We start from the raw sequence: 114,230 nt of genomic DNA, 5'->3' as shown, positions 1-114,230 counted from the left end.
CCTGCGGGCGGCCAGCAGGCTGCGTACGACCGTGCCGGGCCGCAGGGCCGCGCTCGGCGGGGCCAGCAGGTGCTGCATGTCGAGGACGACGCGGTGGGCGTCCACGGAGACGTGGCTGGCCAGCAGCACCTGCCGGACATAGCGGTTGACCAGGCCGGTGCCCGGCGGCCGCTGGCCCACCGTCTCCGGGTACATGAAATCGCCGCCCGTCGCCACCTGCCACGGGCCGGCGATCACCTTGGCCGCCGCGCGATAGTACGCGCGGACCATCGCGGAGGACGCGGTGCCGAACCGGTCCAGGCAGCGGCCGAGTTCCACCGCTTCGAGGGCGGCGACGCTCATGCCCTGTCCGTAGACGGGATTGAAGCTGCACAGGGCGTCTCCGATCGCCACATAGCCCGAGGGGGGCTGCCGCAGCCGCTCGAAGAACCGCCGGCGGGACTGCGGATAGGTGAACCTGCGCGCGTCCTTCTCCTCCACCGGCTCGGCGCGGGCGACGAGTTCGCCGATGTGCGGGGTCGGCAGCTGGGCGGCGTACTTCGCGAAGCCCTGCGGATCGAGCGGCGCGTGGGCGCCGTGCCAGCCGGCCAGGGTGACCACCCACCGGTCGCCCTCCACGGGGAACACCGCGGCCGCCCTTTTGTCGTGCGGCGGAATGCCGGCCGTCAGGTAGAGCAGGACGCCGTCGAGCAGCCGCTCGTCGGCACCGCGGCGCAGCAGCCGGGTGGCGTAGCCGACGTCCACCTTGACGGTGGCCACGTCGGGTGTGGGACAACCCAGGTCGCCCAGCCAGCGGTTGGAGCGCGTGGCGCTGTGACCGGTCGCGTCCACCACGAGGTCCGCGGCGAGGACTTCACCCCCCTCCAGTTCGACACCGTTCACCTGCCCGGCGGACCCGGTCAGAGCGCACACCGCGACCCGGTCGCGGAGCTCCACGGCGGGCAGCGCCGCCACGCGGGCCCGAATCGTGTGCTCCAGAAAGGCACGGCTGAGGCTGATCCCGCGCAGGCCGGTGGCGAACCGGATGCGATGGCCGCCCATCTGGTGGAAGAGCAGGTCCGACCCCGGGTCGAAGGGGACGGCGCCGCCCGCGATCAGTTCGCCGGTCACACCGGGGAACAGCTCTTCCAGCGTGGTCTGCCCGCTGACGAGCAGCGCGTGGGCGTGGCCGCCGTGGGGAACGCCCCGCCGGTCCCGCGCATCCCCGGGCAGCGTGTCCCGGTCGACGACTGTCACCCGGGCGAATCGTCCGGCCAGCGCACGCGCCGCGACAAGCCCGCCCATCGACGCGCCGATGACCACCGCATGCGCACCGACCGAACCCATGGCTGGACCTTCTTTCGAGGCGGCCACCGGCATCCGCCGGTGGGGGGAGTCGATTCGTTGGCGCACCCGATGCCGCACCGAAGGCACACCGGGACGCACGGAGGACGCCCCGGTTCGCCGCCGGGGTCCGGCGCCGGCGGCTCGAGCGCACCGTACATCCGCAGGTGTGCGCGGATGCGGTCACGGGGCCCCACGAGAAGAGGGATGGCGGTGCCGTCCTGGTTCACGGCGCTCGGGGGAGTGTAGAAGTGCCGTGCCGCATACGCCACTTCACCCAAGCCGGCCTGTGCCGTGGGCCGAACCCGGGCCCGGCGGGGCCGGTGCCCGATTCCGGTCGTCGCGCAGGCCCGTGACAAAGGCGAGCCACGGCTCCCGGCCGCACCCGAACGCCGGACCGTCGGCGTCCTTGCTGTCCCGGACGAAGACGGCGTGCTCGGCAGCGGCGACCTCCACACAGTTGCCTCCGTTCCCCATGCTGTGGCTGCTCCTGCGCCAGCGCAGCTCAGTCCGGTCCACCTTCGATTTCCCTTCTCAGCCGACGTATCAGGACGCGCGAGTCCGGCGGGGACAGCGCATGCGCCTGGATGAGGTTGAACGCCAGGTGGTGCTGCCGGAGTTGCTGGGCGTCGTTGGTCACCTGGCCCCCGATGAACGACTCCCCGTACAGGAACTCCGGGCCCTCGCGGAATCCCATGATGCGGAACGGGGTCATGCCCCCGGGGTGCTGGCGCACGCTGAACGGGATGACCTGCAGGTGCACCCTGGGCAGTTCGGCCACCCCCAGCAGGTGCCCGAGCTGCTCGCTCATGGTCCGGCTCCCGCCGACCCGGCGCCGCAGCACCGCCTCGTCGAGTGCGATCATGATCTGCGGAGGGTCGTCTCTGGCCAGGATGCGCTGCCGGTCCAGCCGGGCGATCACGAACTGCTCGATCTGCAACGGCGGGGCCATCGGATGCGCGGTGCAGAACACGGCCCGGGCATAGGCCTCCGTCTGCAGCAGGCCGGGTATCGCGACCGTCTCGAATTCCTGGACGAAACTCGCCTGCTGCTCCAACTCGATGACCTGCCAGAACCACTCGGGATAGGCAGACTCGACGAGGGAAGGCCACAGAGCCGCCAGGGCGCCGTCCGCGCCGAGAATCCGGTCGGCCTCCACGGCGAAACCGCGGGAAGGCACCTGCGCGGCGCCCTCCAGCCGCTCCACGTCCGCCTCGGAGCAGCCCAACCGCTCGGCCATCTCCCGGCGGGACAGTGCGGCCGCCGTCCGGTGACGCCGAGCGGCGTCCGCGAAACGGCTCAACGCGGAGGACAGGGGCTCACCGCGCGACTGCGTCGGCCCGGCGTCCTGTCCCTCCGCCGGTACGAGTCCCCGGCCGCCCGGCGGCTGCCAGGCCACCGTCCCGTCCGGCCCGAGCACGGCCCGCGCGATCGGCGTCCCGGGCCACGACGACGTCGGCTGCCGGGACGCCGCCGGAACACGGCTGAGCAGCCCCCAGGCATGCACGCCCGGCCTGGCCTCGGCGGACAGGGCGGCCTCGATGCAGGCCCGCGCGCTCTGCTCGGTCGCACACGTCCCGCACGGACCCTGCTGGTGCCTGCTGTCGCGGACCCGGTGCACCTCCCACCCGTACACGTGGCTGTGCTCCAGCGCGGATGCGCCGTGGCCCCTGCGTTCCCCCACGCCGTTCACTGCCGCCCCTCTCGGAACCGTCGGCCCGGGCCACCGGAGCCGTCCCGGGCATGGCCCGCGAGGCATGCGGTGGTCCGCTCGCTTGCGCACGCGCTCTTGTGCCGCGTGCCGGGCAGATCCCCGCCGGTCCGGCGGGGCCGGTCCGCGACCGGGGCCCGGGCAGGCGCGCGGCTCATGGCGGGAACGGCGGCGCGCCGCGCCCGTCGACGGCGAGGGTGCACCAGGTGGTCTTGCGGCCACGGCGGTCACGGCGCGCGCCCCACGCCGAGGCGATCGCCTGTACCAGGAACATCCCCCGGCCCTGCTCCTCCCGAGGCCCCGCCTGCCGGACGACGGGCTGCGCCAGGGACCCGTCCGTGACCTCCACCAACAGGCGTTCACCGATCTGCATCACGTCCAGCGTGATCCATGTACCGGGTGCGTGCCGGACCGCGTTGGCGAGCAACTCGCTGACGAGCAGCCGGCCGTCGTCCACGACGCCCGTCGCACAGCCCCACGAGGTCAGGGCCGCGCCCACCAAGGCACGCGCCCTTGCCACCTCGGCCGCCGACGAGCGCAGATGGAGGTGCACCTGCCGGCCGAAACCCAGGTCGCAGTCGGCACACACGAAGGGCGGGCAGCCGTCCGCCGGTGCGCCGGTGTCGGTCGGCGCGGTCCTCTCCGGCGGGTTGCCGTGATCACGGGCGTACGGCGCGGCCGACCGCTGCCGGGGCAACTGCCTGCCGGACGACTGCGTGGGAGGAGCTACGGCGCGGCGATCGGGGTCATGAAGCACGGCGGGCCCCCCTGCCGTGGGGTGCGGACGCGTCCGGCGTCGTGCCCGTGCGGCGGACGACCCGTCGCCGGCGGACGCCTCGGCGCGCAGACGGCACCGACGTCCCCATCGGAGCCACCGCCCGCGCACGGAGCGGAACTGCGAGACCGACGCTCCGACGCCCCGGCGCCGAGCCGAGGCAGCGGGCACCGGGGCGGAGCCCCATTGCGGCTGCTCCCCGGCACCATGGGTGAACGACGCCCACCCGCGCGCTTCCACACATCGATGCCCTCCCGTACAGCCGTTCACCGAGTGGTGGCTCCACCCCGGCGTCCCTGTCCCACCTTGTACGCACCGGGGAGAGCGGCGGTATAGCGGCGGTATCGGCACCGGTCGGCGGCGCTGTCGGCCGGCCTGGGCGGCCGGCCCGGGGCAGGCTCAGCGCTCGGTGCCGGGTGACCCCGGGCGCCCCCGCAGCCGTACGGTCTCCAGCGCGATGTACAGCTCGGCGCAGGACTGTGCGTCGGCGGTGTGGCGGTCGGTGAGCTCGGCGATGCGGTTGAGGCGGTACAGCACCGTGTTGCGGTGGCAGTGCAGTCGCTCGGCCGCCGCGGTCGTCGACCCGCCCACGGCGAACCAGGCGTGCAGGGTCTCCAGCAGCGTCGTCCGTTCCTGCGGGGGCAGGGCGAGGAGGCGGCCGAGGACCGACCGGGCGACCTCCTGCGCCGTGTCGGGGGAGGCGGCCGCCAGCAGCGACACGGGTGCGCTGCCGTACAGGTGGGTGCCGTGGGTGCCGTGGGGCAGACACTGGACGGCGAGTTGGGCCTGCCGCCAGGCCGCGGGGGCGTTCACGGGCGAGGCGAAGGCACGGCTGACCCCGACCCGGGACAGGGTGATCGCGGCCAGCTGGTCGACCGCGGCCGTGATCGCCTGTGCGTGAGGCAGGGACAGCAGGCCGGCCCAGGCTCCTGTCTGATGGATCCATTCGGAGCCGATTCCGCTCGCCCCGAGGCGCCTTTGCACGCCGGGCAGCGGCTCGACCCGGTCGTGGACCTCGGCGCAGACCACCAGGAAGGGGCCCTGGCGGTCGAGGTCCAGGACGCGCGCGATCTCCCACGCGCTCGCGTGCGTGCCGGCCCTGCCGTCGAGCAGGGAGGTGAGCATCATGCTCCGGGCCGCGGCGTCGCGACGCGACCGCTCCTCGACGGTGGACCGGTAGGCGTCGGCGGCCGCGCTGGAGTAGTCGTCGATGGCCGCCCACATGTCGGAGGCCAGGTGCAGCAGCTGGACCGTGCTCTCCTCGTCCACGGCGGCGGCGAGCAGCCGGTCCCAGATGAAGCGGCCGGCCAGCCGGTAGGCGTGCAGCAGCGCGGCCAGCGGGATGCCCTGTTCGGCCTTGAGCCGTCCGGCGGCGCGGGGCGCCTCCAGGGTCGCGGGCCGGCCCTGCAGCGCCGTGAAGATCGTGGACAGGTTGTCGCGGACCACCGCGCGCAACTGGTCGCGGCCGATGAGCGTGCTCTCGGCGTAGGAGTGCTCGCTTCCGCGGATCTCGTCGGTGAGGTCCTCCGCGAGCCGGTCCACCTCGGTCAGCAGTCGGCCGACCAGCCCGACCACCCGGTCGCCGGCCCTCAGTTGCGGCGTCACGCGCGCAGCCTAACCCCGCCGGGCTGTGCGCCGGCACAATCCCGTGCCGTCTTTTCCTGCCTCCCGCCTATGGCCGAAACCGCTGGTGAGCGGTGGAATCACCGGCAACTTACTGACGCGGCGGCGCCGGGAGACCGGGCGTGTGCACAAGTCGGGGAGGTTCGAAGGAGAACGCATGAACACCTGTGACCGCGCCGCGGGACCTGGCCCGCGCCCCGACCGTCCCGGACAAAGGACCGCCCCGGCCCCTGAGGCGGCTGCGACATGTGCCCACGGGCACCGCCGCCGCGACCGAACGGCCACTCACCCGCATCGCCGCACCACCCCGCGGGGCGCCCCCGGCGAAGCTCCACGGCTCCGCGCCCCAGGACCCACCGCGCACCACCGGTGCACCACCACGCAATTCCGCCTCCCGGGAGGACAGTTGACGGACACAGACGAACCACACGGTCACGCGGGGCAGATCGCACGCCGCAGATTCCTCGGCTATGTGCTGGCCGCCGGCACGCTGACCGTGGCCGCCGAACTCGGCGAGGTGGCGCTCGCGCCCGACGAGGCGGCGGCCGTCGTCCCCTCCCTCCCCGGCCCGGCGGAGATCTACGACCTCAACGACATGCTCACCCATGCGGCGCTGCCGACGGCGAACCTGATCACGATCCGGCTCGACGCCGACGGCACGGCCTCCTTCGCCCTGCCGCGGGCGGAAGTGGGGCAGGGCATCACGACCTCCAGCGCCATGCTGATCGCGGAGGAACTGGACCTGCCGCTGGAGCGGATCCGGGTCACGCTCGCGGACGCCCGGCCGGAACTGCTGTTCAACCAGCTCACCGGCGGGTCCAACACCACGATCTCGACCTTCACGCCGATCCGGGTGGCGGCCGCCGTGGCAAGGGACCGGCTGCTGAAGGCGGCGGCTCTGGAACTCGGGGAGGCCCTGGACATGCTGACGGCGAAGGCGGGTGTCATCACCTCGTCGGCGACCGGCCGCAGCCTCACCTACGGAGAACTGGCCGAGAAGGCCGCCGCGGAGACGGTCGGCCAGGTGCCGGTCACCCTCAAGGAGACCGCCGAGTTCAAGGTCATCGGCACCGCGCGGGGGCGGATCGACGCGCTGGAGGCGGTCACCGGACGCAAGAAGTTCGCGATGGACCTGCACCTCCCCGACGCCCTGCCGGCCATGGTGTGCCGTCCGCCGACGATCAACGGCACGGTCCGCGCCGTGGAGAATCTCGCGCAGGTGCGGGCGATGCCCGGCATCACCGACGTCGTGACCGTCTCCACCGGGGTCGCGGTCCGCGGCCGTACGTTCGGGCAGTGCATCGACGCGGTGCGCGCTCTGAAGGTCTCCTGGGGGCCGGGGAGCGCGGAGGGCGAGTCCGACACGACGATCCGGGACGAACTCCGCAAGGCCGAACTCCCGCTCGCATCCCTGGGCTTGCTGACCAAGTCGGTGGACGCCCGGTTCACCTTCCACTTCGCCAGCAACAGCGCCCTGGAGCCCAACTGCGCCATCGCCGACGTACGTTCCGACGCGGCCGAGATCTGGGCGAGTCTGAAGTCCCCGATCACCGCCCAGGAGCAGATCGCGGGGCAGCTGGGGCTGCCCGTCTCCGCCGTGAAGGTCCATGTCACCGAGGGCGGCGGCTCCTTCGGCCGCAAGCTCTTCCACGACGCAGCCGCCGAGGCCGCCGAGGTCTCGAAGGCGATGGGCAAGCCCGTGAAGCTGATGTGGCACCGCACCGACGACTTCCGGCACGGCCGCACCCACCCCATGGCCACCTCGCGCGTGCGTGCCGGCTACGCGCTCGGCCAAGTGCTCACCTACGACCAGCGGCACACCTCCGTCGCCACCGACTTCGGCCACGGCGTCGGCGAGATCATCACCGCGGAGGCCGCCCGGCTGCCCGTCGGCGACCTCACCTTCTCCGAGACGATCTTCGCGCTCACCCAGCAGACGCCGTACCACTTCGGCGTCGTCACCCAGCTGCTCAGCGAGACCGACAAGGGCTTTCACACCGGCTCCATGCGCAACATCTACTCGCCCAACGTGCGGTGCGCGCAGGAGCTGGTCGTGGACGAGCTGGCCAAGCGGCTGGGCAAGGACCCGTACCGGTTCCGCCGCGAGTTCCTCAAGGAGGACCGGGCGCGCGCCGTCCTCGACAAGGTGGCCGAGACCGGCGACTGGGGCCGCAGCATGCCGGCCGGCACGGCGCAGGGCATCGCACTCCACCCCGAGTACCACGGCTACGTCGCCGTCCTCGCCGAGATCGACTGCCGGCCGGAGACCACCGGCCGCAAGGTCCGCGACGCCTGCACCGGCCCCCGCGTCACCAAGGTCGTCTGCGCCGTGGACGTCGGGCTGGCCGTCAACCCACGCGGTCTGCAGGCCCAGATGATGGGCGGCATCATGGACGGCATCGCGATCGTCCTCAGCTCCGGGCTCCACCTGCAGGACGGGTACTTCCTGGAGGGGAGCTGGGACAACTACTTCTACACCCGGCAATGGAACGTCCCGCCCGAGCTGGAGATCGTCGTCATGCCGCCCACCACCGGGGAGCCGGGCGGCGCGGGGGAGCTGGCCGTGGCGGGCGCGGCGGCCGCCGTGGCCTGCGCCTACGGCCGTGCCACCGGAACCATGCCGACGACCTTCCCCGTCAACCACGACCAAACGCTCGGCTTCGAGCCGCTGCCCACCACCCCGCCGATCCCAGCGTCCCCCACCGACGGCCTCGACCGCGCCTACTAGGAGAACCCTGTGCCCGAACACACCTTCATCCTCAACGGCGAGCGGGTGACCGTCGACATCGAGGACGACGTACGGCTGCTGTGGGTGCTCAGAGACGTCCTCGGCGTCACCGGGCCGAAGTACGGCTGCGGACTGGGCGTCTGCCAGGCGTGCACCAGCCACATCAACGGCAGGGCGTTCAATCCCTGCTCGGTGCCGGTCGGCGCCGTCGACCCGGACGACGAGATCACCACCATCGAGGGCCTGCCCGCCACCGTCGGCAGCGACCTGCACCCGATGCAGGAGGCCTGGCTGGAGTACGACGTCGCGCAGTGCGGCTACTGCCAGCCCGGCCAGATCATGGCCGCCGTCGCCAAGGTCCGCCAGGCCCGCGAGGAGGGACGCGAGATCACCGAGGCCGACCTCGACGAGATCCGCAACGTCTGCCGGTGCGGCACCTACCACCGCATCCGCGAGGCGATCGTGGCCGGCGCGAAGAAGTACTGACGTTCCGGGCAACGGCGCACTGGTGAGGAAGGGCAGAGCCTTCGCCGTGGCGACCGTCGTCCCGTCCCGGGGAGCACACCGCGCCGGCCCGGGGCGGGACGAGGCCGACTCCGGCGTCTCAAGTCATGGAGGGGCTCGGCCAAGTCAACGGCTTCGTCGGCGACTTGGCGTGACGACGTCCGAAGGCGCGGCAGACGTGCCGTGCGCGATCCGGCCGTCCGTGCCTCTCGACGGCTGACTCGGACGGTTGTTACTCACTTTCGGGTGTCGGTGAGTTGGCGCGGCCGGGGCCGCCAGCACCGTTCCCGGCGGCACCGCTGCGTGGCGGGCGCGGCGGGCAACCAATGGGCGATTTCCCACTGTTGATGGAGCATGCAGGCAAGCGTCACGGAATGATGTGCGATCTGTAACATGCCTCGTTTGGTGCCGATTTGCCCCGTGCCCGGGGGCAGGGTGTGGTGCGGCGGCCGACCGGCCGTCACGATCCGCCCACCGCGCCGGAAGGCCACACCCGAAGAGCACGACGTCGTCCGTAACGAGGAAGTACGCACAGACGGGAGCAAGATCATGCAGACCTTCACCGCAACAGCCGATCGAGCGTGGGATCGAGCCCCGGTGGGTGACTCCCTGCTGCCGCCGCCCAATCCCGCGGAGCGCATCGCCTGCCGCGTCGATCCGCGCGACCTGCGGCGCCTGGACCTGTACGCGGTGCTGACCGCCGCCGGCATCGCTCCTCGTCCCGGGGACCGAGAGGCGATCGAAGCGCTCAGCGCGCTGTCGGACAGCGTGCACGAGGCGTTGCACCGCTGGCTCAACTCCGTCATCTGACCCGCTGGACGCCGGCCCGGCGCGTCCCGGCAACTCCACGACTGAAGAGGGCGTCTTCGACTGCTCCGCCCCCTGAAGGGACAGGATTCCTGGAGGCGCGGCCGGCTTTCAGGACCAGGCGATCTCGCCATGGCGGGAGACGAAGCGCCCGGTGCGGCACTGGGCTCCTCGGTGGCGAGGGCGACGATCGCGTCCGTGCCCTCGGTGACGGTCTGGGGGCCGCTGCGGCCGTTGAGGTCGGTCGCGGTGTAGCCGGGGTCCGCGGCGTTGACGCGTATGTCCTTCAGCCCCTTGGCGTACTGGGTGGTCAACATCGTCAGCGCCGCCTTCGAGGCGGACCGAGCGGGGGCAGGGCCATCGGCGCCGGTGACAGCAGCATGCGCTGGTGCGAGTTCCCCGTACCGCAGGAGTCCGGCCCGAGTCCGCCGAGGACGGTGCCGGCGTGCGGACCGACGGAGACGAACGCGCTGCCGGCATCGGGTCGGCGGTGGACGACATGCGTGTTAGACCATTCGGGCGCATCCTGAGATCGGCCCAACCAGGTGCCACAGACCGACCTACGGGAGGTGCTGTGTTCCTGTTTGCCCTGCTCGTGCCGGTCATGATGATTGCGTTCCTCTTCGCGACGACGGCACTCGAAGACCACCTCTTCCCAAGGTCCGCGCCCGAGGACGGCGCCGACGCCGAGGGCCACCAGACGACTGGTCCCTGACGGAGGCGACCCCGCCGGGGCCTGCGCGTCGCTGGATGCGTAGGGGGACACGGCGCCGTACGGTCGGGGCCGGCGCACGTGGACCTCAGGACGGCGCGGACGGCGGTCAGCCGGGCTGGCCGCTGTCCTTGTACGCGCCCCAGCCGTGCCAGCGCTCGATCTCGATCCAGGCGCTGACCCGCGCGCGGTCTCGCTGGGGATAGGGCTTGCCGAGGTACTGCCGGCTGAGCCGGTCGATGCCCTCCAGGTCCGGGTCGTCGCGGATCTCGGCCACACGGCCGATGAGGCTGATGTGGTTGTACCAGTTGCCCTCGTCCAACACGGTGAGGGAGACCCTCGGATCATTGCGCACGTGCGCGAGGCGCTTGCGGCCCTCGTCCATGTTCACCAGGACGCGGCCGTCGTCCTCCCACAGGTACCAGGTGGCGGTGGAGACCGGCTGGCCGTCCGACCGGAGTGTGGTGATGACAGCCGGGTTGGGCTTTTTCATCATGGCGACGGCTTCGGGGGTGAGCGGGGGCTTCGACATCGTGTTCGTCCTCAGTGCCGGGTCGACGGGTGTACGTGTGCGCCTACCGAGGTGGCCGTGTACACGCTGTCACACCGCGTGTGCGGATCGGGTGCCGCACACCGCCGATTGCTGCAAGTGAACGCGAATTCCGTCCTCCGGCCGGTGCCGGCCGTGCCGCGCGCCTCCTCAGCCCGCCGCTTCCTCGCTCACCGGGCGCTCGGCCCCCTCCCCGGAAGCCGTCGCACCGCAGGACACCTCGCCGCAGGTGCGCAGTGTGCGCACCTGCGGCGAGAGCAGGGCCGCCGCAGTGGCCAGGACGACCAGGGCGGCGCAGCCGGCCAGGGCCCGGCCGGTCCCCACGGCAGCGGCGATCGGGCCCGCGACGAGCAGCCCGAGCGGCGCGAAGGCCAGGGAACCGAACCAGTCGTAGGAACTGACGCGGGACAGGACCCGCTCCGGGATCTCCCGCTGGATGGTGGTGGCCCACAGCACCCCGAAGACATCACTCGCGATCCCGGCCCCGAACATCGCCGCCGCGGTCAGCCATACGGGGGCTCGGACGCTGAGCAGCACGATCGGCACGGCGGCCGGAAAGGTGCACAGCACCGCCACCAGGATGGGACGGCTCACTCGCACGCGGGCGGCCATTCCTGCACCGGCGATGGTCCCCACGGCCTGCGCCGCCACGATGACCGACCACGCGCGGGCCCCGCCCAGATGCTGCTCGGCCGTCAGCGGGCCGAGCACCCCGGCATTGGCGTTGAGCGCGGCGACGACGACCGCGTACTGGGCGACGACGACCCACAACCACTGCCGGGAAGCGAACTCCTGCCACCCCTCGCGCAGGTCGCTCCAGCCCGATGTCTTCCTGCGCGGCCGGGCGCCCACCCGCAGCCGGGCCGTCAGCGCCGCGCTGACGACGAAGGACGCGGCGTTGAGTGCGAGCGCCCAGCCGGCGCCCACCAGCGCCACCGTGATCCCGGACAGCGCCAGGCCGAGCAGGAGAGAGCTGTTGGTACCGACCCGCAGCAGCCCGTTGGCCCGCTGCAAGCGGTCCGCGGGCACGATCAGCGGCACGAGGCCGTCCATCGCGGGGCCGAACAGAGCCGTCGCCGTCCCGGCCGCCACGGCCAGCAGGCACATGGCCGCCAGCGGCGCATGACCGGTCAGCACCATGACGGCCAGTCCCGCGTACGCCCCGGCCCCCAGTGCATCGGCCAGCACCATCAGTCCCGACCGGGAGACGCGGTCCGCGATCACCCCGCCCGCCAGGACGAACACCAGCTGCGGCAACGCCTGGCAGGCCAGCACCAGCGACAGCCGGCCGGCACCGGCCCCCGGCAGCGCGAGTACGGCGAACGCCAGCGCCACCCGGGCGAAGCCGTTGCCCAGGACCGAAATGACCCGAGCGCACACCAGCAGGACGAACTGACGGTCACGCCACAGTGGCGCCCCGAACGAAGAAACGGTCACGGCGGGCACCCTACGGTGGCCCAGGTCGCTGCCTGCCCTGAACCGGCCACTCCGGCACCGAGCTCTTCCCGCCTCATCACAGGGTCTCGGCACTCGGCCGGTCGGGTGCCGGACAGGTCAGCTGCCGGCCTCCTCCTCCGGCCCGGGGGCGTCGCCGATCGCGACGCGCAGGTCGTGCACGCCCTGCAGGACGTCGATGAGGGCCTCCTCAGCCCCGCTCAGCGCGTGTCGGGTCCCCTCGGCGTCGCCGCGGTCCGCGTGCAACTGGGCGCCGAGCGTGTACACGGCCGTCATGACGGCCGCGAAGGCGGCCTCCCGACCGGGTGGCAGTTCTTCCGCCTCGGGCTCGGAGACCTGCAGCGCGGTGCGCTGCAGCCGGTTGGTCAGGACGTTGACCGCGACGCCGGGGTCCGAGCCCAGCTGTTCCCCCCAGCCGAGCATCGTCTCGAGAACGTCCTCGATCTCCTCTTCCTCACTCAGGCGGGTGGCGGCGGTGATCTCGAGTTCCGTCTTCGCCAGCAGACTGCCCAGCAGGCGCAGGCGGTCATCCTCCTGCGGCCCCTCGGGGCGCTTGTCGGGATCTGCCGGAGGCTCAGCGGCCAGGGCGGCCAGCGCTGAGTGGATCTGCTCAGCGGTTACCGGGTGCTTGTCACTGGTGCTCACGTCTTCAGCTTCACCCAGCCGTGGCGTGGCCGCCCGCCCAGCGGCTGGGCTCTGGTCACGGTGCCGGCTCCGTCGCCGCGTCGAGGTCGGCGGGCACGCGACCACGGGGGTGCCGCTTCCCGACTCGGGGATCGGTCACGGCACCACCGTGCAGGGCACCTGCCCCTCCGCGGCCGGTGCCCCCCACCGGCTCCGCGCAGGCCCCGCCATACGGGTGATTCAGCCGGTCCTCTCCGCCGAGTGGGTGCACGTCCTTCGTGCGGCCGCGCGGACGCCGTTCAGGGTGCGGTGAACAGGGTCGGGAAGCGGGGAGCCAGCCACGGCCGCCGGCCCAAGGCGAGGATCTTCCCCTGGGCGATGGCACGCCAGGGGTTGAGCCGGCCCAGGGCGATGAGCAGGAAGGCGACGGGATCGAGCAGGATGGTGCAGTCCGCGGGCTTCGCCGCTGGTCCCGGTGTCACCTCTACGGCGCCGTCGGCCAGGGACACGTCGAATGCCTCGCCCCCGCGCACTGGATCCGGTAACGGGCCGTGAGCCCCGCCGTGGCCGCGGGGTCCGCGACGCGCGGCATGACCAGGAGTATGAACGGCAGGCACAGGCCCACCCGTGCCCGGTCGATCATGTGCGGCTGCTTCAGGGCGCGGGCCAGGTCGTATCCATGGCCGAGCATGTGCGTGAGGAGGTACGACGCGAGAACGGACCTGTTCATCGGGCCCAGGGGGGTCGCTGGTGCCGGGCCGTCGGCGGAGGGCGACAGAGCGTCCAGGAGCGCCTCGGCCTGCTCCGTGATCATCGCCGCGAGTGGCTCCGCCCGGCGCTCCGTGAAGACGGCGAGCGACTTCGCGTTGGCCCCGGCGAGGCTCTGGGGCGTTCCGTCGCCGTAGGGGCGCTCGCGCCCGGCTGCCAGGTCCGCCATCAGTTCGTTGGCCAATGCCAGGTGCGCGGCGGCCTCGCCGAAGGTCCACTCCGACCCCGGCACGGCAAGCCCCGTGTCGCGCGCGCTGCGCACCAGCGCGGCGATCTCCTCGGCGGTGCCCCGGATCGCCGCTTCCAGGCCGTCGGGCAAGGGCGACGAGCCGTCCTGCCGCTGAGTCGCTTGCACGTTGCTCGCTCCACTTCCCGTCCACCCGGCACGCCCGGCCGGGCCCGCGGCGCTGGTACCCAACCAGACGCGGTGGCGTGTGGCAAGGCTTCGCACGCCCCCTGGTCCCGGGGCCGTCGGTTCGGTTGTGGGCGTTGTCGAGCGCCCGAACGAAAGCCGCCCTCGCCGCGCGGCCCGCCCAACGGCCGCTGCTCGTCGCCGCCCGCGGTGTCGCCGACGCTGACTGCTTCGTTCAGGACCGGCACGTGGGAGGAGCGGGTGCCGCCGGCTGACCGCGTCGGCCTTGGCAGTACGGCAGCCCGGCTGTCGGTCGGTGCCGCGCTCAGGCGGGGTGCTGCCGCTCCCAAACCGCTCTGGTGACGGGGGCGGGGCGCGGCAGCAGGTGGCCGTCGAGGTAGAGGTCCACCTGCTCGTTGTAGAAGGCCACCAGCCCGGCGATCGGCATCACCTGGCGGGTCGGGAAGTCGTAGGCCCAGGCGAGGTCGGGGTAGGTCGCCGCATCCGTGGTGACGGACCAGTATCCGCTGGTGTTGCCCTTGTAGGGGCAGCCGGTGACGGTGTCCGTCGGGTGCATGTGGGTCCAGTCGATGTGCACGCGGTCGAGGTAGTAGCGCGTGGGCAGGCCCGTCTCCAGCACCATCACCGAGGAGGGCGCATCCGCGAGCACGGCTCCGTCGAGGACGACGCGGACACTGCGGCCGGAGCGAAGCGCGTCGACGCGAGTGTAGGGATTCCTGGGATGGACGAACACCTGCTCGTCCTCCTCGAACCATGCGTCGAGGGCTTCCCAGCGGAAGCTGACCATGCCGCGGATGCCCGCAGGTGCGTCGTCGGTCCATTGCCAGGCCGCGCCCGGGCGGGTGAGCGTGTCCAGCCGAAGTGTGTGGCGGCGTGCCCTGCCGATCCGCAGCCTCAGGGGCCTGTCCTCGTCGAGGAGGGCGTCGTCCCGGATGTCGTCGCGGGGGATGCAGTACTGCGGGTAGCCCGGCCACAGCCACACGTAGCGGGCTCGCACGGTGTCGAGGACGGGAAGGTGCGCCGCATAGCCGCGGATGCGGCGCGGTACGGGTTCGACATGGCCGACCGGGACGATCATTTCCGGGTAGTCCGGTGTGGAGTGCTCCATGAGCCTTGTCCTCACGGCGGTTCATGCCGGTGCAGTGGGGCCGGGAAGGGATCCCACGGGCACCAGGCAACCATGGTGACGGCCGTCCGGCATCCCGTGCCGCGGGCGGCGGAGGCTCTCCGGCGGGCTCTTCTGCGGCCAGTGCCGGATGGCGGGGCGGAATGCCTCACTTCGCTGAGCGCGTTGAGCCTGGCAGCGAGGCGTAGTCTGTCCCAGGAGCCACAGTCCGCGCCGTGACGAACAGACACGAGCCCAGGAGTAGTGCTCATGGTGACGATCCTGCTGTCCATCGTGTTCGCGGTGTGCGCGGCCGGAAGCAACTCACTCGGGACGGTGTTGCAGCGGCGCGCTGCGGTCACGGTGCCGGCGTCGCAGTCGCTGCGCCTCGGACTGATCCGGGACCTGCTGCACAGTCCGGTCTGGTTCGGGGGGATGCTCGGCGTCATCCTCTCGGCGGTCTTCCAGGCTCTCGCACTGGCCACTGGATCGCTGGCCGTGGTGCAGCCCATCTTCATTCTTGAGCTGCCTCTGGCGCTTGTGGTCGGAGCGGCCGTCTTCCACGTCGATGTGGCGCGCCGGTCCTGGTTCAACGTGGCCTGCATCGTCGGCGGGCTGGCGCTGGCCCTTTTCTCCCTGGCTCCCCGTGGGGGGCATGCGCAGGTGCCGGGGATGTGGTGGGTTCCGACACTCGCGATCACCGGAGCGATCGGTGCGGCCCTGGTGCTCGGCGGTCTGCGGCGTCCCGTGGGTGTGCTGAGAGCGGCGTCCCTGGCAGCGGCCGCGGCCATCGGCAACGCCGTCACCGCGGCGCTGGTCAAGTCGGCCGTGGACATTCTCTCCACTCAGGGTGCCGCCGCCTTCTTTTCGGCATGGCAGACGTACAGCTTCGCGGCCGTGGGCGGCTTTTCCCTGTTCCTGCTGGGCAGCGCCCTGCAGGGAGGCCCGCTCATCGGCTCTCAGCCCGCCCTGACGCTCGGCGATGCCACGGTGAGTTTCTGCCTCGGTGTGACGATCTACGGCGAGCAGCCGCGTACCGGATTCTGGCTCCTGCCGGCCCTGCTGGGGGTGGGAGTCCTGCTCTACGGCGTTCTCGCCCTGTCCCGTACCAAGTGCCTCGAAGACTGCCTGGACCCGGGTGAGGACGAGATGAACGCCGTGGGGCAGCCCGCCGCGACACCGGGGTGAAGCGCGTCGTCCGCCGCAGTCGCCGCGATCTCTGGCGGGTGGGTCCGTACACGCCGGGAACACCTTCCGCAGCCCCAGCCGGTCCTGCTCCTGATCATGACGCACCGGACGCCCTCGGGGATGCCGAGGGCCTGAACCGCTTCCTCGGCGTGCCCGGCACGATGCGCTGGATCACGAACAATGCCCGTACGTGGCAGCTCAGTTAGCATTCCGGCTGGTCAAGCAGGCGGAGCAGGGGAGGACGCAGCGTGCTCGGGGTACTCGGCATGAGTGATGACGAGGAGCGGGTCTACCGCCTGATCGTGAGCGCGTACCGGTCCGCTCCCGATGACGTCGCCGATCGACTCGGCCTGCCGGCCTCCGAGGTGGAGCCCATCCTGCAGGTCCTGCTGGACAAGCGGCTCATCAGCCGCACCTCGGGATACTTCGCACCCACGCCGCCGGACGTGGCGCTGGGCCCGCTGCTCGTGGACGGCCAGGCGGAGTTGGAGCGGGCTCGGGCGGCCGTCGCCCAGTTGGCGCAGGAATACCGCAGCGGGTCGCTGCGGCGGGATTCCGCGCAGCTGGTCGAGGTGCTGACGGGCGCGGAGGCGATCCGGCAACAGGCCCTGAGCCTGCAGCGCGACGCCCGGGAGGAGATGCTGTGGTTCTGCCGTCACGACCCCATCGCGATGACGGCGGGGGAGAACGACGAGGAGTTCCGTGCACTGGCCCGCGGGGTCCGCTATCAGGTGATCTACGAGTCCGCGCTGCTGGACGCGCCGGGCGCGACGGCGAACCTCGCGGAGGGGCTGCGCGCGGGGGAGCGCGCGCGCTCGATCTCCCGACTGCCGATCCGCATGGCCATCGCCGACCGGTCGGTGGCGCTGTGCCCGTTGGGCGACGAGACGACCGGTGAACCCACCGCCGCGCTCGTCCGGGGAACCAGCTTGCTGGTGGCGCTCATCTCCCTGTTCGAGACCCACTGGGAGCGTGCGACGCCCGTGCGGATCGGTTCCTCGGACGGTGACGGACCTCTCGATGCGGACGAGCGTGAGCTGCTGTCGTTGCTCATCGGCGGGATGAGCGACAAGTCGATCGCCAAGCAGTTGCGCGTCAGTCCCCGAACGGTGCAGCGGCGGGTGCACGATCTGACGCGCCGCGCGCACGCTCGAGGCCGGATGCAACTGGCCTGGCAGGCGTGCAAGCTCGGCTGGCTCGACGACGATGCCGGGGGCCCGGTGTACCGCGAGAAGGGCCCCCGGCATCCGCTCTGACTACCGGCCGAGGAGGTTCAGGGCGATGCGGTACACACCGCTGCCGCCCGTGCCCGCGAACAGATACTCGCCGTCGGGGGAGACCAGGATCGAACGCACATCGCGGTCGGGCAGGCCGGAGGCGATGTCGGTGAAGCGGGCGCCGCCGTCCACGCTGCGGACCACACCCTTGCCGGGGGCATCCAGCGCGTCGGCGGAAGCGGCGAACACCGTTCCGTCCGGGGCGAAGGCCACATCGTCGTAGTGCGCCGCGGGTTGGCCGACGGCGTCGCTGAACGACACGCCGCCGTCATGGCTGACCTTGAGCGTGTTCTGGCCGGCAACCACGATGTGATCGGGATCCCGAGGGTCGACAGCGACCCGCTCGACGTCCCCACTGAGCATCTGGACCGCACTCGCGCCGGAGTCCTTGCTCAGGTAGAGCCCGGAGGCATCGCCGATCCACAGCGAACCGCCGGCACGGGGATCGATGGCGACGGAGCGCACGCCCTGCAGCCCGGGGATCGAGCTCCGCTGCAGTGTCCGGCCGCCGTCCGTGCTGGTGAACAGACCGCTGGACAGGCCGTACACCCCGACGTAGAGGCGCGACGGGTCACGGGGGTCGACGGCTACGGAGCGGGTGGCGCCGTTGACGAAGACCGAGTTCAACGGCTGCCACGTGGCGCCGCCGTTGCTGGACCGCTCCAGTGCGATGCAGGAGTCGGGGCACAGGGCCATACGCGCCCTGATCAGTCCCCGCCCCGGCGCGACGGCCAGCGCGCCGATCGAGTTGCCCAGCGTCGCGGGCGAGCGGCCGCTCCACCCCCAGTTCTGGTAGCCGGCGGGAAGCGACTCGGTCAGCGCGGCCCGCGAACTGTAGCTGTCGACGGCTGTGCCCGCGACGAGCGCGTGATCCGCCACCACGAGGGCGTCGACCTCGGCGGCGGGCACCCCGATGCGCCGGTAGCGGACCGAGTCGTACGTGCTGAACGTTCCCGCGGGCCCCGTGACCACCTGCTCGTTCGGGCGGTCCGGGAAACTGCCGAGGTCCTCGTACAGGTCGAGCGCCGTCACGGCCTTCGGCCGCCGGGTCCAGGTGCGGCCGCGGTCGGAGCTGATCCACAGGTTCTTGCGTGCCGTGGTGGCGTCGATGGCCGGCTGGAGCGTCTCCACCTGGATCTCACCGTTCGCGGTCAGCGCGCTGAAGGCCACCCAGTCCGTGCCCCAGGGGCCCGAGAGCGTACGCCAAGTGCTGCCGTTGTCAGTGGAGATGACCGCGTTGCCGTCAGGGCTCTGATCGGCCACGACGACCCCGTCGCGAGCGGAGAGATGCTGCACGTACACGCCGGACGGAAGCGAGAGCTCGCGGGCCTTGTGCGGATGCGTCAGCGCGTCCGCGATCACGTACAGCGAAGTGGTCGTGCCGATGAACAGGCGGTCGCCGCTGAGCGCGAGCCGTTGCGCATCGCCCGGTGAACCGGGGAGCAGCGTCCAGTGCGTACCGTGGTCCAGGCTCTCCCAGACACCCGCCGTGCCCGCGGCGAAGAGCCGCCCGCCGGTGGGGGACACCACCACGTCGGTGATGTCCGTCGGGCTGCTGAGGACCGTGTGGAAGGTCTTGGCGCCGTCCTCGCTGCGCAGCACCGAGCCCAGACCGGTGCCCGGGGCGGTGGCCGCCACCCACACCACGTCGGCGTCACGGGGATCCGCCGCCAGACGGCGGCCACTGAAGTCGTGGGACCCCAGCCACCCCGGCGCGCCCCATGTGGCGCCCCGGTCGTCACTGCGGTAGACGCTGTTGCCCGCGTCCGGCAGCACATACAGCCGGGACGGTGCCGCCGGAGTGAACGCGAGGTGTCCACCGCTGGTGTCGGGACCCATGGACTGCCAGTGAGCTGTCACCGACGTCTCCGCGGTCCGCGCCACGCTCGGGTTCGCGCCGGCGGACAGCGCGGCGACCGCCAGGACCGTGCTGAAACTCGTGACGAGCAGGGCGCGTACGTGGGGTTTCGTAGTCATGAGAGCAGCGTTGACCAGTGCTTTGCCGGCTGTCACTGCCTGGTGCTGACCGAAACACGACACGACGCATCTTCGTCACGGCACCTCACGCCCGAGCCGTCGGGCCGCCGGATGCCCTACGGACTGCCGGCCCGGCATGCGGGCCCGCGCTTGGTCATCGATCCGGGGCAATCCCCGCGTCCGGCAGAAAGATGTCGAGTCACTCGATCCAACGGGCAGCGGCCTCGTAGGTGGTGGCCGGGCTGCTGCTGAACGCGATCGCCGCATCGGGCGCGTGCCGCCGGATCAGGTTGACCACCTGCTCGAGGAGTTCGACCTGATCGTCGGAGTGCCGCAGGCCACCACCGATCGTGACGCACTCCCACGGATGGGCTCGCGGCGCGGCCCCGACGACCGCTTCAACGTCGTCACGTCCGTCGATGCCGATGAGGCAGGTCGCGACGCCCACGCCGTGTTCGGCGAACGTGGTCAGTCCCGCCTCGATCGCCCGGGCCACGGGCTCGGGATCCCACGGCCCGGGCACCCGGTACGGATCAAGCCCGATGGCGAGGACGCGGGGTGATGCAGTGCTGTCCATGGCCGGACGATACGCGCCCAGCGACCGGCATTTCGTCCTCTGCGCCGACGGACTCCTCGACAGCCACGACCACTGCCCTCGGCTGCCGCGTCAACCGCGTCCCTGCTCGATGTCCAGATGGATCGGGCCCCGAAGAACGGGGCTGCGCCGGTACGGCGGCGGGTCGGCGACCAGCCCGGGGCTGTCGAGCCGGCGTACCAGTTCGGTGAGCGCGATCTGGGTTTCCCGCCGGGCGAGCGGTGCGCCGAAGCACAGATGGATGCCGCTGCCGAACCCCAGGTGCTGGTTGTCGCACCGATCCGGGTCGAAGCGGTCGGGATCGCGGAAGCGCTGCGGATCGCGGCTGCCCGAGGCCAACATGAGCATGATCTGCGAACCCTTGGGGACGACGGTGCCACCGACGGTGATATCGCTGTACGCTACCCGCCAGGGAATGATGTGCACGGGGGGCTCGTAGCGCAGCAGTTCCTCGACCAGGGGCACGACGAGGTCCGGGTCCTCGCGCAGTCGCTGCAGCACCTGCGGGTGGCGCAGGAGCGTCAGCATGCCATTGGTGATGAGGTTGACGGTGGTCTCATGGCCGGCGATGAGCAGCAGTTTGGCGGTGGCGACGACGTCGGCGTCGGTCATCCGGCCGTCGGGACCGTCGTCGTTGGCCAGTCGGCCCAGCAGACCGTCGCCCGGCCGGCCGTGCCGCTGCGCCACCAGCTCACCGAGGCGCTGACGCAGGTCCTTGCGGGCCTGTACGCCCTTGTCCAGTTTCTCCTTCGGATCGCTCCTGGGGTCGTAGTCGATCGAGTTCATGATGTCGTTCACCCAGCGATGGAATCTCGGCTCGTCCTCGCGGGGCACGCCGAGCAGGCGACACATCACGGTCACGGGGAACGGCAGGGCGACATCGTCGACGACATCGATCCGCTCCTTGTCCGCGACACCGTCGATCAGGCCGCCGACGGTGGTGATCAGGTCGCTTTCCATGCCGGTCACCAGCCCCGGGGTGTGCGGGGGGCCGAAGTGCCGCATCGCCAGACGCCGCAGGCGATCGTGCTCGGGCGGGTCCATCTTGATGAACGCCGGCGTGACCCCTTCCTCGGCCGCGGGCATGGGACGCGACAGATGGCGCACATCGGCACTCAGATGCGGGTCGTTCAGTACGGCGGTGATCTCGCGATAGGTACTGATGACATAGCTGCCGTCTTCCTGCCGAGCCACCGGCGTCTCGCGCAACCGCGCATACAGGGGGTACGGGTCGGCCCGGGCGGAGTAGTCGAAGATCCGTTGCAGCGTGCTGCGCGTACCGGTCGTGGTGGTCCGGTCCTCCCCTCGGCGATGCGGGTGGCCGACCGTGACACGACGTCCACGCGAGTCATGGCTCGTGACGATCACGGTGGCGCCCTGAGCGAGCAGGGTGCGGCTGGGGAAGCCGGCGGACACCGGCGTCATACAGGCCTGCTGGTCCGGTGTGGGGCAGCGGGGCGGGAAGGGCGCGGACGTCTCGATCAACCGGCGGTAGTGGTCCAGCCATGTGCCGTTGTTGAAGCTCACGGCAGCCGTGAGGCGGCCCCGGCAGCCGTATGCCGCGACGAATCGGTGGTCGGCCGTCGATCCCTGGGTGACGACCACCTCGTCGGCGAAGGCGGGCACGCCGACGGACTTGATGTTGACGCCGAACTGGATCGACCAGAACAGCGGGACGGACCGGTGGGGTCGCTGGTTCTCCCGGGCGCTGACCATGTTGTGCGCCGCGACCTCTGCCTGCTCCACGGCGTTGGTCCAGTGCTCCATCGACATGAGCCGGTACTCGTAGGCGGGGTTCGCACAACGCGCCACGTCTCCCGCGGCGAAGACGTCGTCGGTGACGCGGCCATCGACGTCGAGGGCGCGGCAGCAGGGGTCGCAGGTGATCCCCCGGACGTCCGCCGCCAGTTCCGATCCCCTCAGCCACTCGGTGTTGCGGATGCTCCCGAGCGCCACCACCGCCACATCGGCGCCGACCGTACTGCCGTCGTCGAAGTGAGCACGGCGAAACCGTCCCCGCGCGTCGCCCTCAAGACGGGTGACCCTGACACCGCAGCGCAGGTCGACGCCGTGAGCGCGCTGCATCACCGCCGCAACCTCACCGAGCGCGGCGCCCAGCGCCCCGACCAGCGGGGCCGGTGCCAGCTCGGCGACGGTCACGGGGATGTCCCGCTCGCGGCAGACGGAGGCGATCTCCGAGCCGGTGAATCCCGCGCCGATGACCAGAACGCGGGAAGGCCCGGCGGCGAGGGCTCGCTGCAGGCTCTCGGCATGCTCGCGGGTACGTACGACGAACACCCCGTCCAGGGCCGCCTCGCTCGCGACGAACCACGGCCGGGCCCGTACCCCGGTGGTGATCAGCACCCGGTCGAAGGGAACCTCGCGTCCGTCGGCGAGTCGTACGTGGTGCGTCGCGCGGTCCAGCCGGGCGGCGGGAACGCCCAGCAGCCATTCCGCATCGATGTCACGGCGGCGGGGCAAAGCGGTGCTCCCGGCCGGCACCCACCCAGTCAGCACCTGCTTGGACAGCGGAGGCCGGTCGTAGGGTTCGCCCAACTCGTCGCCGATCATGGTCAGCGATCCCGTGAAGCCCTCGTCACGCAGCGCCTCCGCGGCCCGCAGCCCCGCCAGCGACGCCCCTACGACGACGATGCGGCCATCGTCCTTGAGCGCCTGCAGACGGTCCGCACGGGTCATGACGGCGACGCCCCCTCCGGTGCGTGCCGAGCCTCCAGCCGGTCGACCAGGATCGCCTGGACCGGGCAGGCCGCCGCGGCGCGCAGCACCTGGTCGCGCTGGGCGTCGTCGGGATTCGGGTCGTACATGAGTGCTTCCTCACCGTGCATCCGGAACGCCTCCGGAGCCAGGAAGGCGCACTGGGCATACCCTTCGCACCGGGAAAGATCAACGACGATTCTCACCCCGACCTCCACAGTGAGCCGGAACTGCAGACCCTCCAGCAGACGCCACTGCGGCGCACGACGAGCGGGCACTCAGCCGCTGCCCGGCCCACGCCCGGGCACCGCGATGGGGGCGCGCCCGGACCGAGCACGCTCCCATCCAAGATCACCGTTGCACGGGGACCAGCCGGCCAGGGACGTATCCCCGGTGCCCCTGCATCTTTATTACGTAGGTGCCGCTCTTTTGGATTGCCGTTCCGGCGAAAACCATGCGGCACCCGTGGCCTGCTGGAACCAGGCCATGTCCAGGGTGAGGGGTGTTCACCGCACAGCCATGTTGATGGTAATGACCTTTACTGACAGTAAAGTTCCCGGCATGACTTCCACGTACGACGTCAAGCGCGAGCTCAGGAAGTGCTACTCGCCGAGGAACACCGACTGGGAGCTCGTCGACGTCCCCGAGCTCCGTTTCCTCGCCATTGACGGGCACGGCGACCCGAACACCGCCGTCGCCTACCGCCACGCGGTCGAGGCTCTCTACGCGGTCGCCTACACGGTCAAGTTCGCGAGCAAAGGCGACCTCGGCCAGGACTTCGTCGTGGGCCCACTCGAGGGACTGTGGTGGGCGGACGACATGGACGACTTCCTGGCCCGGCTCAAGGACACCTGGCACTGGAGACTGCTGATCAACGTCCCCGACTGGATCACCGGCGGTGCCATCGAAGACGCCAAGCACACCGCCCTGACCAAGAAGAACCTTCCGGCCATCCGGGACGTCCGGTCGGAGACGCTGCGCGAGGGCCTCAGCGCCCAGGTCCTCCACATCGGTCCTTACGACGACGAGACACCGATCCTGACCCGGCTGCACCGGGATTACCTCCCCGCGAAGAACTTGCGGGAGGCGGGGCTGCACCACGAGGTCTACCTCAGCGACCCACGCCGGACTGACCCCGCCAAGCTCCGGACGATTCTGCGGCAGCCAGTGGAGGCGCGATCGGGGTGAGGGACGTCTCGTAACCCGATGAATGCCGGCCAAGTGGCGCCGTGACCAGGCATTCTGGCGGGCGTGACGGTGTCCGGCCCCGAGTACGTGCCGACGGACTACGAGGCGGCGTGAGCGTCGAGGAGGCGAAGCAGCACCGCGGCCTCCGCGCGAAGCCGGGCGACTCGGTCGGCGTGAGCGGGCGCAGTCAATTGCGCTGCGGCTTCCAGTCGTTCGGTGGCCTCGGCCCGCACGATGGCCACCACCCTGCTTTCAGCCAGCTCATGCCGTGCTGCCTCGGTGGTGCCGACACCGAGCGGTGACTGCTCAAGGGCCAGGCCACGCAGCGCGGCTTCGTCGACGGGCACCGCTTCCGCGTTGTCCAGCGTGGCGAGCGTCGCGCGCAGCGCGCTCACCGCGGCCTTGTCGCGGGCGCGCATCGCTTCCGGCAGGGCTTGACGCATGTGCGCACGGAGGGACATGCCGAGACCCTACGGCCGTGCCTCGGGCCCCACAACGGGATATCGCTACAGCGGAGCTCGATCACGCGGATGAGGAGAGCTGCTCGCGAACCCACTCGGGATCAGGGTTGACGTGCGGCCGGCCCGCAACGAAGACAGTGGGCACGGTCTCATTGCCGTCGTTGGCTTCCCTCACCACAGCCGCTCCAGCCGGGTCGCGCCAGATGTCGACCCAATGCAACTGACGGGCTCTACGGCCCAACCGGATGCGCAGTCGCAGACAGTACGTGCAGCCCGGCCGCCAGAAGACGACCGGCCGGCCATCGGCCGCGCTGCGTCGTTGTGCCTCCAACGCACCGATCGACCTCGGGAAGATGAGGGGCGAATTCAGGCCGGCGAGGAGCACGAACACCACCAGGGTGCCTGCGGCCGCGCCAGTGCTCCCCTGGTGGGTCAGGGAACCAGCGACGACTGAACCGCAGAGCACAAGTGCCAGCGGCAGAATCCATACGCGCGTCATGGTCATGAAGGCTACCGATGACTCGACGCGCTTTGGAATGACGACAGTGACGCTCTTGCCTCCACTTGGCCCGGTTGCCAAGGGAATGGAGAAGACGACGAGCACGAGCGCCTGCTGCCGAACCCGGTGGCCCACGAGGGCGGCAGCCCGATGTCAGAGGTGCCTGCGATCGTCTCCTCATGGATGAGTGGGTTGAGCGGGTCGATGAGCAGGACCAGGCGTCTGCCGTCGTGCTGCGCGGTGAGGCCGTCCGCCTGGGCTTGCTGCACCGGGTCGCCGTAACGGTGTGCCGCGACCGAGACGGGCGGATCCTCGTGCATCGACGGTCCGAGCGACTGTCCCGCTTCCCGGGACATTACGAGGTCGGGGTCGGCGGGGCGGTCACCGCCGGCGAATCCTATGAGGAGGCCGCCATCCGGGAGTTGGCGGAGGAGCTCGGGGTTCGGGCATCCGTCCGCTTTGTGACCAAGTTCCTGAATCGGAGTGGCCTGAGCCCTCACTGGCTCGGTATCCATGAGGCGGTCATCCCGGTCGAGGTCAGCCCCGATCACAACGAGGTCGTGTGGCACGCCTGGCTGGCAGAGAGCGAACTGTTGCGCTTCATGGACCAGCAGTTGTTCACCCCGGACAGCGGTCGAGTCGTCGACCGGTATTTCACTGGTGTCCGGCCGGGACCGCCGACGACGGGACCGGCGCCGAGACGTCCGCTGTCCTGAGCGAGCCTCCACCTCGCAGTCGAAGCGGTGTGGGCTTGCGACAGGGGCGCCATGTGCCCAGCGCGGCCCGGGTGTTGAGCCCTGACCCGGAGAGCGACGGCCTAGCGCCGCTGTCCAGCTCGAACCCCGACCACCGCAAAGCGCTGGGACCCGGTCACCCGGAAGGCAGGCTGACCGTGAACTTTGCTCCGGGCGCATGCCCGGGGTCGTACGACACCTCGCCCCCGACGGCGCGGGCCAGGCGTCGTGCCAGCGGCAGCCCCAGGCCCGCGCCGTCGTGGCCGTCGTCGGCGTCTGCGCGTCTGCCTGGCTGGAACAGCTCGTCGACGAACGTCGGCGGTACGCCGGGGCCGTCGTCGACGACGTCGATCCGCACCGTGCCGGGGGCGCAGCGCACGGACACGGTCACCCGGGACCGGGCGTAGCGGGCGGCGTTGGCGAGCAGGGGGCTGAGGATGCGTTCGAGGAGTGCGGGCGCGACTGCTGCCTCGACCGTCGGGATTTCCCGGTCCACCACGGTCTTGACGAGATCCGGTGCGGCGAGGTGCTGGACCAGCCGGTTCAGGACGGGTACGACGTCAGTGGTTCCCAGGGTCGTCGCCGGGTTCAGCGCGTTCTCGCGGGCGTCGTTCAGGAGGGTGTCGCAGATGGTGCGCATGGACTGCGCAGCCTCGGCGATCGTCTCCTGGATGGCGCGGGTCTCGGCGTCCGTGCGGGGACGGGCCCGCCACCAGTCCAGCTCCATGATGATCCGGGTGAGCGGGGTGCGCAGTTCGTGGGACAGCTCTCCTGTCAGCTGCTGCTCATGGCGCAGCACGGTGCGTATGCGGTCCAGGAGCTGGTCCAGCGAGGCTCCGAGCCGGGCGAGCTCGGCCGGGTGGTCCGCCGTGCCGAAGCGCTCGTCGGAGCCTACGGCGCTCCAGTGCATCGCCCGGTCGGTCATCGTCCGCACCGGGCGCAGCGCCCGGCCGACGGACAGGCGGGTGAGAAGGTAGGTGCAGCCCAGCATCACGGTGTCGAGGATCAGCGATCCCAGGAGCAGGGTGTCGGCTGAGCTGCGGTAGGGAGCGAGATCCAGTGCGGTCACGACGGTGGCGGCGGCGTGGCGGCCGGGAACGGGGTGCGAGCACAGCCTGACGAGTGGGTGGCCGTGCGGCCGGACGGTCGTACACAGGTGTCTGTGCTGCTCGCCCAGCCGGTCGGCGGCCCGGGTCAGCGGCCCGCCGGCCGTGACGGACGGCGGCTTCTCCAGCAGACGGGTGCCGGCGTAGATCCACACGTTCGAGTCGAGGAGACGGTCGTTGACGGTGTCCAGGACGCGTACCCGGGCGCCGTGGGTGTCGACGGTCGTGGCCACCGCCGCCGCTCGGTTGCGCAGTTCGTCGTCCGCCTGATGTTGCAGGTGCCGGTCCATGACGGCGTTGAACACCACGGTCAGGATCGTCATCAGCAGGGCGGCCGTGGTGAGCGCGATGAGCGAGAGCCGGACGCGCAGCGTGCGCGGGGCGGGGATGCGCAGGCGGCGCAGGGCGCGGTTCATGACAGCCGGTGTCCGATCCCGCGCGCCGTGCCGAGGGTGAGGGTGCTGCCGGCCTCGCGCAGTTTGCGGCGCAGTCGGCTCAGGTACTGGTCGAGGGTGTTGTCGCTGACCTGCGCGCCCTCGGGCCAGCCGGCCCGCACGAGGTCGCGGCGGCGCACGAGGGTCCCGTTGGCGGCGGCGAGTGTGGCCAGCAGCCGGAACTCCGTGGGGGTCAGGGCGACGTGGGCGCCGCCCGTGGTCATGCTGTGGGTCACCGCGTCCAGGGACAGATCCCCGGGCGTGGCCACGGTCGTCGCGGCGGTCCGTCTGAGGACGGCTCTCAGCCTGGCCGCGAGTTCTGCGATGTGGAAGGGCTTGGGAAGGTAGTCGTCGCCACCGGCGGAGAAACCGGCCAGGCGGTCGGTGAGCTGATGCCGGGCGGTGAGGAAGAGCACGGGGGCGAGGAAGCCGTTGGCGCGCATCGCCTGGCACACGTCCCGTCCATCCGCGTCGGGCAGGCCGACGTCCAGGACGGCCGCTGTGATGTCGGCGGTGGCCAGCCGCAGGGCGGTGGCGCCGTCGGCGGCCAGGACCGGTTCGAAGTCCTCGTCGTACAGGGCCCGGCGCAGCACGTCCCGCAGGGCGTGATCGTCCTCTACGACAAGAATTCTGGGGCGCATGGTTCTCCGGCGGCCTTGCGGCCGGGGTTGCGGGTACGGGTGGGCGAGGCGGCGACCTCCGGCGGCGGACAGCCCGCGGGCCTGCGCCGCCGCCGGCGTTCATGACTACAGAGAAGTAGACGGTCTACTCAACTGTAGACGAACGGCCGTCGTGCGGGGTTCCCGCGTCAGGGCCGGCGCGCGTGGGCCGGCCGTGCGCCCCAGCAGCCGGGAGACCGGGGCGGCGTACGCGTGGCGAGCTGGAAGGCGATGTCCTGGTGGGCGCCGTGAGCAGTCGACGGGCCGCTGACCGTACGACGGCTGCTGGAGCGTCGGCCGGGCGACCTGGCCTGCACCCGGTCTCTGTCCGCAGCGCACCGCACCGTGAAGACGCAGCGCAACGCACCGTGAAGACAGAGCGCACGCACAGCAGGTCCGGTGCCGGCATCCATGGATGCCGGCACCGGACCTGTGCTTCGAGAACGGCCGGCAGCGACGCCGACGGGACGGGGCCTCGTTCCGGACGGCCGTCCGGGCCGGCTACGACCCGGAACGGATCTGGTGCGTCACGCCACGGCATGTCGCGCATGGACGGCCGACCGTGGGTCAAGACGCGACCGTGGGTCGAGGCCCGACGGGCGGTCGAGGCCCGGTCGGCGGTCGACGCCCGACCGGCGCCCGCCTGTCACCCTCGGGCGGACCAGTTGCCCGCCCCGCTCGGGCCGCCCGTGCCCGAGGTGCCCGTGTCCCCGGAGGCGCCGGGAATCTGCTCGGGTGCACGACCTGGCAGCCCGTGGGCCGACCCGGTGGCCGGGCGTGCGGGACTGCCTACTCCGGCGAGCTTCTCCACCTCGAACGCCAAGGCCTCGCGGGCGGTCTTGAGTTGCGTCTCGACGGACTGGATGGCATCGAGGAACGCGCGGGCCCAGGCCAGACGACGCTCCAGTTCCTCGAACTCGGCGGTGTAGTGGGTGCCGGAGCGGGCGCGGTACTCCAGTACGGCCCGCTCGGCCTCCGCCTGTGCCTGGCGCTGCGCCTCGCGCAGCACGTTGTGGTACTGCCGACGGGCCTGGTCGGCGACCTGCCGGGCGTACTCGCGGGCCTGGGCGATCAACGAGTCCGCCTGCTGCTGGGCGCGCGAGAGCAGGTTGACGGCTTCGACGGTCGGCTGGCGCGGGGACACCGCCTTGCCGGGGTGACCGGTCTGGCCGTCCGCCCGCTCACCCCGCTCGCGGTAGAAGTTGCGCAGTCGTTCGTTCTCGGCCCACAGCCCGGTCAGGTCCTGGTGGAGAGCCGTCATCTCGTCCGCGACCCGCAACATGAAGCGCCCGACCTCGTCCTCGTCGAGGCCGCGGCGGCCGATCGGGGTACGCGTGAACCGCTTGGTGCGGATCTGCTCGGGCGTCATCCGGTACTGGGTCTGGTGGTAGGGCGTGTTCATGACTCGATGTCCTCCCCCTGAGGCGCGACGCCGTACTGCTCGCCGCCCAGGCCGGTGAACGACTCGAAGCGGATGCGTTCGAGCGGGGTGCCGGTCTGCGCGAGGCGCCGCACCGAGTCGCGCACCATGTGGTCCGAGCCGCACACGTACACCTCGTGGTCGGTGAAGCGGCCGAGGCGCAGCGCCACCTCCACCGCGGTGCCGCTCTCCTGGGACCGCAGGGAGACTTCGGAGACGGCCGGGATGATGTTCAGCCAGCGGTGGTGGGTCTTGGCGAGGGTCTCCAACGCCGGCCAGTCGTACAGGTCGTGGTCCGTGTGTGCGCCGACGACGAGTGTCACCCGGCGTTCCGGCCGTCCGTCCCGCTGCCCGGCGAGCTGCTCGGCCAGGGCCTTCAGCGGCGCGAGCCCGGTGCCGCCCGCCAGCAGCAGCAGCGGCCGGTCGCCGTCCGGGGCCAGCGTCAGCCGGTTGCCGACCGGGGCGCCGAATTTCAGCACGTCCCCGAGCTGGACGCCGTTCACCAGCGCCGAGGAGACGGGGCCGCCCGGCACCATGCGGACGTGCAGTTCGATCGTGCCGTCCGAGCGGGGGGCGTTGGCCGGGCTGTAGTAGCGCCACATCCCGGGACGCAGGTGGCTCTCGACCGCCACGCTCTGGCCGGGCAGGTAGTCGAGGCGGTAGTTGGGCTTCACGGTGATCACAGCCACGTCCAGCGTGCGCCGTTCGAGGCCGATCACCTCCGCGTCCCACCAGGGCGGGCTGCTGTTGGTGGCGTCCTCGGCGGCCTGGCGCATGACCTTGGCCACGAGCTCGTACGCCGCCTGCCAGTCGGCGGCCAGCTGCTCCGTCCACTGCGGGCCGAGGAAGTGCGCCAGCGTCCCCAGCAGTGCGGACCCCACCGCCGGATAGTGGTCGGCCTGGACGCCGAACTTGCGGTGGTCGCGGCCGAGTTGCTCCAGAAAGGGGACCAGCTGATCCACCTGGTCGACGCGGGACACGATGGTGCCCAGCGCCCCGAAAAGCTTGTCCCGCTGCCCTGCCATGCCGATCGGGAACATGTCCCGGGTCTCGGGATGGGTGAAGAACAGCGTCGAGTAGAAGAACAGCGGTACTTGGTCGCCGTAACCGGCCACCACGTTCCAGCTCTCCTGCAAACGGCGAGCGTCAACCACAATGTCAGGCTTTCCGCACCAGTTCGCCGGAGGGCTGCCGGACGATCTGCTCCTTGACCGCTGTGAGCACCCCGGCCACATGCATCAGCACGTCCACTCCGACGCGGTTCTCCCACAGCACGCCGAGCAGGACATGGCGCACCCGCTCGTAGTGGTCCCCGGTGATGTCCAGTCTCTGGTGCGCTTCGGCCAGCTCTCGCCCGGCGTAGTTGTCCGGCCCGCCGAGGACCTTGGTCAGCATCAGCACCATGTGACGCTTGAGCGCGGGCAGATCGGTGCCGTCGAAGTACGGGGACAGCTGCTCGTCCCGCAACGCGTGGAGGTAGAGGTCGTCGACGACCTTCTTGACAGCCTGGGCACCGCCGATCTGCTGGTAGAACGCCGGGGTCTCCGGATCGTCGCCGGGCATCTCCTTCGCGTGCGTCTCGGCAGCGTCATCGAGCGTCATGTCTGTCACTTGCGCCTTTCTCATCTGTGGTCTCAGATGGCGGCACGCAGAGGTGCCTCATGTATCGGGTCTTGCGCGCCCCCGTTCCCCGTTCGGCGGTTCCTGGCCCGGCCGGGATCGCCGGCCGCCGGCCTCACGCACCGCCGCGTCCGCCACCGCCGGCGATGTCGCCCAGGACCTCACCCGGCCTGCACATCACGTGTGTTGCCCCTCGGTGTGCCGGGCGAGTGCGCACACGGCGGCAGGGCCGTGATGCCGGTCGGCCGGAAGCGGACGCCCGTGATCCTGTCGTACGTTGACAGTGAGTCGCAAGCCTGTCACTGGGATCGCCCAGCCGAGCGGTGGCGTGATCCAATCGGTACCGGCGACGCCGCCCTCGCTCGCACAAGTCCCTTGCCAGCAGCTCAGATTGGGGATCGGGTCGGGAGGGGAGCCGGACCACCGACGGCGATCTTGGCGTGATCACCACGGATCGTGTGGCATAGAACACAAGAAGTGAAAAAGGCCGCTCTCGGGTCACCGCGGGCGGTATTGGTTCGCGGTCGGCGGCCGTCGGCGCGCGACCGCCGAGAGGGCCGTTTTCCGGCTGTTCGGTGGGAGCCGGTGTGTCGCGGACCGCGTCGGTGCCCCGGCGCAGCAGGCGCGACGTCGAGCGCCCCGTCGGGTTGAGACCGACCGGCGGCGGCCGCGGGATGCCCCGGCGTGGCGGAAGGTGGTGCACCGGGAGCGCGCCGGGTGGCGCCGAGCGGGGTGATCAGGCGTTGGTGGGCGTCATCGCCGGGCGCGCTGCGTCGTCTTCCGTGGCTCTTGCGGGGCCGGTCCGGGAAGTGCGCTCGATGGCCTGACCCCAGTAGGTCCCGGCGATCATGAGCAGGGCGCCGAGGACGGCCCACGGGGTGAGCCGCTCGCCGCCGAGACCGATCCCGACGGCGACGGCCCAGATCGGTTCGGTGCCCAGGAGCAGGCTGGCCCGGCTGGCGGAGGTGCCCTGCACGGCCCAGGTCTGGGCCACGAAGGCGAATACGCTGCAGAACAGGCCGAGATAGATCAGCTGGGTCCAAGTGGTGCCGCTGCTGTGGGCCAGGTCGGTCAGGTGGGTGGTGGCGGGGACCAGGAACAGCGCCGAGCCGACGGCGGTTTGCGCGGTGGTCAGGCGCAGCGGGTCCAGGGAGCGGTGTGCGGTGAGCCGTCCGACGAGGGCGACGTGCCCGGCGCGCACGACTGCGGCGGCGAGCACCAGCATGTCTCCGAGCCGTGGCGCGTGCAGCCCGGTGCTGGAGGTGAGCAGCCCGACGGCCAGCACGCAGATGCCGGCGGCGAGGAAGAACGTCCACGGCAGCCTGCGGCCGCCGGTGCGGTCCAGCAGCGGCGTCAGCACGATGGTCAGGCTGATGATCAACCCGGCGTTGGCGGCGCTGGTATGCGCCACGCCGTAGGTCTCCAGCACGAGCACGGACGCCTGGGTCACGCCCAGCAGCGACCCGGCACGGACCTCTTCGCGCGTCCAGCGGCGCGTCCGGCGCCGCTTCCCCGCCCTCACCCGGGACTACGATCTCGTGCTCGCTCACCGCCTCGACCACAGTCCGCCCTGGCCGCGCACGGTCATCTGCACCACGTTGCTGCACGAGCCTCTCGACGTCGCCGTGCCGGCCCGCCACCCACTCGCCGCCAAACCGCTCCTTACCCCCCGGGACGTGGCGGATCAGCCTTGGATCACGGTGCACGACGGCTTCCCGTTGATGGCCACCATCGAGGCCATAGCCAGTGTGGCCAACCGCCGGCTCGACATCGTCCACCGCATCAACGAATTCGCGGTGGTCGCCGAGGCCGTGGCCGCGGGCGGCGGCGTCGCGCTGATGCCCCGCTGGACTTCCCGAGCCCATCCCGGCGTGGTCCTCAGGCCCCTGAGCGGAGTGCACGCCCGACGCCACATCGACGTTCTCCACCGACCCGAGCGGACGGCCCGAAAGGCCGTCCGCACGGTCCTCGCCGAGTTGCAGCGCGCTGCGGAAGCGATCCGGCAACGAGACGCCTGAGCCCCGGGAGCCGGCGGCCACGCTGTGCACGGCGAGGCCCACCCGAGGGCCGCCCGCACGAACACCTCGTGCACGTCCAAGGCTGCCTGGGCTGCCCGGCGTTCACGCGTCAGTCGCTCAGGTGGGTCACCACCGACCGCATCGCGTGGCGCAGGGCCGGGCGCACCTCCTCAGGCGCGTCGAGGGTCTCGAAGCCGTGATGGCCATGGGGGACGTCGACCAGCTCCAGGTGCGCCCCGCTGCTCCGGGCCGCGACAACGAACGCCTCCACGGTGGCGGCGATCTCGGGAGTCTCCCGCCCCGCACGGAGCAGGACGATCGGCAGGCGGCCCGCGTGCGCGACGGCCCGGACCGGGTGGAACCGGCTGCCGGTGAGTCCCCAGCCGGGCAGCGGTGCCAGGACCGGGTAGGACGCGGCCAGGCAGCGCAGCCAGGCCGGGGGCTCGGTCAGCCAGTCCGCAGTGAGCAGGCCGCCACCGGAGAAGAACCACAGGGCGACGCGATCGGCGTCCACCCGGGGATCGGCCCGCACCAGGTCCACCGCGGCGGCGACGTCCGCGGCGGCGCGCGTGTAGTCGGCGACGTCGTGCAGCCGATGGTCGAGGGTCGCGCCGACCATGCCCTCGGCGGCCGCCAGCCGGGCGTGCCCCACCAGGGTCGGCCAGTCGCGTGGGGTCGGTCGGGCCCCGGCGGGCACCGGACCGCCGTGCACGAAGACCACGGCCGGTCGCGGGCCCTCGGCGTCGGGGATGTACAGGTCCACATGTCCCTTGCGGTCCCGGGGCGGTTCGGGCACGTCCAGCGGGAACGGGCGCAGATGGGCGGGCGGCCCGTCGGCGCCGGCCGGTCGCAGGCGGCGCCCCTCGCCGGCCGCGGCCCGCAGCAGGACGTCTGCCAGCGCGCCGGGGCAGGACAGCATCGGCCAGTGGCCGGTGGGCAGTTCGAAGAAGGTGACCTGGGGGTCGGTCAGGGCGGCCATCGCGGGGTCGCCGAAGTCGACGAGCCGCTGCACCAGGTCGATGCTTGCGCCGTTGCGGGTGCACAGCACCCCGGTGGTGGGCACCGAGGAAACCGCTCCCGTCAGCCGCAGCGGCTGGAGCAGGGTGCCCAGCGGCTGCGGCACGGCAAGAGCGGCGAGCCGGTCCAGCGCCGCCCCGCAGACGCCGTCCGTACTGCCCCAGCGCTCCCACCCGTCACGGGCGGGCGGCGCCAACGCACCCTTGTCCTCACCCCGTTGGACCTGATCGGCCAGCTGCGCGCGCAGGCCCTGGTCCGGTACGGCGGCCAGGGCCGGGACACCGGGGTGCGGCAGGCCGCAGTCGAGACACACGATGCGGGAGATGCGCTGGGGGCGCCGGTCGGCGGCGGCGAGCACCGGATGGATGCCGTAGTCGTGACCGACGAGCACGATCTCCCGGCCGGCCGCCGCGCCCACCGTGTCGATCACCGCGATCACGTCCGCGATGTGCGTCTCCAGATCGACGTCGGCTGATGCGGCAGGGCGGTCCGGGTCGACGCCGGTGAGCGGGACCGCGTGCACCTCGCTGCCCGTCGCGGCCAGTCGGGCGGCCGTCTCCTGCCACACCTGGGCGCCGGTGAACACGCCCGCCACCAGGATGAATACGGTCATGGCCCCTCCTCGGGTCCGTCGTACGACGTCGCGCCGGTCGCGTACGCCCTGATGCGCGGGCCGTGGCGTACGCCGGACCCGCGCGCGCCGGTACCGTAGGAACTCCCCCCAAGGGAGGTTCAACTGTCGTCCCACGAGGTTCTGTGGAGCATCGGCGAGCTCGCCGAGCGTGCGGGTGCCACCGTGAAAACCGTTCGCTTCTATTCCGACCGGGGCCTGTTGCCCGAGGCCTCCCGCAGCGGCGGCGGGCACCGCCGGTACGGCCCCGAGGCGCTGGAGCGGCTGCGGCTGATCCGCTCGCTGCGCGCCCTGGAGCTGCCGCTGCCCGAGGTGCGCCGGATCCTTGAGGACGAGGCAGGAGCGGGCCGTGTGCTGGAGGACGCCGTCGCGGGCCGGTTGCGCGAGCTGGGCAGTGAGCTGAGGGCGTTGCGCTGGCGGGAGGCGGCGTTGGGGCTGGTGCGGGAGTGCCCGCCCGCGGAGCGGGCGGACCGACTGCGACTGATCGGCGCGGTGAGCGTCCCGCCGAGCACCGCGCCCCTGGCCCGGTTCTGGCGTGCCTGGCTGCCGCCGCGGATGCCTGCCCGTGTGATGTCGGCGTTCCTGGAGGCGGCCGTTCCCCAGCCGCCCGACGAGCCCGCCCCGGCGCAGGTACTGGCCTTCGCCCGGCTGCACGCGATGACGACGGCTCCCTGCCCGGCCGGCCGGCAGCCCCAGCCGGAGGTGCACCGGGTGGCCGGGGTCCGCGGGGCGGCCGTGCTGTACGAGGGCCTCGCCGAGGCGTACGAGCTCGCGGGCCCGCGACTGCGCCGGGCGCACGAGCCGCACTCCGGGGAGGCGCTGGACGCCTATGTGGCGGCCTACGCGAGCGCCTACGGCAGCCCGGACACTCCGGAGTTCCGCCGGCTGCTGGCCGCGCGGCTCGCGGCCGAAGCGCGTCTGGACCGGTACTGGGAACTGACGTCCGTGGTGCGCACGCCGCCGGACGGCCGGCCGGAGCCGACCCCGGGCTCCGCGGACGACTGGCTGCGCGCGGCACTGACCGATCAAGTCGAGAGGATCTTCGGGGCGGACCCGGGCTGACGATGCCGTGCGCGAGGTGCGGCGGGCCTGGCTGGTCCGCCTTGTCAACGTCCGGGAATGTACGGCCCGTTGATCCTGTGGCCCCGCTCTGCACCTGCCTCATCGCTGTCCATGACGGCACCGTTCACCTGCCTGTCCGACGCCGCTCACGAGCCGCCGAACTGATCGCCCACACCCGCTGCGGAAACGCGTCGCAACCCGAGGCGGGCCGGGAGGAGGCGGACCACCGCGGCGAGTTCCTGGGCGGGGGGACGGCGGGACACCATGAAGAGGGTGAGGCGGCCGGGCATGGGCGCGGGGGACAGCCGGTCGTCCTCCTGCGCGTAGGCGCGCCCGAGCCCGCGGGGCAACACGGCCGGGCACTTCATGCGGCGGGCCATGCGTACGGCGGTCTCGGCGGTGGCCGCCGTGCGGGGCCGGGCGCCGAGTTCGCACAGCCGCTCGTGCAGGGCTTCGGTGGACATGTCGTAGGTGTAGGCGACGACGTCGAGGCCGGCGAAGGGATGCCGGCCCTTGCTGACCGATACCCCGGCGGGTGTCAGGGCGGCCAGTCGGTCGCTGCCGACGGGGACCGCACTCACGGTGGCGGGAAGGCGCATCTGGTTCGCGACGGCGACAAAGGCCGCGTCGAGCGATCCTTCGCCGACCGATGCCGTGAGCCGGTCGCCGTGGTCCACGACCTGATGGACGGTGGCGCCGTCCACCAACTCGTCCAAGGCCGGAAACAGCCATGGCGCGAGGCTGCTGAACGTGCCGACGGTGAACGTGCGTGCGTGCGCCGCGGCCCGGGCCCGGTCGAAGATCTCGCCGAGGTGGTTGAGCACGTGCGCCGCTTCGGCGCACAGCGCGCGACCGGCCGGCGTGGGCCGCGCCCCCGTGGTGTCGCGGTCGAAGAGCCGCTCGCCGACGCGGCGTTCGAGTGCGGCCAGGCGATTGCTCACGGCCGGCTGGCTGATGAGCAGTTCGCGTCCGGCCGCACCGAGCGAGCCGTGGCGTGCGACGGCTTCGACCAACCGGAGGTCCTGGACGGAGGGGAATGAGGTCATAAGCCTAGGTTATGAAGGGCCACGCCGATTCTCCGGCTACCGGGGGGCGCCGGTTCAGCTGATGATCGTCCGGTGAACACCGGACGTGACATCGCCGCCATACTGGGATCGACCTTCGTGACCTGGATGGGTCAGCGCACAACAGCGGTTGCTCTGCCGCTGGTTGCGCTGGCCGGCACGGGATCGGCCTGGTCGACGGGGCTGGTCGGGGGAGCGGTCGGACTGCCGATGCTCACGTCGGCGTGGTGGGGGCGACGCTTACGGCAGCACCTGACCACGGGCCGGTCCCTGGCCTGCGTGCTCGTGGTCCAGATCGCCGGGCTGCTCGTGGTGCCCATCGGTGCGGTCCTCGGCAGCGTCAGCGCGCTCCACCTCATCGCCGCCGGCCTCGTCACGGGGTGCTCGACCGCGCTGAGCGGACCGGGACAACGCGCGCTGCTGTCGGACGTCTGCGACGGCCTCGGTCCCGCAACGGCGACGAAGATGCTGGCCTGGCAGGACTTCGCGCACCGGGTCACGATGGTCCTCGCGCCGCCCGCGGCGGGCTGGGCCGTCGGCGTCGGGGGTCCGCTGCCGCTGCTGTGGGCCGAGGCGGTCGGCGTCGCCGTCGCCGCGGCCCTGCTGTTGAGCGTTCGCGGCACCGCGACCGCCGCGGTCGCCGCCCGGCCGGTCAGCGCCCCCGCCCTGCGCCACGTGCTGGCCCGGCACCGGGACATCAGGCGCGCGGTGACCATGTCGGGAGTCGGCGGACTGTCATGGTTCGCCTTCACCCTCGGCCTCGCGATCCTGGGCGTCCGGACCGGACAACCCGGAGTCCTGATCGCGGCCGGCATGACGGGCTACGGTCTGGGTTCGCTCGCCGGAGCGCTCCTCGCGCCCCTCCTCGTGCCGCGGCTGCCGGAACTCGCGACGATCGCGACCGGCTGGGTCGTGCTGGGCCTGATGTTCACCGCCTTGCCGACGGTGACGTCGTCGACGGTGTCCGTCGCGTGTGTGGCGTCGGTGGGCGGCTTCTCCATGCCCCTGGGCCTCGGCGCCCTCAACCGGCTCATCACCGCACACACCAGCGGGGCGCAACGGCGGGCCGCCTTCGCCGCGGAAAGCCTCGTGCACGACGGAGCAGTCTCGATCGGCCTGCTCCTGGGCGGCGCTCTCATCGGTCTCGTCGGGGCCGGTCCGACCCTCATCGGGGCCGGCATCCTGCAGATCGTCACCGCCGTGATCACCGGACCGTGGCCGAACAGGCCAGGAGGCCGGCGCCCGCCGCGCGACGCAACGTCGGACGACCTCATGACGCCCGCCCGGACGGGTACGGCGGAGTCCGCTCCCGGTCCGGGGCCGAACAGAAGCGACACAGCACCTGCGGCAGTTTCGCGGCCGTGTGACAACGCCTGGCGCTCCGGCCACCCCGCCGGCGTCCTCGAAAGGAAGAACAACAAGTGACCCCCACTGCGCAGACCGCGTCACAAGACCGACCGCATCCCCGGCAACTGATCGGCGCGGCCGTACCGGTGCGCATCGCCCGCCCCTCCCGCGACCTCGCCGCCGCCGAGCGGTTCTACGTCGAAGGGCTGGGACTGCGAGTGCTCTGGCGCGCCACCGCCGGCGCTCCGGGCGAACACGACCTGCTCATGGTCGGCCCGCCCGGCGCCGCCTGGCACTTCGAGTTCACCCGCGACCCCCACAGGCCACTGGAACCCACCCCCACCGTGGACGACCTGTTCGTCCTCTACCTGGGCGCCCCCGTCGGCGAGGACCTCGTGGACCGCCTGGTCGCCGTCGGCGGCGCCCGGGTCGCCGCGCACAACCCCTATTGGGACGAGCACGGCGTGACCGTCGAGGACCCCGACGGCTACCGCCTGGTTCTGTGCTCGCGCACCTGGACCAGCTGACCGCGCCGGACCGTCCCGGCGACGGCTCTGAAGGGTCGCCCACCGCCGACAGGCGGGACGCCCCGGTGCCGCCGATTTCCCGATCCACCCTTCCCGATCAACCCGAGCAACCCTTCATCCAAGGAGAACGACCGTGTCTGTGACCACCCCCTCCGCCGTGCTGGTACGCGCCGCCGACGCCCAGACCCTCGCCGACGGCCCCACGAGCCTGATCACCCTGCTGGCCGACGCCGACGCCACCGGAGGCGCACTGACCGCGAACCGCGCCACGCTCCAGGCCGGCTCGCCCGGGACGCCCGCACACCTCCACACCCGCGCCAGCGAACTGCTGTTCGTTCTCGGCGGCGAGCTGCGGGCCCTGGCCGGGGAACAGGTGCACGCCCTTGAGCCAGGGGACTTCCTCCTGCTCCCGCCGCGGTTGCCGCATGCCTTCGCGCCCGCCCCGGGCCGGGATGCCGACGTCCTGGTGGTCTTCTCCCCGGGGCTGGCCCGGTTCGACTACTACCGGCTGCTGGAGCGCGTCGCCAGGGGCGAGGCCACCGTGCAGGACATCCGTGAATCCTCCGAGCGCTACGACAACCACTACGTCGACAGCTCTGTTTGGCGTGAAGCCCTGCAGGAACGCTGACGGACGGTCATCACCCGCGACCGCCGATTCCCGCCGCTGGAGGGCCGGTCGGGCCACGGGGGAGAACCCGTGGCCCGTCCCTGTCCTGCTGAACCGCCGAGCGAGGCCGTCAGGTACACCGCTTGGTGCGGGTCGTGCAGCGGAGCCGGGCTCGTGGTCGCTCCCGGCCGGCGCGGTGGAGGGGTGATCACGACCGGCGGCTCTGCGGTCCCGGGTCGGCCAACGTCCGGCGGTGCAGCGGGAGTTGACGCGCGTTGAATGACCTGCTTCACTCACCAGTGGCTGATCCACTGAGCCAATGCGCTGCTTGATCGGCGGAGGTTGTGGAGGCGGTCCGTGCTTGCCGAAGGGTTGCTCGATCGATGCGGGGCGGCCGCCTGCGCGTGCGCGTGCTCGACGGTGGCGGCCGAGGGCCACGGCGGAGGGGAGCAGGAGAGGTCCCGTCGCGTGGCGAGCGATACATCCGAACGTCCAGTCCAGTTGTCATGAGCGCATCACTCAAGGGTGTCCCTGCCGATCGACCGGCGGGAGGCCAGGTGCACGACCACGTCGCGCAAGACCGTCAGGTCGACCAGCCCTGCGGCGCGGGCCGTGCTCCACGAGGGTGCGTCCGAGACCGACACAGAAGGAGCATGGTGAGCAGAGCACTGAAGAGACGCGGGGCGCTGATCGGCATGATGCTGTGCGTCGTCGCCGGCACCGCCCAGCCGGCGCTGGCCGCGACGGCACCGGACGCGAACGGCCGGGCCACGGCGACTCGGCCGTCCCCGATTCACCAGGCCGAGCAGAGCATGGCGCGGACACTGGCCTCCTCGCTTCGCGATCCGCAGTGGAAGGCGCAGGTGCGCGCGGCCGCGCTCGGCACGGGAGAAGTGGACCTGCAGGAGCTGGCCGCCAGGGCCGACGACCCGGCCGGGCGAGACCTGCACGCCTCGGTCGCCGCCGTGAACCGGCGCATAGTGAACCTGAAGGGGCTGCCCACGGCCACCGGGTCGCTGCTGCGCGTGCGCCTGGGGGCACCTGCCATGCGCGCGCGGCTGACCGCCGACGCCACTCCGTGGGTCGCGGTCGCGGCCTCCGACGACCATGCCGAGTCCCTCACGGCATACGACAGCCGGGGGCGCGCCCACGCCGTGGACACCTCTCGGGTGCCCGATCGTCCCCTCTACATCCTGGACATCGATGTGTCCAAGGCCCACCGGGCCGGCCTCGCGCTTCTGCACAAGGCGCTCACCGACAAGGGCCTCGACTCCTCCGCGGCCAAGTCCCCGAACGCCGCTGCGGCGCAGGGCTGGTGGGCCACCAAGGTCACGTCGGTCGAGGTGAGCGACGACCAGGAGCCCTGGTTCAAGGGCGCGGCCGAGATGTTCTCCCTGGTGACCGGCTTCGGGCTGGACGGCAAGGCCCGCGTCGACTCCGTCGACATGCCGTACCTGCAGTACGACAACACCGTCTACTACCCGAACCAGATCCTGGTCAACTGGTCCAACTACAAGTACAACCTCGCCGATGTCGTCATGATGGAGGACGACGACGGCACCAACTACAAGGCACTGGCCCAGGCGCTCACCACGGCCCTGCTCACGGTCACCGACCAGGGGACCTACATTCCGCTGGTGAATGCGGTCCTGAGCGCGATGCCGGACTCCTGGTTCACCGACGACCCCGACTATGTGGAGTCCTGGTACACGCTGTCGCAGAACTCCTCGGGCCGGCTCAACGGTGCGTCGGGCAACGGCTGGATGACCGTCGAGCCCTACTTCGTCGAGCAGTTCTGACCGTCGTACGGAACAGGGCCTCGCCCGGGGCAGCGCCAGTGCGCCCGGCGGGACGGCGGGCACCCCTGAGGGGATGTGACCAGTGCCCGTCCCCCGCCGGGCGTCGCGCCGGGCGGGTGCCGCCGGCAGGCCGGCTGCCGGGCGGCGAGGCCATGGCGTGACGTCGGGTCGTGCCGTCCCGAGGCCATGGTGCCCGCCGTCATCGCGTCACCACGCGCCCGCATCCGGTTGCAGCGGCCGCCGAGCCTCACCGGCGCCGTGCGGCGGTTGCGCTGGCTCGACATCAGCAATCTCGCCGCCTGCCACCGCAATGGTTCAAGCCTCACCTCGGCGGTCGGTGGGCCGATGGCGCCTCTGCCAGGCAGAGTTGCCCGCCCGCGCTGCAAGGTCCGGCCTGGCGCGAACAGGCGCCGGCTGTTGCGGTCGACTCTCTGCCTCTGACACTTTCGGCTCTTGAACACGTCCTGCGGACTTTCGCGGTGACTGCTCACATTGCTCAAAGTCTGCCAGGCGTACGAGACGGAGTCGATCCATGGCCAAGCGGATGAAGCGCGTCATCATGAGTGCAGGTGCCCTCGCGGTCTCGAGTCTCTCGCTGTCCTTGACGGGGCCGGCCGCTGCTGCGCCCCAGGCTTCGGTGCCGGCGCCTCCATGCGTTGCCATGTACGAGAGTTGGCGGTACGTCAATGCCTCCAATGGCTGCTCTGACACCGTGAGCGTGATGACCGTGTACCAGGACGGCGCGGTCAGCCTGTGCTACACGCTCGCTCCCGGTGCGGTGAGCACGGTCGGCGAGGGGTATCTCGGCCGGCACGGCCACGCCGGCCATCTCGCCCTCTGCGAGCCCTCGTAGCCACGGTGCCGCCGGCCGCCGGTTTCGCGATCCACGCGGACGGCACGGCCCGGCCCGGGATGGCCCCGGGAACCGCGCTCCTGCCGGCGCGGCGGCGGGAGTGATCCGCGCGGACGCGGCCGAAAGAATCCGCACGGAATCCTGCGCTGCCCATTGACGTGCCCGCAGCCCCCACATACCTTCCCGCGTCGAAGCGCTTCGACACCCTGCATCGAAACGATTCGATGAACGCTGCGTGATACCTCGGATACCCATCCGACTCCCATGGAGGCACTGGATGTTGACGGCACGACGACGTGTGGTGGCAACGGCCGCGGTGATCCTGTCCGGGTCCCTGCTGCTCGCCTCCTGCGGTGGCTCGGACAGCGGTTCTTCCGGCGGCAAGACGCTCAAGCTGTGGCACTACGAGGGTCCGGACAGCGCGATGGGAGCCGCGTGGAACGAGGCCATCAAGGAGTTCGAGGCCAAGCACCCCGGCGTGAAGGTGAAGTTCGAGGAGAAGGGCTTTGAACAGATCCAGAAGACCGCGCCCATGGTGCTCAACTCCTCCGACGCGCCCGACATCATGGAGTACAACAAGGGCAACGCGACGGCGGGCCTCCTGTCGAAGCAAGGGCTTCTCACCGATCTGACCGCCGAGGTCGCCAAGCGCGGCTGGGACAAGAAGCTCAGCGCGGGCGTGAAGACCACCAGCCAGTACGACGCGAACGGCGTCATGGGGTCCGGGAAGTGGTACGGAATCCCCAATTACGCCGAATACACGATGGTCTTCTACAACAAGGACCTGTTCAGGAAGTACGGGATCGCCGAGCCGAAGACGCTCGACGACCTGACCGCCGCGATGGACACGTTCGTCGCCAAGGGCGTCACCCCGCTCGCCGACGCCGGCGCCGAGTACATGGCCCAGCAGTACCTGTACCAGCTGGCCCTGTCGAAGGCCGACCGCTCCTGGGTCGACAAGTACGAGCTGTACCAGGGCAAGACCGACTTCCACGACGCGGCCTGGACGTACGGCGCGACCACGTTCGCCGACTGGGTGAAGAAGGGCTACATCAGCAAGACGTCCAGCGGCACCAAGGCCGAGGACGCGGGCGTCGCCTTCATCCAGGGCAAGAACCCGATCCTGTTCAGCGGAAGCTGGTGGTACGGCCGCTTCAAGGCGGAGAACAAGTTCGACTGGGGCACCATGCTCTGGCCCGGCTCCCACCTCACCCTCGGCTCCGGCGGCAACCTCTGGGTGGTGCCCAAGGGCGCCAAGAACAAGGACCTCGCCTACGACTTCATCGACATCACCATGTCGCCGAAGATCCAGAACATGCTGGGCAACAAGGGCGGTGTCCCGGTCGCGGCCGACCCGAACGCCATCACCGATCCGCAGGCCAAGACCCTGATCTCCGACTTCAACACGCTCTCCCGGCGCGACGGCCTGGCCTTCTACCCGGACTGGCCCGTCCCCGGCTTCTACGACACGCTCGTCTCCGAGACGCAGAAGCTGATCACGGGCAGTGAGAAGCCGGACGCCTATCTCAGCGCACTGCAGAAGGCCTACGACCAGGGCGTGCCGAAGAAGTGACCGTCACCGTCGAACCAGGCGTGCGGACCGTCGGCAAACGCCCGCACGCCGGCCCGCGCAGCCGCCGCACCCGGACGTCGTACGGGCTCTTCCTGCTCCCCGGCGTCCTCGCCTTCCTCGCCGTGATCGTCGTCCCGTTCCTCATGAACATCGGCGTGAGCTTCACCCAGTGGAGCGGCATCGGCTCGCCGAAGTGGACCGGCCTGGCCAACTACCACCAGCTGCTGGACGACAGCGAGTTCTGGGCGTCGTTCAGGCACAGCCTGTTCATGGTCGTCGCCATGGCGGTCGTACCGACGGCGATCGGACTCGTCCTCGCCGCCGCCCTGTTCGACTACGTCGGCAAGCACTTCGGCAGCAGGACCGCCGCCGTGCTGCGCGCCTGCTTCTACCTGCCGCAGGTCCTGCCGATCGCCGTCGCGGGCATCGTGTGGAGCTGGATCCTGGCCCCCGACAACGGCGCCCTGAACGCACTGCTGAAGGCGGTCGGTCTCGGCTCCTGGCAGCAGGACTGGCTCGGCGATCCGGACGTCGCCCTGTACAGCGTCATGGGGGTGATGGTGTGGGTGCAGATCGGCTTCCCGCTCGTCATCTTCATGGCCGGACTCCAGCGCGTCGACCCGCAGTTGTACGAGGCGGCCGAACTGGACGGCGCCGGCTGGTGGCGCCGCTTCTGGCACATCACGTTGCAGCAGATCAGGCCGGAGATCTACGTGGTGCTGACCTGGTGCACGGTCGCGGCGCTGAAGGTGTTCGGGGCGGTCTACGTGCTGACGAAGGGCGGTCCGGGCGGTGCCACGGACGTCCCTTCCTACTTCTCCTTCACCACCTTCTTCGAGAAGACCCAGGTGGGGTACGGCGCCGCGATCTCCACCGTCCTCACCGTGATCATCCTGATCCTGGCCATGGTGGGCCTCAAGCTCCAGACCCGCGCCGATGACGCCGAGGAGGGGAATCGCGCATGACCGCCGCGATACGTCGCTACCCGGTGCTGATCGCCCTGTGCATCGGCGCCCTGTTCATGGTGCTGCCGTTCCTGATCGTCGCCGTCAACGCGGTCAAGTCACCGGCCGAGTACTCCCAGCACGGGCCGTTGAGCCTGCCCAAGGGGCTGTACCTCGACGGGCTGAAGGACTTCTGGCAGCGCGTCGACTACGGGCACAAGCTGCTCAACTCCGTGCTGATCAGCGGCTCGGTGTCCGTCCTGGCCGTGGTGCTGTCCGTGCTGAACGCGTACGCGATCGGCATCGGCCGCATCAGGGGCCGCACCTGGGTGCTCGCCTTCTTCGTGCTCGCCAACGTGCTGCCGCAGGAGGCGCTGGTCTACCCGCTGTACTACCTGAGCAAGCAGGCCGGTCTCTACGACACCCGGTTGAGCGTGATCATCGTCTTCACGGTGATCCAGGCCGCCTTCGGCACGTACCTGCTCTCCTCGGTCCTCGGGCAGTTTCCGCGCGAGATCATCGAGGCCGCCCGGATCGACGGGGCGAACGCGTGGCAGGTGCTGTGGCGGATCGTGGTGCCGGTCAGCCGCCCCACCATCGGGGTGCTGCTCGTCCTCTTCTTCATCTGGACGTGGAACGAGTTCCTGCTTCCGCTGGTCATGCTGATCTCCAACGACAACCAGACGGTGTCCGTCGCGCTCGGCGTCCTGCAGGGGCAGCGTCTGATGGACGCCACGATGACCAACGCGGCAGCCCTGCTGGGCGTGCTGCCGGCCCTCGTCTTCTTCCTCGTCTTCCAGCGCACTCTTACCCGCGGCATCGCCGTGGGTGCCGTCAAGTAGGGGGTACGGCTTGAAATTCACCGACGGCTACTGGCTGCTGCGCGAAGGCGTCACAGCGGCCCACCCGGTGCAGGTCCTGGACGTGACCACGCCCCCGGGAGGCCTGGAGATCCACGCGCCCACCCAGCCCATCCGCCACCGCGGCGACCTGCTGAAGGGACCGGTCGTGACGATCAGCGCGCACGCGCCGATGCCGGACGTCATCGGCCTCACCCTCACGCACTTCGAGGGCGAGCAGCCCCGGGGGCCCCGGTTCGAGATCCAGCGCAACGACGGCTTCTCACCGCACGTGGAGGACGACGAGGAGCACGCCACCCTCACCTCGGGCGCCCTGTCCGTACGGGTCGCCCGCACCGGACCCTGGCACATCGACTTCCTCGCCCACGGCCGCACCCTGACCACCAGCGGCCCCAGGAGCATGGGCATCATGCACGACGCCGGCGGCGCACACTACCTGCGCGAGCAGCTCAGCCTCGGGGTGGGCACCTCGGTGTACGGCCTCGGCGAACGCTTCGGACCGCTGGTGAAGAACGGGCAGGTCGTCGACATCTGGAACGCCGACGGCGGCACCTCCAGCGAACAGGCGTACAAGAACGTCCCGTTCTATCTGACCAACGCCGGCTACGGCGTCTTCGTCGACCACCCGGGCAAGGTCTCCTTCGAGGTCGGCTCCGAGGCCGTGTCGCGGGTCCAGTTCAGCGTGGAGAGCCAGCAGTTGACGTACTACGTCATCTACGGTCCCACACCAAAGGACATCCTGCGCCGGTACACCGCCCTCACCGGCCGCCCGGCGCTGCCACCCGCCTGGTCGTTCGGGCTGTGGCTGTCGACCTCCTTCACCACCTCCTACGACGAGGCCACCGTCACCTCCTTCATCGACGGCATGAGGGAACGCGAACTGCCGCTGTCCGTCTTCCACTTCGACTGCTTCTGGATGCGCGAGTTCAACTGGTGCGACTTCCAGTGGGACCCGCGGGTCTTCCCCGACCCGGAGGGGATGCTGGCCCGGCTGAAGGACAAGGGCCTGCGCATCTGCGTCTGGATCAACCCCTACATCGCCCAGCGCTCACCGCTGTTCGCCGAGGGCAAGGCCCTGGGCCACCTGCTGAAGAGGCCGGACGGCAGCGTGTGGCAGTGGGACCTGTGGCAACCGGGGATGGCGCTGGTCGACTTCACCAGCCCGGGCGCCCGTGACTGGTACGCCGCCAAGCTGGAGGCGCTGCTCGCGCAGGGCGTCGACTGCTTCAAGACGGACTTCGGGGAGCGCATACCGCTCGACGTGGCGTACGCGGACGGCTCGGACCCCGAGCGGATGCACAACCACTACACGTACCTGTACAACCGCACCGTCTTCGACGTGCTGCGCAAACACCGCGGCGAGCAGGAGGCCGTCGTCTTCGCCCGCTCGGCGACCGTCGGCAGCCAGAAGTTCCCCGTGCACTGGGGCGGCGACTGCGAGGCGACCTACGCGTCGATGGCCGAGTCGCTGCGCGGCGGCCTCAGCCTCGGTCTGTCGGGCTTCGGGTACTGGAGCCATGACATCGGCGGCTTCGAAGGGACGCCGACCCCGGGGCTGTTCAAGCGATGGGTCGCCTTCGGCCTGCTCTCCTCGCACAGCCGGCTGCACGGCAGTTCCTCCTACCGGGTGCCCTGGCTGTTCGACGAGGAGTCCGTGGACGTGCTGCGGCACTTCACCCGGCTGAAGCTGCGCCTGATGCCCTATCTGTACGAGGCCGCGCGCACCGCCCATGCCGAGGGTCTGCCCGTCATGCGGGCGATGGTGCTGGAGTTCCCGGACGACCCCGCGTGCGCGCACCTGGAACGGCAGTACATGCTCGGCCCGGACCTGCTGGTCGCGCCCGTGTTCAGCGACGAGGGCGAGGTGTCCTACTACGTGCCCGAGGGGGAGTGGACGCACTTCGTCACCGGGCGCTCGGTGACCGGGCCGCGCTGGGTGCGTGAGCGGCACGGATTCTCCAGCGTGCCGCTGCTGGTCAGGCCGGGCGCGGTCATCCCGGTGGGCGCGGTGGACGACCGGCCCGACTATCCGCACGCCGACGGGGTGACCCTGCGAGCGTTCCGGCTGGAGCGGGGCGCCGAGGTGACGGTGCCGGTCGGGGACGTGACCTTCACCGTCGTACGAGAGGGCATGATGCTGCGGGCTTCGTGCAGTGATCCTCGGGCGCCCTGGGCGCTGGCGAGCGCAGAGCGTACCGCCCGTGCGGCGGCGGGCACCGGATTTCTGTCGTTGGAGCTGGAGTCGGAGTGAGGGTTCCACCCCTGACAGGAACTGGACTGACATGGTGAAGATCACGGACGTGGCCCGGCACGCGGGCGTCTCGCCCAGCACGGTTTCCTACGCCCTCAGCGGCAAGCGCCCCATCTCCGAGGAGACCCGGCGGCGCATCGAGGCGGCCATCCGCGAGCTGGGCTATCGCCCGCACGCGGGCGCCCGCGCACTGGCCAGCAGCCGGTCCAACGTGCTGGCGCTGGTGATGCCGCTGCGTTCCGGGATCAACGTCCCCGTGGTGATGCAGTTCGCCGTGTCGGTGGTGACGGCCGCGCGCCGGCACGACCACGACGTGCTGCTGCTCACCCAGGAGGAGGGCGAGGAGGGGCTGCGGCGCGTGGCGGACACGGCGCTGGTGGATGCGCTGATCGTGATGGACGTCCAGATGCACGATCCGCGGCTGCCGCTGTTGCGGGTCCTGGACCGGCCGTCCGTGCTGATCGGATTCCCGGCCTCAGCGCACGGCCTCACCTGCATCGACCTCGACTTCACGGCGGCTGGCGGACTGTGCGTGGAGCATCTGGCGGAACTCGGGCACCGGGTGGTGGCGCTGGTCGGGTCGCCGCCGGAGGTGTACCTGCGGGGCACCGGGTTCGCGCAGCGGGTGGCGCAGGGTTTCACGACGGCGGCCGACCGGCACGGGCTGGTGTCGTCGGTGCACCCCTGCGAGGCCACTCCGGCCGCCGCCCGCGGGGTCGCCGAACGGCTGCTGCGCGAACAGCCGGGGCTGACCGGGGTGGTCGTGCACAACGAGGCGGTCCTGGAGCCGCTGATCGACGCCTTCGCATCGCTGGGTCTGAGCGTACCCGGCGATCTGTCCGTCGCCGCGATCTGCCCGGACGAGCAGGCGGCCGGTGCCCGGGTGCCGGTCACCTCCGTCGCCATCCCGTCCGCGGACGTGGGGGAGCAGGCGGTGGAACTGCTGATGAAGAAGCTGGCCGGTGCGGAGGTGCCGGAGTCCACCCTGCTCGTCCCGCGCCTGACACCTCGGGCGAGCACCGCACCGCGCACCGCACCGCGCACCGCGCCGTGAGGCCGCGCCGTCCCGTAGTGAAGGCGGCCCGGCTGTCCGCGGGGGCTTTGAAGGCCGTCGGACAGCCACGGCATCCGCCTCTCAGTCGAGGCAGAACTCGTTGCCCTCGGTGTCCTGCATGACGATGCACGCATCGTTTCCGTCATAGAGGAGTTCCACGCGTACGGCGCCGAGCGGGAGCAGTCGTGCGCATTCGGCTTCGAGCGCGGCGAGGCGCTCCTCACCCACGAGCCCGGTGCCGACCCTCACGTCGAGATGCACCCGGTTCTTGACGACCTTGCCTTCGGGAACGCGCTGGAAGAACAGGCGCGGGCCCACACCCGAGGGATCGCTGCAGGCGAACCACGAACCCCTGTCCTCAGGGGGCCGGGAGCGATCGAACTCCTCCCACGTGGCGAACCCCTTCGGCGGCGACGCGACGTACCCCAACACCTCGCACCAGAAGCGGGCGACGCGCTCGGGTTCCGCGCAGTCGAAGGTGACCTGGAATTGCCTGATCGTTGACACAGGCGCACCCTAACAGGGCGACGCCGTGGCTCATCTCCCCTCGGACGCCCGCCTGTTGGCGGCAGGACGGTCGGTGCGGCGGGGGTGGAGGGTGACGCGTCGATCACTGCGGTGGGCGGGGCCCGGGGACCCGGGTCAGGAGGCTCACCGCGCCGTGCAGTTGGTCCAAGGCGTCACGCAGCATCGGGCGGTCGTGCGGCGCGGCAGCCACCAGCGCCTGGTCGAGAAGTTGCCGACGGCGTTGCCGCATGGCTTCGAGCACGCACTTTCCGGCGCCGGTGAGGCAGATCTCCCCGGAGGGGAGGCGGCGCACCAGCGTGCGGCGCTCCAGTTGGCCGAGCAGCCGGGCCGCAGACGCGGGGCCGAGACCGAGTTCGCCGGCGAAGCGTCCCGGATCGGTCGGCCTGGCGCCCAGGGCGAGCAGGCCGCGGATCTGATCGACCGGGACCGTGGGGGCGACGTCCTCGTGCGCTCGCCGACACAACTCGATCATCGACGCGGCGAGGTGTTCCGCCGCATGCGCTGCTTCGGCAGGTTCGGGATCCAACGCCATGGCCTACCCCTTCCTTCGTGCCGTTGAGTCCGGGCACTTACTCGGCTGACGTCCCATCAATTCCGCCTTTTCATTCGAAAATCCCGTGAGCTGGGGCGAAGGGAAATCAGCGTGCGGAAGAGGCCCGTCATTCGGGTGAAGGGACACGGATTGCGGAGGATGGCCCTGGCTCTCTCGCGCTCACCCCGACCGGGCACGAGCCGGCGCCGTACGGGAGCGAGCCGGCGCACGACGGGCCGGCGGTGGTATCAGACGATGGCGCAGGCGAGCAGGGTGAAGGCGGCGATGACGACGGCGACGCGGACGTAGTGGTAGCGGCCCCAGCGGTGCAGCTGCTCCTTCCAGTCGGCGGGCCGGTTCTCGGGGGTCCAGGTCTTGTTCCGGTTGTTGATCGGGACGAGGAGCAGGATCGACATGACCACGCTGATGATCAGCAGTCCGGCGGCGGTGGCGACGAGTCCGGCGCCGTGGTGGGGCCATGCGGCGACGGCCCAGATCGCGCTGAGGACGAGTGAGCCGATGTACCAGAACGGCATCAGGGCGCCGAGCATCCGGCCGCCGTGGGCGTGGCCGAGCTGACCGCTGTCCTCGGGAAGCGCGTCCAGGATCCGGTTCATGATGAAGGCGACGGAGAACTCCACCCCCACCATCAGGCCGACGACGACGGTGGTGACGACCTCGAGCGCGTTGAGCATGACGATCCCTCCGTGGATCTAGCGTTGCTAGCCGATGAGGCAACGCTAGTACTGCTGCCGCTCGGTTGTCTAGCGATGCTAGGATCGAGTCATGTCGGTACAGGAACGCAAGCAGCGCGAGCGCGCGGAACGTGAGCGCCTCATCGTGGCGACAGCCCGCGAACTCGCCGAGCAGGAGGGCTGGGACGCGGTCACCACCCGCCGGCTCGCCGAGCGCATCGAATACAGCCAGCCCGTCCTCTACAGCCACTTCCGCGGCAAGAGGGAGATCATCGGCGCCGTTGCCCTGGAGGGCGCCACCGATATGGCCGCGGCGCTGCGGGCCGCGACCTCTGCCGAGGACGACCCGCGGGCCCGGGTCGCCGCCCTCGCCCGCGCCTACCTCGATTTCGCCGCTCGCAACCCGGCGGTCTACGACGCCCTGTTCCAGCTCGACGGTGGCCTGGTGTATGCGCAGGAGGACACGCCGGAGCCGCTGAAGGACGCCTTCGCAGCGCTGATGGAGAGCCTGGGTGAGGTTGCCGGGGACGGCGTCGGCCCCGGGCTGTTCACCGAGGTGTTCTGGGCATCCCTGCACGGCCTTGCGACCCTGACCCGCGCAGGGCGCCTGCTGCCCGCGGATGCCGATGCCAGGGTGGAGCTGCTGGTGGAACGGCTCGCCGTGGTCTGACAAACCCGTTCCGGCGGGCACGCCGCCGGGGCCCTGCGGCCCCGGCGCTACCGGCCCGCGGCAACGCTTCCGGTCGCTCGCGTCCACCCCCCCAACTGCCGCCGGGGTGTGCTCCGCCGGAGCCGTTGCGCCGCCCCTGTGGTCGGCGGCCCGAGCCTGGGAACCCGGGAGACCGCGGGGCTCGCCCCCCTGCCTCAACAGGAAACCGGCGCCGTGGTGCCGGAGGCATGACGAGGAGGCCCACCATGCGTGGAGCGGTGATGTACACGCCCGGCGACGTCCGGGTCGAGGAGCGTGAGGACCCTGAGATCATCGAGCCGACCGACGCGATCGTGAAGCTGACGGCGACGTGCATCTGCGGCTCGGACCTGTGGCCCTACCGCGGCGTAGGGACCGTCGACCACCAGTTCATGGGACATGAGTACGTGGGTGTCGTGGAGGACGTCGGCTCCGAGGTGAAGAACGTCAAGCCCGGAGACTTCGTGGTCGGCTCGTTCGTCATCTCCGACAACACCTGCGAGATCTGCCGATCCGGGTTCCAGTCGAAGTGCGTGAACGCCGTGTTCGTGGGGGAGACGATCGGCACCCAGGCGGAGAGGGCCCGCATCCCGTATGCCGACGGCACCCTCGTCGCCACTCCGGGACAGCCCGACCCGGAACTGATCCCCGCGCTGCTGGCCGCCTCCGACGTGCTGGGCACCGGCTGGTTCGGCGCCGTCGCCGCCGAGGCCGGTCCCGGCAAGACCGTCGCGGTCGTCGGAGACGGCGCGGTCGGCCTGATGGCGGTGCTGGCCGCCAGGCAGCTGGGCGCGGACCGGATCATCGCCATGTCCCGCCACCCCGAGCGGCAGAAGCTGGCCCGCTACTACGGCGCCGACGACATCGTCGAAGAACGGGGCGACGAGGGCGTCGCGAGGATCAAGGACCTCACGGGCGGGCTCGGTGCCCACTCGGTGGTCGAAGCCGTCGGCACCCAGGAGTCCTTCATGCAGGCGGTCGGCGCCACCCGGGGCGGCGGGCACCTGGGCTATGTGGGCCTGAACTACGACGTGTCCATTCCCGGGATCGAGCTGTTCTTCGCCTGCATCCACGCCCTCGGCGGCCCGGCCCCCGTGCGCCGGTTCCTGCCCGATCTGATCCAGCTCATCTGGGACCGCACGATCGACCCCGGCAAGGTCTTCGACCTCACCCTCCCCCTGGACCTGGCGGCGGAGGGCTACAAGGCAATGGACGAGCGCCGCGCGACCAAGGTGCTCCTCACCCTCTGAACACCTTCTGAACACCTTCTGAACACAGCAAGGTCGATGGAGCAGCCCCGTGCGGCGCCTTGATCGATCCCGTCCGAGACAGGGACGCGGGTTCACCGGCCGGCGCCGTCGGCGTCCGGTTGGGCGTGGTGCGCGGAGGCCTTCGCGACCTGCTTGAGCGCCGATGCCGTGGCCGGGTCACCGACCTTGGCGGGCTGTTCGTGCGGGTGACGTGCGGGGTGGTCCTCGTGGAAGTGGGAGGCGGCCAGCCGGTCGCCGGCACCGTACCGCTCCGTGCCGGCGGCACTCACCGGGGCGGCGCCGGACACAGCGGGCGGAACACCGTTCCCCGTCGCGCCGCCCTCCGCGTTGCGAGCCCTCTCGTCCTGAGCCGTCTCCCCGTGCGGCCCCTTCGGGGGGTGCGGCTGGGTCAGCCATGCGACGGCCGCCCCGGTGACAGCCATGGGCCATTCCACCAGTCCCGCGACTCCGAGCACGCCGGCCGAGGTGTAGACCGCCATCCGGCGGCCGCGCGGAGAGATGGCTCCGATCCAGTCCAGCGCGCTGTCGGCGGCCCTGGCCACCTGCTCGGCCCCGGGCAGTCGGCGCAGCGCGTGGCCGGCGGCTCGCAGCGGCTGAGGAAGGTCCGATGAACTCACCTTGAGCTGGTTCATGTCGAGCTCCCTCCGCGGGTCTTTCAAGGGGTGCCGGCTCCGAGTTTCCCGGTGTCACACCACCTATGCCGGAGTGGGCCACCGGCCGAGTGCCGGGCCGGCGATGTGCGCCCGGGCCCGGCGAGCAGTCGTGCACGACGGGCTGCTCGGCGGCCAGGTCCTCCTGGGCGTGCTGCACGGCCGTCTTCACGGTCGGCGCCACGGGAAGGCGGGGATCACGGCACGCGCAACGTCCAGCTCCAGCGGTGGGTCCCTGGTGCGACGAGGTAGGCGGAGAAGGTGTCGGGGCCGCACGAGGCCGTTCCGAGGCCCCGGTGCGCGGCGTCGATGTGGACCACACAGCTGGACCGCGGTGTGAGTTCGTCGTGGTGCGCGGCCGCGGTGAGGTCCTCGGCACGGTAGCGGGTGACCGAGACCTGGCGGGGCTCGTCCAGCTCGACCGAGAGCCCGGTGGCGCCGGGGGCCGACAGCCTGAACCGCCGCACGCCGTGGCGGCCGCCGCTCTCCTGCGGCCGCGGGTACGGGGTGAACAGGTCGTCGACGGGCAGCACGTGGTGGCCGACCGGTGCCCCGGCCGCCCGGTCCGGATACGACTCCCAGGGGCCCTGGCCGAACCACTCCGGCAGATCGAGCCCGGCCACCGTCTCGAAGACCGAGCCGATCCGGGCGCCGTCGTGGAACTTAGCGGGCAGCTCGGCCGACTCCTCGACCCGGACGCCGCCCTCGACAGGCGCGAACTCCCGCCGGTGGCGCACCACGCCGAGGGCGCGGGCGATGGCGACCTTGATGCCCCACGGGGTGTTCAGCCACGCCACCTGATCGAGGCCGACCGCCTGCACCAGGGCGGCACCAGGCCGAAGTTGGTGGAGAAGGCCGAGCCGAAGACGATCGCGACGGCCACCACCGAGGTGACGTCCGGCAGGAAGTAGGCGAAGCGGTAGACGTTCTTGAGGCGGACCGCCGAGTTCAGCATCACGGCCGTCACCATGGCCAGGAAGATCTCCGAGATTGGTCAATAGTCGAGCAGAAGTGAGCATCAATTCGATTGAAGATGACGAGTAGTGTTCATGGCGTGCCGGCGGAACGACGACACCAACTCATCCTGCGGGCCCTGCGCTCCGGCGGTCCCGCCTCCGTGACCGATCTTTCCGAGCAGCTGGGCGTGAGCCCCGCCACGATCCGGCGCGACCTGGTCAAGCTGGAGGACGGGCTGCTCACGCGGGTGCACGGTGGCGCGGTCGCGGAGGAGGGCGACCAGCCCTTCGCCGAGGTCGCCGAGGTGCGCGTGGCCGAGAAGGACGCCATAGCGGAGCGTGCCGCGGCCATGGTCGCCGACGGCCAGTCGGTGCTGCTCGACATCGGCACCACCGCCTACCGACTGGCCCGCCACCTGCACGGCCGGCGCCTCACGGTCATCACCAGCAACCTCGTGGTCTACGAGGAGCTCGCCGACGACGAGGGCATCGAACTGGTGCTGCTCGGCGGCATGGTCCGGCGCGAGTACCGGTCCCTGGTCGGCTTCCTCACCGAGGACAACCTGCGTCAGCTGCACGCCGACTGGCTGTTCCTGGGCACCAGCGGGGTCCGGCCGGGCGGGCAGGTGATGGACACGACGGTCGTGGAGGTGCCGGTCAAACGCGCCATGATCAAGGCGGGCGACAAGGTGGTGCTGCTCGCCGACTCGGCCAAGTTCCCGGGCACGGGCATGGCGAAGGTGTGCGGCCCCGAAGACCTGGACATGGTGGTGACCGACGCCCCCGTCGACCCGGTGACCCGTTCCTCCCTGGAGGAGGCCGGCGTCGAGGTGGTCACGGCAGGAGCAGGAAAGGCACGGACGTGAAACTGACGATCCTGGGCGGCGGTGGATTCCGGGTGCCGCTGGTGTACGGGGCGCTGCTGACCGACCGCGGCGAGGGGCGGGTGACGGAGGTCGTTCTGCACGATCTCGACGACAGCCGGCTGCAGGCGGTCGCCCGTGTGCTGGCCGAGCAGGCGTCGACCGTCGACGACGCCCCCGCCGTCACCGTCAGCACCTGCCTCGACGAGGCCCTGCGCGGCGCCGACTTCGTCTTCTCCGCGATCCGTGTCGGCGGCCTGGAGGGCCGCGCGCACGACGAGCGGATCGCGCTGGCCGAGGGCGTCCTCGGCCAGGAGACGGTGGGCGCGGGTGGCATCGCATACGGCCTGCGGACGGTCCCCGTCGCCGTCGACATCGCCCGACGGGTGGCCCGCCTCGCCCCCGACGCCTGGGTCATCAACTTCACCAACCCCGCCGGCCTGGTCACCGAGGCCATGTCCCGCCACCTGGGTGACCGCGTCATCGGCATCTGCGACTCCCCGGTCGGCCTCGGCCGCCGTATCGCCCGCGTCCTCGGTGCGAACCCGCAGGAGGCCTGGATCGACTACGTCGGTCTCAACCACCTCGGCTGGGTGCGCGGCCTGCGCGTCGCGGGCCGTGACGAACTGCCGCGCCTGCTCGCCGACCCCGCCCTGCTCGGCTCCTTCGAGGAGGGCAAGCTCTTCGGCGCCGACTGGCTGCGGTCCCTCGGCGCGATCCCCAACGAGTACCTGCACTACTACTACTTCAACCGCGAGGCCGTCCGCGCCTACCAGCAGGCCGACAAGACCCGCGGCACCTTCCTGCGCGACCAGCAGGCGCACTTCTACCAGCAGGTCAGCAAGCCGGGCGTGAAGGCACTGGACGTCTGGAACCGCACCCGCGCCGAGCGCGAGGCGACCTACATGGCCGAGAACCGGGAGACCGCGGGCGCCGGCGAACGCGACGCCGACGACCTCTCCGGCGGCTACGAGAAGGTCGCCCTCGCCCTGATGCGGGCCATCGCCCGCGACGAGCGCACCACCTTGATCCTCAACGTCCGCAACCGCGGCACCCTGTCCGTGCTCGACGGCGAGGCCGTCATCGAGGTGCCCTGCTGCGTCGACGCCAACGGCGCCCACCCGGTCGCCGTCGACCCGCTGCCCGACCACGCCACCGGCCTCGTCTGCTCGGTGAAGGCCGTCGAGCGCGAGGTGCTCGCAGCCGCCGAGTCCGGCTCCCGCGCGACGGCCGTGAAGGCGTTCGCGCTGCACCCGCTGGTCGACTCGGTGAACGTCGCCCGCCGGCTGGTCGAAGGCTACGCCGCGGTCCATCCCGGCCTCGCCTACCTCACATAGCCGGCCCATCGATCAGCGCTGTCCCGCCCTCTTCTGGAGACCTCCATGCACGACGAACGCCGCCGGATCGAGGCGCGCGTAGAGCGCCTCCACAACCAGCGCATCAAGCCCGCGATCCACGGGGCCGCCGTCCCCCTCGAGGTGACGGCCTGGCAGGCCCCCGGGGAGCCGGTGCCCTTCGAGGAGGCCGCCTCCGCCCCGTACGAGCCGTTCGCCCCGGGCACCCCATGGGGGCCGCCCTGGGGCACCACCTGGTTCCGGTTGCGCGGCCGGGTTCCCGCCGAGTTCGCGGGTCGCCGCGTCGAGGCCGTCATCGACCTCGGCTTCGTGGGCGACTGGCCCGGCAACCAGGCCGAGGCCCTGGTCCACCTCACCGACGGAACCCCGCTCAAGGCGGTCAACCCGCTCAACCAGTACGTGCCGATCGCCGGCCCGGCGACCGGCGGCGAGGCCGCCGACTGCCTGCTCGAGGCCGCCTCCACCCCGGCATCCTCGCCGACGACTTCGCGGCCCCGACCCCGCTCGGCGACGTCCTGACCGCCGGCGACACGCCGCTCTACACGTTCCGGCGCGCCGACATCGCCGTCCTCGACGAAGAGGTCTGGCACCTCGACCTGGACCTTCAGGTGCTGCGCGAGCTGATGCGGGAACTGGGCGAGCACGACCCGCGCCGGCACGAGATCATGCACGCCCGCGACCACGCGATGGACCTGATCGACCTGGACGACATCCCGGGTTCGGCGCCCGCCGTCCGCGAGGTGCTGAAGCCGGTGCTGGCCAAGCCGGCGCACGCGAGCGCCCACCGCATCTCCGGCGCGGGCCACGCGCACATCGACTCGGCCTGGCTGTGGCCGATCCGCCAGACCAAGCGCAAGACGGCCCGGACCTTCTCCAACGTGACCTCGCTGGCGGACGAGTACGAGGAGTTCGTCTTCGCCTGCTCACAGGCCCAGCAGTCCGAGTGGGTGCGCGACAACTACCCGCGGGTCTGGGCCCGCATCCAGGAGTCGGTCAAGTAGGGCCAGTGGGTGCCGGTCGGCGGCATGTGGGTGGAGGCCGACGGCAACCTGCCCGGCGGCGAGGCCGTCGCCCGCCAGTTCGTGCACGGCAAGCGGTTCTTCTGCTCGCCCTCGAACTGGACGGCGATGTGGAGCTGTACCAGGGGTCCGGCCGGTCCTGACCGGCTGCCGTCCGGCCGCCACCTCCCGGTCTCGGCCCTCCCGCCCCCTTCCCCACGTGTGCCGCTGCGCACAGCAACGCTCGTGCCACATCGCCGTGCCCAGCGGGTAGGCGCACAGCGAGGCCCGATCGAAGAGGCACATGCATGGGAGGTGACACGCAGTGGACCCGTTCGACGGCAACCACCACAGACTCGACATGATCGACTGGCTGCTGGAGACCGCTTCCCTGTACGAATTCCTGCACCATCTCGTCGAAGACGCCGTCGCGACCGCGGGCGCGGACGGCTGCGGAGTGACGGTTCAGCGGCGTCAGGGGCCGCTGACCGTGGTCAGCACCGGGGGAGTGGCGGAGAAGCTCGACGAGAAGCAGTACGGCCAGAACGACGGACCCTGTCTGCAGGCGTTGCGGACCGGACAGGCCGTGCACGTTCCGGACACGCTGGAGGAGACCCGCTGGGGGGCGTATCCGGCCTTCGCGGCCGATCTCGGCGTCCGCTCCTCACTGTCCCTGCCGATCCCGGTGCATGCTCACACCGCCGGGGCGCTGAACTTCTACGCCGGCGACCCGGACGGGTTCTCGGCGGACGACCGGCACATGCTGGCGTCGTTCGCCGCGCAGGCCGGCGGCGGCATCGCCCTGGCGCAGCGGCTGGCCGACATGGAGGACTTCACCCGCGACCTGCAGACCGCGCTGGCCTCGCGCCGCGTCATCGACCAGGCCATCGGCAGCATCATGCAACAGCGGCGCTGCACCGACGAGGCGGCGTTCGGCCTGCTGCGTCGGCTGTCCCAGGAGACCAATCTCAAGCTCCGGGACGTCTGCACCCGTCTGCTGACCGACCTCGCCGGCCGGCCCCCGGCTCAGCGGCCGCCCTTGCGGCCCCGGCCGTGAGGGGGGCGTGAGGCAATCCTCACCGTCGGTCCGGCAGGCGTCCCGGTGCTGCGGCGCGTCTCGCCGCCGCAGCACCCTGGCCGCCGCCGGCGCGGCCGGCCGTCGCAGGTCCCGCAGCCTGCCGCGCGCGTCCGAGCAGTACCGGGGCGCGCCCGCGCCCGTCACCCCGGCAGTGCCGCCCGCACTCCGGATGTGCCGCGCGTCAGCCGGCCGAACCGCCCGAGATCCACTGGCTCCACGGCATGTTCCAGTCGCTGAGGCCGTTGTCCGGGGCCAGCTTGGTCTTGTCCGAGGAGTTCTTGACGATCACGACGTCACCGACCATCGAGTTGTCGAAGAACCACGCGGCGGGCCGCTTGCCGTCGCCGCCGCCCTTGACGTCCTTGAGGCCCACGCAGCCGTGGCTGGTGTTGGTCTTGCCGAAGACCGAGTCCGCGGCCCAGTAGTTGCCGTGGATGAACGTGCCCGAGGCGGTCAGGCGCATCGCGTGCGGTACGTCGCTGATGTCGTACGCGGGCTTGCCGTCCTTCAAGAGGCCGACGCTCGCGCCGTTCATGCGGATCTGCCGGTACTTCTCGGAGATGACCATCCGGCCGTTGTACGTCGGGTGCTCGGGGCTGCCGGACGAGATCGGGATGGTCTTGATCGTCTTGCCGTCGCGTACGACGGTCATCTGCTTCGTCTTCGCGTCGACGGTGCTGATCTGGCTCCGGCCGATCTTGAAGGTGACCTTCTTCTGGGCGCCGTGGAGGGTGAGCGTGACGGTGACGGTCGAGCCGGGCTTCCAGTAGTTCTTCGGGCGGAAGTCCAGGCGGTTGTTGTTGAACCAGTGACCGACGACCTGCTGCCCGCTGCTGGAGCTGACCCGGATCCGCGACGCCACGGCCGCTTTGTCGCCGACCGCCTTGTCGAAGTCGACTTTCACCGGCATGCCCACGCCGACCGTCGAGCCGTCCTCCGGGGAGAGGTGCCCGATGAAGTCGTTGGCCGGGGAGACCGTGGTGATCGTGGCGTTCGCGGTGGCGGAGCGATTCTTGGCGTCCTCGGCGTCCGCGGCGATCTGGTACTTGGTGGCCCGCTCCAGGTGTCCGTTCGGCTTCCAGGACGTGCCGTCCGCGGACAGGGTGCCGGGTATTTCGGTGCCCGTCGCGACGGCGGTCATGGTCACCTTGGTGAGCTTCCCGTGGCTGACCGTCACTTTCACGGGGCCATTGATCCCGACATTGAAGGCGCCTTGGCCGGGCGTGATCCTGATCCGGGCGTCCGAGGCGTCCTGGGCGCCCGTCTGAGCTCCCTGCGTCTGCGACTTCGGGTGGTTCCCGGTGCCATTGCCGCTGGTGGCAGCGCTGCTGGTGCCGCCGAGAGCCGTCAGCGCGAGCACCCCGCCGAGTGCGCCGGCCGTAGCGATCAACCCGGTATGTCGCTTGCGTATCGTGATCAAGCCCTTCTCCCATGCCGCTGGACGTTGCCTTCCCGGGCCGATAGCCGGAGGGACGGCAAATGGCCGTATGAACCACTTTTAGCCATTCATCCGCGTCAAGGAGCAATTGGTGGCGAATTTCACGCACGGCGAGAGCGTCGCCGCACCCTGCCCGGCCGGCATGTCCGGGGCGCCCGGGACCGCCTGCGCACCGAGGCGCGGACAGCACACAGGCGATCTGGTCGCGCCGCCCGGTGCGGGCCGTGGCGCCGGTCCTGGTTCGGGCGTACGCGTGGGTGGGGCGGTGGCGGCAGTGCCGACCGCCGTGTGCGCGCCGCGAGCACTGACGCCACAGCCCGGGTGGGCAGCCCTTGAGCCGCCCACCCGGGCGTGAGGGTGGCGGCAGGGTCAGCCCTCCTGGGCGAGGGCCGCCAGTTCGCGATCCACGACGCGCTGGTGCTCCACCGCCTCGTCGCGGGCCTTGCGCGGGCTCCAGCGCCCCGCCATCACGAAGATGAACGGCAGGAAGATCACTTGCCCGGCGACACAGATCAGCCACCAGGTGCGCCACTGTTCGGGGCCCTGGGCGGCGGCGTTCTGCACCTGGGACCCGTAGCGGTGCAGCAGCGCCAGCTGCGGCTGGGCCTTGCGCACGGTCGCCAGGTCGGCGGCCCCGACCTCGCGCGCCGCCTGCGCCGCCAGCGCCGGCGGGACGGCCGTCGGAGGATAGGCCTCGAGTTCGGCGAAGAGCTTCGGGTGCGCGTCGATGATGGCCAGAGCGGGGGCCGCCTGGATGCTTGCGGCCTTCACCTGGGCGCCGTGCTCGACCAGGGGCGTGGCCGAGGTCACCACGACCGGGACGAACGCCGTGGAGATCGCGACCACCGCCCGGATGATCCATCCCCACACCGCCAGACCCGTCGCCGTGGCGGCCGGGTTGTGCTTCTCCACGGTCTCGGTGAAGCTCGCCATCCAGGGCGCGTAGGCGACGCCGGTGAGCACGCCGATGGCGACGAACAGCGCGGCGAAGGTGTAGTAGCCGGTGTGCGCCTGCGTGGCGCGCAGGGCGAAGAGGGTGCTGACCACGATCGAGCCGACGGCTCCGACGACCATGAAGGGTTTGCGCACCTTCAGCCTGTCCGAGAGCAGACCCGCCACGACCAGAGCCACCGCGTTGGCCGCCCAGTACCAGTTGGCCAGCCCGTTGGTGCGCTGCTCGCTGTACCCGAAGGTCGCGGAGAAGTAGACGACGAAGTTCCCGACAGCGCCGAAGTAGAGCAGGAGGAAGAGGCTGACGGCCGTCGCCGAGCCGAGGACGTCCAGCCGCAGCATCTGCCGCCAGTGGCCCGCGGCCGCCGCCCTCGGATCCATGCCCTTGGCCCGCGCCTCGACGAGCGCACGGTCGCGCAGGCTGACCATGATCTGGTCGCGCAGCCGGGGCGACAGCTCGCGCAGCCCGAACAGCGCCAGCAGGAAGACGGCAAGCCCGGCATAGCCGGAATAGCGCAGCTCGTCCTGCCAGCTCGCGAAGGACAGGGTGCTGCTGGTGACGACGGTGACGACCAGGCTTCCGATGACCGGACCCATCGTCCAGTAGCCCATCGCGGTGGCTCGGCCGAGCTGTGGGGAGAAGTCCCGGATCAGTGCCGGCGTGGCCACCAGCACGATGCCTTCGATGAAGCTGAGGCAGGCGAAGAGCACCAGGTAGGTGGCCTTGTCAGGGGCGTTGGGCAGGCCGAGGAGGCTGAGCAGAGCGGCGACGAGGAGCCCGTAGACCACCATGTTGGCCCGGCCCCAGCGGTCGGCGAGGCCCGCCACGAGCGAGGCGAACGCGCCGATCGCGTTGCCGATGACGCTGACCCACACGAAGTAGCTGTAGGTCATGTGGAAGTGCGTGATGATCGACGTGGCGACCGCGTACTGCACGTAGAGGGCGTAGTACAGGACCACGGTGGTCAACACCACGATCGCCAGGTACGCCATCCGGCGTGAGGTGGCGGGGTAGTGGCTCAAGTCGCGGCGCCACAACCGGGTGGCGCGGTGGGGACTTTCCGGCGAGCCGGTGTCGGCAGTCGTGAGATTCGTGTCGTCGGGCGAAGCGGGCATGGCAGTCATGCGGCGGCTCCTGGGAACGGGCTGATGGGCCCGGTGCGATGGGTGCGGACAGTGCGCGCCTTGCGGCGCGGAGGGCACGAGCACTGTTCGGCAGGCGGGCCGAACGCCGGGATCTCTTGTCCGGACGGGGAAGATGTGCGCAGAGGGTAGTACCGACCAGTCGGTACGGCCTAGGGGTGTGCGCGGCGATACCGAAACGTGACCTGAGGTCAGGGGAGTTGTCGGAGCCGGATCGCCGGGAGGGGTGACGGGTGCGACCCTCGCGCGCTTCGCGCCGTCCCCTTGCTCGGCGGCTGGAGGCTCAACAGCCGTGCTTCGGGCGGAACGGGGGCGCAAGGTTTCCGCAGAGAGGGGCCGTCAAGCCGGCGAGACTTCGTTCATCCTTCCGTGGCGACTATGCCGGCGGGGTGTCGGGCAGTCTCGCTGTAGTGATTCGGGCAACTCCAGATATCTCGGTCGTAGTCAGCGAAAGGAGTATTTGATGGCAGTCGAGCCATTCGGATCGCTGCCGTATCGGTTTCACTGACAAGGTGGCCCTGCTTTCGGGTCCGTGGCACGCCACCGCTGTGAGGCGGGCCGCCGCCCCGGTCCCTGCCGGCTGTCGCCGCCGGGCGGCGACCCGGCGCGCCGTGTCCCCGATGCCCCGGAGCGCGCGCTGCGGTCCCGGCGCCTCCCACTGGGCCGTCGCCGGCCATGACAGCGCGACAGCCGTGTCAGGACAGTGTGCCCCGTCAGGACAGTGTGCCCCGTCGACGACACCGGCGCCCTCGACCACCGCTGGTACCGGCTCGTCGGCCGCGATTGCCGGGTCTCGTTTCCCTGCGTCCGCAACCACGACTTCGTGCCCCGATGCGCCGCGTGACGGAGCGACCCGCCCACGCCCGGGTGGGCGAACGCCCCGTTGAGGGCCGCGCGCAGCCTGCCCGCGGCCGCCGGTGACCTCCGCGAGGTACGGCCGTGAGCCGCCGACCGGCCACGCACGAGCCCCCGCCGCTTTCGGGAAGGCGCGCCCTGGTAACGGCACTTGGTCTGCCGGGCAACCCGTACCCGGCACACCCGCGATCACTCGCCACGCCGTGTGGGCAGCCCGGCCTGCCCCCGCAGGAGGCCGTCCGACGCGTCCGGGGCCGTACGCACGCCGGGAACTGATGACCCGTCACATTCACGGAACACCGTCCGAGGGGTCGCGTGCACCCAGGAACTAGAAGGGAAAGAGCATGCCGAACATGACGCGGCGCACGCTGCTGAGTGCGGCCGGCGTTCTCGGCGGGGGAGCGGCCTTGTCGCTGCTGCCGTTGAGTGTGCGGAGGGCCGTGGCGACCGGGCCGACGGGCGGCGGCTCGCTGGCGGACGTCGAGCACGTCGTCCTGCTCATGCAGGAGAACCGTTCCTTCGATCACTACTTCGGAACTCTCTCCGGCGTGCGGGGATTCGACGACCCGGACGCGCTGCGGCTGGGCACCGGCCGCTCGGTGTTCCACCAGCCCGACACGGGCCATCCCGACGGCTATCTGCTGCCCTTCCATCTGGACACCCGAACCACCAGCGCGCAGGCGCTGGGGTCGACCAGCCATGCGCGTACGGTGCAGCACCGGGCGTGGAACGGCGGCAGGATGGATCAGTGGCTGCCGGCGCACCGTGCCGCCGACGGCGCACGCGGCCCGTACGTCATGGGCTACTACACGCGCCGGGACATACCCTTCCACTTCGCGCTGGCCGAAGCCTTCACCGTCTGCGACCGCTATTTCTGCTCGGTGATGGGCCCGACCTGGCCCAACCGCATGTACTGGATGACCGGCACCATCGACCCCGCGGGCAGGCACGGCGGCCCCATCCTGCGCAACACCACCCCGGCCGGCGGCTACACCTGGACGACCTACGCCGAACGCCTGCAGGCGGCCGGCGTCAGCTGGCGGGTCTACCAGCAGAGCGACAACAACGGCTGCAACATGCTCGAACGGTTCGCCCGGTTCCGCGGAACCAAGGCGGGCGATCCGCTGTACGACAACGGCATGGCCGTCCGGCCCGCAGGAGCCTTCGAGGACGACGCGCGCAGAGACCGGCTGCCCACGGTCTCCTGGATCATCGCTCCCGCGGCCCAGTCCGAGCACCCCCACTACCTGCCGGACGCCGGCGCCGACTTCGTCGCCTCCAAGATCGAGGCGATCGCCTCGAACCCGAAGGTGTGGGCCAAGACCGTCTTCATCCTCAACTACGACGAGAACGACGGCCTGTTCGACCACGTGCCACCGCCCACACCCCCCTCGGGCACCGCGGACGAGTTCGCCGCCGGGCTGCCGATCGGCGCGGGCTTCAGAGTGCCCTGCATCATCGTCTCGCCCTGGACGATCGGCGGGTGGGTCGCGGGCGAGACCTTCGACCACACCTCCTGCCTGCGGTTCCTCGAACGGGTCACCGGAGTCGGGGAGCCCAATATCAGCGGTTGGCGACGCCGCACCTTCGGCGACCTCACCTCGGCCCTCGCCTTCCCCCGCTGGAACCCGAACCCGTGGCGCCGCGCGCTGTACCCGCTGGTCCCGATGCTCGGGCTCCAGCAGCCCGCACCCCCGCCACCGAGCCTGCCGGACACCGCCGAGCAGCTCAAGCGGGCCAAGCGGCAGGCCGCCGCCCTGCCCGCGCCCGCCGTTCCCGGCGCCGGCCGGCAGACCCCGCCCCGGCAGGAACCCGGCAGCCGCCGACGCCGCTGACGACGGCGGGGACCGGCGCTGTGGCCGGCACTTCGCCTCGGGGGGTGGACCCACGCCTCGCTGCCGGCCTGTCCGGATCCGGGTGACTCATGGCCGGAGCGAGGCGGCGCAGGACGTCGGGCGGTCGGCAGTGTGGAGCACGGACGCATCGTCCATGCGCAGCACACGGATGTCGAAAGGCGTACAGGACATGAGCGAGATCATCGCGGGAGTGGAGATTCCCGAAACGGCGGCGGCCGCCGAAGCCACCCGCGTCATGCAGACGATGACCAGCCCCCTCATCTACCATCACTCCCGACGTGTTTTCGCCTTCGGTGTCCTGCACGCGCGCAGGCTCGGCCTGGAGCCCGACCCGGAGCTTCTCTACCTGTCCGCCATGTTTCACGACACCGGTCTCCTGACGCCGTTTTCCGACGTCGAGCAGCGCTTCGAGGTCGACGGAGCCGACCACGCACGTGCGTTCATGCTCGACCGCGGGTTCCCGGCCGCGGCCGCGGACGTGGTGTGGACCGCGATCGCGCTGCACACGACTCCTGGAATTCCCGGGCGCATGGGCCCGGAGATCGCCATCACGAATCTCGGGGTACTGACCGACGTGCTCGGCCTGGCTCTGGACGAACTGGATCGCGGCCAGGTGGACGAGGTCGTCGCCACCCATCCGCGCGGCGACTTCAAGACCCAGTTCCTGCAGTCCTTTGTCGACGGACTCCGATACCGCCCGGAGACCACGAACGGAACCGTGAATTCGGATGTGCTGGAGCATTTCCTGCCCGGCTTCCGGCGCACCACCACGGTCGAGCGCATCATCGGCGCTCCGTGGCCGAGCTGATCGGGACGGCACGAAGACGCCTCCGGTGCGGGAGGGGCGGGGCTGCTGATCGGTCCCGTCCCTTCGGCACGCGGCACGGCCCGCCACCTTGCTGGGGGCTGTGCCGCCGGCTCTGGGCGCGTCCGACGGGCGGTGGCCATCGCGGTCGCGTCGCCGTCCGTCCATCTGGGCGGATCCGTGGTCGCAGGGCTGGGCGTCGGCCTGACGCGGCCACCTCCGCGCCCTCAGTGCGGTCCCCGACGCGAACGCGCGGTCGGAGGTCTTCTCGGCCGCCTATATGATCAGCTGTGCGACGTTGAGTCTTCCGTCCCTCGCGGCCGGGCTCGCGGCGCCCGTACAGGGGGCTGCGAGTCACGGGCTACCTGTACGTCGGCCTCGTCGGGGTGCCGTCCCGGGGGGCGGCCGTCCATGCCGGACGATCACGCGTTCCCGGGCGTACCGGCGCGATCCGGCAGGTACACGCTGGGAGAGCGGATCCCACGGGGAGCACACCCGCTGCTGACCGGCCGGCCTCCGCGGCGCTGTCTTCGAAGATCCCGCGTTCGCACGGGCGTCGCCGGGTCCGCACACTGGAGGAGGTAGTGATCCGTATGGGTGATGGTCGTGGGTCTGGACGGTCGGGGCTCGAGGACCTGCTCCAAGCCGAGTGGGAGAGGCACCGGCCCGCGGTCTTCGGCGCGGCCTACCGGCTGCTGGGCAGTGTGGCCGATGCCGAGGACGTGACCCAGGACGTCTGGCTGCGAGCGGCCGGAGCGGATCTGCAGGACATCGGGGATCTGCGGGCCTGGCTGGTGACGGTGGCCGCGCGGCGGTCGTACGACATTCTCAAGAGTGCCCGTTTCCGCCGGGAGACCTATGTCGGGCCGTGGCTGCCGGAGCCGCTGCTGACGGGGCCGGACGCGTCGCAGCCGGTACTCGTCGACGAGTCCGTCGGTTCGGCGATGCTCCTGATCATGGAGGAGCTGAGCCCGCCGGAGCGGGTGGCCTTCGTCCTGCACGATGTCTTCGGCCTCGAGTTCGTCCGGATCGCCCACGTGCTGGACGTCTCCGTGCCGGGTGCCCGGCAGCTCGCCTCGCGGGCGCGACGGCGGGTGGCCAAGGCGAAGCAGTCCGCGCCGCAGGCGTCGAAGGCGGAGCGCGAACGCCTCCTCACGGCCTTCCGGGCCGCCTACGAGGCCGGGGACCTGGCCGGACTGATCAGGCTTCTGCACCCGGACGCCGTCTATGTCACCGACGGCGGCGGCAAGGTCGCCGCGGCGCGCAAGCTCATCCACGGCCACGAGCGGGTCGCCCAGGTCATGGTCCGTACGGGGCGCCAGTGGCGCCCGGACCGCATCGACTTCGCGGAGGTCGGCGGCGAGCTCGCCCTCGTGTTCCACCGGGAAGGCCGGGTCTACTCCGTCGACACGGTCCAGATCACGGACGGCCTGATCGCCGCGTACCGCAGGGTCATCAATCCCGACAAACTCATGCGCCTCTGAGCCGTCACACTCCGAGGGGCTGCCTCGTCTCCCTGGCGAGAACGCAAGACGGGCGACGCAGGAACGCGGCGGAGCAGGTGAGAGCGATCGTGCAGCACGGCATACATGCACCTGCAGTCGATACGAGCCTGCGCGCGAGCGGGTTGTGCGCTGGGGTCGCCCTTCCCAGTAAGGATCTGTATGCAAGCCATCACTGTGCGGGACCGTGACGCCGGTCCCGCCGGGATGTCCCTGACGGACATGCCCCACCCCCATGCGGCGGAGAACGACGTCATCGTGCGGGTGCACGCGGCCGGCTTCACCCCCGGCGAGCTGGACTGGCCCGCCACCTGGACCGATCGCGCCGGCCGCGACCGGACGCCGAGCGTGCCCGGGCACGAGCTGTCCGGCGTCGTCACCGAGCTGGGGTACGGCACCACGGGCCTGAGCGTCGGCCAGCGGGTGTTCGGTCTGGCCGACTGGGCCCGTAACGGCACGCTCGCCGAGTACACCGCGGTGGAGGCCCGCAACCTCGCCCCGCTGCCGGCGGACATCGACCACACCGTGGCCGCCGCGTTGCCGATCTCCGGGCTCACCGCCTGGCAGGGCCTGTTCGACCACGGCCGCCTCACCACCGGCCAGACCGTCCTGATCCATGGCGCCGCGGGCGGTGTCGGCTCGATCGCCGTACAGCTCGCCCGCGAGGTCGGCGCCCGCGTCATCGGCACCGGCCGCTCCGCCGCCCGGGACAGGGCGCTCTCCCTGGGCGTGGACACCTTCATCGACCTGCAGACCGACAAGCTGGAGGACGCCGGCGAGGTCGACGTCGTGTTCGACGTGATCGGCGGCGACATCCTCAACCGCTCCGCCGCCCTGGTCCGCCCCGGCGGCACACTGGTGACCATCGCCATGCCGCCCGAGGTCCGGCCCAGGGACGGACGGGCGATCTTCTTCGTCGTCGAACCCGACCGCGCCCGGCTCACCGACCTGGCCGCACGCGTGAGGGACGGCCGGCTCAAGCCGGGCGTCGGCGCCGTGCGGCCGCTCGCCGAAGCACCTTCCGCCTTCGCCCCCGGCAGCAGCACCCCGGGCAAGACGATCATCCGCGTCGCGGAAGACTGAACAGGAGACCCCCCATGATCGGAATGCGGATCGCCGGCGGCGTGCTGGCCGCCGCCGCGCTGGCCGCGGCCACAGGCTGCTCGACCTCGGACCAGCCCACCCACGCGAAGGCGACGGCCGCAGCCGTCGCATCGCCCGCGGCCGTGACGTCCACGAGCCCCGCCGAAACTCTCAAGCCGCTCCTCCAGCAGGCCCTGCCGAACGTGAAGGGCAAGACGTTCACCTCGGCGATCGTCGACTTCCCGCCCCACGCACGCGCGATGCCGCACCGGCACGGCCAGGCGTTCGTCTACGCCTACGTCCTCCAAGGCACCGTGCGCAGCCAGATCCAGGGCCAGCCCGTGAAGACCTACCACCAGGGCGAGAACTGGGTCGAGTCGCCAGGTGCCCACCACGTCCTCACCGAGAACACCAGCCCGACCGAACGAGCCAAGCTCCTGGTCGTCTTCATCTCCAACACCGGAGACAAGCTCAAGGTCGACGACACGGCGTCGTAGACCGACGCAGCGCAGCTGACGGCACCGGGCCGCGCCCCACGCGGTCCCTGCCAGAACACACGTGACCGGCCGGCCCCACGCGGGCGAAGTGCGCGGCGCAGACCACAGCAACGAGACGAAGGAATCATGACCGACCCCCAGCGCGTCAACATCGGCAAGCAGCACCCGGCCCCCTACAAGGCCCTCATCGCCCTGTCCTCGGAGGTGGAGGAGGCGGCCACCGCGGCGGGCCTCGACCCACTGCTGGTCGAGCTGTTGCGGATCCGTACCTCCCAGATCAACGGGTGCGCGTTCTGCTTGCGCATGCACACCCGCGACGCCCTCAAGAAGGGCGAGAACCCCGACCGGATCGCCGTGCTGCCCGCATGGGAAGAGACCGGCTACTTCTCCGAGACCGACCGCGCCGCCCTCCGCCTGACCGAGGCGATCACACGCGTGCCGGACGGACACGTCGGCGACGAGGACTACAACGCCGCGGCGGCCGTGCTCACCGCGGATCAGGTCTCGGCGGTCGCCTGGCTCGCGACCGTGATGAACGCCTTCAACCGCGTCGCGATCACCAGCCGCTACCCCGTCGGCAACTGACTCGGCGACAGTGCCCGCAGCGGCAGGTGCTGCCTGCGTTGTGAAGTCGGTGGTGGCTGCGGCCGGCGCGAGCCGCCCCGGCCGCAGCCGAGCGCGGAGGCGTCCCGGACGGATGGCACATGCGCGAGGGCGCTGCGTCACCTGCTCATCGACCACCCCTGTCGGGCCACGGGCCGGTCCGCGTTCCCGGTCGTGAACGGGACACGGGCCCGGCGAAACGCGCAGGCCGGTCAGCGGGTGGGGTGGGCGCGGGCCAGGAGCAGGGCGATGTCGTCGTCCATCGGGCCGTCGGGCGCCAGGGTGTCGACGACCGATGCGCACAGGTCGTCGAGACTGGACACGGGGCGGGCGAGCGCGGTGGCCAGCCGCCGCATTCCGCCTTCGACATCGTGGTCCATCTCGATCAGACCGTCGCTGTACAGCCCGATGACGCTGTTGTCCGGCAGCTCCACTTCGGTCGACTCGAAGGAGCCCAGCCCCACCCCGATGGGTGCACCTGGACGTATGTCGGCGAACTCGACCGATCCGTCCGGGAAGAGGATCACGGGCGGGGGATGGCCCGCGCTGGACATGGTGCATCGCCGGGATGCCGGGTCGTACACACCGTAGAGGCAGGTGGCTCCGAAGGCCCAGGGGGAGGTGACGTCGGCGGAGCGTTCACGAGCGATGTCGGCGGCGACTTCATCCATGGTGCGCAGCAGTTCGTCCGGCGGCAGTTCCAACTTGGTGAGCACACGCGTCGTGGTGCCCAGCCGTGCCATGGTGACAGCTGCGTTGATGCCGTGACCGACGACGTCTCCCACGACCAGGGCCACGCGGGCGTCAGGCAGTTGGATGACGTCGAACCAGTCGCCCCCGACGCCGACGTACGTGTCCGCGGGCAGGTAGCGGGTGCACACCTCGACCGTGCTGCCGCCCGACAAGTGGTGGGGCAGCAGGTCGCGTTGTATCGCGAGCGCGGCCGTGCGCTCTCGCGTATAGCGCAGGGCGTTGTCGATGATCAGTGCGGCCCGGGCCGCGAGTTCCTCGGCAAGAGCGAGGTCGGCCCTGCTGAACGGGACCGGGTTCTGGCTGCGCACGAAGACGGCGACGCCGAGTGTCGTCCCGCGGGCCTGCAGAGGAACGACCATGAGGGAATGCATTCCGGTCTCCCTGATGACCCGGGCCCGATCCGGGTCATTGTCGAGCCAGGTGCCGGGCGAGGTGTCGAGAACGGGCTCGAAGTGGGACGCGCGGTTTCTGAGCACCGTGATGAATGGGGATTCCGGTGGAACGTAGACGGGCGTTCCCCGCGCCCAGAGAGACTCGCGAAGATCGGCGTGGATGGAGGCGGCGCCGGCGCGGTAGAAGCCGGGGATGCTCGTATCGGTGGGCTTGAGGCGCCGCAACGGCTCCTTGTCCAACGGCACGGCCTCGACGAGGTCGATGGTGACGTAGTCGGCGAGGTTCGGTACCGCCGTCTCCGCCAGCTTCTGGCTGGTGACCAACGGGTCCAGATCCGTTCCGATGCGGCTCTTCGCTTCGTTGAGCACACGAAGCCGTCCGCCTTCCTGCCTCGCGTCGGCCCGCATAGCCACGGAGCAGACGCCCAGTGGCCGGCCGTCCGGCGCATCGAGGCGGACGAAGGCCACACGGTAGTAGCGGTCGGGAGCCCGGTTCTCGTCCGGCCACAGTTCGTGCCCGAGCAGTGGCACACCGTTGCGCAGGACGCGCGCCATGGCGCGTTCCAGGAACTCCGGGTGATGAGCGCGGAACACGTCGGTGACATGACGGCCCGGCCCCGGCTCGGTTTGGTAGATGTCCTGGTTGTGCACGCTGTCGTTGGACCAGATACAGCGCAATTCCCGGTCCCAGACGGCCAGGCTGATGGGGGAGTGGTGGAAAAGCGCGTCCACCGCGGCGGAATCCAGGGCAGGCCGGCCGAACGCGTTCCGCCCCCATACGAGCCAGCCCGCGCCGCCGTCGGCCTGCAGCGGAGTGACGTGCAGATCCGCGGTGGCCTCACGGCCGTCGCTGCGGCGGATGTGCACCCGCCCCGACCAGGGGTCGCCGGCGACAACCTGGGGACTTTCGGAGGCGCCCGGAGCCAGCAGCCCCTCGGCGGGCCGGTGCAGCACTTGGTCGGCCGAAAACCCCCACAGGCGTTCCGCGGCCCCGGTCCACGCGGACACCGTCCTGTCGGCACCGAGCACTGCCAGGACGTCACCCGGCTGGACGGCTCCCTCTTCCGTGGACGATCGCGTAGAGCCATCAGTGGACATAGTGCAACTATGCCGCGCATATGGGGCCCCTTCCACGGCAGCAGGCCGCGGTGATCCACCTGGTGCCACCGGGGCCGTGACACAGCGGGGCACGAGGCTCACGCGCCGCGGTGGCGTCGCTGCCGGCGTCATGGCGGGGCGCGGGCACGGAACTGTGCTGCCGGTGGCGGGCATCACTGGTCAACGAAGCCGCACCACCGCGGCTGAGGCCCGTGAGCACTGGTTATTCCCGTGCCTGGGTCACCGGTCGGGTGACACAGTGTCAGGCATGTCGATCCCACCACTTCCCCGTCAGCTCACCCGCACCCGCAACTTCACCCTCGGTGCACCCGCCCGTTTCACCGTGGCGCCGGATGGCGCCCGTGTCCTGTTCCAGCGGACCCGGGCCGGGGACGACCCGGTCGGGTGCCTGTGGGCGCTCGACGTCGCGACCGGCGCGGAGCGGCTGCTGGCAGACCCGGCCGTGCTGCTCGGTGGCGCGGCAGAGGAGGTGCCGGAGGAGGAGCGCGTCCGGCGTGAGCGCGCCCGGCAGCGAACCTCCGGGATCACCGACTACGCCACCGACACGGCCGTGCGGGTGGCCGTATTCGCGCTCTCCGGTCAGCTGTGGGTGGCGGACACGGACTCCGGTGCCGTGCGGCGGCTGCCCGCACGGCAGCCCGTGGTGGACCCGCGCCCCTCCCCCGACGGGCGGCACATCGCCTACGTCTGCGGCGGCGCGCTCCGGGTGATCGGTGCCGACGGCAGCGGCGACCGAGCGGTGGCCGCACCCGAACCGGCGGAGGGACCCGACGTCTTCTTCGGGCTGCCGGAGCATGCGGCGAGCGAATCGATGGGACGCCACCGGGCGTACTGGTGGGCACCGGACGGGGAGCGGCTGCTGACCACCAGGGTGGACAACCGCGAGGTCCGGCTCTGGTACATCGCCGATCCGGCCGACCCCGCCAAGCCGCCGCGCACCGTGCGCTACCCGCAGGTCGGTACCGCCAACGCCGAGGTCACGCTCTGGATCGCCGACCTGGCGGGCAACCGCACCGAGGTCCGCTGGGACCGGTCCGGCTTCGAGTACCTGCCCGCGGCAGGCTGGGACGCGCACGGTCCGTTCGCCGCCGTGCTCAGCCGCGACCAGCGCACCCTCCGGATCATGGCCATCGACCCGGCCGACGGTGCGACCAGCCTGCTGGCCGAGCGGCACGACGAGCGCTGGGTGGAGCTGCTGGTGCCCGGGGTGCCGGCCCGCACAGCCACCGGACTGCTGGTCGACCACCTGGACCGGGGCGAGACCCGGCACCTGAGCATCGACGGCACGCCGGTCACGCCGGCCGGCCTGCAACTGCACGAAGTGCTCGCCGTGGACGGCGACACGGTGCTCTTCGTGGCCGCCACGGAGCCCACCGAGCGCCACCTGTGGAGGTACCACCCGAGCGAAGGCGTACGTCGGCTGACCGAGCAACCGGGTGTGCACTCCGGCGCACTTGGCGGCGGCACGCTCGTGCACACCGCCCGCACGCCGGACCGGCCGGGTTCGCTCACCGCCGTGCACCCGCTGTCCGAGACCGGCCGACCGCAGCCGGATGGCCCCGCACCCAGAGAGATCACCTCGTACGCCCAGCGGCCACTCCTGGAACTGCGCGTCGAGTCCGCCGCCGTCGGCCCGCGCGAACTGCGCACGCACCTCTTCCTCCCCTCCTGGCACCGGCCCGGCGACGCCCCGCTGCCGGTGCTGGTCGACCCCTACGGCGGCCCCGCCATGCAGAAGGTGCTGGCCGAGCAGTCCGGTCACGCCTTCGTCTCGCAGTGGTTCGCCGAACAGGGCTTCGCGGTGCTGGTGACGGACGGCGCCGGCACCCCTGGGCGCGGGCCGCGATGGGAGAAGGAGATCTTCGGCGACCTGATCGGCCCGACCCTCGACGACCAGGTCGCCGCGCTGGCCGCGACCGCCGAACGCCGCCCGGAGCTGGACCTCGGCCGGGTCGGCATCCGCGGCTGGTCGTTCGGCGGGATACTGGCCGCCGCCGCGGTGCTGCGCCGGCCCGACGTCTTCCACGCCGCGGTGGCCGGCGCCCCGCTCACCGACCAGCGGCTCTACGACGCCTGCTGGAAGGAGCGCTTCCTCGGCCTGCCCGACCAGTACCCGGAGCACTACGAGATGTCCTCGCTGCTCGCCGACGCTGCGCACCTCAGCCGTCCGCTGCTGCTGATGCACGGGCTCGCGGACGACAACGTCTTCGCGGCTAGCACGCTGCGGCTGTCTGCCGCTCTGCTGGCCGCCGGGAAGCCGCACGAGGTGCTGCCGCTCAGCGGGATGACACACGCCGCGCCGACCGACGACACCTTCGCCCGGCTGCTGGGCCACCAACTGGAGTTCCTCCAGCGGCATCTGGGCGGCGATACGACCCGCCGGCCCCGCAGGTGACCTGAGTCGGAGAAGCCGTCGACGGCTCGGCATCCGTCGTCCAGCCCGAAGAGCCCGGCCGGTGCGTCATGTTCGAGAGGCCCGCACGACCCGCATCGGGTGTGGCGGCTGGTCAGTCGCGGGGGACGGGGTGGAGCAGGGGTTGGCCGGTGGCGTAGCGGCGGACCTGCTCGACGATGAGGCGTTCGGCGCGCGGGCGGAAGGAGGCGGAGCCGCCTGCGACATGAGGAGTCAGGAGGACGCCGGGTGCGTGGCGCAGCGGGTGGTGGGCGGGCAGTGGTTCGGGTTCGGTGACGTCGAGGGCTGCGCGCAGGCGCTCGCGGGTGGCTTCGGCGAGCAGGGCGTGGGTGTCGAGTGTGCGGCCGCGTCCGACGTTGACGACGAGTGCCCCGTCGGGGAGGGCGGCCAGTTCCTTGGGGCCGATGAGGCCGATGGTGTGCGGGTTTTCGGGCAGGACGAGGACGAGGATGTCGGTGTGGGGGAGGAGGCCGGGCAGGTCGGGGACGGCGTGGACGTCCTGGTCGGGGCGCGGGCGGCGGGCGACGCGGGTGACCTGGGCTTCGCAGGCGAGCAGGCGGCGTTCCAGGGCCGCGCCGATGGAGCCGTAGCCGACGATGGTGACGCGCGCGTCGGCGAGGGAGCGGGTGAAGTGCGGCTGCCAGCGGCCGGCGCCCTGGTCGGCGATCCACTGCGGTAGGTCGCGCTGTGCGGCCAGGATCAGGGACAGGGCGTGTTCGGCGGTGGAGGCGTCGTGCAGCCCCCGGCCGTTGTGCAGGTCGACGTGGGCGGGCAGCCGGGGCAGGAGTTTCTCGACGCCCGCGCTGAGCGACTGCACGGCGCGCAGGCGCGGGAGGCGGGGCAGGAGGCGCGGCGCGTCGGGCACGGCGTAGGGCATGACCCACAGCCCGATGTCGGCGAGCACGTCCGCATCCGGCTCGCTGTGCGGCGTCACGCCGTCCCAGATGTGCACCGCGACGCCGGCGGGCCAGGGCCCGTGGCGGCGGTCCAGATCGGGCCAGGGAAGCAGCACGCCGGTGGCGATCTGGTGAACGGCTCTGGTCACAGGGCTCTCCTTCTCCTACCGTGTTTCCGTCCAGTAGAACACTTTCCATCTCACGGAAAACAGGGGGTCAGGTGTGACAGCGACGTCTCCTGCCACCGACACCGCGACGGCCGCCTCCACGGGCGCCGGGTTGTGGCGGTCCGCCCGCGCCCGGTACCTGATGCCGGTCGCGTTCGTCACGTACTCGCTCGCCTATCTCGACAAGTCCAACTACGCGATCGCGTCAGCGGGCGGCATGGCCGGTGATCTGGGGTTGTCCGCCGGGACGGACTCCCTGATCGCCGCGTCGTTCTTCCTCGGCTACTTCTTCTTCCAGATACCGGGAACGATCTACGCCGAACAGCGCAGCGCCCGCCGGCTGGTCGCCTGCTCGACCGTGGCCTGGGGACTGCTCGCGGTGATGCAGGGCCTGCTGAGCAGTCCGGCCCAGCTGATCGCGGTCCGTTTCGCACTGGGTGTCGTCGAGGGCGCGGTGCTGCCGTCGATGGTGATGCTGCTGGGGCGGTGGTTCACGCGGGGTGAGCGGGGACGCGCCAACACCCTGCTCATCCTGGGCAATCCCATCACCGTGATGTGGCTGTCGGCCTTCTCGGGCTGGCTGGTGTCGGTCGCCGACTGGCGCGTGATGTTCATCGCCGAGGGCGTGCCCTCGGTGGTGTGGGGCCTGTGCTGCCTGTGGCTGATCAAGGACGGTCCCGAGCAGGCCCGCCGAGTGGGCGAACAGGAACTCGCCCTGCTGCGGGACGACTTGGCCGCTGAGCGTGCGGCCGCACCGCCGGTCGCCGGCACCCTGCGCGAGCAGTACGCCCGCGTGCTGCGCTCGCGTCCGGTGCTGCTCATGGCGGCGCAGTACTTCTTCTGGTCCTTCGGTATGTACGGCTTCGTCTTCTGGCTCCCGGCGATCGTGAAGAAGGGCTCGGGCGAGGGCATCGGCGCCACTGGCCTGCTCACCGCGATCCCGTACGCGTGCGCGGCGGCGGCGATGCTGTTCAACTCCCGCCTGTCCGACCGCAGCGGGCGACGCCGCCTGGCCGTGTGGCCCTGGCTCGCCGGCGGCGGCCTCGCCCTGCTCGCCTCCTATGCGGCCGGCGGCAACTTCCCCCTGGCCCTGACCCTGCTGGTGGTGGCGGGGCTGTGCCTGTACGCGCCCTACGGTCCCTACTTCGCCCTGGTCACGACGCTCGCCCCGCCCGGCATCGCGGGCGCCGCCGTCGCGCTGGTCAACTCGTTCGGCGCGCTCGGCTCCTTCGCCGGGACGTACCTGGTCGGCTGGGTACGGGCCACGCCGCTCGGCGACGCGGGAGCGTTCGGACTGATGGCAGCCTGCGCCCTGCTCGCCGCCGCGCTGACGCTGACCGTGGCAGAGCCCGCGCCGACCGCCCGCCCGGTGCGGGTACGTTGATCACGGCAACGGGGGGCACCATGCACGCCGCCCCCCGGGGCCACGTCAGCGGCAGGAGACGAGGGAAAGGCGCACACGGTGACCACACCATCCGGCGACGACATGCTGGGCCGGGGACTGCGACTGCTCTCCGTCCTGGCCGAGCACCCCGCCGGCCTGGGCGTGAGCGCCGCCGCCCGCGCCGCCCGGCTCCCCGTCAGCAGTGCCCATCGCCTGCTGGGACGCCTGGTGGAGGAGCGGTTCGCTGTCTACGACGAGGACACCCGGCGCTACGCTCTGGGCTCGCGCGTGCTGGAGCTCTCCCGGGGCTTCCAGCGCTCACCCGCCGGCTACTCGGTGGCAGCGGAACCGATGCGCCGTCTGGCCGCGCGCACGGGCCTGCCCGTCATCGCGGGGATCCTGGACGGCACCGAGGTCCTGCTCGTGCTGTCCGTGCAGGGCACGCAGCATCTGCAGTTGCGCAGCGCCGAGGGGACCCGCAACCCCTGGCACGCCACCTCTCTGGGCAAGGCGCTGGCGGCCGCCCTGCCGAAGGAGGAGCGTGAGCGCCTGCTGTCCGGCCCGCTCCCGGCGGTGACGCCCCGCACGATCACCGACCCCGAGCGGCTGCGCGCGGAACTGGCGCACGTAGGGGAGCGGGGCTGGTCGGAAGTGGAGGAGGAGAACGAGATCGGCGTCCGCTCGATCGCGTGCGCGCTGCCCGAGGCTCCCGCGGGCGCGCGCCCCCTCGCCGTCTCGCTGGCCGCCACCGTCATCCTCACCGACGCCGACCAACTCCGCGCTCTCGCGCCCGCATTGCGGGACTGCGCGGCGGAGATCGCGGCACGTATGTCCGCCTGACCCGGAGCCGCGGCTGCGGGCTGCCACCCGGCGCTGGCGGTCCCGGGCTCAGTAGTGCAGCTCCGCCCAGGTGTTCGGGCCTACGATGCCGTCGACGCTCAGGCCCCGGTCGCGCTGGAAGTTGCGGACCTGGTTCTCCGTACGGCTGCCGAAGATGCCGTCGACACCGCCGACGTTGTAGCCCCAGTAGTTCAGCAGGCACTGGGCGTGGGTGACCGCCGCTCCGGTGGAACCGCGGCGGATGGTCGACTGATGGTGCGGCGAGCATCCGTGCTCCGAGGCCGGCGCCAGGCGCGTGGCGCCCGCCGCGGGGGCGGCCGTCGCCTGCGGCACGGCCGCCGCCCCGCTGAGCGCAAGGACTGCTGCCGCAGTGGCCAGTAACCGGGTGCTCTTCCTCATCTTGTGGGTCTCCCCTCCGACGCCGGTGGCGCGCACCGGTGATCCCCTGGCCGTCTCGTCGGGGGCTGCATACTCCGCCGCGACACGGCCGGCCTGAGGCACCGGCGCTCCCTGACGGCTGCCCAGTCTTCTCACCACCGGGTCGGCGGCCAAGACGGATTCCGGCACCGCCCCGGCCGCTGCAGGGTACCGGCCACTTCGTGGTGTCAGCGCAGCTCAACAGCCCCGCAGGCCCTGCGCAGGCCGGGTTGCCGGCGTGCGGCGCCTTTCGGGCAGGGTCCTCAACTGCCCGTGGCACGTGACCAGGTCACTGGCAGGAGGAGCAGTCCGGGGCCCGCACGCGTGCGGAGACCTTGCATCGTTCAACCACGGCTCAACACCGGCACACAGGTCGCCCCGGCGGGCAACCGATGGTCCCGGCGTGCTCAAATCCCTCCCGGCCGGAGGACATCAGCGAGCCGGGGACCCGGGCCGCGGTCCGGTCATGGGCGGGTGAGGGTGCCGTCGGAGGTGAGGTGGACGGCGTGTGGACCGAAGTCGTACTCGGAGACGTCCGAGACGAGATCGATGGCGTCGCCGCCGGGTTCGGGTGTGCCCGGCTCGATCAGCTGCGCGGGGCTGAGGCGTCCGGTGGCGTAGGTGCCGTCGCTGTGGAGGGTGACGTGGAGGACGGCGCTGGTGGAGAGGGCGCCGCCGAGGGCGAGGACCTTGTAGGCGGTGAAGTTGCCGAGGCTGTAGGCGATGAGGCGGCCCTTGTAGAACTCCATACCGCGCAGGACGTGGGGGCCGCTGCCGATGACGAGGTCGGCGCCGGCGTCGATGACGGCGTGGCTGAAGCGGTAGGGGTCGCCGCGGTTCTCGCCGAGGAAGTATTCGGTGCCGGGTTCGACGTGCGTGCGGTCGGGGCCTTCGGCGCCGGCGTGCATGGTGACGATGACGATGTCGGCCATGGTCGCGGCGCGGGCGGTCAGTTGCCTGGCGGCGGGGATGTCGGTGAGGTCGTTGGCTCCTTGGTCGGGGGCGAAGCCGATCAGGGCGATACGGATTCCGTGGACCCGCTGGAGTGTGATCTGGCCCAGGCGGCCGGTGTAGGGCAGGTTCACCGAGCGCAGGGCGGCAAAGGTCTCGCGCCGGCCCCGGGCGCCGAAGTCGTCGATGTGGTTGTTGGCGGTGTTCAGGACGGTGAATCCGGCGTTTTTCAGCCGGTGGGCGTAGGAGGGCGGGGCGTGGAAGGCGAAACAGTGTGGGCTGTCGTTGTCCTCGCACTTGCTCGGCCCGCCGGTGGCGAGGGTGCCTTCCAGGTTGCCGAGGACGACGTCGCCGGTGAGCAGGTGGGCGACGGAGCCGAAGAGGGAGGCGCCGCCGTCGGGGGGCAGGTCGTCGGGGAGGGAGCCCATCACGAGGTCCCCCACGGCCGTGATCCGCACGGTGCCGGTGGGACGCGGAGGGGCCGCTGCCGGTGGCTTGGGAGCCGGGGTCCTGACCGTGCGCGCGGGGGTGTGGGCGGCGCCGGCGGAGACCGGCTTGTCCAGGCTGCCGTGCTGAGCGAACGCCGCCGCGGCCACCATGCCGATCGCCACCAGGCCGACGAGGCACGGCCAGCAGCGGCGCACCGCCTTGTGCCGCTCCCGCAGCCGGGCGCGCTGTTCGTCGGACATGATCATCTGTTCATGTTAGGAAGCGAGCGCTCGTACCTCGTGGAGGGCGAGCGCTGGCGTGTTGCCCTGCCGGCACGGCCGGCCGTGGTCGTCGGCGCCGGGCACGGCGTCCGCCTCCCCGCCGCCGGGCGCCGGATCGAGCCAGCGGGACACGGCCCGGCCCAGGCCCGCGTTGCGGCGCCACGGATAGTGGCCACCTGCCTGCGCACGTCCCCACCCGCCCGCACGCTACGCGCCGGATGCGGCGCGGGCGCCGTCGGGGTGCGGCCTGCGTCCGCGGTGGTGCCATGCGGGCGACGCTCGCCCTCACCACGGCCGGGCGAGTTGTCCCGCGGGGGTTCGCGGGGGGGGCGAGGACTTCGGTAGCGGGAAAGGCCTTCACCCCCTCGCTCGGGGGTGAAGGCCCAGACCTCATGAGCAGCGCCAGAGGTCAGCGCTTGAAGACGTCCTTGATCTTCTCCTTGGCCTGGCGTGCATCGCCCTTGGACTTTTCGGCCTGGCCCTCGGCGACCATCGGGTCATCGACGGCGGCTCGTCCCGCGGCTCTCTTGAGCTTTCCCTTGGCCTGCTCGGCCTTGGCCTTTGCCTTCTCACCAGCCGACATGACAGACGCGCCTCCTGCCCTGTGTCACGATCTGTCCGGGTTTCCGGATGCCTGCCGGGTGCCCGGCGTCGCCTCGCACAAACAGGTGCTACCGCCATGAACAGGCGGTACGGCGCGGTCTCCGGGCGCGCGGGGCCGATGCCCCGCACGGCAGGCCCGCGCCGTACCCCGTGCGCGACCGTCTTTCGCAGACACGTTCCGCGATCGAGCGAATGCGTGTTTGTGCGGGCCGTGCGCGGCTACTTCGGCCGGTGAGGTTGGGAACGCAGCCTCGCCGAGCCCCTGCCCGTACAGCAGGGGCCCGGCATGCACCGCTCACCTGGACGGCCGTCCTTGCCCGTCCGGGCGACTCAGCACCGTAGCCGAGTGGCCGGGCTTAAGGCCGGGCGTACCGCAGGTGCCGCCGCTCGGCCAGCTCCTCCGCGCTCACCAGGGTCAGCACCGGGGTACCGGGCGGCGCGAACATGGTCACCACCAACTCCGACTGCGCGTCCGGCAGGTTGTTGGCGCCCAGGTAGTGGATCACGTCGCCTCCGGGCTCGAACACGGCGTCACCGGCCTTGAGCACCCGGGGCGGCTGCCCCTCCAGCTCGAAGAGGATCTCGCCCTGGGTCACGTAGCCGAAGAGCGGCCCGGGGTGCCGGTGCGGCGGCGCGCCCGGGTCGCCGGGCGACAAGGTGACCCGGACGGTCCTGGCCTCGGAGCCTGCCGGCATCCCGGCCGTCGCCTCCGGCAGGGTGGCGATCACCTCGACGCCCGGGGGCAGATGCGCGTGCTCAGCACTCACGTGTTTCTCCATTCGGGAAGAGTCACAGTGAAGACAGGACGGCCTCCCGATCTGTGACAGCCCCCCAGCCCCCCCCCGGGAAGGGCCGGCGCCGCGCAGACCGGTGAGCGAGCAGGTAGGCCCTGGCAGCAGTGACACGGTGCACCACCACCTGATCGCCTGCCCAGGCCGGCAGGCCCGGCCCCCCGGCGAGCCCCTGCCCGCCTGCCGGGCCTGAAGTGCGCACCCGCACCGAGCGCACCGCCGTCCTCGACGACACACCTTCGGCTGCGCGGACACTCCAGCCCAGCAGGCAGAGATCGTCAATTCGATCACTGCGCCGGTTCGCCACCGGGCCGCTCCGCCCGCAGCATGGAGAAGATCACCTGCTCGTGCCACCGGCCGCCGCGCCACTGCGCGGAGCGCAGCACGCCCTCCCTGACGAAGCCCGCCTTCTCCAACGCGCGCTGCTCGGCGAGGTTGGCGCAGTCCGTCCAGGCCTGGAGCCGTTCGGTCCTGGTGTGGTCGCAGAGGTACTCGGCCAGCAGCCGCTGGGCCTGCGTGCCTATACCGCGGCCGTGCGCGGCGGGTACCAGGCCGATCGCCAGGGTCCAACAGGTGGAGGTGGACGGCCGCCCCCAGGTGCCGGCGCACCACTCGACCCGGCCCACCGTCCGGCCCGCCTCCGCGACGGAGAGCACGCCTGCGTCGGCGCTGAGCAGCCCGGTCTCCGTGAACTCCCGACGCAGCCCGGCCGACGAACCGAAGCCGAACCACTGGTAGGGGCCGGTGCCCTCCGGCCCGCTGAACTCCCGTTCGAACAGGTCGAGATCGTCGGCAGTCACCGGGCGCAGCATGATCTCATCGGACATGGAACGACTCCTGATCCTGTCCGCCACACGGTTGGACCCCGCATGGCGGGCGTGGGCAACGGCGTCCGGCTCTTCCACGCATCAAGCCGCGCCCCGCAGGTTGCCGCCGGGAGCGAGGTGCTGCGGCAACCTGCCTGCCCGACCGCCCGAGTTGCGGGCCGACTCCCCGGGCGCACACGTCCCGCGCTGGTGGTCGGGCAGCGCGGCGGCATGCAACGGCGCCCCACAGATCACGTCCTGCAACTGCCGTGTCAACGCGAGCGCCTCCGGCGCCAGGCGACCACCGCGGCACCGAGGAGGAGTATCCCGAGGACGATCGCCGCTGCCACGTACAGGCCGGGGGTGGCCCAGGAGGGCCCCGGCCAGACGTCCACGGCTACCTCGGCGGTGTTGTTGGCGGTTGCGGCGTCATGGCTGGAACGCCCGGCCTCGCCGTCGGAGACGGTGACGCGCCCCCCGCGTCGAGCGACGTCCTTGTCGATGCGGAGGGTGAAGGGGAAGGTCGTCGTGGTTCCCGCGGCTCCGGCCCGCGCCGTACACACGTACCGACGCGCCCTCGGCTGGCGTACCGACGCAGTGGTCAGGGGAGTGCCGTACGGGTCGAGAGCGCGGCATTCCTGGTCGATCACCTCCTCGTCCCTTTCGAAATCGTAGGGGGAGGACACGACGGTGGTGCCCCGCGGAACCGTGAACTCGACCCGCACCGATGCGGGCAGCGCACCGGGACCGTTGTTGCGCACACCGACGCGCACCTTGGCCAGGCTGCCGACCGGTCCCCGGGCGGTGCCGGCGAGGGCGACCAGGTCGGACGTGTTGCGCACCGACACCTTCACTTCCGACAAGCTCGCGTCCGCCGTCCCCGCAGACCGGGCGTCGGTGGGTACCAGCCGGAGCGCGGATCCCTTGCCGGGCCTGTACTGCGACGCCAGTTGGTCCGGGGGCACGTAGTCGGTCCCGATGGCGGCGGCCTGGAAGGAGACGCTCGGGTACGTGGCATCACGGCCGACTCTGAGGACCTCCCGCGCGGCGAGGCGGTAGGACCCGCCAGGGGGGATGACGACGTCGGCGGCCGGCAGGCGGCACCACGTCGATGTGTCGCCCCGGTAACCGCAGTTGCTGTGCTTGTCGGCCGGGGTGAGGCCGTCTCGCGTGCTCATGAAGAGGGCGACTCCGCGGGCCGGCACGTCGCCGGTGTTGCGTACGGTCAGGGAGACGGCGAGGCTGCCGTCCGGGTCGACCTCGCGTCGATCGGCGTGCGCGTCGACCGCCAGCGTCGGCTTTCCGATCACGATGCGGGAGCTTCCAGTGACGGCGGGCCGGCCGGCCGAGGTCACCCGATAGCGCAGCACCCCCGAGTCACCCGGCCTGGTGCCCTGCGCTGGACGCAGGTGGAAGTACTGGCGGAGCCCGCCCCGGCCGGGGGCCCCGTCCTGCCCCGTGCAGCGGAAGACGGGCAGATGCACGGGACAGGCGTCCAGCGCCCGCTTGATGATGGCGATGCCCTTCAAGTCGCTTGCGTCGAAGGTGACGGTGACCTTGGCAGCCTGCCTCTCCTCGATGTGCAGGTCGGTGGTGTCGTGGGGGTCGCGCGAGACGTAGAAGACCGATGGTGCGACGAGTTCGGGCCCGGAAGGCGGCGCGCAGCCGACGAGGCCCGCCAGCAGCGCCGCCAGGACAAGGACCGGCCCGACGGCCACCCGGGCCCGCTCGATGAGGGCGGAAGCTCTCGTTCGCCCCACCCCGAGACGGCACTTGGCTTCCGTATACGCGTCCATTCGGATCACCCTGCCAGGCGAACATCACATCCGTGCATCCGTGGTTCAACGCTCCGTTCGCGGGCACCGATCAGCGGCTGGTCGAGCTGACGCAACGCCCGAACCGCTACGTTGGGCGCTCGGATCACCACCGGCGGAAGGGGACGGGGCATGTCTGAGCCGCACTGGATCGGGCTGGCCGACGCGGTGCGCGGGGTCCGCGCCGAGTTGCGGGCCGCCATGGCGGAGGGGGAGGACGAACGGGTGCGGTTCGACGTGGACGAGATCGAGATGGAGTTCGCGGTGGAGGTGCGCCGTGACGAGCGGGTCGAGGGTGGCGTGCGGGTGTGGGTGGCCAGCGTCGGGGCGTCGAACGGCGCATCGCAGGCCACGACGCACCGGCTCCGGGTCACCTTGAGTGCGACGGACACGGTGACCGGCCGTTCTCTGCGCATCGCGGACGGGCGGCAGGAGGGCGGCATGCCGCCGCGATGACGCACACCCACAGGGAGAGGGGATTCGGCCATGGATCAGGCCCTGGTGGCGGAGATCGGCGCGGGGGAAGCGTACGGCTCCGGCTATCTGGTGGCGCCCCGGCTCGTGCTGACCGCCGCGCACGTGGTCGCGGGTCTGCGGCCGCACGAGCAGGCGCAGGTGCGTTTTCTGTCCGGTGCCAAGGTCTTGCGCTGCCGCCTTGTCTGGCCGGAGTCCGGCGCCGGTGGTGAGACCGCGCTCGACGCGGCGCTGCTGGAGATCTGCGATGCGGAGTGGGAACCGCCGCCGGGAGCCGGCCTGACCCGATGGGGGCGGCTGACCAGTTCCGTTCCCGGCATCGCCTGCGAGATGGCCGGCTTCCCATGGGCACAGCGGCGGCCCGACGGGACCCGCGAGGTCGAGCAGCGGGTCGGAACCATCAATCCGATCACCGGGACCCTGCGCGGCGAGCACCAGATCGACGTCCAGGGCGCCGTCCCGCAGCGACCGGGCCCCGGCTCGCCGTGGGCGGGCCTGTCGGGCGCGGCCGTCCTGTGCGGTCCGTTCGTGACGGCTGTGATCACGGAGGACACGCGCCATCACGCCCATGGGCGGCTGACCGCCGTGCCCGTTGAACGGCTCCTCGCGGATGAGGGATGTCGCGCGACGCTGCGCCGGTCGTCCGGGAGCGAGCCGCTGCTGGAGAGCGTCGAGCTCGACCCCTTGCTCACCGGCCCTGACACGCTGCCCTGCCCCCGCACACCGGCCGCGTTGCTGCGCGCCGACGCCGAGGTCGTGCGCTTCCGCGGACGCGACGCCGAACTGCGCCGCCTGATGCGGTGGTGCGACGGTGCGGGCGCGCGCGTACGACTGCTCACCGGCCCCGGCGGACAGGGCAAGTCCCGGCTTGCCCGGGAGCTGGCTGCCCGGCTGCGGGCCCAGGGATGGGTCACCGGACACGTCGGTGACACCGCCGACGTCCAGCGGGCCGGCCTGGCGTTGGCCGGGCTGCGGGCACCCACGCTGCTCGTGGTCGACTACGCCGAGACCCGCCCGGGCCAAGTGAGCGACCTCATCGTCGCCGCCAGACACCACCGGAGCGGCGTCCCCTTGCGCCTGCTGCTGTTGGCCCGGTCGGCCGGAGAGTGGTGGGAGGAGCTGGCGCGCTCGAGCCGCGAACTGCACTCGGTGGTGCGCCAGGCGCCCGTGGATGTGCTGGGACCGCTGGACGACACGGCCGACCAGCGACGCCTGGCCTTCCGGGAGGCATGGGAGGACCTGGCGACCCGGCTGCGCGACCTGCACCCGGACCGCCCGGGCGCGTCGATCCCTGCCTGTCCGCCGCCTCCGCCGTCCCTCTCGTCCGAGCGGTACGGCTCGCCGCTCACCCTGCAGATGGAGGCGCTGGCCCTCCTGCTCGAACCCGGCCGCGCCCCTCATGCCGTGAGCGCAGAGGAGGTCATCCTCGACCACGAGGCCCCCTACTGGGCCAACGCCGCCACGACGTACGGCGTCACCCTGCATGTCCGCATCCAGCGGCGCGCCATCGCCGCCGCGTGTCTGTGTGGCGCCGAGGACGAGGAGCAGGCTCGGGCGCTGCTCGCCCGCGTCCCTGGGCTGGCCGACCAGACGGAGGACATGCGGACGCGGATCGCGTCCTGGCTGCGCGACCTCTACCCGCCCGCGTATCCAGCCGTGGCCGGCTCCGACACCGGCGGCCGGGTCTGGGGATCGCTGCAGCCCGACCGGCTCGCCGAGTACCTCGTCGCCACCATGCTCGGGGACACGCCCGGGCTTCTGGACGCCCTGCTCGCCGTCGCTTCACGGGCGCAGGCCCATCAGGCGCTGACCGTCCTCACCCGTGCGGCGGTCCGCCACGCCGCCGCCTCCGATCTTCTGCGGGCGCTCGTCGCGTCCCGGTGGGACCTGCTGCCGGTGGCGGCGGGGGTGGCCGTGCAGAGTGAGCAACCGCAGCCGCTGCTGGCCGGGCTCGACCAACTCGCGGCGAACCTCACGGCGCAGTCGTGGCATGGTCAGATCGACGAGCTCCTCGATTTGACCGATGGCCTTCCGCAGTACAGCAGCCTTCTCAACGCACCCGCCACGAAGATCACGCAGAGCGTGGTCGACGTCCTTCGCGCCCTGGCCGCGGCGCACCGCAGCAACCGTGTATGGCTCGCCACGGCACTGGACCTACTCGGCACGCGCCTGGCCTACGAGGGACGCAAGGAGGAGGCGCTGCGTGCCGCCGAAGAGGCCATCGCCCTCCTGCGGCGGGTGCCCCGACGCCAGCGGCTTTCCTTCGGACGCGGCAACTACCGGCAGGGGCTCGCCGCCATGTACAGCAATCTGTCGCTGCACCACGAGGCCGTGGGACGGGACCGCGACGCTCTGGAGGCGGCCCAGCGCTCGGTCGACATCAGACGCAAACTCGCGCCCCGCGGTTCCCGGGAGTACCTGTACATGGCGACCTCGCTTCACAACCTCGCCATCCACCTGGGCAAGGCGGAGCGCCACCAGGAGGCGCTGCGTGCCAGTCAGGAGTCCACCGACCTCTTCAGGCAGATCGTCGCCGACCCGTTCGGAATCCTGGGAGCCGAGGACCCGGAGGCAAATCTGCACGACCTGGCGAAGTCCCTGTACCTCTGCTCGCTGTCGCTGGACCGGCTCCAGCGGCCAAAGGAGGCCCTGGACGCCGCGCGGGAAGCGGCGGAGATCCAGCGCCGGCTCGCTGCGGACAACCCGGACTCCTGGCTCCCCGGACTCCCCGGGATGCTGGTCAGCCTCGCCGAACAGTACAACGACGCCGGCCGGCACCACGAGGCCCTGCCCCCCGCCGAGGAGGCGGTCGCCATCGCCCGCGAACACGCCGCGACCGATCCCGAGGGCTTCCTCCACGATCTCGGCTGTTCCCTCACGCAACTCGCCGCCGCACTGGGCGGATTGAGCCGGCCCAGCGAGGCGGTCGCCGTCGGCCGCGAGGCCGTCGACGTGCTGCGGCGCACCGCCGAGCACGACCTCGGTGACGTGAGCGACAGCCTTCCCACCGCGCTGACCGTCATGGCGGAGCAGCTCCTGCAGGCCGGCGGCGAGCCGATCGAGGTGGTGGCACCGTTGACCGAGGCCATGACGCTGGCGGAGCGGGCGGACGACGAGCAGGTGCGTACCCGGGCCCTCGAAGTTCTCGCAAGGGCATATCGGCGAACGCCCGCCGAGGTGGCAGCCGCATGGCGGGACCTCAGCGGCAATTCGCTGCCGGACGGCGTGCGTTGATCGCGCGAGGTGCGGCACGAACCGGGCTCCCGTTCCGGCCCTGGCGGACCTCGCTGACCATGCGTTCAGAAGCCGGGGGCGGAGCCGGCGAAGAACCACAATGCGGCTGTGTACCACGTCAGTGCGATGGCGGCGACCAGGGTGCCGCCGGCGGTCGGAAGTGCCCAACCGGGCAGTCGGCGGCTGCGCACCACCAGCACCTTGGCGACGAACGCGCCGTACAGGACGCAGCCCGCGATGGAGTGCACCGCCACTCGGCTGCTCGTCAACTCGACTCCGTAGGCGGTGACGCAGTGGTAGGCGATGGGCAGCGAGAGCAGAAAGGCGAGAAGGCCGATGAGCCGGTGCGCGGGGTGCACCCGTCGCGGCGCGGCCCCCGCTCCCGGTAGGCGCCGGTACATCCACAGCGCGAGCAGCAGTTGGACGACCGCGAGCGCCATCAGAGCGCTGCCCAGTCGCGCCTTGAGATCGTAGACACCGGCGCCGTGCCGCCCGAACAGTCCGCTGGTGTAGTCGGGTGTGTGGGTGCGGCCGAACGCGTACACGCCCACCGCGACGGCGACCGGCAGCAAGGCAGCCAGGATGCCCGCCACGGTTCGTGCGGGACGCCGCGTCGGGGCGCCCGTGTGTCCGGTCACCGGTCCCCAATCGATCGGATTCGACCTTGTTGCAGGAAGTGGTCACGACGTACCGCTGTGGCGGCGGACGTTCTGGCTCCCTCGCTGCTGGTGTCACCCGCCGTCGCGTGCCGCACGAGCCGCGGAGGCCAGGCGAACGGGCATGCCCCGCCGTCGCTCGGTGTGGCCGACCGGACGGTCTCGGGACGGCTGAGCGTCCGCCCCTTGATGCCATCCTGCACGGGACCGAGCTCGCCGAAGCGCACCGCTGCCGTGCCAAGGGGGGACAGCGCTCCGCATGCGGGGGCGGCGCCGGCGGCCCAGTTTGTCCGGCTGAGACAGTCGCTCGCGGCAGTACGCGGCACGGCGGAAACCGTCGGCACTGGCGCCGCGGCCATTCCTTTCATGAGCGCTCCAGGTGTCGGACGGCGCATCCAGGCAGCCGCGGGAAGCGACCCCAGCCGACCTCTCCTCCCAGTTGGCTCCGGGTGCTCGGGTCCTGTCCACTCCAACTGGTCCGCGGGGGCGGTCACTGCTCCATCGGTGATGCCTGCACGCCCGCGTGACGTGGCACGCGCTGCCGGCGGCGGCCGCTGTGCACTCGACGGACGGGCGGCAGCAGGAGCGTACGGTCGGCCCGGCTCAGTGGTGCAGGTGCTGGAGGGCCGAGGCCGGTGTCCGGCTCGCGTACCAGCCGTCGACGCGGGGTCCGACGAGGTCCCCCGGCCAGCCGGCCCTGTCGACCGCGGCCTGGTAGACGGCGTCGCCGAACACCACGATCGCCTGATGCGGGTCCTTGCTCTGCCGCAGGACGTCCCATGGCAGCAGCACCAGACCGGCGTCCCCGTGCCAGGTGGCGCCCTCCACCCCCCAGGACCGATTCTCCAGACCGTCCGGCTGCGGCCAGATGTAGGCGTACATGCCAATACTCGGCATGTCCGGCAGGTTCCTGAACGAGAAGCCCACCGAGACGTACGCGTTGAGCTGCGCGTTCTGCATGAACGGCGGCTCGTGCTGCGACGGGGTGGTGGGCTGCGCCCGGTGCCGGGTGGCGGACAGGTCGAACCCGCCCCACATCACACCCACCCTCGGGCGGTGGCCGAGGAAGGGCGCCTGCCAGGACTCCAGCCCGCCGGCGGCCAGGTTCATGGCCCGCCACATCAGACGAGCCGCGTGCGGGTCCCACGCCCGGCGTCCATGGTCGTCCTCGAAGGTCGACGGGGCGCCCGGGATCTCGCAGATCAACGAGGTACGTGGGTGAGGTATGCCCAGCTCGGCGCCGGCTTGGCAGAAGGCCCGGTAGAACGACTCGACCGACTCCCCGGACAACGGCAGTCTTCGCTCGTCCCTGTCCGTCTCGATCACGACCTCACCGTCGAGCAGACGGTAGTGCACGGCGAAGGTCACGTCCCGGCGGCGGAACGTCGGTGTGCGCAGTCCGCGGGGCGTGACGTCGAGGACGATGTTGCCCCAGCCGGCTTCGAAGGGATCATCCAGGCTGTACTTGCCCGCGACCTGAACGATCCGGTTCACGTAGTCGACCGTGGGCGCCAGTTCCGCGTAATCGAGCGCCGGCCAGGCCTGAGGGTGTTCGCTCACGGGGGAGCCTCCGATCGTCCGATCGTGTCGACGAGCTCATCGGTAACCGTCGGCATGAGATGTCAGGGCCGATGCGCACACATCACCGCGCGGTGACGGGCCGGCCTCCAGCACCGAAGTGCGGTCCGCGCCCATCCTCCCACGCGGCCCGGCCCTGTGCCCGGCCTCTTCGTCGCGCCTGGCTTTGACGGTGTACTCCGCAGTGCCGTCCAGCGTCCGCAGCCGCTCAAGATCACTGTTCTGCTGTCCTGCGCGCGTCCTGGTCGCCCCGACGCTCCCTGCCCTCGTCGCGTGCCTGCTTGTAGGCGTCGGCGAGGGTTTCCGCCGCACCGGACAGGGCCCCCTTGGTCTTGCCGCGGGCCCCGGACTCGGTGAGCTGCCCTGTGAGCTCCGTGAGCCCGGCCGGCTTGCGCGGCCCCGCTTCCAGGTCGAGTCGGTTGCAGGCCTCGGCGAAGCGAAGGTAGGTGTCGACGCTGGCGACCACGATCCGAATGTCGATCTTGAGTATCTCAATACCGACAAGTGAGACCCGTATGAACGCGTCGATCACGAGCCCGCGATCAAGGATGAGTTCCAGAACGTCGTACAGGCCACTGGAGCCGCCCCCGCCGCCCTGCTGTGTCGCCACGGTCATCACGACCAGCCCCTTGTCCTCTGTCCCTGCGCGGTCCCGTCGGCGGAGAGGGCCGGCAGTCGCGTCGGCCTCACCGCCCCTCGCTGGAGCGCGAGTAGCCTCACTGCTTGCGACCAAACGCCGGACATCCCTTGGAATTGGTGGTCAGAACACCTGGCGGGCCTGGCTCCAGCGCGGGCTCCGCCGGCACCGACGGTTTGGGTGCGCTCCGGAGGCCCCGCGCTACGCGATACTCGTCCTGTGGAGTGGTTCGAGCAGGCCCGGGCAGCGGAACAGCGCCGGGCTTGGGATACGGCCATCGCGTTGGTAAACGCACACGCCGAGTGCTACTCCACCGATCCCTCCAGGCACGACAACCATCTGTGGCACATGGATCTGCTCGCCCGTGCGGGACGGCTCCCGGAACTCGCAGAGCGCGCTCTCACCGATGTTCACGCACGTCGGAGACTCAACAGATCGCTTCGCGAGCGGGGGATGGAGGCGGCGCTGCGCAACCGCGCCAAAGACGGTGATCGCGATGCCCTGTACGTCCTAGTTCGGCTGCTGTGCGAGACGAGTCGGACCCAAGAGGCCCATCGAGTGGTCCAGGACCTCGGCCCGGACGATCGGTACGCACACCAGATCATGACTGGCTTTCGATGAGGTTCCGGGAGGGCCTCGACCAGCCGCAGGACCGTGTTCCGGCTGGCCCTCGCCCCGAGGACATCGGCCAGCCGGGCACCGGCGCGACCAGCCAGAGCGAGGCCGACCTCCGCCGGCACCGACCGCATTCGTTCGGTCCGTTGGCTGTACCGGCGGGTCGGGCCCGCGACCTGCTCGACGAACGTCCGTCGCCCACAGGAGTCGTCTTCGCACGTGAAACGCCGGACGCGAAGCCGTAGCACCACCTGCCGTCCTGCCACGGGGAGGTCAGTTGGAAACCGCAGGTAAGAGCCGTGCACCCGCCCGGACCAGCTTCCGCAGCCTGGGCACCGAGCTCCAACTGTCAGGCACCTGACACCGCCTTCGGTCACCTCGCCATCATCCTGCACCGACTCCACCCTGATCCCCGGATTCGCCAGGAAGAGCGGCTCTTCCAGTCGGAGCAGTACCTCGCGCACAGGCCAGAACCATCAGCCCGAACAAGGTCGGCACCGTCAGTTCCGGACGATTTCGGGCGACCTACCAGGAAGACCAGCAGTCACAGGGAGTAGCGCCCCACAGAAGTTGGACCAGAACCGGTTCTCAACGACAAAGCGGAGCTGATCCCGAGGTGCTGTGAGGGGTCGGCGGCCTCACGGCGTACGCCGCCGAGGGGGTGTTCTCCGCCGGCTCACGCGGCCAAGGTGGCCTGGTGGTAGTACATGCGCCAGCCTGTCGCGGTCAGTCGCCACAGGGAGCTGCGCCACGCCCTTCGGCCCTGGTTGTCGGCGAATTACGTCAGATGGACGACGCCCGGGGCGAGGACGACTCCGGTCATGTCGCTGACCTGGACCGGAGACTCGGGGGATATCGAGCCGCCGCTGGTCACGGTGAGGATCGACTCGGCATCCCAGCGGCGCCCCGAGGCCCCGGTCTCGGTGAACTGAGGGTCGAGAAGCTCCAGGACACGGGTCGGGGAGGCGCGTACCCGGGGATCGAGGAGCTGCATCTCTCCGTCGATGGCCGCCTGTAGGGCCCGCTCGTTCGCATCGGTCATGCGGGAACCTTACGGATGCCGCCTGCCAAGGCCCAGCGGTTTGATCACGCGACGCGGCGACTGCACGGCGGTGACGCCGCCTCTCGCGTGCTCCTGTCCCGCATCGGCTCGCAGATGGGGACTGCGGGGGCGGCCATCGCCCAGGGGGCTGTCGCGGTGGCGGAGGAGAGGAAGGCAGGCCACTGCCCACTTCTCCTTGCTCGCCACCTTGTCCATGTCATGGAGCGAGTTGAGCAATCATCTGCCGGGATCCAGCCCGTCGGCGAGGTCGTGGGCGGTGGCGCGGGTGAGGTCCCCGGCATAGGCCCCGGCTATGGCGAAGCGGCCGCCGGTGATCGAGGAGGCGACAAAGGGGCGGCCCCAGAGCTTGCCGTCGATGACGATGGCGAATTCGTTGCGCGGAGCCGGGGCCGTGGCGAGGGAGCCGGTGAGCGCGGCGAAACGGGCCCGGTCGGCGGGGCTGAGCGTCACTTCCACCTGCCAGACGTCGTCAACGGTGCTCTTCTCAGCCTTCGCGGAGGTGACACGGACGTCGATCATGCCCCTGGCCCGATCGGCGCGGACGCAGAGCGCTGGGTAGGTCGCGGTCGCGTGCACGGTGTAGCCGCCGCTGCCCGGGGCGCAGGCGTGTTCCGTGGAGGAGGTGACCGGAAGGAGGGAGAGCGGGGCCGCCTTGCCGGTGTTCCCGGCACCGCCCCCTGCCGCGGGCTGAACCACGTCCGTTCGGGGGGGAGCGCCGTCCGCCACGGCCACCCAGGTGGCGGCGACCGCGGCGGCGACGGCGATGCCGACCCCGGCACGGGTCAGCCGCTGCCTGCGTCGGGCGATGCGCAACGCGCCGTCGGTCAGGCCTACCAGGTAGGTGCCGGTGGCATTACCGCCACTTTCCCGGACATGGGCGTGCAGGGCATCGTGCAGCAACGTTTCGTTGTGCGGGTGTTCGGTCGAGTCGTTCATGCGGTGACGCTCCTTCCGGGGGCGGTGGAGGAGGCCGACGGCTCTGCCTCGGTCAAGGTGGTGCGCAATGAGGCGAGGGCCTTGTGGGTCTGGCTGCGCACCGTTCCCTGAGCGACGCCCAAGATTGCCGCGATCTCGTGGTCGGGCCGGTCCTCGAAGTAGCGCAGCACGATCACCGCGCGCTGGCGCTTGGGCAGCCTGCGTAGCGCGGCCATGATGTCCTGCCGCTGGACCACGGTGTCCGCCCAGTCGGCGACCTGCCCCGACGGCTGGTCCGGCACGGTGTGGGTGAGCGTCTCACGTCTCCGGCTGAGGAGCCGGAAGCGGTCCACCTGGGCGTGGTAGAGCGCCCGGCGTACATAGAGATCCGGTTGCTCCCGCTCACGCAGCCGAGACCAACGCCGAGCGGTGGAGGCCAGCGCGGTCTGCAGCAGGTCCCGGCCCTGCTCCCAGTCCCCGGTCAGCAGATAGGCCGTGTGCAGCAGCGATCGCGACCGCGCCGCCACGAACTCGCGGAACTGGCGTTCCTCGTCGGCGTTCAATGTGCCCTCCCTTGTTCTCCTGTAAAGACGGGTGCGCACAGGGATTCGACTGCCGTGCCGGTCGGACTTTTTCGACCACGACGCCGCCAGGCGCCTCGTGGGGAACATGGAGAGGACACGGCGCCCCAGCGCCACCGGAGTTACCGGAAGTGTTCCGTCGTGGATCCGCACTGCTTCGGCAGCGGTCGTACGGCAGCTGCGGCGATGCGGGAGGCGGGGAACACCCTCACCTCGGCCTACGGTCCCGTTCCGCGGCAGGAGCAGGCCCGACGGCGCCTTCATCAGTGTGCTCTTGCGCCCGCACGCGCCCATGGCACGCCCTCGGATGGCCCATCCGGAAGCCGGAATGCTGTGTGATCATAATGTGGAGAATATGATGAAACGTCACATCGTCTTTTTCCTGGGCACCGTAGGGTTCGTCGCCTCCTGCACCGCGGTCGCGGCGCCGGACACGGCGCAGCGGACGCACCTTGTGCACCCGGGGGAGTCGATTCAGAAGGCGGTGGACGCTGCCAAGGCGGGCGACACCGTGCAGGTGCTGCCCGGCACGTACCACGAGAGCGTCAAGGTGACGACGCCCGGCCTGACCCTGAAAGGCTCGGGCACGGCCACCGTCATCGAGCCGGCGGCGAAGGCCGTGGACGACTGCGGCAAACGCGGCAACGGCGTCTGCGTGTCCGGCACCAAGACCAAACGGCTCAAGGGCGTCACCATCTCCGACCTGAAGGTGAGCGGCTTCTCCAACACCGGGGTGATCTCCGTATCCACCGACGACCTGACCGTGCGCGGTGTGACCGCGGAGAAGAACGCCGTGTGGGGAATGGCCGAAGAGCGCTCCGAGCACAGTACGTACCAGGCGAACACCGCCCGGAACAACGGGGACGCGGGCATCTTCCTGGCCAACACCATCACCGCCGAAGCGGGTGCCGTCGACACCAAGGGCACACTGATCACCGGGAACCGCCTGGAGAGCAACAGGATCGGTGTCACCGTCCGCCGGCTGCGCAACCTGACCGTCACCGGCAACAACGTCACCGGGAACTGCGCGGGCGTCTTCGTCGTCGGTGACGAGAACAAGCCCAAGGCCGGCGCGCTGACCGTGCGCGGCAACCACGTCGTGAAGAACAACAAGTACTGCGCCAAGACCGAACGGCTGCCCTTCCTGCAGGGCTCGGGCATCATCCTGACCGGTGTGGAGAAGACCGACGTCACCGGCAACGAGGTGACCGGCAACTCCGGCACGTCCCCGATGTCGGGCGGCATCCTGCTCTTCAAGAGCTTCGTCGGAGCAACCAGCGACAACAACCGCGTCAGGGACAACTCGCTGCGGGACAACTCCCCCGCCGACCTGGCCAACCAGGAGAGCGCCACGAGCGGCAACACCTTCGCCCGCAACCTCTGCCGGGCGTCCAAGCCCGCCGGGCTCTGCTGAGGCCTGAGAAGCCGTGTGGAAGAAATGTCCTGGGAGCGCTGGCCAGGCTTCTCGGCGGTGAGGTCGTTGAGGACGAGGATGGTGTGGGCGCGTGGCCGGCGGACCATCTGGAAGGCGGCTCGGCGTGCCATGTGCCGCAGGTACGGTTGTGCGGTCGTCCGGGACGATCCACACGATCGGCCTGCTCCGGGGGCCGGCCCGCGTTGCGAGCTGGTGGGCCATGGCCGCTGACCGCAGGTCATTGCGGAGTGCCCGCGCTCAGTGCTAGCCCAGGGGCATGACTGTCCTGGAAACCGGTGTGCGTGCGGGCATCCTCGCGGGTGTGGTCAGCGGCGTGCCGTCGACGCTGCACGCCTTGGCCACGCGGCGCGATCCGCTGGCGGCCACCCGCGCGGCCGGATCGCTTCTGCTGCCGGACGAAGCCCGCTCGACGCGACTGGTCGCTGCGGCCATCCCCGTCCACTTCGGGCTCAGTGTCGGGTGGGGCGTGATGCTCGCGACGGTGCTGCCGCGACGGGCCACCATCGCGTGGGGCGCGCTCGCCGGACTCACGATCGCCGCGCTCGACCTCAGTGTGCCGGGCCGGCGCACGGCCCGGACTCGCACACTGCCACGGTGGCCGCAGGTGGCGGACCATCTCGCCTACGGGGTGGTTGCCGCTGCGGTTGTCGCCACCGCCCACAGCGAGGAACGCGGAGTTTTTGACTAGGGGCAGCGGTGTACGGCCTTCCGGCGCGACGCCGGATGTGGCATGTCACTGCTGCCCGTGGCCCGTTCGCGTCTTCGGCCGCTCGTTGCGCGAGTGGCGTGACCGCCGCAAAGCACGCATCCGGCAGCGGGCGATCATCGGGCCCTGCGTCGATGAGGGCGCACGTCGGACACACCTGACGCTCCCGTAGTGCCGAATCCGTTGCCGAGGAGGACTTTTGACGCGCAGGGTGACCTATTCCATGGGCGTCTCGCTTGACGGCTGCATCGTCGGGCCGGACGGTGGCTTCGACTGGACGCCGCCCGACGAGGAGATCTTTCGCTTCGCCACCGACGAAGTGCGCGAGGTCGGCGTGCACCTTCTGGGACGACGGCTGTACGAGACGATGCTGTACTGGGAGAGTGCCGACCAGAATCCGTCGCTCGGTTTCTCGACGCTCGAGTTCGCCGCGCTCTGGAAGGCGCTGCCGAAGGTCGTGTTCTCCACCACATTGTCGGCAGTACAGGGCAATGCTCGCCTGGCTCGCGGAGGTCTGGCGGAGGAGATCGCGCGGTTGCGAGCCGAGCCGGGTGAGGGTGACATCGCGATCGGGGGCGCGGCTCTGGCCGCCGAGGCGGCTGCGTTGGGGCTGATCGAGGAGTACCGGGCGAGAATCCATCCGGTGCTGGTGGGCGGTGGCATCCCGTTCTTCCCGCGGCGCGAGCACCGCGTGGACCTCGAACTCGTCGAGACCCGCACCTTCAACTCGAAAGTGGTCTACCTCCGCTATCAAGTGGTGCGTTAGCACTCCAGCCGCGGAATGATCCTGCCCCTGGGGCTCGTTGCCACGCCGGCCGATATTGAGTCGCGGGAGGGCCGCAGGCCGGTCAGCATGGCACCCAATGACTTCCGACTACGAGACCTCCGTGTTCGGGCCCTTCGGCCGACTTGCCGCAGCTTACGATTCCTTGAACGGCCTTGCCGTCGGCGATGCCTTCGGCGCCCAGTTCTTCGTCCCGGGCAATCTCCCTGGTCTGCGGGTCCGCCAGTTGCCTCCGGCGCCATGGCCATGGACCGACGACACGGAGATGGCCTGCTCCCTCCTTCACGTGCTCACCCGCGCAGAGGCACTGGACCAGGACGAACTCGCGCACGCCTTCGCCCGGCACCACGACTTCGACCGGGGCTACGGTCCCTCGATGAACCGCCTTCTCCGTCTCGTCCGACAGGGCGAGCCATGGCGTGAACTCGCCGCCGGGCTCTTCGATGGTCAGGGCTCCTGGGGCAACGGCGCCGCGATGCGGGTGGCTCCCCTCGGCGTGTGGTTCGCCGGCGACCTCGCCCGTGCCGCTCAGCAGGCCGCCCGGTCGGCAGAAGTGACCCACACTCACCCCGAGGCCGCTGCGGGAGCCATCGCGGTCGCGGTGGCGGCCGCAGCGGCCGCCAGGGGCCGTACGGCGTCGGTGACCGGTGCGCAACTGCTGCGCACGGTCGCGGAGTTCACGCCGGTGAGCAAGGTTCGGTCCGGGGTGCTGGAGGCACAGGTCCTGCTTGGCCAGCCTTACGTCGAACTCGCGGCGCATCGGCTTGGGAACGGCCGTCAGGTCAGCGCGTGGGACACTGTCCCGTTTTCCCTGTGGTGCGCGGCCCGCCACCTGAACGACTACGAGGAAGCGCTGTGGGCGTGCTCCTCTGCGGGCGGTGACGTCGACACCACCTGCGCCATCGTCGGTGGCATCGTCGCCGCACGGGTCGGCACTGCGGGCATCCCACAGGCGTGGCGGACATCGGCGGAGTCACTCCCGCCGTGGGTCTCCTCACGCGTGACTGAATCGTAGGGTGGCGCGCAGTTTCGCACCTGCTCTCCGCTCGGTACCCGTGCGCATGATGCGGACATCGGGGCCCGCCGACCTGAGAGCTACTGCGGGCCAGGACCGTCGTCCCGGGGTCCCAGAACTTCCCTCTCGCGTCGCTCGAGCCATTCGAGATACCACGTGCGGAAGGTGTGGCGGTCTCCGCGCACATCGACGAACGGTATGTAGGGCGGATTGATCCCAACGTTCCGGTCGCGGAGTTCTCCACGGTGCGGGCCGACGACGATGAGCCAACTGGTCATCCCGCATCCGTTGTCGCTGATGAGGATCGCGCCCCGATCACGCTGCTCGTGCCAGACCCGGTCTGCGGCGTCGCCGAAGACTTTGCGGTAGTCGTCGAGGTAGTCGTCGTCCTCGTCACGGGTGGTCGGCTCGTACCCCGCAGCGCGAAGGGTTGCCCGCTGTTGGTCGGCCCATTCTTCCGTCTCCACGAAGGGCTCGCTCGGGTCCAGCGCAATGGGATCGCCGTCTTCCCAGACCCAGCCCCATGTCCCGTCGACCCGGCGCAACGATGTCAGCTCGAATTCGGGTCCGGGTCCGCCCGCGCCGACCTCTGCCAAGAAGGTGCGGTACTCCTTGGGGAGTTCGACTCCGTACTGGGCCTCGACCTCAGCGATCTCTGCGGCAGTCAGGACCGGCTCGAAGAGGGGGTGCTGAGGAGGCCCCCAGCCGCGTGTCCGATACCGGGCATCCATCATCGCGATGACACGTTCCCGGACCCCCGACCAGCCTGTCTGTGTGTCCATGTCTCCCCCTGGTCTCCTCCGGTCAACGGCGTGCACGGACGTTACTGCATGCCACCGACAACGAAGGTTCGCCTCGACGGCGCCGGAGTGCGGCTGTCGTGCGCACCGGTTCGGGAACGGTGCCGGCCACGGGGTGCGTGAGCGCCGGTGTCCCACGGGCATGCCGGACCAGGGGTGAGTCGCGGTTGCCACTGCTGCCGGTCCGCTGCCCGGCGTGCCAGGGGACGCCCCGGTTGTCCGTGCCGCCTGACATGGTTGTGAGCATGTTGGACGGACTTCATGACATCGACTGGGCGTCGATGGAGCACGCGTACGGCTCGGCCGAGGAGGTGCCGGCGCTGTTGTGGGCGCTGCGCTCTCCGGAGGCGGACGAACGCCGCAAGGCTCTTGACCGTTTCTACAGCGCGGTCCATCACCAGGGCAGCGTGTACCCGCCCACGGCAGCCAGCCTGCCCTTCTTGTTCGAACTGGCCGTCGACGGCGCCACGCCGGACCGGGCTGCCGTCGTCGCGCTCCTGGTCAGCATCGGCCAGGAATCCCTCGACCGGGATTTCGAGGAGGACGGCACCGAGACCGAGTACTACCCCCCGACGGGCTGTGCGCAGGCCGTCGCCTTCCTGCGTGAGCGGGGCGCGCAGTTCGCCGAACTCGCCCGCGACCCCGACCCGGACGTACGCCTGGCCGCGATCGGCGGGCTCGGGCTCTTCCTCGACGACGCCGACCGAGCTGCAGAGGTACTGCGCGCGCGCCTGGCCGCCGAGCGCGGCATCGCCGCACGGCTGCGGATCGTGGAAGCAGCCGCCACCCTGGCACTGCGTCTGCCGGCCGCCTCGCACCAGGTGACGGAATGGCTCGCCGGACTCGCCGCGGGCGGCGGAGAGCGGTGACATCCGGCGGCCACGACAGCGCAGTGCGGGCAGGCCCCGCGAGCATGGTCGCCGCGACCGCCTCCCGGGCAGGCTCACCGGCCCAGGAGGCGTCCTTGCCGTCAGCCTGGCCAGGCTGGCGATCGGCTCGGCTCCCTGCTCTGGCAACCCTTATTTCGGGGCGACGAGCATGTGTTCGGTGCCGAAGGTGGCACCGGTGTGTGTGTACATGGTGGTCTCGCCGTCGGACCAGCGGACGACGAGGTCGTCGGGCCAGCCGTTGGAGTCGTAGCTGCCCGCTGTCATCACCGAGTCGTGGGACCAGATGCTGCCGGCCGGGGCCATGCGGACCTCCTTGCCGACGCCGTTGGGGCCGGTCTCCTGGAACTGGGAGACCCTTCCGTCGGACCAGCGCACCAGGGCGTCCCAGTTGCTGCCGCCGGTGAAGTCGCCCGCGGTCACCAAGGTGGCGTCCTTCCAGGCGCTCTTCGGCTTCGCCAGCTGGTGTTCGGTGCCGAAACCCTTGTCGCCGACGGCGGTGTAGTCGGTGACCTCGCCGTCGCTCCAGCGCACCAGCAGGTCGCTGACGTACTTCGCGGTTCCGAAGCTGCCGCCGGTGATCTGGTCGGCGTGGCTCCAGACGGATCCGGCGTCGGCCAGTTCGATCCCGCCGCGCATACCCCTGGTGCCGACGTCCGGGAGGAGCCTGACCTCGCCGGAGTTGAACACCACCAGCAGGTCCGAGCCGTTGCCGCCGGAGAAGTCCCCACCCGTCATGGACTTGACGCCCTGCCAGACGCTGTGAGGTGCGGCCAGTCGGCGCTCGCCGGTGAAGCCGCCGTTGCCGTCGCCGGTGTAGAGGGTGACCTCGCCGTCGGTCCAGACCACGATCAGGTCGCCCTTGCCGTCGCCGGTGTACTCGCCCGAGGCCAGCAGCTTGGCATGGGACCAGGTCTCACCGCCGCCCATGGAGTACGGCAGCGGCGGCTGGTCGTAGGTGGTGCCGTGGGACACGTGCTGATTGTTCTTCGCCTCGTCGTACAGGCGGAAGAACCAGTCGCCGTGCATGGGGCTGTACGTGAGCCAGTCGACATTGTCGTCGTTGCCGCCGCCGTTGTAGCCGCCGACGTTGCCGATGATCTCGCCGGTGCCCTTCTTCCAGTCCACCCGGGAGAACCAGGGACCGCCGGAGACACCGCCCCACATGCCGCGGCACTTGGCCTGGATCTGATAGAAGCCGGGGAGCGCCTCCGTCTGCGTGGGGCACCGCACGGGATGGTCCTCGGGGTCGTGACTGGAGGGGTAGCCCAGCATCGTGACCTTGTTCAGGTAACCCGGCGTGCGCACCAGCGTGTTCGCGCCCACGACGTCCTGCGCCCGCTTGCCGCTTTTCGAGGGCTCGAGCCGGCCGAAGGAGAAGTCCAGGTCGGAGAGGGGCTTCTTGCTGTTGTGCACGTACCGGTTGTCGGTGAACCATGCGGAGATCCGGTAGAACCCGAACGTCTGCTTGTCCAGCGTGTACTCGGCGGCGTACATGGGGACGAAGACGGCCTTGCCCCCGTCACAGTGCCCGGCGGTCAGGATCAGGTTGTGCCCGGGGCTCTCCACCACGCTGGCGGTGCACTTGTGCGCGTGCATCCGCTGGGTGGTCGGGTCCGTGTCGTAGGTGAAGATCGTCCCGACGGACGGAAGGCCGAGGATGTGCTCCGCAGTCGGCATGTCGGCCGCCACGCCGGGATCGGCAGGAGCCGCCCGCCGCAACCGGGCCTTGGCGCTCGGGGCCGCCTGCCGCGTGGGCTGTGTCGGGTCGGTGGCCGAGGCCATGCGTTCAGGCGTCCAGAACCGGATGGCGTCCGCGTCCGTCCAGTCGTCGTCGCCGGTCTCGGTCCCCGTGGGTCCACCCGCGCTCGGCGAGGGGGAGGCCGAGGAGCCCCCGGTGCCGGTCGAGAGGCCGGGAGAGGCCGAGGGCGACGCTTCACCGGACGGTCCGGCCGACGTTCCAGCGGACGGTGCGGTGGACGGCCCCGTCGCCGAGGTCAGGTGTGGGGCCGGCGTTGCGTCCTGAACCGTGGTCTGCGCCTGGGCGGGGCCTCCCCCTCCCGTCAGGAAGAGGGCAGTTCCAGCCGCGAGGACCACGAGGCGCGATATTCGTCTGTGTGAGATACGCAAAACATGCTTTCTGAGTCATGGGCGAACCCCCTCCGGACAGGCAGCGGCCGGAGGAAACGAAGGAACAGATGAAGGAAGAGCGAGGAAGGCGGGGAGCCTCGGCTCGGCGCACGCCCACCGGTGTCCGCTCCAGCCGGCCGGCGAACCGTCCGCTGCTGCCGGTTCCGCCGCTAAGCGGAACGCGCAGCCCTCCGTGAACGGCGGCGTCGTACCGTGAACACGCCTCCGGAGGCGAGGACCAGTGCTGCGGCCGCGACGCCACCGGTGACCGCCCAGGACGGGCCGTCGCTGTCCGCGACGGGCCGGCCGGCGATCGTCACGTGCTGCTTCGTGGTGTGCTGCCCATGGTGGCTGACCACGGTCACGGTGTAGCGGCCGCCGGAAACGTCGCCTCGCAGTCGAGCGTGGCCCGCGTAGACCGTGCCGTCGTCGTCGCATTTGCAGCCCGGGTTGTCCGGGCTGTTGGTCCTGATGGTCAACGGTCCCTTGAAGATGGGCGACGTGACGGTCAGCGAGTTCTCCCCCGGTGCGGCGCGCAGGTCGGTGAGGACCACCCGGACGTCACTGCCCGGCCGGAGGGAGGCCGGTGTGCCGCTGCCGGGCACCGCGTTCCGGGGGCTGATGACGAACCGGTCGATCTGCGCCGAGTTCTCGGCCGCGACCTTGAGCGTGGCCGTCGCGACGACACGGCCGTGGCTGGTCGCGGTGACCGGATAGGCGCCCGAGCGCAGACCCGCACGGATGCGGTGCTCCGAGCCCTCCGCGTCGACCTGCGCCGACTGCCTCGACCCCTTCTTCAGGGGAGTCAGGATGATCGGCTCCTGCAGGGCCGGGGAGGTGACCTCGACCTTGTCCCATCCTGGTGGCATCCCGTCGAGGCTGAACCAGATGGCGTCACCCGCCTCCGGGACGAAGTTCTGGGCCACGTGGTACTCCAGGCGGACGGCCGGAGGCGGGCTCGCGCTCTCGGCGGCCGAAGCCCCCGCCGCCCCTCCCAGCGTGGGCATCACGGCAAGACCGGCGACGCTCATGACCCGAACTGCACTGCGGAACAAGGACTCCCCCTTGGTCGGAGATGGCCGGGCCGGTTCGACCGCATCCATCAGTCGACCAGGAAGAGGGCAGAAGTGGGCAGTTGGTTGCCGACGACCAGGCCCTTTGTCGGCGACACGCATCCTTCGATCTGAGAGTGGCCGACTGCCGAGCCACGAACTGCCATGGGCTTCGGAGTAGTTCATGGCCCGGCCCAGGGGTAGGAGACCGGCGGTACCCCGAGGATGTCAGCCCAGGGCGGGGTAGTCGCCGGCGGCGAGGTCGTCGATCAGGCTGGGGTGCGTGGGCTCCCAGCCGAACCGTTCCCGGGTCAGCGCACTCGACGACGGCATGTCGAGGGCGAACAGGGGACCGACGATGCCGAAGTGCTCGGCCGGTACCGACTCGACCGGAACAGCGAGAGCGTCCCCGATGGCCTCGGCCAGCGACCTCATGGTGTCGCCCTCGTCGGCCACCGCGTGCAGGACCGTGCCCGGTGCGGCGTTTTCGAGTGCGATGCGGAACAGCGGGGCGGCGTCGAGGCGGTTGACCGCCGGCCATCGCTGTGTGCCGTCGCCGACGTACGCCGACACGCCCGCTTTTTGCGCGTCGGCGATGAGGACCGAGCAGAAGCCGTACGTCGTCGCACGCTGGTGCACGGAGCGCGGCAGCCGCACGACACAGGACCGGACGCCCTGGTCGGCCAGGGCCAGCACCGTCTGCGACGTGCGGCCGCGGCCACCGACCAGGCCGTCGGTGGTGTCGGGGTCGTCCTCGGTGGAGGTGTGGCCCGGCATCATCGGCGTGAGGCCGGCGTGTACGAACGGTCTGCCGCTGCCGGCGAGTGCGGTGGCGAGGGTCTGGACGGCGCGCGCCTCCTCGGCGATGCCCTGCTCCAGGTCGTTCCAGTCGTTGCGATAGGCCAGGTTGATGACGCCGTCGGCCTGTGCGGCGCCTTCGCGAAGGCTGTCGAGATTTGTGAGGTCACCGCGCAGAGGGGTCCCGCCGGCGGCGGAGAGGGCCGTGGCCGCGGAATCGGAGCGGACGAGGCCGAGGACCTCGTGACCGGCGGCGATGAGTTCGGGAACGACCACTGAGCCGATGCTGCCGCTGGCGCCGGTGACGAACACGCGCATGGGAGGCTCCAGATGACTGCTGCGAGGCTGTGTCGCAGGATGAGAACTGGCGGTCCGGGCCGTTCTGGCGCCGCCCGCCGCTGGAACATCGCCGACGAGGCGATCGCGTCTTTTCAGCCCTGACCCCACTTTATCCTTGCAAATATGCCGAGCTGGGAACCGGACACGCGCGAGAGCCTCGTGGGGTTGCGTTTCAGTCGTCGTGCGGGCAGGGGCGCCGCGCGCCGATCGTGGCGGTGATCGCGGACCGCGCCGGTGGGGCCAAGAGCACCGCCGCCGGCATGTCCCCGACCAGCGAGATGTGCGCGTCGCGGGTCTGGGGCAGACAGCGGCGATCCGGGATCTCTTCGGGCCGCCGGACGTTCAGTACAGGGGCCGGGCGCGCGGTGCCCGGGGCGCGTGGCGGGGGGCCGAGCGGGGGGTGAGTTCGATCAGGCGGAGGGCGCGGTAGCGGTGCGGGCGGAAGGGCTCGTAGAACGCCTCGACCTCGCTGTCGTCCAAGGGACGGCCGAGCAGAGCGGCGCCCGTCATCCGGCCGAGGTGGTAGTCCCCGAGGGGGAGAGCGTCGGCGTCGCCCAGGGCGCGGTGGCCGACCTGGGCGGCGGTCCACGGTCCGATGCCCGGTAGCTTGGCCAGAAGCTCGTAGGCACGCCCGGGAACCCCCGCCGCCTGGTCTATGCGAGCCGCGTGGCGGGCGGCCTGGATCACGGTGCGGGAGCGCTGCAAGTCGACGCCGGCCTGGCGCCACTCCCAACTGGGGACCGCCGCCCATGCCTGTGGGGTCGGTGGCACACGCATGCCCTGAGGGACGGGGCCGGGCGGATCGGTGCCGTGCGCCCGTACGAGACGGGTGAAGGCGGCGCGGGCGTCCAGACCGACGACGCGCTGCTCGATGATCGCCGGTACCAGCGCTTCGAACAGCCGCCCGGTGCACGGCACCCGCAGGCCGGGCATCCGGCGCAGCGCACGCTGGAGAAAGGGGTGGTCGGGCCGGAACAGCTCGGGGTGATCCCCGGCGCCGAGTTCGGTGGGGATGGTCTCCACCAGCTCGCGGGCCCCGGGACCCCAGGCGTCGATGGTCAGGTCGTCGAGCCGCTGTTGCCGGATGCGATAGCTGACCGGCCCCGTGGAGGTGAGCGCGGTGCGCCAGAGGGCCCGGTCGGGCGTGACGCGGTGGGTGGGATCGTGGCGTCCGCGGCGCAGGGCAGCCAGCGTCCGCCGTGCCTCGACGGGGAAGCCCGGCTGCCAGTGGAGCGACTCGTCCGGTGGTTGGAGCATCTGGCTGCCTTCAGGAGGACCGAAATCCTTGTCGACGCACACGTGAATCATGATCGGGACCTCGCTGGTCGAGGCGGGTCAGGCCGTGGGGAATCGGCTTTGGGAGGTCGAGACTCCCGTTCGACCGGCATCCGAGGCGGACATGGCGGGGCGACACCTTGAGTATGCGCGTACGGGACGGCACGTCGGCCATGCTCGGGCGGCGAGGCTCGTGGTGATCACTCACCGAGCCGGCTGTTCCCGGTCGGGTCGATGTGCGGGTTGCGGGCCGCGAGGACAGTGATCACCGTGGCAACGAGCGCGAGTGTCCCGTACCCAAGGGCGATCTGCGGGAGCGAGAAGGTGTTGGAGAGCTGCCCGGAGATGAAGCTGAGGATGGCGGCGCCAACGTAACAGAGCAGATAGATTGCGCTGAAGATCGGTGCCCGGTCGGCGAGGGCGCTGCCGTACAGCAGGCCGCGGGTGGCGGCACTGATGGCGATGCCTTGACCGGCGCCTGCCACGATGGTTGCGGCGACGAACAAGGCGAGGGCGCCCACGTCGACCGCTGCGATGATGCCGATCCATCCGGCCAGAAAGATGAGCATGCCAGTGCGTTGGGCTGCCGCGGATGTGAACCGGCCGCCGAGGGGAGCGCCGAGAACGCTGGGGGCCATATAGGCGGCGAACACCAGTCCGAGGATGAGCGAGCTGTGGGTGTGGAGCTGATCTTCGACGAGCGCCGGCATGAAGGCCTGGAAGAAAGCCCCGGTGGTCCAGGTGGCCACGAACACCGCCGCCGCGACGGGAAGCAGATGTCTGACCCGGGCCGGTACGCGGACCCGGGGCACCAGTGATCGCCACGCGCCGGGCGTCGGGTGCGCGGTCTCCGGGCTGATGACGATGAGCACGGCCGACAGCACGAGGAGAGCGGCCGCAACCAGGTAGATGAGGTGCCGTGGCCAAGGTCCGAACTGGACCAGGGCGCCAGAGGCGATCGCGCCGACGGAGAGGCCGAGCATCGGTCCTTGGCTGGACGCGACAGAGGCCAACCAGGTCGGCCTGCTGGGCGCGGCGTCGACGATGTAGGAGGTGAGGCTGCTGCTGGCCAACCCCACTGCGACGCCCATCAGCAGCCGAGCGGCCAGCAGAGTGCCGATGTCGTGCACGTTCAGCAGCAGCAGACAGCCCAGTACCAGCAGGCCGAGGCTTGCGATCGCGGCTCGTCGTCGGCCCAGGTGATTGGAGAGTTGTCCCAGCACCAACAGTGCAGCGATGGTTCCCACGGAGTTGGCGACGACGGCCAGCGCGATGTCGGCGTTGGTGAACCCATCCTCAGCCCGATAGGTGTTGAACAGCGGAATCGGCGTGACCAACGCGGCGAACGAGGCCACCAGGGAGACCACCGCAGCTGAGAATGCCAACCGGAGCGTTCTGCTCCCGCGAGCCAGGTTGATCGCTGGTGCCACGTCGTGCATCGAGCCCTGCCTTTCACTGCTGTGTCGTCGTCCGTCTCTCCTTTGTGTCGATCCGCGGCGCCGTCTTACCAGCCATGTCGTGATCCCGCCCCCTCCTCGTCGCTCTCCCGACGCGGCCGGCTGCGCCTGCACGAGTTGCTGCTGCCTGAGAGCACTCCCGTTTGGTACACCGGCGGGCCCGGACCGGTGCTGGTGGCGCCGGCTCTCCGGCGCTCGGCCTGCAGGGCCACTCGTACCGATCGGTAGCAGGGACCGTCCCGGGCTTGGGCGAGTGTCCGCGCAGGTGGACGCGGGTCGGGCACACAGTGCGGGCCGTCTCGCCGGGGGTGGGACGAGGAGCCGAGGGCTGACGAGGACCGACAACGACCCAGGCTTCTGGCACCGGAGCGCCTATCCTGGGGATGCAACGGATACAGCCTCTACGGAGATCTCTCGCGAGAAGAGCGCGAGGGCAGACCTCATCCGGGGAATCAGGCGAACCCGGAAGTGCGCCGTCCCTCGAACGTCTCTCCAGGCTTCACCGCCGACGACATCGCCATCGGCCCCTGTGATCCACGAGACGACGTAGGTGGCACGGTAGGTGGGCGGCCGGAAAGACCACAACCGCCCCTGATCGTCGACTCCTCACTCTTCGGACGACAGGCTCCCGTTCTCGACGTAGGTGGTGCGCCCGTCGTGAGTGAACACCTGTGTTGCCCGGGCGGAGCAGGCGAACGGTTCTCGCGTCTCCGCTTCCGCCTTGTCGGCCGCATTCGCCATCCCGAAATGGACCCTATCGTCCTGTTCGGTGACCTCCAAGTGGCGGCGCGCCCATCGGGACCGCGAGGTGGAGCGCGCGGCGGCGAGCAGCGTCGCACAAGGCGGATGAGGGTCAGGGAAACCCGATCCGCCACGGAACTTTCCGAACAGGTGCGGAGTGGAACCTGCGCCGCGCGCAGATGTAACAGGGTCGTGGCCGGGCAAGGCTGCCGCGGCGATCAAACCCGCCGCCCTGGTCTGCAGGCGGCTTGGCTCCGTACTAATGTGGACTCGAAGGTCCAGTTATGATCGGACCTTGCATGGCGCGCAGGCGAAGACCGGATGCAGGAGGTGCCGAATGAGGGCGATTGTGGTGTCGGACCAGGCCGCGGGAACGGCCGGGATGAGGCTGGAGGAGCGTCCGGAGCCGGAGGCCGGCGGGAACGACGTTCTCGTCGAGGTTCACGCGTCGGGCTTCACTCCCGGTGAGCTGACGTGGCCAGGGACCTGGACGGATCGGCTCGGCCGTGACCGGACGCCGTCGATCCCGGGGCACGAGGTCGCAGGGGTGGTCAGCGCTCTTGGCTACGGCACAAGGGGCCTGTCGGTGGGACAGCGGGTGTTCGGGCTCGCGGAGTGGACTCGCGACGGCACCCTGGCGGAGTACGTGGCCGTCGAGGCGCGCAACCTCGCGCCGCTGCCGGGCGATGTCGACTTCACCGTGGCCGCGAGCCTGCCGATCTCGGGTCTGACCGCGTGGCAGGGGCTGTTCGTGCACGGCCGCTTCGACGTGGGGCAGAGCGTCCTCGTGCACGGCGCGGCCGGCGGCGTCGGCTCCATGGTGACGCAGCTCGCCCGCGAGGCCGGCGCCTACGTCATCGGCACCGGACGTGCTGCCGACCGGCAGAGCGCACTCGACTTCGGCGCGAGGGAATTCGTCGATCTCGACAGCGAGGCGCTGGAAGACGTCGGCGGAGTCGATCTGGTCTTCGACGTGATCGGCGGTGACATCGGCAAGCGGTCAGCAGGCCTGGTCCGAGCCGGAGGGATGCTGGTGTCGATCGCCGGCCCGCCCGAGGTGCAGCCGAAGGAAGGCCTGGCGGTCGATTTCGTCGTCGAGGCCGATCGCACGCAGCTGGGTGAGATCGTCCAGCGCGTCCGGGACGGCCGGTTGCGGACGAACATCGGCCAGGTCGCCGACCTCGACGCGGCCGTTGCCGCTTTCAACCCGACCGAGCGGGTCAAGGGAAAGACGATCATCCGCGTACGCCCGTAAGCACATGGCGTCCCCGGACCGGCAAGCAACGAAGGAACACCCCCCTGTGACCGAGCCGACCGAACAGACCCGCTACCCCATCGAGCACCCCGACGAGGCCGGACACCCCGAAGCCCGCGGTCAGGAGCAGGCCGTCCTCATCGGCGAGGTGATCGATGATCCCCACGCCCCTGCGATCGACTTTCACGTCGTCAACGACGAGAGAGCCGGTATCTACGAGGCCATCGCCGGCGACACCGAGATCGCCGGCCTTCCCTACAACGTCGCCGGCGACGACCGACTCGTGCTCATGTCGACCTCGGTGTTCCCCGAGTACCGCAGACAGGGCGTCGCCACCGAGCTGATCCGGCGCGTGCTCGACGACGTACGCACGCGAGGAATGACGGTCACCATCATGTGTCCGATCGTGCGCACCTTCATCGAGCGCAACCCCGCGTACGCGGACCTCGTCGACCCCGAGCACCCGGGGGCGACCAAAGGGTCGCACCATTCCTGAACCAGCCCGCTGGGCTCCGCTGACAGAAGGTGTTCGACAGTGACGACCAACATCGAGGCCGAGGCGGCCCTTCGTGAACAGAACAACGCGGCCCTCATCGCTGCTCTGGACGAGACCGGCCTCCGCGAGGCGGCTTGGGAGCTCGATATCGCCAACGACGCGGAGCGCGGTCGCTGGACCGCGTCCCTCGGTCCCGAAGCGATCGCGGAGCTCTCGTATCGGTTCGTCGGCGGCCGCGTCGTACTGTTGACGACCTGGGTCGACCCCGCCTACCGCCACAAGCGGGTGGCCACGGAGCTCATGGCTCGCGTACTGAACGAGATCCGCGAGAGCGGAAAGAAGATCACCATCATCTGCCCGGTGGTGGGTGAGTTCATTGCCCGCCACCCGCAATATCTCGACCTCATCGACAAGGTTCATCCGGGCTCCGGCGCCCACCCACGGCACGCACACGCAGACGGGCCGGACCACCGGCAGGCCCCCGCCGGCGGGTCGGTCGACGAGAAGCAGATCGCCGCGCTGGAGCACGACTGGATGTAGCCGCCCGTCTTTCCAACGTGCTTCGAGCCCGCCGGGGCGCTCGCACAGCGTACGCGTGGGCTTCGGATGATGTCAGTTGCCGGGGCCGTCGGAGCGGTGGGTGACCGTGTCGACCGGGACGGTGCCGAACCGGCCCTTTTGGTAGTCCTCGATGGCCTGCACCAGTTCGGCCTCGGTGTTCATGACGAAGGGGCCGTACTGGGCGAGGGGTTCGTGCAGGGGTTTGCCGCCGAGCAGGAGGATTTCGAGGTCGGGCGTGCGCGCCTGCTGTGTCGTGCCGGCGCGGAGGGTGATGGCCCCGCCACTGCCGAAGAGGGCGGCCTGTCCGGTGTGGATGGGGCGCTGCTCGGCGCCGGCGAGGCCGTGGCCGGCCAGCACGTAGGCGAGGGCGTTGAACTCCTCGGCCCACGGCAGCGTGATCTGGGCTCCGGGTCGCATGGTGGCGTGGATCAGGGTGATCGGGGTGTGCGTGGCGCCGGGGCCGCGGTGTCCGTCCAACTCGCCCGCGATGACGCGGAGCAGGGCCCCGCCGTCCGGTGAGGTGAGCAGCTGTACCCGGCTGCCGCGGATGTCCTGGTAGCGCGGGGGGATCATTTTGTCGGCCGCGGGGAGGTTCACCCAGAGCTGGATGCCGTGGACCACGCCTCCGGACATGACGAGTCGCTCGGGTGGTGTCTCGATGTGCAGGATCCCGGAGCCGGCGGTCATCCACTGGGTGTCGCCGTCCTGGATGGTTCCGCCGCCACCGGTGCTGTCCTGGTGCTCGACCGCGCCGTCGATGACGTAGGTGACGGTCTCGAAGCCGCGGTGGGGGTGCCAGGGGGTGCCCTTGGGCTCGCCCGGCGCGTACTCCACCTCGCCTATGTGGTCCATCATGATGAAGGGGTCGAGGCGGCGGTGGTCGATGCCGGCGAAGGCGCGGCGGACGAGGAAGCCGTCGCCCTCGACGCCGTTCATGGCGGTCGTGACGGACAGTACGCGCCGGTCGGTGCCGGCGATGGGGCTGCCCACCCGGGGGAGGGTGAGCCAGTTGTCCGCGTTGATCGCGGGCATGGCGGGCCTTTCGTTCGTGGCTGTGTGGTCCCGGTGGGCGGCGGGCGCCGGGTGGCGGTTGTGCCGCCGGGTGGTGGCGGGCGGCCGGGTGAGGTCGCCCGCCGGTGCGTGTGTCCCGTGTTTCGTCCGGTCAGCTGCTGCGCAGGGCCGTGAGATGCGCCGCGATCGTGGCCAGGCGTTCGCCCTGGTAGCGGGCGGCTGCGAGCGTGGGTTCCTGCGGCGCGCCGGTCGCACCGGGGTGCGCGGTGCCGTAGGGGTTGCCTCCGGCCGCGTAGACGCTGGCGTCGGTGTAGCCGGGGGAGACGATGACCGAGCCCCAGTGGTGGAAGCAGTTGTAGAGCGCCAGCAGAGTGGATTCGTTGCCGCCGTGCGTGTTGTGGGCGCTGGTGAACGCGGTGGCGGGCTTGTTCGCCATCACGGCCTGCTGCCACAGGGCGCCGGTGGTGTCAATGAACTGCTTGAGCTGGGCAGCCACGTTTCCGTACCGGGTGGGGGACCCCAGGGCGTAGGCATCGGCCCATTCCAGGTCCTCCAGGGTGGCGACGTCCGTGTCCTTGCCGGCCTCGACGTGATTGCGCCAGGCCGGATTGGCGTCGATGGCTTCGTCGGGGGCCAGTTCGGGAACCCGGCGCAGGCGGACCTCGGCCCCCGCCTTCTCGGCTCCTTCGGCCACCGCCTGGGCCAGCGCGTGCACGTTTCCCGTGGCTGAGTAGTAGATGACTGCGACCTTGACCGTCATGGTTCCCACCAAGCAATAGTTGTTTTCTGTTCAACAATTGAGAGGTTAGGGGCGGGCGGTGGACCGGCGGGAACTCGGCTCGGGACATGTCTGCCTTGGTTACGGCCACGCCATGGTGCGGGCGACGTCCTACGCGTGCGCCGCCGCGCGAGCGGCCGGACCAACGGAGTTCGTGGGGGTCGGCGCGTCGGGGCGGCGATGGACATACGAGGCCATGCTCGCCGAACTGCCTGACCACGCGGGCAGTTCGGCGGACGGTCCCCGTCAACACCTTGCCGACGGCCGCCCCGCCGGAACACCCGCCGGCGGGGCATCGCCGACACAACGCGTCGGCACCGTGAGCGCCGCCCTCGTCGGCAGGTTCAACGCCAGGCAACCGCCGCTGCGTGTCTCCGCCCGGTGACCGGGCCACCCGGTGCGATCGCCTGGGCGGCGGGTTCGGGCCTGGGTGTTCAGCCTCGGGTACGGGCCGGCCGGCGGCGCAGCGCGAGCCGCGCCGGAAGCAGCGCCCCGACCCAGGTCAGTACGGCGATCGAACCGGCGATCAGCGCATACAGGGGGAGGGGGACGGTGGGCCACCAGGAGGGTCCCGCCGCTCGTGCCACCAGTATCAGGGGGAAGGCGGAGAGCAGGGTGCCGGTGAGCAGGCCGGCGAGGACGACTGCGAGGGTCTCCCAGCGCATCATGCGCAGGATGTGGCGGCGTTGCGTGCCGGCCAGTCGTAGCAGGGCGAACTCCTGTCGTCGTTCGGTGGTGGCCATGGCCTGGGTGGTGATGACGGCCACGGCGGTATACCCGATGATCATGGCGGCCAGCAGGTAGTTGATCCAGGCGTTTGCGCGCTGCTGGTGCAGTTGAGCGTCTGTCACCATGCGGCTGTGCAGGGTTGCACCGGGGTGGCTGTGCACGACACGGGCCAGGCTGGGATCGGCTGTGGCGGTTTCGGGGCGGCTGCGCACCAGGACGGTGGTGTCCAGTGCGCTGGTGGTGTGGGGCTGTAGCAGGTCGTGCGGCAGGGTGACGTCGGCGAAGCCCATGCCTCGTTGGTAGGTGGCCGTCACGGTCGCGGTGACAGCGGTGCCGTCCCCGAGATACAGGCGCGTGTGGTCGTTGAGGTGCACTCCCAGCGAAGAGGCGGCCATGGTGCTCAGCGCGACGCTTCGGCCGCGCAGGCGGGTCATACTGCCGTCGGTGACGTCGAGATCCAGTGTTCGGGCCAGGTGCGTCGCGTCGATGCCCTGGGCGCTCAGCACGGCGGTCTCTTCCTGGCCGAGGGAATGCCCGACGAGTACCACCGTGGATCTGACCACGGGGGTTGCCGTCTGGACCTGGGGGTCGTCCCTGATCTCCTGCAGGAAGGCGGGGGAGATCCCCACAGGGGAGGCGATCACCCGGTCGGCCCGCAGTCCGGCCTTCATCTGCTGCTCGGCCTGGGCAAGGCCCGTGGTCTGCGCGAACACGACCGTGGAGGCGAAGGAGGCGGCGAGGATCAACGGTGTGACGGCCGCTGCCAGGCGGCGTGCGTTGGCCCGGGTGTTGGCGGCGGCCAGGTAGCCGCTGACGCCGGCGCGGGTGAACACCGGGGCGATGACGCGCAGCGCGGTTCGGGCGAGCGGCGGGCCGAGCACCGCCGCGGTGATCACCAGGAGCAGGGTGAGGGAGTTGGCCAGTGCCGCCAGGGTCGCGAAGTCACCGCCGCGGCGCAGCCCGATGAGGAACAGTCCTGCGGACACCGAGGCAAGAACGGCTCCGGTGATCGCGCGGCCCCGGCCGAGGCCGGCCTGGGCCACCTCGGCTTCTCCCAGGGCCTGGGTCGGTGCGATGCGGGTGGCGCGCCGGGAGGCCGCCAGGCCGGCCGCGACGGCTGACACCGTGGTCACCAGCACGGCCGCGACAGCCGGCAGCGGCCCGACGTACGGAACGAAGTCGGACGGCACGATCTGGTGCCGGGCGAACTCGCCGCGCATCCACCACATGAGCCCGACACCCAGGGGCCAGCCCAGCACGCCCGCGGGAAGTGCGCTCAGCACGGCTTCGGTCCAGATCATGCGCCGCACCTGCCCCGGCGTGGTGCCCACCGCCCGCAGCAGTGCCATGTCACGTCGGCGATGGGAGACGGACAGCGCCATCGTGGCGTAGACGATGAACGCGGACACGAGGACCGCGATACCGCCGAGGGAGGCCGACAGCGCGAGCAGCGTCGAGGAGGCGACGTTCAGATCGAGGAACTCCGCGCTGGCGCGTGCCCAGCCGGTGTACACCGCCGGCTGCCCATCGCCATGGACGGCGGCGGTGATCCGGGCCGCCAGGACGGAGGCCGCGGTGTGGGGGGACGCGAAGACGCCCAATGCCTGGACACGCGGCGGGGCAACGGCCGGCAGCTGTCCGTCGGGAAAGAACACGGACGCTTCCCGCAGGCCGCCACCGTCTTTTCGAGCCAGGAGCGCGGTGACCGTTTTCGTCTGGGCGCCGACGGCGCTTACGACGCTGACGCGGTCGCCGGGCCTGATGCGGGCGCGGCGCGCCGACGTCACATCAAGGGCCACCTCGTCGGGGCGGGCCGGCCTGAGGCCTGTGGCCAGGCGCAGGCCTCCCAGGCGGGTGCTGGACCAGTTGCGGCCCGTCGGCGCAGCACCGTTGGATCCCGTGACCTGGCCGGCTTTTCCAGCCCGTACCTGCACGGGGACGGCCTCGTCGGTGCTGACCGAGCGGACGCCCGGTATCCGGGCGATCCGGGCGGGCAGGGCCAGGTCGAGCGCGGCACGTTCGGTCAGCGTCTTTCGCTCCGAGCGCCGTTTGCCGTTCGAAGTCTGCACCGGGACAGTGACCTGCCCTGCCCCGGCGACGATCACATCGGCTGCGGCATAGCGCTGGGGCGCGGCAGCGGAGCCGGAGCGCAGCGCGGACTCCAGGAGGGTGCCGCAAGCGCTGATCACGGCGGCGCCCAGCAGGAGGGCGAGGAAGACGCCCGCGAAGCTGCCCGTGCGGTACCGCAGTGTGCGGGCGGCGAGCCTCAGCACGGTGCGGCCCGGCGCAGGTCGGCGAGCAGCCTGAGGGCGGCGTCGGGGGTGGGCGATGCAACCTGCGCGGCGATGCGGCCCTTCGCGAGGAACAGCGCGTGATCGCTTACCGCGGCTGCCACCGGATCGTGCGTGACCATGACGACGGTCTGGTGCAGGTCGTCGACGGCCTGGCGCAGCAGGGCGAGGATCTCCCGCGCCGCGTCCGCATCCAGCGCGCCGGTCGGCTCGTCAGCGAAGATCACTTCCGGGTTGGTGATCAGGGCCCGGGCGATGGCGACCCGTTGCTGCTGTCCGCCGGAGAGCTGGCTGGGCCGGTGTCTGAGGCGATCGGTCAGCCCCAGGCGCTCGGCGAGTTGGCCCAGCCGGCCTTCGTCCCTGCGGCGGCCCGCCAGCCGCAGGGGGAGGGTGATGTTCTGCTCCACGGTCAACGACGGCAGGAGATTGAACGCCTGGAATATGAAGCCGATCCGGGTGCGCCGCAGGACTGCCCGTTGGGCTTCGCGCAGCGTGGAGACGTCGGTGGCGCCGAGCAGCACCCGGCCGGACGTCGGCGTGTCCAGGCCCGCGGCGCAGTGCAGGAAGGTGCTCTTGCCCGACCCTGAGGGGCCCATCACCGCGGTGAACGTGCCCGGCGCGATCGTCGTGCTGACCCGGTCCAGCGCCGCCACGGCGCCGGCGCCCTGGCCGTACCGCTTGCTCACCTCCTGCAACGTCACTGCGTGGCCCGTGCCAGTCGCCGGGCTGGGAAGCTGTGCCCACTCCAATTGGTCTCTCCTTGATGACGGTCCCGCCGATGCGGCTCTTTTCATTGCAAAGGCTCCGGCACGCCGATGCGCCGGTCGCCCGGGTGAGTCTGCTGCTCGCCCGGCAGGAGGAGATGAGTGCTGCTGCTCCGCCGTGGGGGGGAGGAGCCACCGGCCGGGCACGGCGGCCGACGACAAGAGCCAGGCGGCCGGTGACACAAGCCAGGCGGCCGGCGTGCCGGGCCGCGGGTCTCCGACCGTCTTGTTT

The 114,230-nt window shown here is 70.9% G+C and carries 97 protein-coding genes and 9 pseudogenes; 46 read left to right on the top strand and 60 right to left on the bottom strand.

All coding sequences use genetic code 11. From position 1 onward, the window contains the following. The 5 genes from ACLU3S_RS03320 to ACLU3S_RS03300 form a co-directional block, all read right to left on the bottom strand. The coding region (locus tag ACLU3S_RS03320) for an FAD-dependent oxidoreductase (protein ID WP_413950166.1) at positions 1–1,326 on the bottom strand (1,326 nt) is incomplete at its 3' end. A 270-nt stretch (positions 1,327–1,596) separates the two neighbouring features. Then, positions 1,597–1,842 carry a DUF397 domain-containing protein gene (locus ACLU3S_RS03315; RefSeq protein ID WP_413950165.1) on the bottom strand — a complete coding sequence of 82 codons (246 nt, stop codon included), beginning with the start codon at positions 1,840–1,842 and terminating at the stop codon, positions 1,597–1,599. Next, on the bottom strand, positions 1,829–3,007 hold the full coding sequence (locus ACLU3S_RS03310) for a helix-turn-helix domain-containing protein (protein WP_413950164.1): 1,179 nt from the start codon (positions 3,005–3,007) through the stop codon (positions 1,829–1,831). The genes ACLU3S_RS03315 and ACLU3S_RS03310 overlap by 14 nt, the downstream gene beginning before the upstream one ends. A 181-nt stretch (positions 3,008–3,188) precedes the next feature. After that, positions 3,189–3,731, bottom strand: coding sequence for an ATP-binding protein (locus ACLU3S_RS03305; RefSeq protein WP_413950163.1), 543 nt, complete (start codon positions 3,729–3,731; stop codon positions 3,189–3,191). Between the two features lie 477 nt (positions 3,732–4,208). Then, complete coding sequence (locus ACLU3S_RS03300; protein WP_413950162.1) at positions 4,209–5,414, bottom strand: PucR family transcriptional regulator; 1,206 nt, start codon at positions 5,412–5,414, stop codon at positions 4,209–4,211. A gap of 424 nt (positions 5,415–5,838) precedes the next feature. On the opposite strand from ACLU3S_RS03300, the gene ACLU3S_RS03295 reads away from it, so the two are divergent. The 3 genes from ACLU3S_RS03295 to ACLU3S_RS03285 all read left to right on the top strand — a co-directional run bounded on the left by ACLU3S_RS03295 (position 5,839) and on the right by ACLU3S_RS03285 (position 9,474). Beyond that, entirely contained in the window at positions 5,839–8,160 is a 2,322-nt protein-coding gene (locus ACLU3S_RS03295) for a molybdopterin cofactor-binding domain-containing protein (RefSeq protein ID WP_413950161.1), read from the top strand. A gap of 9 nt (positions 8,161–8,169) precedes the next feature. Beyond that, positions 8,170–8,646, top strand: a complete 477-nt coding sequence (locus ACLU3S_RS03290; RefSeq protein ID WP_413950160.1) for a (2Fe-2S)-binding protein — start codon at positions 8,170–8,172, stop codon at positions 8,644–8,646. A 567-nt stretch (positions 8,647–9,213) separates the two neighbouring features. After that, the gene (locus tag ACLU3S_RS03285; protein WP_413950159.1) at positions 9,214–9,474 is read left to right on the top strand and encodes a hypothetical protein; all 261 of its coding nucleotides are present in this window, start codon (positions 9,214–9,216) and stop codon (positions 9,472–9,474) included. A 108-nt stretch (positions 9,475–9,582) separates the two neighbouring features. On the opposite strand, the pseudogene ACLU3S_RS03280 reads toward ACLU3S_RS03285, so the two are convergent. Beyond that, positions 9,583–9,824 (bottom strand): annotated as a pseudogene (locus ACLU3S_RS03280) (SDR family NAD(P)-dependent oxidoreductase); the annotation flags it as partial. A gap of 221 nt (positions 9,825–10,045) precedes the next feature. Here ACLU3S_RS03280 and ACLU3S_RS03275 point away from each other — a divergent pair. Continuing rightward, positions 10,046–10,186, top strand: coding sequence for a hypothetical protein (locus tag ACLU3S_RS03275; protein WP_413950158.1), 141 nt, complete (start codon positions 10,046–10,048; stop codon positions 10,184–10,186). 106 nt (positions 10,187–10,292) lie between these two features. Here ACLU3S_RS03275 and ACLU3S_RS03270 read toward each other — a convergent pair whose 3' ends face one another. From ACLU3S_RS03270 to ACLU3S_RS03250, 5 genes and pseudogenes are all read right to left on the bottom strand, one after another. Next, positions 10,293–10,715, bottom strand: a complete 423-nt coding sequence (locus ACLU3S_RS03270) for a PPOX class F420-dependent oxidoreductase (RefSeq protein ID WP_413950157.1) — start codon at positions 10,713–10,715, stop codon at positions 10,293–10,295. A 168-nt stretch (positions 10,716–10,883) separates the two neighbouring features. Continuing rightward, a complete protein-coding gene (locus tag ACLU3S_RS03265; protein WP_413950156.1) occupies positions 10,884–12,170 on the bottom strand; it encodes an MFS transporter in 1,287 nt (428 codons plus the stop codon). A 117-nt stretch (positions 12,171–12,287) separates the two neighbouring features. Next, the gene (locus tag ACLU3S_RS03260; RefSeq protein ID WP_413950155.1) at positions 12,288–12,833 is read right to left on the bottom strand and encodes a hypothetical protein; all 546 of its coding nucleotides are present in this window, start codon (positions 12,831–12,833) and stop codon (positions 12,288–12,290) included. Between the two features lie 278 nt (positions 12,834–13,111). Then, positions 13,112–13,935, bottom strand: a pseudogene (locus ACLU3S_RS03255) (maleylpyruvate isomerase family mycothiol-dependent enzyme). Between the two features lie 322 nt (positions 13,936–14,257). Then, positions 14,258–15,061 carry a DUF427 domain-containing protein gene (locus tag ACLU3S_RS03250; protein WP_413950154.1) on the bottom strand — a complete coding sequence of 268 codons (804 nt, stop codon included), beginning with the start codon at positions 15,059–15,061 and terminating at the stop codon, positions 14,258–14,260. A 267-nt stretch (positions 15,062–15,328) separates the two neighbouring features. Between ACLU3S_RS03250 and ACLU3S_RS03245 the strand changes: the two genes are divergently transcribed. Together ACLU3S_RS03245 and ACLU3S_RS03240 are read left to right on the top strand one after the other, a co-directional pair. Beyond that, positions 15,329–16,246: a DMT family transporter gene (locus tag ACLU3S_RS03245; RefSeq protein WP_413950153.1), complete on the top strand. Its 918-nt coding sequence runs from the start codon at positions 15,329–15,331 to the stop codon at positions 16,244–16,246. Positions 16,247–16,512: 266 nt separating this feature from the next. Next, positions 16,513–17,502, top strand: coding sequence for a LuxR C-terminal-related transcriptional regulator (locus ACLU3S_RS03240; RefSeq protein ID WP_413950152.1), 990 nt, complete (start codon positions 16,513–16,515; stop codon positions 17,500–17,502). Here ACLU3S_RS03240 and ACLU3S_RS03235 read toward each other — a convergent pair whose 3' ends face one another. The 5 genes and pseudogenes from ACLU3S_RS03235 to ACLU3S_RS03215 form a co-directional block, all read right to left on the bottom strand. Continuing rightward, positions 17,503–19,500, bottom strand: coding sequence for a WD40/YVTN/BNR-like repeat-containing protein (locus ACLU3S_RS03235; RefSeq protein WP_413950151.1), 1,998 nt, complete (start codon positions 19,498–19,500; stop codon positions 17,503–17,505). A gap of 199 nt (positions 19,501–19,699) precedes the next feature. After that, positions 19,700–20,077, bottom strand: coding sequence for a hypothetical protein (locus tag ACLU3S_RS03230; protein WP_413950150.1), 378 nt, complete (start codon positions 20,075–20,077; stop codon positions 19,700–19,702). 90 nt (positions 20,078–20,167) lie between these two features. Further along, positions 20,168–21,289, bottom strand: a complete 1,122-nt coding sequence (locus ACLU3S_RS03225) for a cytochrome P450 (RefSeq protein ID WP_413950178.1) — start codon at positions 21,287–21,289, stop codon at positions 20,168–20,170. A gap of 135 nt (positions 21,290–21,424) precedes the next feature. Further along, positions 21,425–22,792: pseudogene (locus ACLU3S_RS03220) on the bottom strand (NAD(P)/FAD-dependent oxidoreductase); the annotation flags it as partial. Beyond that, a complete protein-coding gene (locus ACLU3S_RS03215) occupies positions 22,789–23,016 on the bottom strand; it encodes a ferredoxin (RefSeq protein WP_413950149.1) in 228 nt (75 codons plus the stop codon). The gene ACLU3S_RS03215 and the pseudogene ACLU3S_RS03220, both read right to left, overlap by 4 nt. Positions 23,017–23,371: 355 nt before the next feature. On the opposite strand from ACLU3S_RS03215, the gene ACLU3S_RS03210 reads away from it, so the two are divergent. Continuing rightward, complete coding sequence (locus tag ACLU3S_RS03210) at positions 23,372–23,998, top strand: GyrI-like domain-containing protein (protein ID WP_413950148.1); 627 nt, start codon at positions 23,372–23,374, stop codon at positions 23,996–23,998. 98 nt (positions 23,999–24,096) lie between these two features. On the opposite strand, the gene ACLU3S_RS03205 is transcribed toward ACLU3S_RS03210, so the two are convergent. Further along, positions 24,097–24,417, bottom strand: a complete 321-nt coding sequence (locus ACLU3S_RS03205; protein ID WP_413950177.1) for a hypothetical protein — start codon at positions 24,415–24,417, stop codon at positions 24,097–24,099. A gap of 103 nt (positions 24,418–24,520) precedes the next feature. After that, entirely contained in the window at positions 24,521–24,958 is a 438-nt protein-coding gene (locus ACLU3S_RS03200) for a glutaredoxin domain-containing protein (protein ID WP_413950176.1), read from the bottom strand. A gap of 179 nt (positions 24,959–25,137) precedes the next feature. Here ACLU3S_RS03200 and ACLU3S_RS03195 point away from each other — a divergent pair, with 179 nt between their 5' ends. Continuing rightward, positions 25,138–25,674 (top strand): NUDIX domain-containing protein, encoded by a 537-nt coding sequence (locus ACLU3S_RS03195; RefSeq protein ID WP_413950147.1) that lies wholly within the window; start codon positions 25,138–25,140, stop codon positions 25,672–25,674. A gap of 154 nt (positions 25,675–25,828) precedes the next feature. Here the strand turns inward: ACLU3S_RS03195 and ACLU3S_RS03190 are convergent, their stop codons facing one another. The 6 genes from ACLU3S_RS03190 to ACLU3S_RS03165 all read right to left on the bottom strand — a co-directional run bounded on the left by ACLU3S_RS03190 (position 25,829) and on the right by ACLU3S_RS03165 (position 32,453). Then, entirely contained in the window at positions 25,829–27,214 is a 1,386-nt protein-coding gene (locus ACLU3S_RS03190) for a sensor histidine kinase (protein ID WP_413950146.1), read from the bottom strand. Next, positions 27,211–27,873 carry a response regulator transcription factor gene (locus ACLU3S_RS03185; protein WP_413950145.1) on the bottom strand — a complete coding sequence of 221 codons (663 nt, stop codon included), beginning with the start codon at positions 27,871–27,873 and terminating at the stop codon, positions 27,211–27,213. Before ACLU3S_RS03185 ends, ACLU3S_RS03190 begins: the two co-directional genes overlap by 4 nt. A 664-nt stretch (positions 27,874–28,537) precedes the next feature. After that, a complete protein-coding gene (locus ACLU3S_RS03180) occupies positions 28,538–29,293 on the bottom strand; it encodes a DivIVA domain-containing protein (protein ID WP_413950144.1) in 756 nt (251 codons plus the stop codon). Then, positions 29,290–30,447, bottom strand: coding sequence for a globin domain-containing protein (locus ACLU3S_RS03175; RefSeq protein WP_413950143.1), 1,158 nt, complete (start codon positions 30,445–30,447; stop codon positions 29,290–29,292). The genes ACLU3S_RS03180 and ACLU3S_RS03175 overlap by 4 nt, the downstream gene beginning before the upstream one ends. Positions 30,448–30,469: 22 nt before the next feature. Next, positions 30,470–30,913 (bottom strand): group I truncated hemoglobin, encoded by a 444-nt coding sequence (locus ACLU3S_RS03170; RefSeq protein ID WP_413950142.1) that lies wholly within the window; start codon positions 30,911–30,913, stop codon positions 30,470–30,472. Positions 30,914–31,667: 754 nt separating this feature from the next. Then, positions 31,668–32,453 (bottom strand): DMT family transporter, encoded by a 786-nt coding sequence (locus ACLU3S_RS03165; RefSeq protein ID WP_413950141.1) that lies wholly within the window; start codon positions 32,451–32,453, stop codon positions 31,668–31,670. Here ACLU3S_RS03165 and ACLU3S_RS03160 point away from each other — a divergent pair. Further along, a pseudogene (locus tag ACLU3S_RS03160) lies at positions 32,440–32,949 on the top strand (LysR family transcriptional regulator substrate-binding protein); the annotation flags it as partial. The gene ACLU3S_RS03165 and the pseudogene ACLU3S_RS03160 sit on opposite strands and share 14 nt — an antisense overlap. A gap of 109 nt (positions 32,950–33,058) precedes the next feature. On the opposite strand, the gene ACLU3S_RS03155 reads toward ACLU3S_RS03160, so the two are convergent. Then, positions 33,059–34,579 (bottom strand): alpha/beta fold hydrolase, encoded by a 1,521-nt coding sequence (locus tag ACLU3S_RS03155; protein ID WP_413950140.1) that lies wholly within the window; start codon positions 34,577–34,579, stop codon positions 33,059–33,061. A 123-nt stretch (positions 34,580–34,702) separates the two neighbouring features. On the opposite strand from ACLU3S_RS03155, the gene ACLU3S_RS03150 reads away from it, so the two are divergent. Then, on the top strand, positions 34,703–35,659 hold the full coding sequence (locus ACLU3S_RS03150) for a MerR family transcriptional regulator (RefSeq protein ID WP_413950175.1): 957 nt from the start codon (positions 34,703–34,705) through the stop codon (positions 35,657–35,659). Positions 35,660–35,805: 146 nt separating this feature from the next. On the opposite strand, the gene ACLU3S_RS03145 is transcribed toward ACLU3S_RS03150, so the two are convergent. Next, positions 35,806–36,705 (bottom strand): LysR family transcriptional regulator, encoded by a 900-nt coding sequence (locus tag ACLU3S_RS03145; protein WP_413950139.1) that lies wholly within the window; start codon positions 36,703–36,705, stop codon positions 35,806–35,808. A 72-nt stretch (positions 36,706–36,777) separates the two neighbouring features. Between ACLU3S_RS03145 and ACLU3S_RS03140 the strand changes: the two genes are divergently transcribed. The 3 genes from ACLU3S_RS03140 to ACLU3S_RS03130 all read left to right on the top strand — a co-directional run bounded on the left by ACLU3S_RS03140 (position 36,778) and on the right by ACLU3S_RS03130 (position 39,225). Then, the gene (locus tag ACLU3S_RS03140) at positions 36,778–38,148 is read left to right on the top strand and encodes a hypothetical protein (protein ID WP_413950138.1); all 1,371 of its coding nucleotides are present in this window, start codon (positions 36,778–36,780) and stop codon (positions 38,146–38,148) included. A gap of 47 nt (positions 38,149–38,195) precedes the next feature. Further along, positions 38,196–38,597, top strand: coding sequence for a VOC family protein (locus ACLU3S_RS03135; RefSeq protein WP_413950174.1), 402 nt, complete (start codon positions 38,196–38,198; stop codon positions 38,595–38,597). Positions 38,598–38,736: 139 nt separating this feature from the next. After that, positions 38,737–39,225: a cupin domain-containing protein gene (locus ACLU3S_RS03130; protein WP_413950173.1), complete on the top strand. Its 489-nt coding sequence runs from the start codon at positions 38,737–38,739 to the stop codon at positions 39,223–39,225. Positions 39,226–39,719: 494 nt separating this feature from the next. Here the strand turns inward: ACLU3S_RS03130 and ACLU3S_RS03125 are convergent, their stop codons facing one another. Beyond that, the gene (locus tag ACLU3S_RS03125) at positions 39,720–39,848 is read right to left on the bottom strand and encodes a hypothetical protein (RefSeq protein WP_413950137.1); all 129 of its coding nucleotides are present in this window, start codon (positions 39,846–39,848) and stop codon (positions 39,720–39,722) included. 9 nt (positions 39,849–39,857) lie between these two features. Between ACLU3S_RS03125 and ACLU3S_RS03120 the strand changes: the two genes are divergently transcribed. The 7 genes from ACLU3S_RS03120 (at position 39,858) to ACLU3S_RS03090 (ending at position 48,538) form a co-directional block, all read left to right on the top strand. After that, on the top strand, positions 39,858–41,003 hold the full coding sequence (locus ACLU3S_RS03120) for a DUF3103 family protein (protein WP_413950136.1): 1,146 nt from the start codon (positions 39,858–39,860) through the stop codon (positions 41,001–41,003). A 532-nt stretch (positions 41,004–41,535) separates the two neighbouring features. Further along, positions 41,536–41,856, top strand: a complete 321-nt coding sequence (locus ACLU3S_RS03115; RefSeq protein ID WP_413950135.1) for an alpha-amylase — start codon at positions 41,536–41,538, stop codon at positions 41,854–41,856. Positions 41,857–42,133: 277 nt separating this feature from the next. Continuing rightward, on the top strand, positions 42,134–43,429 hold the full coding sequence (locus tag ACLU3S_RS03110; RefSeq protein ID WP_413950134.1) for an ABC transporter substrate-binding protein: 1,296 nt from the start codon (positions 42,134–42,136) through the stop codon (positions 43,427–43,429). Further along, the gene (locus tag ACLU3S_RS03105; protein ID WP_413950133.1) at positions 43,426–44,394 is read left to right on the top strand and encodes a carbohydrate ABC transporter permease; all 969 of its coding nucleotides are present in this window, start codon (positions 43,426–43,428) and stop codon (positions 44,392–44,394) included. Before ACLU3S_RS03110 ends, ACLU3S_RS03105 begins: the two co-directional genes overlap by 4 nt. Beyond that, complete coding sequence (locus ACLU3S_RS03100) at positions 44,391–45,215, top strand: carbohydrate ABC transporter permease (protein ID WP_413950132.1); 825 nt, start codon at positions 44,391–44,393, stop codon at positions 45,213–45,215. Before ACLU3S_RS03105 ends, ACLU3S_RS03100 begins: the two co-directional genes overlap by 4 nt. Before the next feature lie 10 nt (positions 45,216–45,225). Next, a complete protein-coding gene (yicI, locus tag ACLU3S_RS03095; RefSeq protein ID WP_413950131.1) occupies positions 45,226–47,484 on the top strand; it encodes an alpha-xylosidase in 2,259 nt (752 codons plus the stop codon). A gap of 31 nt (positions 47,485–47,515) precedes the next feature. Then, positions 47,516–48,538, top strand: coding sequence for a LacI family DNA-binding transcriptional regulator (locus ACLU3S_RS03090; RefSeq protein ID WP_413950130.1), 1,023 nt, complete (start codon positions 47,516–47,518; stop codon positions 48,536–48,538). 81 nt (positions 48,539–48,619) lie between these two features. Here ACLU3S_RS03090 and ACLU3S_RS03085 read toward each other — a convergent pair whose 3' ends face one another. The 3 genes from ACLU3S_RS03085 to ACLU3S_RS03075 all read right to left on the bottom strand — a co-directional run bounded on the left by ACLU3S_RS03085 (position 48,620) and on the right by ACLU3S_RS03075 (position 50,293). After that, positions 48,620–49,045 (bottom strand): VOC family protein, encoded by a 426-nt coding sequence (locus ACLU3S_RS03085; protein ID WP_413950129.1) that lies wholly within the window; start codon positions 49,043–49,045, stop codon positions 48,620–48,622. A gap of 103 nt (positions 49,046–49,148) precedes the next feature. After that, on the bottom strand, positions 49,149–49,598 hold the full coding sequence (locus ACLU3S_RS03080; protein WP_413950128.1) for a hypothetical protein: 450 nt from the start codon (positions 49,596–49,598) through the stop codon (positions 49,149–49,151). Positions 49,599–49,846: 248 nt separating this feature from the next. Continuing rightward, positions 49,847–50,293: an anthrone oxygenase family protein gene (locus ACLU3S_RS03075; protein ID WP_413950127.1), complete on the bottom strand. Its 447-nt coding sequence runs from the start codon at positions 50,291–50,293 to the stop codon at positions 49,847–49,849. A gap of 91 nt (positions 50,294–50,384) precedes the next feature. On the opposite strand from ACLU3S_RS03075, the gene ACLU3S_RS03070 reads away from it, so the two are divergent. Next, a complete protein-coding gene (locus ACLU3S_RS03070) occupies positions 50,385–50,963 on the top strand; it encodes a TetR/AcrR family transcriptional regulator (protein WP_413950126.1) in 579 nt (192 codons plus the stop codon). A 245-nt stretch (positions 50,964–51,208) separates the two neighbouring features. Next, complete coding sequence (locus tag ACLU3S_RS03065; protein ID WP_413950125.1) at positions 51,209–52,231, top strand: zinc-dependent alcohol dehydrogenase family protein; 1,023 nt, start codon at positions 51,209–51,211, stop codon at positions 52,229–52,231. 92 nt (positions 52,232–52,323) lie between these two features. Here ACLU3S_RS03065 and ACLU3S_RS03060 read toward each other — a convergent pair whose 3' ends face one another. From ACLU3S_RS03060 to ACLU3S_RS03050, 3 genes and pseudogenes are all read right to left on the bottom strand, one after another. Next, on the bottom strand, positions 52,324–52,884 hold the full coding sequence (locus ACLU3S_RS03060; protein WP_413950124.1) for a hypothetical protein: 561 nt from the start codon (positions 52,882–52,884) through the stop codon (positions 52,324–52,326). Positions 52,885–53,099: 215 nt separating this feature from the next. Beyond that, positions 53,100–53,657: pseudogene (locus ACLU3S_RS03055) on the bottom strand (beta-galactosidase); the annotation flags it as partial. Continuing rightward, positions 53,655–53,884: pseudogene (locus ACLU3S_RS03050) on the bottom strand (sugar ABC transporter permease); the annotation flags it as partial. The pseudogenes ACLU3S_RS03055 and ACLU3S_RS03050, both read right to left, overlap by 3 nt. A 51-nt stretch (positions 53,885–53,935) precedes the next feature. On the opposite strand from ACLU3S_RS03050, the gene ACLU3S_RS03045 reads away from it, so the two are divergent. The 4 genes and pseudogenes from ACLU3S_RS03045 to ACLU3S_RS03030 all read left to right on the top strand — a co-directional run bounded on the left by ACLU3S_RS03045 (position 53,936) and on the right by ACLU3S_RS03030 (position 58,131). After that, a complete protein-coding gene (locus tag ACLU3S_RS03045) occupies positions 53,936–54,724 on the top strand; it encodes a DeoR/GlpR family DNA-binding transcription regulator (RefSeq protein ID WP_413950123.1) in 789 nt (262 codons plus the stop codon). Then, positions 54,721–56,058 carry a 6-phospho-beta-glucosidase gene (locus tag ACLU3S_RS03040; RefSeq protein WP_413950122.1) on the top strand — a complete coding sequence of 446 codons (1,338 nt, stop codon included), beginning with the start codon at positions 54,721–54,723 and terminating at the stop codon, positions 56,056–56,058. The genes ACLU3S_RS03045 and ACLU3S_RS03040 overlap by 4 nt, the downstream gene beginning before the upstream one ends. Positions 56,059–56,103: 45 nt before the next feature. Further along, positions 56,104–57,179: pseudogene (locus ACLU3S_RS03035) on the top strand (alpha-mannosidase); the annotation flags it as partial. 256 nt (positions 57,180–57,435) lie between these two features. Further along, positions 57,436–58,131, top strand: a complete 696-nt coding sequence (locus tag ACLU3S_RS03030) for an ANTAR domain-containing protein (protein WP_413950172.1) — start codon at positions 57,436–57,438, stop codon at positions 58,129–58,131. 202 nt (positions 58,132–58,333) lie between these two features. Here ACLU3S_RS03030 and ACLU3S_RS03025 read toward each other — a convergent pair whose 3' ends face one another. Together ACLU3S_RS03025 and ACLU3S_RS03020 are read right to left on the bottom strand one after the other, a co-directional pair. After that, positions 58,334–59,572, bottom strand: coding sequence for an Ig-like domain-containing protein (locus ACLU3S_RS03025; RefSeq protein WP_413950121.1), 1,239 nt, complete (start codon positions 59,570–59,572; stop codon positions 58,334–58,336). 387 nt (positions 59,573–59,959) lie between these two features. After that, positions 59,960–61,666, bottom strand: coding sequence for an MFS transporter (locus tag ACLU3S_RS03020; protein ID WP_413950120.1), 1,707 nt, complete (start codon positions 61,664–61,666; stop codon positions 59,960–59,962). Positions 61,667–62,883: 1,217 nt separating this feature from the next. Here ACLU3S_RS03020 and ACLU3S_RS03015 point away from each other — a divergent pair. The 6 genes from ACLU3S_RS03015 (at position 62,884) to ACLU3S_RS02990 (ending at position 68,867) form a co-directional block, all read left to right on the top strand. Continuing rightward, positions 62,884–64,374, top strand: coding sequence for an alkaline phosphatase family protein (locus ACLU3S_RS03015; RefSeq protein ID WP_413950119.1), 1,491 nt, complete (start codon positions 62,884–62,886; stop codon positions 64,372–64,374). Between the two features lie 190 nt (positions 64,375–64,564). Continuing rightward, positions 64,565–65,203, top strand: a complete 639-nt coding sequence (locus ACLU3S_RS03010; RefSeq protein WP_413950118.1) for an HD domain-containing protein — start codon at positions 64,565–64,567, stop codon at positions 65,201–65,203. A gap of 590 nt (positions 65,204–65,793) precedes the next feature. After that, positions 65,794–66,684 carry an RNA polymerase sigma factor SigJ gene (sigJ, locus tag ACLU3S_RS03005; protein ID WP_413950117.1) on the top strand — a complete coding sequence of 297 codons (891 nt, stop codon included), beginning with the start codon at positions 65,794–65,796 and terminating at the stop codon, positions 66,682–66,684. Between the two features lie 180 nt (positions 66,685–66,864). Then, on the top strand, positions 66,865–67,785 hold the full coding sequence (locus ACLU3S_RS03000; RefSeq protein ID WP_413950116.1) for an NADP-dependent oxidoreductase: 921 nt from the start codon (positions 66,865–66,867) through the stop codon (positions 67,783–67,785). 14 nt (positions 67,786–67,799) lie between these two features. Further along, entirely contained in the window at positions 67,800–68,282 is a 483-nt protein-coding gene (locus tag ACLU3S_RS02995; protein ID WP_413950115.1) for a cupin domain-containing protein, read from the top strand. Between the two features lie 126 nt (positions 68,283–68,408). Then, positions 68,409–68,867, top strand: coding sequence for a carboxymuconolactone decarboxylase family protein (locus ACLU3S_RS02990; protein ID WP_413950114.1), 459 nt, complete (start codon positions 68,409–68,411; stop codon positions 68,865–68,867). A 230-nt stretch (positions 68,868–69,097) separates the two neighbouring features. Here ACLU3S_RS02990 and ACLU3S_RS02985 read toward each other — a convergent pair whose 3' ends face one another. Next, the gene (locus ACLU3S_RS02985; RefSeq protein ID WP_413950113.1) at positions 69,098–71,128 is read right to left on the bottom strand and encodes a SpoIIE family protein phosphatase; all 2,031 of its coding nucleotides are present in this window, start codon (positions 71,126–71,128) and stop codon (positions 69,098–69,100) included. Positions 71,129–71,396: 268 nt separating this feature from the next. On the opposite strand from ACLU3S_RS02985, the gene ACLU3S_RS02980 reads away from it, so the two are divergent. Then, positions 71,397–73,544 carry a prolyl oligopeptidase family serine peptidase gene (locus ACLU3S_RS02980; RefSeq protein WP_413950112.1) on the top strand — a complete coding sequence of 716 codons (2,148 nt, stop codon included), beginning with the start codon at positions 71,397–71,399 and terminating at the stop codon, positions 73,542–73,544. A 112-nt stretch (positions 73,545–73,656) separates the two neighbouring features. Here ACLU3S_RS02980 and ACLU3S_RS02975 read toward each other — a convergent pair whose 3' ends face one another. Further along, positions 73,657–74,607, bottom strand: coding sequence for a 2-hydroxyacid dehydrogenase (locus ACLU3S_RS02975; protein WP_413950111.1), 951 nt, complete (start codon positions 74,605–74,607; stop codon positions 73,657–73,659). Between the two features lie 73 nt (positions 74,608–74,680). Here ACLU3S_RS02975 and ACLU3S_RS02970 point away from each other — a divergent pair, with 73 nt between their 5' ends. Then, positions 74,681–76,009: an MFS transporter gene (locus ACLU3S_RS02970; protein ID WP_413950110.1), complete on the top strand. Its 1,329-nt coding sequence runs from the start codon at positions 74,681–74,683 to the stop codon at positions 76,007–76,009. A gap of 78 nt (positions 76,010–76,087) precedes the next feature. Next, positions 76,088–76,849: an IclR family transcriptional regulator gene (locus ACLU3S_RS02965; protein WP_413950109.1), complete on the top strand. Its 762-nt coding sequence runs from the start codon at positions 76,088–76,090 to the stop codon at positions 76,847–76,849. A gap of 48 nt (positions 76,850–76,897) precedes the next feature. Here the strand turns inward: ACLU3S_RS02965 and ACLU3S_RS02960 are convergent, their stop codons facing one another. From ACLU3S_RS02960 to ACLU3S_RS02935, 6 genes are all read right to left on the bottom strand, one after another. Next, complete coding sequence (locus ACLU3S_RS02960) at positions 76,898–77,248, bottom strand: peptidoglycan-binding domain-containing protein (protein WP_413950108.1); 351 nt, start codon at positions 77,246–77,248, stop codon at positions 76,898–76,900. A gap of 482 nt (positions 77,249–77,730) precedes the next feature. Further along, positions 77,731–78,912 carry a CapA family protein gene (locus ACLU3S_RS02955; RefSeq protein ID WP_413950107.1) on the bottom strand — a complete coding sequence of 394 codons (1,182 nt, stop codon included), beginning with the start codon at positions 78,910–78,912 and terminating at the stop codon, positions 77,731–77,733. A 424-nt stretch (positions 78,913–79,336) separates the two neighbouring features. Further along, the gene (locus tag ACLU3S_RS02950; RefSeq protein ID WP_413950106.1) at positions 79,337–79,510 is read right to left on the bottom strand and encodes a CsbD family protein; all 174 of its coding nucleotides are present in this window, start codon (positions 79,508–79,510) and stop codon (positions 79,337–79,339) included. 376 nt (positions 79,511–79,886) lie between these two features. Next, positions 79,887–80,297, bottom strand: coding sequence for a cupin domain-containing protein (locus tag ACLU3S_RS02945; RefSeq protein WP_413950105.1), 411 nt, complete (start codon positions 80,295–80,297; stop codon positions 79,887–79,889). Positions 80,298–80,608: 311 nt separating this feature from the next. Then, positions 80,609–81,148 carry a GNAT family N-acetyltransferase gene (locus ACLU3S_RS02940; protein WP_413950104.1) on the bottom strand — a complete coding sequence of 180 codons (540 nt, stop codon included), beginning with the start codon at positions 81,146–81,148 and terminating at the stop codon, positions 80,609–80,611. A gap of 251 nt (positions 81,149–81,399) precedes the next feature. Then, on the bottom strand, positions 81,400–82,887 hold the full coding sequence (locus tag ACLU3S_RS02935) for a hypothetical protein (protein ID WP_413950103.1): 1,488 nt from the start codon (positions 82,885–82,887) through the stop codon (positions 81,400–81,402). A gap of 186 nt (positions 82,888–83,073) precedes the next feature. Between ACLU3S_RS02935 and ACLU3S_RS02930 the strand changes: the two genes are divergently transcribed. Together ACLU3S_RS02930 and ACLU3S_RS02925 are read left to right on the top strand one after the other, a co-directional pair. Further along, the gene (locus ACLU3S_RS02930) at positions 83,074–83,397 is read left to right on the top strand and encodes a trypco2 family protein (RefSeq protein ID WP_413950102.1); all 324 of its coding nucleotides are present in this window, start codon (positions 83,074–83,076) and stop codon (positions 83,395–83,397) included. 30 nt (positions 83,398–83,427) lie between these two features. Further along, positions 83,428–86,649, top strand: a complete 3,222-nt coding sequence (locus ACLU3S_RS02925; RefSeq protein WP_413950101.1) for a tetratricopeptide repeat protein — start codon at positions 83,428–83,430, stop codon at positions 86,647–86,649. Positions 86,650–86,714: 65 nt separating this feature from the next. Here ACLU3S_RS02925 and ACLU3S_RS02920 read toward each other — a convergent pair whose 3' ends face one another. The 3 genes from ACLU3S_RS02920 to ACLU3S_RS02910 all read right to left on the bottom strand — a co-directional run bounded on the left by ACLU3S_RS02920 (position 86,715) and on the right by ACLU3S_RS02910 (position 89,499). Next, a complete protein-coding gene (locus tag ACLU3S_RS02920) occupies positions 86,715–87,233 on the bottom strand; it encodes a DUF6529 family protein (protein ID WP_413950171.1) in 519 nt (172 codons plus the stop codon). Positions 87,234–87,908: 675 nt separating this feature from the next. After that, positions 87,909–88,865 (bottom strand): DUF5996 family protein, encoded by a 957-nt coding sequence (locus tag ACLU3S_RS02915; protein WP_413950100.1) that lies wholly within the window; start codon positions 88,863–88,865, stop codon positions 87,909–87,911. 232 nt (positions 88,866–89,097) lie between these two features. Then, positions 89,098–89,499 carry a gas vesicle structural protein GvpA gene (locus ACLU3S_RS02910; RefSeq protein WP_413950170.1) on the bottom strand — a complete coding sequence of 134 codons (402 nt, stop codon included), beginning with the start codon at positions 89,497–89,499 and terminating at the stop codon, positions 89,098–89,100. Between the two features lie 240 nt (positions 89,500–89,739). On the opposite strand from ACLU3S_RS02910, the gene ACLU3S_RS02905 reads away from it, so the two are divergent. After that, positions 89,740–90,141, top strand: a complete 402-nt coding sequence (locus ACLU3S_RS02905) for a hypothetical protein (protein WP_413950099.1) — start codon at positions 89,740–89,742, stop codon at positions 90,139–90,141. A 215-nt stretch (positions 90,142–90,356) separates the two neighbouring features. Here the strand turns inward: ACLU3S_RS02905 and ACLU3S_RS02900 are convergent. The 4 genes and pseudogenes from ACLU3S_RS02900 to ACLU3S_RS02885 form a co-directional block, all read right to left on the bottom strand. Beyond that, a pseudogene (locus tag ACLU3S_RS02900) lies at positions 90,357–90,512 on the bottom strand (transposase family protein); the annotation flags it as partial. 299 nt (positions 90,513–90,811) lie between these two features. Next, positions 90,812–91,177 (bottom strand): annotated as a pseudogene (locus ACLU3S_RS02895) (DUF4440 domain-containing protein). Between the two features lie 237 nt (positions 91,178–91,414). Continuing rightward, positions 91,415–92,134: a SecDF P1 head subdomain-containing protein gene (locus ACLU3S_RS02890; protein ID WP_413950098.1), complete on the bottom strand. Its 720-nt coding sequence runs from the start codon at positions 92,132–92,134 to the stop codon at positions 91,415–91,417. After that, positions 92,131–92,676 (bottom strand): SigE family RNA polymerase sigma factor, encoded by a 546-nt coding sequence (locus ACLU3S_RS02885; protein WP_413950097.1) that lies wholly within the window; start codon positions 92,674–92,676, stop codon positions 92,131–92,133. The genes ACLU3S_RS02890 and ACLU3S_RS02885 overlap by 4 nt, the downstream gene beginning before the upstream one ends. 373 nt (positions 92,677–93,049) lie before the next feature. Here ACLU3S_RS02885 and ACLU3S_RS02880 point away from each other — a divergent pair, with 373 nt between their 5' ends. From ACLU3S_RS02880 to ACLU3S_RS02865, 4 genes are all read left to right on the top strand, one after another. Continuing rightward, the gene (locus tag ACLU3S_RS02880) at positions 93,050–94,108 is read left to right on the top strand and encodes a nitrous oxide reductase family maturation protein NosD (RefSeq protein WP_413950096.1); all 1,059 of its coding nucleotides are present in this window, start codon (positions 93,050–93,052) and stop codon (positions 94,106–94,108) included. A gap of 277 nt (positions 94,109–94,385) precedes the next feature. Further along, the gene (locus tag ACLU3S_RS02875; RefSeq protein WP_413950095.1) at positions 94,386–94,817 is read left to right on the top strand and encodes a hypothetical protein; all 432 of its coding nucleotides are present in this window, start codon (positions 94,386–94,388) and stop codon (positions 94,815–94,817) included. A gap of 217 nt (positions 94,818–95,034) precedes the next feature. Then, positions 95,035–95,601 (top strand): dihydrofolate reductase family protein, encoded by a 567-nt coding sequence (locus tag ACLU3S_RS02870; protein WP_413950094.1) that lies wholly within the window; start codon positions 95,035–95,037, stop codon positions 95,599–95,601. A gap of 97 nt (positions 95,602–95,698) precedes the next feature. Then, positions 95,699–96,634, top strand: coding sequence for an ADP-ribosylglycohydrolase family protein (locus tag ACLU3S_RS02865; protein WP_413950093.1), 936 nt, complete (start codon positions 95,699–95,701; stop codon positions 96,632–96,634). A gap of 80 nt (positions 96,635–96,714) precedes the next feature. Here the strand turns inward: ACLU3S_RS02865 and ACLU3S_RS02860 are convergent, their stop codons facing one another. Beyond that, positions 96,715–97,416: an SMI1/KNR4 family protein gene (locus tag ACLU3S_RS02860; RefSeq protein ID WP_413950092.1), complete on the bottom strand. Its 702-nt coding sequence runs from the start codon at positions 97,414–97,416 to the stop codon at positions 96,715–96,717. A gap of 263 nt (positions 97,417–97,679) precedes the next feature. Here ACLU3S_RS02860 and ACLU3S_RS02855 point away from each other — a divergent pair, with 263 nt between their 5' ends. Then, positions 97,680–98,303, top strand: a complete 624-nt coding sequence (locus ACLU3S_RS02855) for a hypothetical protein (RefSeq protein WP_413950091.1) — start codon at positions 97,680–97,682, stop codon at positions 98,301–98,303. Positions 98,304–98,453: 150 nt separating this feature from the next. On the opposite strand, the gene ACLU3S_RS02850 is transcribed toward ACLU3S_RS02855, so the two are convergent. The 5 genes from ACLU3S_RS02850 to ACLU3S_RS02830 form a co-directional block, all read right to left on the bottom strand. Next, the gene (locus tag ACLU3S_RS02850; protein ID WP_413950090.1) at positions 98,454–100,106 is read right to left on the bottom strand and encodes a trypsin-like serine peptidase; all 1,653 of its coding nucleotides are present in this window, start codon (positions 100,104–100,106) and stop codon (positions 98,454–98,456) included. Positions 100,107–100,621: 515 nt separating this feature from the next. After that, positions 100,622–101,482 carry a hypothetical protein gene (locus ACLU3S_RS02845; protein WP_413950089.1) on the bottom strand — a complete coding sequence of 287 codons (861 nt, stop codon included), beginning with the start codon at positions 101,480–101,482 and terminating at the stop codon, positions 100,622–100,624. Positions 101,483–101,731: 249 nt separating this feature from the next. After that, the gene (locus ACLU3S_RS02840; protein ID WP_413950088.1) at positions 101,732–102,619 is read right to left on the bottom strand and encodes an SDR family oxidoreductase; all 888 of its coding nucleotides are present in this window, start codon (positions 102,617–102,619) and stop codon (positions 101,732–101,734) included. 363 nt (positions 102,620–102,982) lie between these two features. Further along, positions 102,983–103,897 carry a DNA-3-methyladenine glycosylase family protein gene (locus ACLU3S_RS02835; protein WP_413950087.1) on the bottom strand — a complete coding sequence of 305 codons (915 nt, stop codon included), beginning with the start codon at positions 103,895–103,897 and terminating at the stop codon, positions 102,983–102,985. 218 nt (positions 103,898–104,115) lie between these two features. Next, on the bottom strand, positions 104,116–105,282 hold the full coding sequence (locus tag ACLU3S_RS02830; protein ID WP_413950086.1) for an MFS transporter: 1,167 nt from the start codon (positions 105,280–105,282) through the stop codon (positions 104,116–104,118). Between the two features lie 1,168 nt (positions 105,283–106,450). Here ACLU3S_RS02830 and ACLU3S_RS02825 point away from each other — a divergent pair. Genes ACLU3S_RS02825 through ACLU3S_RS02815 form a run of 3 tightly spaced genes read left to right on the top strand, consistent with a single transcriptional unit; the run spans position 106,451 to position 108,404 of the window. Next, positions 106,451–107,368 carry an NADP-dependent oxidoreductase gene (locus tag ACLU3S_RS02825; RefSeq protein ID WP_413950169.1) on the top strand — a complete coding sequence of 306 codons (918 nt, stop codon included), beginning with the start codon at positions 106,451–106,453 and terminating at the stop codon, positions 107,366–107,368. 46 nt (positions 107,369–107,414) lie between these two features. Next, positions 107,415–107,864: a GNAT family N-acetyltransferase gene (locus ACLU3S_RS02820; RefSeq protein ID WP_413950085.1), complete on the top strand. Its 450-nt coding sequence runs from the start codon at positions 107,415–107,417 to the stop codon at positions 107,862–107,864. Positions 107,865–107,903: 39 nt separating this feature from the next. After that, positions 107,904–108,404: a GNAT family N-acetyltransferase gene (locus ACLU3S_RS02815; RefSeq protein ID WP_413950084.1), complete on the top strand. Its 501-nt coding sequence runs from the start codon at positions 107,904–107,906 to the stop codon at positions 108,402–108,404. 72 nt (positions 108,405–108,476) lie between these two features. On the opposite strand, the gene ACLU3S_RS02810 is transcribed toward ACLU3S_RS02815, so the two are convergent. The 4 genes from ACLU3S_RS02810 to ACLU3S_RS02795 all read right to left on the bottom strand — a co-directional run bounded on the left by ACLU3S_RS02810 (position 108,477) and on the right by ACLU3S_RS02795 (position 113,929). Next, on the bottom strand, positions 108,477–109,457 hold the full coding sequence (locus ACLU3S_RS02810) for a pirin family protein (RefSeq protein WP_413950083.1): 981 nt from the start codon (positions 109,455–109,457) through the stop codon (positions 108,477–108,479). A gap of 130 nt (positions 109,458–109,587) precedes the next feature. After that, the gene (gene wrbA / locus ACLU3S_RS02805) at positions 109,588–110,196 is read right to left on the bottom strand and encodes an NAD(P)H:quinone oxidoreductase (protein ID WP_413950168.1); all 609 of its coding nucleotides are present in this window, start codon (positions 110,194–110,196) and stop codon (positions 109,588–109,590) included. Between the two features lie 452 nt (positions 110,197–110,648). Next, complete coding sequence (locus tag ACLU3S_RS02800; RefSeq protein ID WP_413950082.1) at positions 110,649–113,216, bottom strand: FtsX-like permease family protein; 2,568 nt, start codon at positions 113,214–113,216, stop codon at positions 110,649–110,651. Beyond that, positions 113,210–113,929 carry an ABC transporter ATP-binding protein gene (locus ACLU3S_RS02795; protein ID WP_413950167.1) on the bottom strand — a complete coding sequence of 240 codons (720 nt, stop codon included), beginning with the start codon at positions 113,927–113,929 and terminating at the stop codon, positions 113,210–113,212. The genes ACLU3S_RS02800 and ACLU3S_RS02795 overlap by 7 nt, the downstream gene beginning before the upstream one ends. Positions 113,930–114,230 lie beyond the last annotated feature (301 nt).

It is taken from the genome of Streptomyces sp. AF1A (genome assembly GCF_047340315.1).
In the GTDB taxonomy this organism is placed as follows: Bacteria; Actinomycetota; Actinomycetes; order Streptomycetales; family Streptomycetaceae; genus Streptomyces.
Note: the sequence above shows the minus strand (reverse complement) of the source record. Positions and strands in the feature narration are given on the sequence as shown.

Coding starts and splice junctions, on each gene's coding strand:
- ACLU3S_RS03060 (WP_413950124.1), bottom strand. CDS start 52,884: ATGAACCAGCTCAAGGTGAGTTCATCGGACCTTCCTCAGCCGCTGCGA.
- ACLU3S_RS03235 (WP_413950151.1), bottom strand. CDS start 19,500: ATGACTACGAAACCCCACGTACGCGCCCTGCTCGTCACGAGTTTCAGC.
- ACLU3S_RS03065 (WP_413950125.1), top strand. CDS start 51,209: ATGCGTGGAGCGGTGATGTACACGCCCGGCGACGTCCGGGTCGAGGAG.
- ACLU3S_RS02875 (WP_413950095.1), top strand. CDS start 94,386: ATGACTGTCCTGGAAACCGGTGTGCGTGCGGGCATCCTCGCGGGTGTG.
- ACLU3S_RS03285 (WP_413950159.1), top strand. CDS start 9,214: ATGCAGACCTTCACCGCAACAGCCGATCGAGCGTGGGATCGAGCCCCG.
- ACLU3S_RS03110 (WP_413950134.1), top strand. CDS start 42,134: ATGTTGACGGCACGACGACGTGTGGTGGCAACGGCCGCGGTGATCCTG.
- ACLU3S_RS02960 (WP_413950108.1), bottom strand. CDS start 77,248: ATGAGGAAGAGCACCCGGTTACTGGCCACTGCGGCAGCAGTCCTTGCG.
- ACLU3S_RS03100 (WP_413950132.1), top strand. CDS start 44,391: ATGACCGCCGCGATACGTCGCTACCCGGTGCTGATCGCCCTGTGCATC.
- ACLU3S_RS02845 (WP_413950089.1), bottom strand. CDS start 101,482: ATGAGCGTCGCCGGTCTTGCCGTGATGCCCACGCTGGGAGGGGCGGCG.
- ACLU3S_RS02980 (WP_413950112.1), top strand. CDS start 71,397: ATGTCGATCCCACCACTTCCCCGTCAGCTCACCCGCACCCGCAACTTC.
- ACLU3S_RS03195 (WP_413950147.1), top strand. CDS start 25,138: ATGGATGAGTGGGTTGAGCGGGTCGATGAGCAGGACCAGGCGTCTGCC.
- ACLU3S_RS03030 (WP_413950172.1), top strand. CDS start 57,436: ATGATCGACTGGCTGCTGGAGACCGCTTCCCTGTACGAATTCCTGCAC.
- ACLU3S_RS02940 (WP_413950104.1), bottom strand. CDS start 81,148: ATGTCCGATGAGATCATGCTGCGCCCGGTGACTGCCGACGATCTCGAC.
- ACLU3S_RS02860 (WP_413950092.1), bottom strand. CDS start 97,416: ATGGACACACAGACAGGCTGGTCGGGGGTCCGGGAACGTGTCATCGCG.
- ACLU3S_RS03020 (WP_413950120.1), bottom strand. CDS start 61,666: ATGACTGCCATGCCCGCTTCGCCCGACGACACGAATCTCACGACTGCC.
- ACLU3S_RS02910 (WP_413950170.1), bottom strand. CDS start 89,499: ATGACCGTGGCGACACAGCAGGGCGGCGGGGGCGGCTCCAGTGGCCTG.
- ACLU3S_RS03180 (WP_413950144.1), bottom strand. CDS start 29,293: ATGAACACGCCCTACCACCAGACCCAGTACCGGATGACGCCCGAGCAG.
- ACLU3S_RS02990 (WP_413950114.1), top strand. CDS start 68,409: ATGACCGACCCCCAGCGCGTCAACATCGGCAAGCAGCACCCGGCCCCC.
- ACLU3S_RS02825 (WP_413950169.1), top strand. CDS start 106,451: ATGAGGGCGATTGTGGTGTCGGACCAGGCCGCGGGAACGGCCGGGATG.
- ACLU3S_RS03205 (WP_413950177.1), bottom strand. CDS start 24,417: ATGCGCGCCCGCGACAAGGCCGCGGTGAGCGCGCTGCGCGCGACGCTC.
- ACLU3S_RS03015 (WP_413950119.1), top strand. CDS start 62,884: ATGCCGAACATGACGCGGCGCACGCTGCTGAGTGCGGCCGGCGTTCTC.
- ACLU3S_RS03270 (WP_413950157.1), bottom strand. CDS start 10,715: ATGTCGAAGCCCCCGCTCACCCCCGAAGCCGTCGCCATGATGAAAAAG.
- ACLU3S_RS03115 (WP_413950135.1), top strand. CDS start 41,536: ATGGCCAAGCGGATGAAGCGCGTCATCATGAGTGCAGGTGCCCTCGCG.
- ACLU3S_RS02890 (WP_413950098.1), bottom strand. CDS start 92,134: ATGAACGACTCGACCGAACACCCGCACAACGAAACGTTGCTGCACGAT.
- ACLU3S_RS02810 (WP_413950083.1), bottom strand. CDS start 109,457: ATGCCCGCGATCAACGCGGACAACTGGCTCACCCTCCCCCGGGTGGGC.
- sigJ (WP_413950117.1), top strand. CDS start 65,794: ATGGGTGATGGTCGTGGGTCTGGACGGTCGGGGCTCGAGGACCTGCTC.
- ACLU3S_RS03045 (WP_413950123.1), top strand. CDS start 53,936: ATGACGAGTAGTGTTCATGGCGTGCCGGCGGAACGACGACACCAACTC.
- ACLU3S_RS03120 (WP_413950136.1), top strand. CDS start 39,858: ATGGTGAGCAGAGCACTGAAGAGACGCGGGGCGCTGATCGGCATGATG.
- ACLU3S_RS03145 (WP_413950139.1), bottom strand. CDS start 36,705: ATGACCTCATTCCCCTCCGTCCAGGACCTCCGGTTGGTCGAAGCCGTC.
- ACLU3S_RS03000 (WP_413950116.1), top strand. CDS start 66,865: ATGCAAGCCATCACTGTGCGGGACCGTGACGCCGGTCCCGCCGGGATG.
- ACLU3S_RS02840 (WP_413950088.1), bottom strand. CDS start 102,619: ATGCGCGTGTTCGTCACCGGCGCCAGCGGCAGCATCGGCTCAGTGGTC.
- ACLU3S_RS02855 (WP_413950091.1), top strand. CDS start 97,680: ATGTTGGACGGACTTCATGACATCGACTGGGCGTCGATGGAGCACGCG.
- ACLU3S_RS03075 (WP_413950127.1), bottom strand. CDS start 50,293: ATGCTCAACGCGCTCGAGGTCGTCACCACCGTCGTCGTCGGCCTGATG.
- ACLU3S_RS03070 (WP_413950126.1), top strand. CDS start 50,385: ATGTCGGTACAGGAACGCAAGCAGCGCGAGCGCGCGGAACGTGAGCGC.
- ACLU3S_RS03210 (WP_413950148.1), top strand. CDS start 23,372: ATGACTTCCACGTACGACGTCAAGCGCGAGCTCAGGAAGTGCTACTCG.
- ACLU3S_RS03185 (WP_413950145.1), bottom strand. CDS start 27,873: ATGCGCCCCAGAATTCTTGTCGTAGAGGACGATCACGCCCTGCGGGAC.
- ACLU3S_RS03190 (WP_413950146.1), bottom strand. CDS start 27,214: ATGAACCGCGCCCTGCGCCGCCTGCGCATCCCCGCCCCGCGCACGCTG.
- ACLU3S_RS03090 (WP_413950130.1), top strand. CDS start 47,516: ATGGTGAAGATCACGGACGTGGCCCGGCACGCGGGCGTCTCGCCCAGC.
- ACLU3S_RS02880 (WP_413950096.1), top strand. CDS start 93,050: ATGATGAAACGTCACATCGTCTTTTTCCTGGGCACCGTAGGGTTCGTC.
- ACLU3S_RS02950 (WP_413950106.1), bottom strand. CDS start 79,510: ATGTCGGCTGGTGAGAAGGCAAAGGCCAAGGCCGAGCAGGCCAAGGGA.
- ACLU3S_RS03230 (WP_413950150.1), bottom strand. CDS start 20,077: ATGGACAGCACTGCATCACCCCGCGTCCTCGCCATCGGGCTTGATCCG.
- ACLU3S_RS03010 (WP_413950118.1), top strand. CDS start 64,565: ATGAGCGAGATCATCGCGGGAGTGGAGATTCCCGAAACGGCGGCGGCC.
- ACLU3S_RS02930 (WP_413950102.1), top strand. CDS start 83,074: ATGTCTGAGCCGCACTGGATCGGGCTGGCCGACGCGGTGCGCGGGGTC.
- ACLU3S_RS02835 (WP_413950087.1), bottom strand. CDS start 103,897: ATGCTCCAACCACCGGACGAGTCGCTCCACTGGCAGCCGGGCTTCCCC.
- ACLU3S_RS03240 (WP_413950152.1), top strand. CDS start 16,513: ATGAGTGATGACGAGGAGCGGGTCTACCGCCTGATCGTGAGCGCGTAC.
- ACLU3S_RS02995 (WP_413950115.1), top strand. CDS start 67,800: ATGATCGGAATGCGGATCGCCGGCGGCGTGCTGGCCGCCGCCGCGCTG.
- ACLU3S_RS03245 (WP_413950153.1), top strand. CDS start 15,329: ATGGTGACGATCCTGCTGTCCATCGTGTTCGCGGTGTGCGCGGCCGGA.
- ACLU3S_RS03170 (WP_413950142.1), bottom strand. CDS start 30,913: ATGACGCTCGATGACGCTGCCGAGACGCACGCGAAGGAGATGCCCGGC.
- ACLU3S_RS03250 (WP_413950154.1), bottom strand. CDS start 15,061: ATGGAGCACTCCACACCGGACTACCCGGAAATGATCGTCCCGGTCGGC.
- ACLU3S_RS03155 (WP_413950140.1), bottom strand. CDS start 34,579: ATGACCGTATTCATCCTGGTGGCGGGCGTGTTCACCGGCGCCCAGGTG.
- ACLU3S_RS03200 (WP_413950176.1), bottom strand. CDS start 24,958: ATGACGCGCGTATGGATTCTGCCGCTGGCACTTGTGCTCTGCGGTTCA.
- ACLU3S_RS03080 (WP_413950128.1), bottom strand. CDS start 49,598: ATGGCGTTGGATCCCGAACCTGCCGAAGCAGCGCATGCGGCGGAACAC.
- ACLU3S_RS02865 (WP_413950093.1), top strand. CDS start 95,699: ATGACTTCCGACTACGAGACCTCCGTGTTCGGGCCCTTCGGCCGACTT.
- ACLU3S_RS02850 (WP_413950090.1), bottom strand. CDS start 100,106: ATGGCCTCGGCCACCGACCCGACACAGCCCACGCGGCAGGCGGCCCCG.
- ACLU3S_RS02955 (WP_413950107.1), bottom strand. CDS start 78,912: ATGATCATGTCCGACGAACAGCGCGCCCGGCTGCGGGAGCGGCACAAG.
- ACLU3S_RS02985 (WP_413950113.1), bottom strand. CDS start 71,128: ATGTCCACTGATGGCTCTACGCGATCGTCCACGGAAGAGGGAGCCGTC.
- wrbA (WP_413950168.1), bottom strand. CDS start 110,196: ATGACGGTCAAGGTCGCAGTCATCTACTACTCAGCCACGGGAAACGTG.
- ACLU3S_RS02925 (WP_413950101.1), top strand. CDS start 83,428: ATGGATCAGGCCCTGGTGGCGGAGATCGGCGCGGGGGAAGCGTACGGC.